General features: G+C 68.4%; 115 protein-coding genes and 1 pseudogene. 59 read left to right on the top strand and 57 right to left on the bottom strand.

Translation table 11 applies throughout. The annotated features are described in order from the left end of the window. The first annotated feature begins 11 nt into the window (after nt 1-11). Both AB0H50_RS26185 and AB0H50_RS26180 read left to right on the top strand, forming a co-directional pair. Nucleotides 12-809: a DUF2470 domain-containing protein gene (locus tag AB0H50_RS26185; protein ID WP_357457373.1), complete on the top strand. Its 798-nt coding sequence runs from the start codon at nt 12-14 to the stop codon at nt 807-809. A gap of 25 nt (nt 810-834) precedes the next feature. Further along, nucleotides 835-1,209 (top strand): hypothetical protein, encoded by a 375-nt coding sequence (locus AB0H50_RS26180; protein ID WP_357457371.1) that lies wholly within the window; start codon nt 835-837, stop codon nt 1,207-1,209. Between the two features lie 39 nt (nt 1,210-1,248). Here AB0H50_RS26180 and AB0H50_RS26175 read toward each other — a convergent pair whose 3' ends face one another. Further along, on the bottom strand, nt 1,249-1,872 hold the full coding sequence (locus tag AB0H50_RS26175; RefSeq protein WP_357457369.1) for a TetR family transcriptional regulator: 624 nt from the start codon (nt 1,870-1,872) through the stop codon (nt 1,249-1,251). Nucleotides 1,873-2,010: 138 nt separating this feature from the next. Between AB0H50_RS26175 and AB0H50_RS26170 the strand changes: the two genes are divergently transcribed. Together AB0H50_RS26170 and AB0H50_RS26165 are read left to right on the top strand one after the other, a co-directional pair. Next, complete coding sequence (locus tag AB0H50_RS26170) at nt 2,011-2,886, top strand: TIGR03619 family F420-dependent LLM class oxidoreductase (RefSeq protein WP_357457367.1); 876 nt, start codon at nt 2,011-2,013, stop codon at nt 2,884-2,886. 18 nt (nt 2,887-2,904) lie between these two features. Next, entirely contained in the window at nt 2,905-3,750 is an 846-nt protein-coding gene (locus AB0H50_RS26165) for a fructosamine kinase family protein (RefSeq protein ID WP_357457365.1), read from the top strand. 16 nt (nt 3,751-3,766) lie between these two features. Here the strand turns inward: AB0H50_RS26165 and AB0H50_RS26160 are convergent, their stop codons facing one another. After that, nucleotides 3,767-4,546: a helix-turn-helix transcriptional regulator gene (locus AB0H50_RS26160; RefSeq protein WP_357457363.1), complete on the bottom strand. Its 780-nt coding sequence runs from the start codon at nt 4,544-4,546 to the stop codon at nt 3,767-3,769. A gap of 126 nt (nt 4,547-4,672) precedes the next feature. Continuing rightward, complete coding sequence (locus tag AB0H50_RS26155; protein ID WP_357457361.1) at nt 4,673-5,371, bottom strand: S1 family peptidase; 699 nt, start codon at nt 5,369-5,371, stop codon at nt 4,673-4,675. Between the two features lie 181 nt (nt 5,372-5,552). Here AB0H50_RS26155 and AB0H50_RS26150 point away from each other — a divergent pair, with 181 nt between their 5' ends. Beyond that, nucleotides 5,553-7,139 (top strand): serine hydrolase, encoded by a 1,587-nt coding sequence (locus AB0H50_RS26150; protein ID WP_357457360.1) that lies wholly within the window; start codon nt 5,553-5,555, stop codon nt 7,137-7,139. A 7-nt stretch (nt 7,140-7,146) separates the two neighbouring features. Here AB0H50_RS26150 and AB0H50_RS26145 read toward each other — a convergent pair whose 3' ends face one another. Beyond that, nucleotides 7,147-7,656: a DUF664 domain-containing protein gene (locus AB0H50_RS26145; protein WP_357457359.1), complete on the bottom strand. Its 510-nt coding sequence runs from the start codon at nt 7,654-7,656 to the stop codon at nt 7,147-7,149. Nucleotides 7,657-7,837: 181 nt separating this feature from the next. On the opposite strand from AB0H50_RS26145, the gene AB0H50_RS26140 reads away from it, so the two are divergent. Next, entirely contained in the window at nt 7,838-8,200 is a 363-nt protein-coding gene (locus tag AB0H50_RS26140) for a hypothetical protein (RefSeq protein WP_357457357.1), read from the top strand. 54 nt (nt 8,201-8,254) lie between these two features. Here the strand turns inward: AB0H50_RS26140 and AB0H50_RS26135 are convergent, their stop codons facing one another. After that, nucleotides 8,255-8,416: a hypothetical protein gene (locus tag AB0H50_RS26135; protein ID WP_357457356.1), complete on the bottom strand. Its 162-nt coding sequence runs from the start codon at nt 8,414-8,416 to the stop codon at nt 8,255-8,257. A 189-nt stretch (nt 8,417-8,605) separates the two neighbouring features. Here AB0H50_RS26135 and AB0H50_RS26130 point away from each other — a divergent pair, with 189 nt between their 5' ends. From AB0H50_RS26130 to AB0H50_RS26120, 3 genes and pseudogenes are all read left to right on the top strand, one after another. After that, nucleotides 8,606-9,430, top strand: a complete 825-nt coding sequence (locus tag AB0H50_RS26130; RefSeq protein WP_357457354.1) for a DUF72 domain-containing protein — start codon at nt 8,606-8,608, stop codon at nt 9,428-9,430. 119 nt (nt 9,431-9,549) lie between these two features. Continuing rightward, nucleotides 9,550-9,795, top strand: a pseudogene (locus AB0H50_RS26125) (SMR family transporter); the annotation flags it as partial. A 121-nt stretch (nt 9,796-9,916) separates the two neighbouring features. Beyond that, nucleotides 9,917-10,423 carry an LOG family protein gene (locus tag AB0H50_RS26120; RefSeq protein ID WP_357457352.1) on the top strand — a complete coding sequence of 169 codons (507 nt, stop codon included), beginning with the start codon at nt 9,917-9,919 and terminating at the stop codon, nt 10,421-10,423. A 2-nt stretch (nt 10,424-10,425) separates the two neighbouring features. On the opposite strand, the gene AB0H50_RS26115 is transcribed toward AB0H50_RS26120, so the two are convergent. The 3 genes from AB0H50_RS26115 to AB0H50_RS26105 all read right to left on the bottom strand — a co-directional run bounded on the left by AB0H50_RS26115 (nt 10,426) and on the right by AB0H50_RS26105 (nt 14,286). After that, nucleotides 10,426-12,282, bottom strand: a complete 1,857-nt coding sequence (locus AB0H50_RS26115; protein WP_357457350.1) for a DUF4173 domain-containing protein — start codon at nt 12,280-12,282, stop codon at nt 10,426-10,428. Nucleotides 12,283-12,367: 85 nt separating this feature from the next. Continuing rightward, nucleotides 12,368-13,573, bottom strand: coding sequence for an ATP-binding protein (locus AB0H50_RS26110; RefSeq protein ID WP_357457348.1), 1,206 nt, complete (start codon nt 13,571-13,573; stop codon nt 12,368-12,370). After that, complete coding sequence (locus AB0H50_RS26105; RefSeq protein WP_357457346.1) at nt 13,570-14,286, bottom strand: response regulator transcription factor; 717 nt, start codon at nt 14,284-14,286, stop codon at nt 13,570-13,572. The genes AB0H50_RS26110 and AB0H50_RS26105 overlap by 4 nt, the downstream gene beginning before the upstream one ends. A 585-nt stretch (nt 14,287-14,871) precedes the next feature. Between AB0H50_RS26105 and AB0H50_RS26100 the strand changes: the two genes are divergently transcribed. The 7 genes from AB0H50_RS26100 to AB0H50_RS26070 all read left to right on the top strand — a co-directional run bounded on the left by AB0H50_RS26100 (nt 14,872) and on the right by AB0H50_RS26070 (nt 21,748). Then, entirely contained in the window at nt 14,872-16,272 is a 1,401-nt protein-coding gene (locus tag AB0H50_RS26100) for an FAD-binding oxidoreductase (RefSeq protein ID WP_357457344.1), read from the top strand. Continuing rightward, the gene (locus tag AB0H50_RS26095; RefSeq protein ID WP_357457342.1) at nt 16,269-17,018 is read left to right on the top strand and encodes a S1 family peptidase; all 750 of its coding nucleotides are present in this window, start codon (nt 16,269-16,271) and stop codon (nt 17,016-17,018) included. The genes AB0H50_RS26100 and AB0H50_RS26095 overlap by 4 nt, the downstream gene beginning before the upstream one ends. Nucleotides 17,019-17,200: 182 nt before the next feature. Further along, nucleotides 17,201-18,019, top strand: a complete 819-nt coding sequence (locus AB0H50_RS26090; RefSeq protein WP_357457341.1) for a hypothetical protein — start codon at nt 17,201-17,203, stop codon at nt 18,017-18,019. A gap of 62 nt (nt 18,020-18,081) precedes the next feature. Continuing rightward, entirely contained in the window at nt 18,082-18,864 is a 783-nt protein-coding gene (locus AB0H50_RS26085; RefSeq protein WP_357457339.1) for an SGNH/GDSL hydrolase family protein, read from the top strand. Nucleotides 18,865-18,978: 114 nt separating this feature from the next. After that, nucleotides 18,979-19,506, top strand: a complete 528-nt coding sequence (locus AB0H50_RS26080) for a hypothetical protein (protein WP_357457337.1) — start codon at nt 18,979-18,981, stop codon at nt 19,504-19,506. Nucleotides 19,507-19,992: 486 nt separating this feature from the next. Next, the gene (locus AB0H50_RS26075; protein WP_357457335.1) at nt 19,993-20,562 is read left to right on the top strand and encodes a copper chaperone PCu(A)C; all 570 of its coding nucleotides are present in this window, start codon (nt 19,993-19,995) and stop codon (nt 20,560-20,562) included. Beyond that, a complete protein-coding gene (locus tag AB0H50_RS26070; protein WP_357457333.1) occupies nt 20,555-21,748 on the top strand; it encodes a Dyp-type peroxidase in 1,194 nt (397 codons plus the stop codon). Before AB0H50_RS26075 ends, AB0H50_RS26070 begins: the two co-directional genes overlap by 8 nt. A gap of 49 nt (nt 21,749-21,797) precedes the next feature. Here the strand turns inward: AB0H50_RS26070 and AB0H50_RS26065 are convergent, their stop codons facing one another. Further along, nucleotides 21,798-22,148 carry a hypothetical protein gene (locus AB0H50_RS26065; RefSeq protein ID WP_357457331.1) on the bottom strand — a complete coding sequence of 117 codons (351 nt, stop codon included), beginning with the start codon at nt 22,146-22,148 and terminating at the stop codon, nt 21,798-21,800. A 407-nt stretch (nt 22,149-22,555) separates the two neighbouring features. Between AB0H50_RS26065 and AB0H50_RS26060 the strand changes: the two genes are divergently transcribed. Then, complete coding sequence (locus AB0H50_RS26060; RefSeq protein ID WP_357457329.1) at nt 22,556-23,197, top strand: tetratricopeptide repeat protein; 642 nt, start codon at nt 22,556-22,558, stop codon at nt 23,195-23,197. A 221-nt stretch (nt 23,198-23,418) separates the two neighbouring features. Here AB0H50_RS26060 and AB0H50_RS26055 read toward each other — a convergent pair whose 3' ends face one another. From AB0H50_RS26055 to AB0H50_RS26045, 3 genes are all read right to left on the bottom strand, one after another. Beyond that, a complete protein-coding gene (locus AB0H50_RS26055) occupies nt 23,419-24,582 on the bottom strand; it encodes a hypothetical protein (protein ID WP_357457327.1) in 1,164 nt (387 codons plus the stop codon). A gap of 359 nt (nt 24,583-24,941) precedes the next feature. Continuing rightward, nucleotides 24,942-25,496: a choice-of-anchor K domain-containing protein gene (locus AB0H50_RS26050; RefSeq protein ID WP_357457325.1), complete on the bottom strand. Its 555-nt coding sequence runs from the start codon at nt 25,494-25,496 to the stop codon at nt 24,942-24,944. Between the two features lie 216 nt (nt 25,497-25,712). After that, nucleotides 25,713-27,287: an MFS transporter gene (locus AB0H50_RS26045; RefSeq protein WP_357457323.1), complete on the bottom strand. Its 1,575-nt coding sequence runs from the start codon at nt 27,285-27,287 to the stop codon at nt 25,713-25,715. Between the two features lie 87 nt (nt 27,288-27,374). On the opposite strand from AB0H50_RS26045, the gene AB0H50_RS26040 reads away from it, so the two are divergent. The 3 genes from AB0H50_RS26040 (at nt 27,375) to AB0H50_RS26030 (ending at nt 31,270) form a co-directional block, all read left to right on the top strand. Beyond that, nucleotides 27,375-27,797: a MarR family transcriptional regulator gene (locus tag AB0H50_RS26040; protein ID WP_357457321.1), complete on the top strand. Its 423-nt coding sequence runs from the start codon at nt 27,375-27,377 to the stop codon at nt 27,795-27,797. Between the two features lie 199 nt (nt 27,798-27,996). Further along, nucleotides 27,997-29,238: a helix-turn-helix domain-containing protein gene (locus AB0H50_RS26035; protein WP_357457319.1), complete on the top strand. Its 1,242-nt coding sequence runs from the start codon at nt 27,997-27,999 to the stop codon at nt 29,236-29,238. 196 nt (nt 29,239-29,434) lie between these two features. Beyond that, entirely contained in the window at nt 29,435-31,270 is a 1,836-nt protein-coding gene (locus tag AB0H50_RS26030) for an acyl-CoA dehydrogenase (RefSeq protein ID WP_357457318.1), read from the top strand. Nucleotides 31,271-31,874: 604 nt separating this feature from the next. Here AB0H50_RS26030 and AB0H50_RS26025 read toward each other — a convergent pair. After that, nucleotides 31,875-32,861 carry a LysR family transcriptional regulator gene (locus AB0H50_RS26025; protein ID WP_357457316.1) on the bottom strand — a complete coding sequence of 329 codons (987 nt, stop codon included), beginning with the start codon at nt 32,859-32,861 and terminating at the stop codon, nt 31,875-31,877. Between the two features lies 1 nt (nt 32,862). On the opposite strand from AB0H50_RS26025, the gene AB0H50_RS26020 reads away from it, so the two are divergent. Further along, on the top strand, nt 32,863-33,813 hold the full coding sequence (locus AB0H50_RS26020; RefSeq protein ID WP_357457314.1) for an MBL fold metallo-hydrolase: 951 nt from the start codon (nt 32,863-32,865) through the stop codon (nt 33,811-33,813). 37 nt (nt 33,814-33,850) lie between these two features. Here the strand turns inward: AB0H50_RS26020 and AB0H50_RS26015 are convergent, their stop codons facing one another. Next, nucleotides 33,851-34,459 carry a TetR family transcriptional regulator gene (locus AB0H50_RS26015; protein ID WP_357457312.1) on the bottom strand — a complete coding sequence of 203 codons (609 nt, stop codon included), beginning with the start codon at nt 34,457-34,459 and terminating at the stop codon, nt 33,851-33,853. Between the two features lie 136 nt (nt 34,460-34,595). Between AB0H50_RS26015 and AB0H50_RS26010 the strand changes: the two genes are divergently transcribed. Then, on the top strand, nt 34,596-35,492 hold the full coding sequence (locus tag AB0H50_RS26010; RefSeq protein ID WP_357457310.1) for an SDR family oxidoreductase: 897 nt from the start codon (nt 34,596-34,598) through the stop codon (nt 35,490-35,492). Nucleotides 35,493-35,520: 28 nt separating this feature from the next. Here the strand turns inward: AB0H50_RS26010 and AB0H50_RS26005 are convergent, their stop codons facing one another. After that, nucleotides 35,521-35,937 (bottom strand): hypothetical protein, encoded by a 417-nt coding sequence (locus AB0H50_RS26005; protein ID WP_357457309.1) that lies wholly within the window; start codon nt 35,935-35,937, stop codon nt 35,521-35,523. 211 nt (nt 35,938-36,148) lie between these two features. Then, on the bottom strand, nt 36,149-36,871 hold the full coding sequence (locus AB0H50_RS26000) for a hypothetical protein (RefSeq protein ID WP_357457307.1): 723 nt from the start codon (nt 36,869-36,871) through the stop codon (nt 36,149-36,151). A gap of 275 nt (nt 36,872-37,146) precedes the next feature. Here AB0H50_RS26000 and AB0H50_RS25995 point away from each other — a divergent pair, with 275 nt between their 5' ends. The 5 genes from AB0H50_RS25995 to AB0H50_RS25975 all read left to right on the top strand — a co-directional run bounded on the left by AB0H50_RS25995 (nt 37,147) and on the right by AB0H50_RS25975 (nt 42,193). After that, nucleotides 37,147-38,148 (top strand): hypothetical protein, encoded by a 1,002-nt coding sequence (locus AB0H50_RS25995; protein ID WP_357457305.1) that lies wholly within the window; start codon nt 37,147-37,149, stop codon nt 38,146-38,148. Between the two features lie 136 nt (nt 38,149-38,284). Continuing rightward, entirely contained in the window at nt 38,285-38,437 is a 153-nt protein-coding gene (locus tag AB0H50_RS25990; protein WP_357457303.1) for a hypothetical protein, read from the top strand. Between the two features lie 149 nt (nt 38,438-38,586). Beyond that, nucleotides 38,587-39,495, top strand: coding sequence for a DUF302 domain-containing protein (locus tag AB0H50_RS25985; RefSeq protein WP_357457301.1), 909 nt, complete (start codon nt 38,587-38,589; stop codon nt 39,493-39,495). A 180-nt stretch (nt 39,496-39,675) separates the two neighbouring features. Next, a complete protein-coding gene (locus AB0H50_RS25980; protein WP_357457299.1) occupies nt 39,676-40,317 on the top strand; it encodes a response regulator transcription factor in 642 nt (213 codons plus the stop codon). Nucleotides 40,318-40,447: 130 nt separating this feature from the next. Continuing rightward, nucleotides 40,448-42,193, top strand: coding sequence for a GAF domain-containing protein (locus AB0H50_RS25975; protein ID WP_357457297.1), 1,746 nt, complete (start codon nt 40,448-40,450; stop codon nt 42,191-42,193). A gap of 73 nt (nt 42,194-42,266) precedes the next feature. Here the strand turns inward: AB0H50_RS25975 and AB0H50_RS25970 are convergent, their stop codons facing one another. Together AB0H50_RS25970 and AB0H50_RS25965 are read right to left on the bottom strand one after the other, a co-directional pair. Then, the gene (locus tag AB0H50_RS25970; RefSeq protein WP_357457295.1) at nt 42,267-43,166 is read right to left on the bottom strand and encodes a universal stress protein; all 900 of its coding nucleotides are present in this window, start codon (nt 43,164-43,166) and stop codon (nt 42,267-42,269) included. A gap of 46 nt (nt 43,167-43,212) precedes the next feature. After that, complete coding sequence (locus tag AB0H50_RS25965; protein WP_357457293.1) at nt 43,213-44,208, bottom strand: NAD(P)H nitroreductase; 996 nt, start codon at nt 44,206-44,208, stop codon at nt 43,213-43,215. A gap of 398 nt (nt 44,209-44,606) precedes the next feature. Here AB0H50_RS25965 and AB0H50_RS25960 point away from each other — a divergent pair, with 398 nt between their 5' ends. Together AB0H50_RS25960 and AB0H50_RS25955 are read left to right on the top strand one after the other, a co-directional pair. After that, nucleotides 44,607-45,080: an Rrf2 family transcriptional regulator gene (locus AB0H50_RS25960; RefSeq protein ID WP_357457291.1), complete on the top strand. Its 474-nt coding sequence runs from the start codon at nt 44,607-44,609 to the stop codon at nt 45,078-45,080. Nucleotide 45,081: 1 nt separating this feature from the next. Then, entirely contained in the window at nt 45,082-46,305 is a 1,224-nt protein-coding gene (locus AB0H50_RS25955; protein WP_357457289.1) for a globin domain-containing protein, read from the top strand. 162 nt (nt 46,306-46,467) lie between these two features. Here AB0H50_RS25955 and AB0H50_RS25950 read toward each other — a convergent pair whose 3' ends face one another. Further along, a complete protein-coding gene (locus tag AB0H50_RS25950) occupies nt 46,468-47,049 on the bottom strand; it encodes an XRE family transcriptional regulator (RefSeq protein ID WP_357457287.1) in 582 nt (193 codons plus the stop codon). 464 nt (nt 47,050-47,513) lie between these two features. After that, complete coding sequence (locus AB0H50_RS25945; RefSeq protein ID WP_357457285.1) at nt 47,514-50,765, bottom strand: BTAD domain-containing putative transcriptional regulator; 3,252 nt, start codon at nt 50,763-50,765, stop codon at nt 47,514-47,516. On the opposite strand from AB0H50_RS25945, the gene AB0H50_RS25940 reads away from it, so the two are divergent. The 3 genes from AB0H50_RS25940 (at nt 50,757) to AB0H50_RS25930 (ending at nt 53,067) form a co-directional block, all read left to right on the top strand. After that, nucleotides 50,757-51,476 carry a hypothetical protein gene (locus AB0H50_RS25940; protein WP_357457284.1) on the top strand — a complete coding sequence of 240 codons (720 nt, stop codon included), beginning with the start codon at nt 50,757-50,759 and terminating at the stop codon, nt 51,474-51,476. The genes AB0H50_RS25945 and AB0H50_RS25940 overlap by 9 nt on opposite strands. Nucleotides 51,477-51,589: 113 nt before the next feature. Then, nucleotides 51,590-51,832 carry a zinc-binding dehydrogenase gene (locus tag AB0H50_RS25935; protein ID WP_357457282.1) on the top strand — a complete coding sequence of 81 codons (243 nt, stop codon included), beginning with the start codon at nt 51,590-51,592 and terminating at the stop codon, nt 51,830-51,832. A gap of 185 nt (nt 51,833-52,017) precedes the next feature. Further along, nucleotides 52,018-53,067, top strand: a complete 1,050-nt coding sequence (locus AB0H50_RS25930) for an NAD(P)-dependent alcohol dehydrogenase (RefSeq protein WP_357457280.1) — start codon at nt 52,018-52,020, stop codon at nt 53,065-53,067. A 236-nt stretch (nt 53,068-53,303) separates the two neighbouring features. On the opposite strand, the gene AB0H50_RS25925 is transcribed toward AB0H50_RS25930, so the two are convergent. Continuing rightward, nucleotides 53,304-53,951 (bottom strand): TetR/AcrR family transcriptional regulator, encoded by a 648-nt coding sequence (locus AB0H50_RS25925; protein ID WP_357457278.1) that lies wholly within the window; start codon nt 53,949-53,951, stop codon nt 53,304-53,306. A gap of 149 nt (nt 53,952-54,100) precedes the next feature. Here AB0H50_RS25925 and AB0H50_RS25920 point away from each other — a divergent pair, with 149 nt between their 5' ends. Further along, nucleotides 54,101-54,721 (top strand): SRPBCC family protein, encoded by a 621-nt coding sequence (locus AB0H50_RS25920; protein ID WP_357457276.1) that lies wholly within the window; start codon nt 54,101-54,103, stop codon nt 54,719-54,721. A gap of 305 nt (nt 54,722-55,026) precedes the next feature. Here AB0H50_RS25920 and AB0H50_RS25915 read toward each other — a convergent pair whose 3' ends face one another. Both AB0H50_RS25915 and AB0H50_RS25910 read right to left on the bottom strand, forming a co-directional pair. Beyond that, the gene (locus tag AB0H50_RS25915; protein WP_357457274.1) at nt 55,027-55,509 is read right to left on the bottom strand and encodes a hypothetical protein; all 483 of its coding nucleotides are present in this window, start codon (nt 55,507-55,509) and stop codon (nt 55,027-55,029) included. 228 nt (nt 55,510-55,737) lie between these two features. After that, nucleotides 55,738-56,271, bottom strand: coding sequence for a hypothetical protein (locus AB0H50_RS25910; protein ID WP_357457272.1), 534 nt, complete (start codon nt 56,269-56,271; stop codon nt 55,738-55,740). Between the two features lie 541 nt (nt 56,272-56,812). Here AB0H50_RS25910 and AB0H50_RS25905 point away from each other — a divergent pair. Continuing rightward, nucleotides 56,813-57,334, top strand: coding sequence for a hypothetical protein (locus AB0H50_RS25905; protein WP_357457270.1), 522 nt, complete (start codon nt 56,813-56,815; stop codon nt 57,332-57,334). A gap of 68 nt (nt 57,335-57,402) precedes the next feature. Here AB0H50_RS25905 and AB0H50_RS25900 read toward each other — a convergent pair whose 3' ends face one another. Further along, on the bottom strand, nt 57,403-58,068 hold the full coding sequence (locus tag AB0H50_RS25900) for a hypothetical protein (RefSeq protein WP_357457268.1): 666 nt from the start codon (nt 58,066-58,068) through the stop codon (nt 57,403-57,405). Nucleotides 58,069-58,176: 108 nt separating this feature from the next. Here AB0H50_RS25900 and AB0H50_RS25895 point away from each other — a divergent pair, with 108 nt between their 5' ends. The 5 genes from AB0H50_RS25895 to katG all read left to right on the top strand — a co-directional run bounded on the left by AB0H50_RS25895 (nt 58,177) and on the right by katG (nt 62,648). Further along, nucleotides 58,177-58,353: a CopG family transcriptional regulator gene (locus tag AB0H50_RS25895; protein ID WP_357457266.1), complete on the top strand. Its 177-nt coding sequence runs from the start codon at nt 58,177-58,179 to the stop codon at nt 58,351-58,353. Then, a complete protein-coding gene (locus tag AB0H50_RS25890) occupies nt 58,350-58,691 on the top strand; it encodes a VOC family protein (RefSeq protein ID WP_357457264.1) in 342 nt (113 codons plus the stop codon). The genes AB0H50_RS25895 and AB0H50_RS25890 overlap by 4 nt, the downstream gene beginning before the upstream one ends. Before the next feature lie 5 nt (nt 58,692-58,696). After that, nucleotides 58,697-59,551, top strand: coding sequence for a class I SAM-dependent methyltransferase (locus AB0H50_RS25885; protein WP_357457262.1), 855 nt, complete (start codon nt 58,697-58,699; stop codon nt 59,549-59,551). Nucleotides 59,552-59,980: 429 nt separating this feature from the next. Beyond that, nucleotides 59,981-60,385 (top strand): Fur family transcriptional regulator, encoded by a 405-nt coding sequence (locus AB0H50_RS25880; RefSeq protein ID WP_357457672.1) that lies wholly within the window; start codon nt 59,981-59,983, stop codon nt 60,383-60,385. A gap of 34 nt (nt 60,386-60,419) precedes the next feature. Continuing rightward, nucleotides 60,420-62,648: a catalase/peroxidase HPI gene (gene katG / locus AB0H50_RS25875; RefSeq protein WP_357457260.1), complete on the top strand. Its 2,229-nt coding sequence runs from the start codon at nt 60,420-60,422 to the stop codon at nt 62,646-62,648. Nucleotides 62,649-62,764: 116 nt separating this feature from the next. Here katG and AB0H50_RS25870 read toward each other — a convergent pair whose 3' ends face one another. Next, the gene (locus tag AB0H50_RS25870; protein ID WP_357457258.1) at nt 62,765-63,622 is read right to left on the bottom strand and encodes an SDR family NAD(P)-dependent oxidoreductase; all 858 of its coding nucleotides are present in this window, start codon (nt 63,620-63,622) and stop codon (nt 62,765-62,767) included. A gap of 541 nt (nt 63,623-64,163) precedes the next feature. On the opposite strand from AB0H50_RS25870, the gene AB0H50_RS25865 reads away from it, so the two are divergent. The 6 genes from AB0H50_RS25865 to AB0H50_RS25840 all read left to right on the top strand — a co-directional run bounded on the left by AB0H50_RS25865 (nt 64,164) and on the right by AB0H50_RS25840 (nt 68,285). After that, on the top strand, nt 64,164-65,075 hold the full coding sequence (locus tag AB0H50_RS25865; RefSeq protein WP_357457256.1) for a thermonuclease family protein: 912 nt from the start codon (nt 64,164-64,166) through the stop codon (nt 65,073-65,075). A gap of 295 nt (nt 65,076-65,370) precedes the next feature. Beyond that, nucleotides 65,371-66,624, top strand: a complete 1,254-nt coding sequence (locus AB0H50_RS25860) for a PASTA domain-containing protein (protein WP_357457254.1) — start codon at nt 65,371-65,373, stop codon at nt 66,622-66,624. Between the two features lie 91 nt (nt 66,625-66,715). Beyond that, entirely contained in the window at nt 66,716-66,967 is a 252-nt protein-coding gene (locus AB0H50_RS25855; RefSeq protein ID WP_357457252.1) for a hypothetical protein, read from the top strand. A gap of 51 nt (nt 66,968-67,018) precedes the next feature. Then, nucleotides 67,019-67,297, top strand: a complete 279-nt coding sequence (locus tag AB0H50_RS25850) for a hypothetical protein (protein WP_357457250.1) — start codon at nt 67,019-67,021, stop codon at nt 67,295-67,297. Nucleotides 67,298-67,357: 60 nt separating this feature from the next. Further along, nucleotides 67,358-67,537, top strand: a complete 180-nt coding sequence (locus AB0H50_RS25845; RefSeq protein WP_357457248.1) for a fumarylacetoacetate hydrolase family protein — start codon at nt 67,358-67,360, stop codon at nt 67,535-67,537. 10 nt (nt 67,538-67,547) lie between these two features. Beyond that, the gene (locus AB0H50_RS25840; protein WP_357457246.1) at nt 67,548-68,285 is read left to right on the top strand and encodes an MBL fold metallo-hydrolase; all 738 of its coding nucleotides are present in this window, start codon (nt 67,548-67,550) and stop codon (nt 68,283-68,285) included. Between the two features lie 183 nt (nt 68,286-68,468). Here AB0H50_RS25840 and AB0H50_RS25835 read toward each other — a convergent pair whose 3' ends face one another. After that, nucleotides 68,469-69,086: a response regulator transcription factor gene (locus AB0H50_RS25835; protein WP_357457244.1), complete on the bottom strand. Its 618-nt coding sequence runs from the start codon at nt 69,084-69,086 to the stop codon at nt 68,469-68,471. Then, nucleotides 69,083-70,279 carry a sensor histidine kinase gene (locus tag AB0H50_RS25830; protein ID WP_357457243.1) on the bottom strand — a complete coding sequence of 399 codons (1,197 nt, stop codon included), beginning with the start codon at nt 70,277-70,279 and terminating at the stop codon, nt 69,083-69,085. Before AB0H50_RS25830 ends, AB0H50_RS25835 begins: the two co-directional genes overlap by 4 nt. A gap of 130 nt (nt 70,280-70,409) precedes the next feature. Here AB0H50_RS25830 and AB0H50_RS25825 point away from each other — a divergent pair, with 130 nt between their 5' ends. Both AB0H50_RS25825 and AB0H50_RS25820 read left to right on the top strand, forming a co-directional pair. Next, entirely contained in the window at nt 70,410-71,456 is a 1,047-nt protein-coding gene (locus AB0H50_RS25825; RefSeq protein WP_357457241.1) for an ABC transporter permease, read from the top strand. 14 nt (nt 71,457-71,470) lie between these two features. Beyond that, nucleotides 71,471-72,193 (top strand): ABC transporter ATP-binding protein, encoded by a 723-nt coding sequence (locus AB0H50_RS25820; RefSeq protein WP_357457239.1) that lies wholly within the window; start codon nt 71,471-71,473, stop codon nt 72,191-72,193. A 107-nt stretch (nt 72,194-72,300) separates the two neighbouring features. On the opposite strand, the gene AB0H50_RS25815 is transcribed toward AB0H50_RS25820, so the two are convergent. After that, nucleotides 72,301-73,824: an NAD(P)/FAD-dependent oxidoreductase gene (locus AB0H50_RS25815; protein ID WP_357457237.1), complete on the bottom strand. Its 1,524-nt coding sequence runs from the start codon at nt 73,822-73,824 to the stop codon at nt 72,301-72,303. 499 nt (nt 73,825-74,323) lie between these two features. Between AB0H50_RS25815 and AB0H50_RS25810 the strand changes: the two genes are divergently transcribed. Further along, entirely contained in the window at nt 74,324-74,905 is a 582-nt protein-coding gene (locus tag AB0H50_RS25810) for a helix-turn-helix domain-containing protein (protein WP_357457235.1), read from the top strand. A 10-nt stretch (nt 74,906-74,915) separates the two neighbouring features. Next, the gene (locus AB0H50_RS25805) at nt 74,916-75,650 is read left to right on the top strand and encodes a TVP38/TMEM64 family protein (protein ID WP_357457670.1); all 735 of its coding nucleotides are present in this window, start codon (nt 74,916-74,918) and stop codon (nt 75,648-75,650) included. A gap of 117 nt (nt 75,651-75,767) precedes the next feature. Here AB0H50_RS25805 and AB0H50_RS25800 read toward each other — a convergent pair whose 3' ends face one another. Continuing rightward, entirely contained in the window at nt 75,768-76,334 is a 567-nt protein-coding gene (locus AB0H50_RS25800; protein ID WP_357457233.1) for a hypothetical protein, read from the bottom strand. 469 nt (nt 76,335-76,803) lie between these two features. Between AB0H50_RS25800 and AB0H50_RS25795 the strand changes: the two genes are divergently transcribed. Next, nucleotides 76,804-78,189 carry an FAD-dependent oxidoreductase gene (locus tag AB0H50_RS25795; RefSeq protein ID WP_357457231.1) on the top strand — a complete coding sequence of 462 codons (1,386 nt, stop codon included), beginning with the start codon at nt 76,804-76,806 and terminating at the stop codon, nt 78,187-78,189. Nucleotides 78,190-78,288: 99 nt separating this feature from the next. On the opposite strand, the gene AB0H50_RS25790 is transcribed toward AB0H50_RS25795, so the two are convergent. Further along, on the bottom strand, nt 78,289-78,813 hold the full coding sequence (locus AB0H50_RS25790) for a L,D-transpeptidase (protein ID WP_357457229.1): 525 nt from the start codon (nt 78,811-78,813) through the stop codon (nt 78,289-78,291). Between the two features lie 433 nt (nt 78,814-79,246). Then, nucleotides 79,247-80,269, bottom strand: a complete 1,023-nt coding sequence (locus tag AB0H50_RS25785; protein WP_357457227.1) for an AraC family transcriptional regulator — start codon at nt 80,267-80,269, stop codon at nt 79,247-79,249. A 281-nt stretch (nt 80,270-80,550) separates the two neighbouring features. Here AB0H50_RS25785 and AB0H50_RS25780 point away from each other — a divergent pair, with 281 nt between their 5' ends. The 4 genes from AB0H50_RS25780 to AB0H50_RS25765 all read left to right on the top strand — a co-directional run bounded on the left by AB0H50_RS25780 (nt 80,551) and on the right by AB0H50_RS25765 (nt 84,635). Then, the gene (locus AB0H50_RS25780; protein ID WP_357457225.1) at nt 80,551-81,525 is read left to right on the top strand and encodes a quinone oxidoreductase; all 975 of its coding nucleotides are present in this window, start codon (nt 80,551-80,553) and stop codon (nt 81,523-81,525) included. A gap of 37 nt (nt 81,526-81,562) precedes the next feature. After that, a complete protein-coding gene (locus tag AB0H50_RS25775) occupies nt 81,563-82,456 on the top strand; it encodes a TauD/TfdA family dioxygenase (RefSeq protein WP_357457223.1) in 894 nt (297 codons plus the stop codon). A gap of 171 nt (nt 82,457-82,627) precedes the next feature. Continuing rightward, nucleotides 82,628-83,476 (top strand): 3-hydroxybutyryl-CoA dehydrogenase, encoded by an 849-nt coding sequence (locus AB0H50_RS25770; RefSeq protein WP_357457668.1) that lies wholly within the window; start codon nt 82,628-82,630, stop codon nt 83,474-83,476. Between the two features lie 235 nt (nt 83,477-83,711). Continuing rightward, the gene (locus tag AB0H50_RS25765; RefSeq protein WP_357457221.1) at nt 83,712-84,635 is read left to right on the top strand and encodes an alpha/beta hydrolase; all 924 of its coding nucleotides are present in this window, start codon (nt 83,712-83,714) and stop codon (nt 84,633-84,635) included. 91 nt (nt 84,636-84,726) lie between these two features. Here the strand turns inward: AB0H50_RS25765 and AB0H50_RS25760 are convergent, their stop codons facing one another. The 3 genes from AB0H50_RS25760 to AB0H50_RS25750 all read right to left on the bottom strand — a co-directional run bounded on the left by AB0H50_RS25760 (nt 84,727) and on the right by AB0H50_RS25750 (nt 86,862). Continuing rightward, nucleotides 84,727-85,236: a thioesterase family protein gene (locus tag AB0H50_RS25760; protein WP_357457219.1), complete on the bottom strand. Its 510-nt coding sequence runs from the start codon at nt 85,234-85,236 to the stop codon at nt 84,727-84,729. 11 nt (nt 85,237-85,247) lie between these two features. Continuing rightward, complete coding sequence (locus AB0H50_RS25755) at nt 85,248-86,144, bottom strand: hypothetical protein (protein WP_357457217.1); 897 nt, start codon at nt 86,142-86,144, stop codon at nt 85,248-85,250. Nucleotides 86,145-86,253: 109 nt separating this feature from the next. Then, the gene (locus AB0H50_RS25750; protein WP_357457215.1) at nt 86,254-86,862 is read right to left on the bottom strand and encodes a TetR family transcriptional regulator; all 609 of its coding nucleotides are present in this window, start codon (nt 86,860-86,862) and stop codon (nt 86,254-86,256) included. A gap of 397 nt (nt 86,863-87,259) precedes the next feature. Here AB0H50_RS25750 and AB0H50_RS25745 point away from each other — a divergent pair, with 397 nt between their 5' ends. After that, nucleotides 87,260-87,775 (top strand): HAD-IA family hydrolase, encoded by a 516-nt coding sequence (locus AB0H50_RS25745; RefSeq protein ID WP_357457214.1) that lies wholly within the window; start codon nt 87,260-87,262, stop codon nt 87,773-87,775. A 139-nt stretch (nt 87,776-87,914) separates the two neighbouring features. Here the strand turns inward: AB0H50_RS25745 and AB0H50_RS25740 are convergent, their stop codons facing one another. From AB0H50_RS25740 to AB0H50_RS25660, 17 genes are all read right to left on the bottom strand, one after another. Then, nucleotides 87,915-88,916 (bottom strand): NADP-dependent oxidoreductase, encoded by a 1,002-nt coding sequence (locus AB0H50_RS25740; RefSeq protein ID WP_357457212.1) that lies wholly within the window; start codon nt 88,914-88,916, stop codon nt 87,915-87,917. 97 nt (nt 88,917-89,013) lie between these two features. Then, entirely contained in the window at nt 89,014-89,337 is a 324-nt protein-coding gene (locus tag AB0H50_RS25735; RefSeq protein ID WP_357457210.1) for a putative quinol monooxygenase, read from the bottom strand. 44 nt (nt 89,338-89,381) lie between these two features. Next, nucleotides 89,382-90,605: an acyl-CoA dehydrogenase family protein gene (locus AB0H50_RS25730; RefSeq protein ID WP_357457208.1), complete on the bottom strand. Its 1,224-nt coding sequence runs from the start codon at nt 90,603-90,605 to the stop codon at nt 89,382-89,384. Nucleotides 90,606-90,764: 159 nt separating this feature from the next. Further along, nucleotides 90,765-91,781 carry an NADP-dependent oxidoreductase gene (locus AB0H50_RS25725; protein WP_357457206.1) on the bottom strand — a complete coding sequence of 339 codons (1,017 nt, stop codon included), beginning with the start codon at nt 91,779-91,781 and terminating at the stop codon, nt 90,765-90,767. Between the two features lie 4 nt (nt 91,782-91,785). Continuing rightward, complete coding sequence (locus AB0H50_RS25720) at nt 91,786-92,895, bottom strand: acyl-CoA dehydrogenase family protein (protein WP_357457204.1); 1,110 nt, start codon at nt 92,893-92,895, stop codon at nt 91,786-91,788. Then, a complete protein-coding gene (locus AB0H50_RS25715; protein ID WP_357457202.1) occupies nt 92,892-94,079 on the bottom strand; it encodes an acyl-CoA dehydrogenase family protein in 1,188 nt (395 codons plus the stop codon). Before AB0H50_RS25715 ends, AB0H50_RS25720 begins: the two co-directional genes overlap by 4 nt. Further along, nucleotides 94,076-95,113, bottom strand: a complete 1,038-nt coding sequence (locus tag AB0H50_RS25710; protein ID WP_357457201.1) for a phosphotransferase family protein — start codon at nt 95,111-95,113, stop codon at nt 94,076-94,078. The genes AB0H50_RS25715 and AB0H50_RS25710 overlap by 4 nt, the downstream gene beginning before the upstream one ends. Next, entirely contained in the window at nt 95,113-95,565 is a 453-nt protein-coding gene (locus AB0H50_RS25705; protein ID WP_357457199.1) for a MaoC family dehydratase, read from the bottom strand. The genes AB0H50_RS25710 and AB0H50_RS25705 overlap by 1 nt, the downstream gene beginning before the upstream one ends. Before the next feature lie 19 nt (nt 95,566-95,584). Further along, nucleotides 95,585-96,346 carry a 3-oxoacyl-ACP reductase FabG gene (fabG, locus tag AB0H50_RS25700; RefSeq protein WP_357457197.1) on the bottom strand — a complete coding sequence of 254 codons (762 nt, stop codon included), beginning with the start codon at nt 96,344-96,346 and terminating at the stop codon, nt 95,585-95,587. A gap of 113 nt (nt 96,347-96,459) precedes the next feature. After that, nucleotides 96,460-97,443, bottom strand: a complete 984-nt coding sequence (locus tag AB0H50_RS25695; protein WP_357457666.1) for an NADPH:quinone oxidoreductase family protein — start codon at nt 97,441-97,443, stop codon at nt 96,460-96,462. Between the two features lie 10 nt (nt 97,444-97,453). Continuing rightward, entirely contained in the window at nt 97,454-98,206 is a 753-nt protein-coding gene (locus AB0H50_RS25690; RefSeq protein WP_357457195.1) for an SDR family oxidoreductase, read from the bottom strand. 29 nt (nt 98,207-98,235) lie between these two features. Continuing rightward, nucleotides 98,236-99,453, bottom strand: a complete 1,218-nt coding sequence (locus AB0H50_RS25685; RefSeq protein ID WP_357457664.1) for an acetyl-CoA C-acetyltransferase — start codon at nt 99,451-99,453, stop codon at nt 98,236-98,238. Nucleotides 99,454-99,800: 347 nt separating this feature from the next. After that, nucleotides 99,801-100,481 (bottom strand): TetR/AcrR family transcriptional regulator, encoded by a 681-nt coding sequence (locus tag AB0H50_RS25680; protein WP_357457193.1) that lies wholly within the window; start codon nt 100,479-100,481, stop codon nt 99,801-99,803. A 158-nt stretch (nt 100,482-100,639) separates the two neighbouring features. Continuing rightward, entirely contained in the window at nt 100,640-101,458 is an 819-nt protein-coding gene (locus AB0H50_RS25675) for an SDR family oxidoreductase (RefSeq protein WP_357457192.1), read from the bottom strand. A gap of 183 nt (nt 101,459-101,641) precedes the next feature. Continuing rightward, complete coding sequence (locus tag AB0H50_RS25670; protein WP_357457190.1) at nt 101,642-102,265, bottom strand: TetR/AcrR family transcriptional regulator; 624 nt, start codon at nt 102,263-102,265, stop codon at nt 101,642-101,644. A gap of 345 nt (nt 102,266-102,610) precedes the next feature. Next, nucleotides 102,611-103,276 (bottom strand): MspA family porin, encoded by a 666-nt coding sequence (locus AB0H50_RS25665; protein ID WP_357457188.1) that lies wholly within the window; start codon nt 103,274-103,276, stop codon nt 102,611-102,613. A 59-nt stretch (nt 103,277-103,335) separates the two neighbouring features. After that, nucleotides 103,336-104,064 carry an MspA family porin gene (locus AB0H50_RS25660; protein ID WP_357457186.1) on the bottom strand — a complete coding sequence of 243 codons (729 nt, stop codon included), beginning with the start codon at nt 104,062-104,064 and terminating at the stop codon, nt 103,336-103,338. Between the two features lie 380 nt (nt 104,065-104,444). Between AB0H50_RS25660 and AB0H50_RS25655 the strand changes: the two genes are divergently transcribed. Beyond that, nucleotides 104,445-105,956, top strand: coding sequence for a long-chain fatty acid--CoA ligase (locus AB0H50_RS25655; RefSeq protein WP_357457662.1), 1,512 nt, complete (start codon nt 104,445-104,447; stop codon nt 105,954-105,956). Further along, the gene (locus AB0H50_RS25650; protein ID WP_357457184.1) at nt 105,953-106,147 is read left to right on the top strand and encodes a hypothetical protein; all 195 of its coding nucleotides are present in this window, start codon (nt 105,953-105,955) and stop codon (nt 106,145-106,147) included. Before AB0H50_RS25655 ends, AB0H50_RS25650 begins: the two co-directional genes overlap by 4 nt. Nucleotides 106,148-106,292: 145 nt before the next feature. On the opposite strand, the gene AB0H50_RS25645 is transcribed toward AB0H50_RS25650, so the two are convergent. From AB0H50_RS25645 to AB0H50_RS25625, 5 genes are all read right to left on the bottom strand, one after another. Beyond that, on the bottom strand, nt 106,293-106,544 hold the full coding sequence (locus AB0H50_RS25645; protein WP_357457182.1) for a MerR family DNA-binding transcriptional regulator: 252 nt from the start codon (nt 106,542-106,544) through the stop codon (nt 106,293-106,295). Further along, on the bottom strand, nt 106,541-106,879 hold the full coding sequence (locus AB0H50_RS25640; protein WP_357457180.1) for a hypothetical protein: 339 nt from the start codon (nt 106,877-106,879) through the stop codon (nt 106,541-106,543). The genes AB0H50_RS25645 and AB0H50_RS25640 overlap by 4 nt, the downstream gene beginning before the upstream one ends. Nucleotides 106,880-106,920: 41 nt before the next feature. Further along, nucleotides 106,921-108,153, bottom strand: coding sequence for an FAD-dependent oxidoreductase (locus AB0H50_RS25635; RefSeq protein WP_357457179.1), 1,233 nt, complete (start codon nt 108,151-108,153; stop codon nt 106,921-106,923). Between the two features lie 489 nt (nt 108,154-108,642). Next, nucleotides 108,643-108,894: a hypothetical protein gene (locus AB0H50_RS25630; RefSeq protein ID WP_068061590.1), complete on the bottom strand. Its 252-nt coding sequence runs from the start codon at nt 108,892-108,894 to the stop codon at nt 108,643-108,645. A gap of 452 nt (nt 108,895-109,346) precedes the next feature. Further along, entirely contained in the window at nt 109,347-109,925 is a 579-nt protein-coding gene (locus AB0H50_RS25625; RefSeq protein WP_357457177.1) for a YdcF family protein, read from the bottom strand. A 134-nt stretch (nt 109,926-110,059) separates the two neighbouring features. On the opposite strand from AB0H50_RS25625, the gene AB0H50_RS25620 reads away from it, so the two are divergent. Together AB0H50_RS25620 and AB0H50_RS25615 are read left to right on the top strand one after the other, a co-directional pair. Further along, entirely contained in the window at nt 110,060-110,395 is a 336-nt protein-coding gene (locus AB0H50_RS25620; protein WP_357457175.1) for a metalloregulator ArsR/SmtB family transcription factor, read from the top strand. Then, nucleotides 110,392-110,877 carry an SRPBCC family protein gene (locus AB0H50_RS25615; RefSeq protein WP_357457173.1) on the top strand — a complete coding sequence of 162 codons (486 nt, stop codon included), beginning with the start codon at nt 110,392-110,394 and terminating at the stop codon, nt 110,875-110,877. The genes AB0H50_RS25620 and AB0H50_RS25615 overlap by 4 nt, the downstream gene beginning before the upstream one ends. On the opposite strand, the gene AB0H50_RS25610 is transcribed toward AB0H50_RS25615, so the two are convergent. Beyond that, nucleotides 110,878-112,113: an MFS transporter gene (locus AB0H50_RS25610; protein WP_357457661.1), complete on the bottom strand. Its 1,236-nt coding sequence runs from the start codon at nt 112,111-112,113 to the stop codon at nt 110,878-110,880. Nucleotides 112,114-112,188 lie beyond the last annotated feature (75 nt).

The following is a 112,188-nucleotide window of genomic DNA, read 5'->3' as shown; positions in this document are numbered from 1 at the left end:
CGCTGGTGGCCATGACTCTCGATCATGGTGATCCCGGGGATGCGCCGTCGATGCCGGGACCGCTCGGTCCGGTGGTGAATCCGGTGCGGCCGTCGGCGGCGGAGGAGGCGAGAACGGTTGCGGCGGCGACGAATATCGCGACGTTGGCGAGTTCGAGTGAGGACGGGACGCCGTGGGCGTCGTTCGTGACGTACGGGCTGTTGGATGGTGCGCCGGTGCTGTGTGTGTCGCGGATGGCCGAGCACGGGCGGAATCTGGCGGCGGAGCCGCGGGCCAGTCTGTCGATCGTGGCGCCGGAGCTGCCCGCGGATCCGTTGGCGGGTTCGCGGATCACGGTGGCGGGCGTGGTGGAGCGGCCGGTGGACGCGGAGTTGGCGGCGGCGCGGGAGGCGCATGTGGCGGCGGTTCCCGCGGCGCGGATGTATGTCGATTACAGCGATTTCTCGCTGTGGGTGTTGCGGGTGCGGCGAGTTCGGTGGGTCGGCGGGTACGGGCGGATGGATTCGGCGACGGGCGAGGAGTATCTGGCGGCGGAGCCGGATCCGGTCGCGCCGGTGGCGGCGCGGGCGATCGCGCATTTGAACGACGATCACGCGGATGCGTTGTTGTCCATGGCGCGGGTGCTCGGCGGTTATCCGGACGCGACGGCGGCACGGTGTGAGCGGGCGGATCGGTACGGGCTGGATTTGCGGGTGGAGTCGCCGCGCGGGGTGGCGCGGACCCGGGTGGGTTATGCGCAGCGGCTCGACGGAGTCGACGGATTGCGTGCGGCGACAGTGGAATTGACGCGGCGTGCGCGGGAGGGTTGAGTTCGGCAGGCATTGGCATCGCGTGGTGACGAAAGAACGCCGCCGCCGAGTCCTCACGGTGGGTGAGCGGCAGTACCTGTGGAAGACCTACCACCAGCATGCAGACGGCTGCGAGGAAGTCCTGCGGCTGCGGCCACGCGGATCGGTGGCAGGCCTGACACTGGTCTTCCGGCCCGACGAAGAGCGCCATGTCCCCGACGGCGGGCAGTCCGCGGCCGGTGATATCTGGATCGGTGACCGTTTTCTGAACCTGAACATGCCCGGCGTGGTCCGGGCGTTCATCGACGCGGCCGTCGACGCGGGCTGGATGGCGGAGGTGCGCACGGTCGGCCGCCGCAACGGCTGGGACCTGTTCGATGATGCCTACGCCAGGAGAGCCAACGGCTTGTCGACAGCATGAGCACCGAGACCAGACCTGCCCGATTTCTCGGAGGGTCACTCAGGCCGAGTCGCGCGGGGGGACGGTGAGCATCGCGACGAGCATGTCGGCGATCTCGGCGGTGTCGTCGTCGAGGTGGGGGGTGCGGGTGCCGTCTTGGAGTGCGCGTTCGTAGTCGGCGATGAGCGCGAAGAGCACGGTGGTCATGGTTTCCATGCGCCTGCGGCGGTGGCGGGGCTTCAGGTGCGGGAGGGCGGCGTCGAGGCGGGTGGCGATGATGCGGACCGCGGCGCGGTCGGCGCCTGCGAGGCGGCGGGCGTCGGCGATGACGGGGTGGGTGCGGACGACTTCGAGGAAGCGCCCGTAGTGGCTGGCGCGGTCTTGTCCGACGAGTTCGAGCATGGGTCCGACCAGCATGCCGACAAGGGTGTGCGGGTCCGCGCCGGTGCCGTCGGCTTCGTGGGCGGCGAGCATGTCCATGCGGCGCTGTTCGAGCCGGTTCATGCGGCGTTCGACGATGGCTTCGATGAGTCCGTTGCGGGAGTCGAAGTAGTAGTGGACGGCGGAGTTGTTGCGCTGGCCCGCGGCGGCGGCGATGTCGCGCAGCGGGACGTCGACGCCGCGTTCGGCGATGAGCCGCTCCCCCGCGGCGAGGAGGGCGGCGCGCGAGTCCTCGGCTTGCATGGACACCCACTGTACTGAACCCGAGTCTTGACCTTGTTAAGCACCAGTGATTAATTGGCTGGGAGATGTTCGCGTGGGCGTACCGCGCTCACCGACGACACCGTTGCCCGGCGACGATCGAGCAGGAAGGCTGATCCCATGCGGTTCACGTACGCGGAGACGATGACCGACCCGTCCTACTACGTGCCTCTGGCGCAAGCCGCCGAGGCGGCCGGGTACACGTCGATGGCGGTGGCCGACAGCGTCGCCTATCCGCGCGACTCCGACGCCACCTACCCCTACACCCCCGACGGCAGCAGGGAGTTCCTCGAGGACAAGCCGTTCATCGAGGCGTTCGTGCTGTCGGCGGCGATGGCGGCCGCGACGACGACGCTGCGGTTCACTCCGTTCGTGTTGAAGCTGCCCATCCGTCCGCCGGTACTGGTGGCCAAGCAGGCGGCCTCGGTGGCGGCGCTGAGCGGCAACCGGTTCGGTCTCGGCGTCGGGATCAGCCCGTGGCCGGACGACTTCGAGATCATGGACGTGCCGTTCGAGAAGCGCGGCGCGCGCATGGACGAGTGCGTCGACATCGTGCGCGGGCTCACCGCGGGCGGCTATTTCGAGTACCACGGCGAGTTCTACGACCTGCCGCCGATCAAGATCAATCCGGTGCCCACCGAGCCGATCCCGATCCTGATCGGCGGGCACAGCGGTCCGGCCCTGCGGCGCGCGGCCCAGCGCGGCGACGGCTGGATGCACGCGGGCGGCGACCCCGCCGAACTCGATCGGCTGCTGACCAAGCTGGACGCGCTGCGTGCCGAGTACGGGACGCGCAAGGATTTCGAGGTGCACGTCATCTCGCTGGACGGTTTCACCGTCGACGGTGTGAAGCGTCTGGAGGACAAGGGCGTCACCGATGTCATCGTGGGCTTCCGCAATCCGTACACGCGCGAGCACGACACCGAGAGCCTGGACACGAAGATCGCGAATCTCTCCCGGTTCGCCGAACATGTCATCGCGCGCACCGCGTCCTGAGCGGCATACCGTGGTGCGGTGAGCATCGCTGACCGGCTGGGTGAGTCGTTGGGTGTCGCCGTCCGCGCGGTGACCGATCTCGGATCGGGTCACGGGTGGACGTTGCACCGGGCGGAGCTGGCCGACGGGCGCGCCGTGTTCGTCAAAGCCGCCGCGGACCGGGCCGGGGTGTTCGCGGCGGAGGCGGCGGGTCTGCGCTGGCTCGGCGCGGGCAACCCCGCGCTGGTGCCGCCGGTGCTGGCCGCCGGTGACGGCATGCTGGTGTTGCCGTGGTTGCCGGAGGCCGCGCCCTCCCCCGCCGCGGCGGACCGTTTCGGCCGGGATCTCGCACTGCTGCACGCGGATTCGCCGGAGGCTTTCGGTGCGCCGTGGTCCGGGTGGATCGCCGAGCTGCCGTTGGACAACACACCGAGCAAGGGGCCGTGGGCGCGCTGGTACGCCGAGCGCAGGCTGCGCCCGTTCGTCACGCGCACCGCCGATGTGCTCGGCGCGGACGGGGTGCGGCTGCTGGAACGGGTGATCGACGGGATAGCGGAGTTGGCGGGCGCGCCGGAGCCGCCCGCTCGCCTTCACGGCGACCTGTGGTCGGGCAACCTGCGCTGGACCGACACGGGCGTGATGCTGATCGATCCCGCGGCGCACGGCGGGCACCGGGAGACGGATCTGGCGATGCTCGCGCTCTTCGGCGCACCGCATCTGGACCGCATCCTGGCCGCCTACGAGCGGACCCGCCCGTTGGCGGCGGGCTGGCGGTCCCGTGTTCCGCTGCACCAGTTGCATCCTCTGCTGGTGCATGTCGCGCTGTTCGGCGCGGGGTACCGTGCGCAGACTCTGGCCGCAGCACACGCTGCGCTGGCGAGCTGATCGCGCGCCTATCGCCTCAGGAAGCCAACGCGCTCAGGCGTTTTCGCGTCTCGGCGTCGGCCGGGAAGAACGATTCGATGGCCAGTTCGGCGACGGTGACGTTCATCGGCGTACCGAACACGGTGGTGACCGACAGGAACGACAGCTCCGCGCCGTCGTGGCGCAGCCGCAGCGGAACGGTGGCCTGATCCGGTTCCGGGAGCGCGACCTCGGTCTCGCCGCCCGGGTAGCCGCGCAACTCCTCGCGCAACGCGATCAGTTCTGATGCGCCGGTGACCTCGATCTGCCTGGACAACCGGGCGAACAGGTGCCCGCGCCATTCGGCGAGATTGATGATCCGCGGCGCGAGGCCGCCGGGGTGCAGGCTCAGCCGCAGCGCGTTCACCGGCGCGGTCAGCAGCCGCGCGTCGATGCCGGTGAGCATCAGGGCCACACCGGCATTGGCGTCGACCATGTTCCAGTCGCGGTCGATGGCCAGCGCCGGGTAAGGCTCGTGCCCGGCGAGAATCTGCCGCATCGCCTGCCGCACCGCGTCCATCGCGGGGGTGTCCAGGGTCGGTTCGGCGTAGGCGGGGGCGTAACCGGCCGCCAGCAGCAGGCGGTTGCGTTCCCGCAGCGGAATGTCGAGGTGGTCGCACAGGTGGGCGAGCATCGCGCGGCTGGGGGTGGCGCGGCCGGTCTCGATGAAACTGAGGTGACGCGCGGAGGTTTCGGCGCGACCGGCCAGCTCGAGCTGACTCAGCCGGCGCTCGAGCCGCCAGTGCCGCAACAGATCGCCCGCCGTCCGAGTGCTCACCCCGCCGATCCTACGAACCGAAGGGGAGTCGCACGATTACCCGGCGGGTAATGGCCTCGCCATACCTAGCGCGCTGCGGCGCGGTCGGCCGGCGGGTCACGTCGAGAGCCGTGCGGCGCGACCCGGTCAGATCGGCTGGAAACCCGCGCCGACCTCTCCGCGCGCATCCAGATCGGCCACCACCGCATGGATGTCGGTACCCACTTCCGGGCCGAAGCAACCCACCCCGAGATAGGCGTTCACCATGCCGACGAGGGTGGAGCCGACCAGCACCGGTGCGCCGGAATCGCCCTCCAGCACGCACAGCTGCGTCCAGGTGTCGGTCGTCGCACCGACGTCGCCCCACGCGACGCCGCAGGTGGTTCCCGTGGTGCGGCCCTTCTTGCACACCACCGTCGGGAACTGCGCGGGCGCGCCGAGACCGGTGATCGCGGTATCGCCGAGCTGTCGCACCGGGGTGACGCGCTCGGCGTCGAATTCGATGACCGCGTAGTCCAGAACGGGATCGGAGTGGGCGAACCTGCCGACCACGCCGTAATTGGGGTCGTATTCGGCCAGTACCGTCGCACCCGGTTCACCGCAATGCCCGGCGGTGAGACCGACCAGCCGTCCGGCGCGGTCGTGGCCGATCGCGGTGAGCGTGCACTCGGCCTGGTTGGCCACGACGATGCCCGAGCCGCCGCCGAGCACCGGCGGGTCGGCCGCGGTCGCCGTGCCCGCGACCGGCGCGAGACACACCGTCGCCGCGATCGCCACAGCGGATGCGCCGCGCACCGCGGCGGTGTACCGCCGGGTGTCGCCACGACCTTTCGGTAGCCGGCTCATGGAAGCTCCTCTCCGCGCGGGTCGGCAGCCGTATGCGCCGCCGACGGTCCTTGGTTCGGATGAGGACTACCGCGAAACCCGCGGGGACAAACAACCCCTGGATTCGGCGGGCTTCCACCGCAAGATCGGTTGATCTACGCTCTAGGGTGGGTTTGTGTCGAAGACGCCCCCGGGAGTGGCCGTGCGGAGAGATCGGCGGAAGATTCCGGGTCTCGCGGCGCTGCTGGCCGCGGGACTGCTCGTCGGCGGCTGTGTCGATGCCCCCGCACCCGAGTCGCCCGCCATCACCTCACCCGAGATGCCGAATCAGGTCGCCGGGGTCACGATTCCCGACGGGCAGATCGATCAGGCGGTCCAGCGCCTCGACGGTCTCGCCGAGAGCCTGATGCAGTCCTCGCGCGTCCCCGGACTCGCGGTTGCCGTCGTGCACGACGGAAAAGTGGTGTACCGCAAGGGATTCGGTGTACGGACCGTGGGGTCCGACGCCAAGGTGGGGCCGGAGACAGTGTTTCAGCTGGCATCGGTGTCGAAATCGCTTGCCGCGACCGTCGTCGCCAAGCAGGTCGCCACGGGCGCCGTCCAATGGGATACGCCGGTGCGTGAGCTCATGCCCTCGTTCGCGCTGGACGACCCGTACGTCACCGAGAAGGTCACCGTCGGAGACCTTTTCGCGCACCGCTCCGGTCTCCCCGATCACGCCGGCGACCTGCTCGAGGACCTCGGCTACGACCGCGACCAAGTGCTGGAGCGCCTGCGGCAACTGCCGCTCGACCCGTTCCGAGACTCGTACGCGTACACCAACTTCGGCCTCACCGCCGCCGCCGTCGCGGTCGCCGACGCCGCAGGCAGCGACTGGGAATCGTTGTCGGACAAGGAGATCTACCAGCCGCTCGGCATGCGTTCGACGAGCTCGCGGTACAGCGACTTCCAGGCCCGCGCCGATCGCGTCGACGGCCACGTGCTCGTGGACGGCACGTATCGGGTCGCCGACCCGCCCCGTCAGCCCGACGCCCAATCCCCCGCGGGCGGGGTGAGTTCGTCGGTGGACGATCTCACCAAATGGATGACGATGGTGCTCGCCGACGGAGCAGCCGAAGGGCGGCCGTTCCTCGCGCCCGACGCACTGCAACCGGCTGTTTCGCCGCAAGCGGTGTCGGCGCCACCGAAAACCTTCGACTCGCGCGCCGGATTCTACGGATACGGCTTCAACGTCGGGGTCTCCCCCGCGGGACGGGTGGTGCTCGGTCATTCGGGCGCCTTCGATCTCGGCGCCGCCACCGCCTTCACCCTCATCCCCTCCGCGAACGTGGGCATCGTGACGCTCACCAACGCCGCGCCGATCGGGGTGCCGGAAACACTCAACGCCGAATTCGCCGACCTCGTCCAGTTCGGCACCGTCCGCGAGGACTGGCGCGCGCTCTATCGCGAGGCGTTCGCCCCGTACAGCGCGCCCAGCGGCAGCTTGGCGGGCAAGACGCCACCCGCCCAGCCTGCGCCCGCCCAGCCGCTGCCCTCTTACGCGGGCCGCTACGCCAACTCCTACTACGGTCCGGCCACCGTCGCCGACGAGGGCGGTTCGCTCGTCCTCACCCTAGGGCCGAAGGGCATGCGTTTCCCGCTGCGCCACTGGGACGGCGACACCTTCGTGTTCACCCCGAGCGGCGAGAACGCCACCAGCGGCTCGGTCTCGCGGGCCACGTTCGCCGGAAACACGCTGACCCTGGAGTACTTCGACGCCGATGGACTCGGCAGATTCACGCGACCCTGACGCGGTCTCACCTCGTCCGGTCGAATACGCCGCGCAGAAACGCCGCCTGACCGGCGTGCTGCAGGTCGTCGGAGATCACGCTGACCAGGCGCACGCCGAGCGTGACCGGCGGGTCCCAGCGGATGTCGACCACCTTCGCCAAGTCCTTGTCGGACAGGTCGCGCACGAACGCCAGGGTCCGCTCGTGGACGGCGTCGTAGTAGCCGGTCAGCAGTTCCGCGGGGGCGCGGATCACGGCGACATCGTCGGGGCCGTCGCCGTAACCGGTCGCCCGTTCGTCCAGCGGCAGGCCGAAGCGGCCGTACCAGTTCTGCGCGGTCCATACCTGCTCGGTGTCTGCCACCTCGGCGAGGTGGTCGTCCTGGACTCGGGTCAGATGCCAGATCAGCCAGGCGATCGTGTTGGCGCCCGGATCGATCCGGAAGGTCAGGGCGTCGTCGCCGAGCCCGTCGACGGCCTCGTGCACCACTTCCTTGACCCGCTCGTACCCGTCGGTGAGCACCTGTGCGCTCGTCATCGCCACCGCCTCCCTGCGTCGTCGATGTGCTTCCGTCTTCGGAACCTACCCACTGGCCCGCGCTCCACGCCGCGATGTCACAACGTCGGACGCCGAGGCGATACGCACTGCACCCCCCGAACCAGATCATCCCCAACCGACCGGAGCCCCTCGTTGCCTCGACGCACCCAGTGAGGACACCGTGACGTCACCCCACTTCCCGCACCTCGGACCTCGCCTCGACGACATCGACCACCTGCGCAATCAGGCCCGGCTCTCGGTCCGCCGCCGCGACCCCCTGAGCGCGGTGCGCGATCTGCACCGGGCCCAGACCATCGCCGAAGAACTGGCCGGTGACGCCGAACGACGGCTACCCGGCCATGCCGCGCTGCTGACCGTGCTGGTGCGGGTCATCGAACTGGAAGCCGAGATCGCGCGCGGCATCGACGACGGCACCCTCGGCGACGTCAGCGCGTTGAGTGAGGCGCTGATCAGGTTCTCGGTGCGGCCGTGCGCGCACGGCGATCCGAGCATCGGCGGCCGGTGCGGACCGGAATGCGAGTGAACCCCGCGATGTCGTGTCCGAGCCGACCCTGCATTTCGGCCCGGACGATGCGCCTCAGGCGCCGTGACGCCTGCGCTGTGTGTCCTCGGCGATGAGACGCAGGCAGGTGTCGTGCTCCGTCTCCGCGGGATAGCGTTCGTTGCGTAGCCGCAGCATCGCCTGCGCCACATCGATGCCCAGTACGCTCGACAGCCGCACGGCATCGACCTTCGACATGTTATTCCTCCGATTGAACTCTGTTGAAAAGCGAATGATCCGATCATGACGTACCCGAACGACAGGCGGCCGAATCCTCGGAGATCCTGCCGCGTACGGATTTCCGGATCGTAGCCGCCCCCGGAACATTCGCCGTGCGCGTTCGGACCACACTCGTCTCGCACCGCTCCGGATGCCACCATGGAGGCCATGGGCGACATCCGGATCGGCACCTCGGGATGGGTGTATCGACCGTGGCGCGGCGTGTTCTATCCGCAAGGACTGACCCAGCGGCTCGAACTCGCCTACCTCGCCGAGCGACTCGACAGCGTCGAGATCAACGGATCGTTCTACTCGCTACAGCGACCGTCGAGCTACCTGCGCTGGGCCGGGCAGACGCCCGGTGACTTCGTGTTCGCCGTGAAGGGCAGCCGGTTCATCACGCACATGAAGCGGCTGCGCGACGGCGACACACTACTGGCGAACTTCCTCGCCTCCGGCGTACTCGCGCTCGGCCCCAAGCTCGGCCCGATCCTGTGGCAGCTGCCGCCGACCATGCCGTTCGACCCGGAGTTGCTCGCCGAGTTCTTCGCCCACCTGCCGCGCAGCACCGCGCACGCCGCCGAGATCGCCGAGCGTCACGATCACCGCGTCGACCCGGCCCACACCACCGCCGACGCCGATCGTCCGCTGCGCCACGCACTCGAGATCCGGCACCCCACCTTCGTCACGCCGGAGTTCCCGGAATTGCTGCGCGAACACGGAATCGCGCTCGTCGTCGCGGACGCGGCGGGCAAATATCCGCTGCTGGAGGACGTCACCGCGGATTTCGTGTACGTCCGGCTGCACGGGCACGACGAGCTCTACGTCAGCGGATACACCGACGCCGGACTGGACATGTGGGCCGAGAAGATCCGCGCCTGGGCGCGCGCCGGGGACGTGTACGCCTACTTCGACAACGACGCGAAGGTGATGGCGCCGCGCGACGCGCTCGCCTTGCGCGCCCGGCTGGCCGACGCGACCCGGTCGCGATAGGCCCGCCGCGGGCATCGAATGCAACGCCGCAGTGCGCGCGACGGTGCATCGCTCGCCGAAAGGCGCTCAGCACGTTGCCGTTAGCGGCCCGGTAACCAAGCTCACCATTCGGCGGCCGGGTCAGCATGATCGGGCTCGCGCTGGCCACCCGGCGGATACCGGTCGGCGTGGCCTACGCGGTCTGGATCGGCATCGGCGCGGCCCTCACCGTCGGCTACGCCATGGCCACCGGCGCCGAGACCGTCTCGGCGGGCAAGATCGGGTTCCTAGCGGGCATCATCGCCTGCGTCATCGGGCTGAAGTTCGTGAAATCCCCTCCCGCACGGACCCGATCGCGGCCTTCCGCACGCGAACGCGTCGACTAGGGCGCGAAGTACACCGGCGGCAGCACACACGGCAGCATGGCGTCCGGCTTCCCGGACGACGCGGCCGCGCGATTCGCCGGAGGTACCCGCGGCCGACCGCCGCGCCCGGCACACTGTCGGTATGGCAGCGCTGACCATTCGCCGCACCCACGCCAAACAGGTCGCCGTGTGCGGGCCCACCGCGTGCACCCGCGCCGACGCCGCGAACGCCACCGAGGTCGGCAGACTGCTCGCCGCCGCGGGCGCGACCGTGCTGTGCGGCGGCGGAGACGGGGTGATGGCCGCCGTCGCCGACGGCGCGTCGCGGGCGGGCGGGCTGGTGATCGGCGTGCGCCCCGACCTCGACCGCGGCGCGGCCTGCCCCGGTCTGTCCGCCGTGCTGTTCACGAACATGGGCGAGGCGCGCAACGCGATCCTGGTGCGCTCCGCCGACGCGGTGATCGTCATCGGCGGCTCGTGGGGCACCCTGTCCGAGCTGGCGCTGGCCCGCCATCGCGGCGATATCCCGGTCGTCTCGCTCGGCGGCTGGCAGATCCTCGACGCCGCGGGTGAACCCCTGCGGGCCACCCTCACCGCCGCCGACCCCGCCGACGCCGTGCGGCTCGCGATCGGCACGCACCGGCGCTGAACTCAGCGCGCGACGGCGCGGGACAGATTCCAGCTCTGCCAGGTGTCCTCGGGCAGGTCCTCCCGGATCGGTCCGAGCACCTCGAGGCGCGTCGGCTCGGGAAGCCGATCCAACGCGGGAACGACATCGGGCGAGAGTCTGCTCAGATACTCCGTGTCGAGCCGCTTTCCGTCCACCCACCGGTCGATATTGCGTTCGGCGACCAGGCGTTCCGGGTTCAGGATCGCCAGCGCCAGCAGCGTCGCGAAGGCCGTGCCGACCGCGGCGCGCGGCAACCACGCCCGCCGCAATCGGACCACGGCCACGAGCACGAGCAGGTAGATCAGGCCGAGCCACAGCTCGCAGACCTCCACCAGCAGGCGCAGCACCGTGAACCCGTAGGCCTGCTGATAGGTCCACATGCGGCCGAACGCGGACGCGACGAGCACCAGCGACAGCGTGCTCACCGCGCCGAGCAGCGCGCGCAACCACGTCCGGTCGCGCGCCGAATCCTGAGCCGCCCACCGCAGCACCGCGAGGATCACTGCCAGCGCCAGCATGGTGACGATGGACAGCTGCCAGAACCCGCTGCGCGCGTACTCCGCGTAGGTGAGGCCCGCGGTCTCCTGCACGTAGTCGTCGCCGCCGAACAGCGCCGCGAACTGGGCTGCGACGAACGCCGCGAACAGCGCCGTCAGCGCGCCCACCGGCAGCGCCCACTCCCACCGGCTCCACGTGCGGCGCGAAACCGCTTCGCGCGCCGCCGAATTCGCTGGCATCGGCGGCCCGGCAAGCAGGAACATCGCGGCAGCGCAACCCAGTGCCACCGCGCCGGACACCAGTGTCCACCGCACCAGCGACTCCGCTTCCACCGTGGGGATCAAGCGGTTCAGCATCGAGCCGAACGTCGCGTCGGCGCTGCCGAGCAGTGGCGCGAACACCGCGAGCAGCGCGATGGTCGCGGCCACCGACAGCCCGGCCCGCCAGGTCCGCGCCGTCCGCATGTCGGGCAGGCGACGCGCGCCGTCGTACACCCACAGCGCCGCGGACGCCGTCTCCAGCGGCACCGCGATGGCGTCGTACCAGAGGCCGTGCACCGACCGGCGCGGCACCACGGCCAGCGAGCCTGCGATCACGGCGGCGGGCAGGCACAGCGCGAACAACCATCCCGCCGCGCGTACCGCTCCCACCGCCAGCAGCGCCAAGGCGAGCGCGGTCCACCACAGCCGGGCCGGATTGCGGCGCAGCAGAGCGAGTATCGAACGGTCGGACGATTTCTCTTCGGCACCCTGGCGCGCACGGCGATCCACCTCGAATACCGCGCCCGCAGCGATCGCTCCGGCGAGCACCCACCCGAGGCCGGGGCGATCCCACGGAACAGTCACCGCCGCGGCGACGCCTGCGACGGCCGCGGCGGGCAGTACCGCGCGTGGATAGTTGACGTTGCGCCATCGGGGTATCGGCGGTGGGCTGAAGCGCTCGGTGACAGGCGTCATCGGCGGGGGCGTGCCGTCGTGCGAATTCGATGAGGTGGCAGGGTCTTTCACGTTGGGGTCTGCGGTGACCGCGACCTTCTGCTCGGACTGCTTTTCCTCCTCGGACTGCTCTCCCCCAGAGGACGCGGTCCCGGCGGGCGCGGGGATGCTGTCGGACGTCCCGCTCTCGGATGCTGCCGCCTGCTCGGACGACCCGCTGTCCGGTGCCGCGGACTGTGCGGAGACCACGGCACCGCTTCCGGTCACAGTGGCGTGAGATTTCGTCGTGCCGGTCTGCGTGCCGACGGATTCGACGGCATCGGATGCGGCCGACCCTCGCGTCGCAGCGTCTTCCTTCGATGACGGATCGGTCGAATCGTTCCGTCCGGTCGGTTCTTTACTCATGTTCCCCTCCGATTTCGGGTGTGCGTGATCGCCCCGGGACCTCATGGCGATCCGGGTTGTGGTGGATGGATTGCGGGTCGGCCCGTCAGGAGGCGGGCAGGACCACGCGGATACGGGATCCGGGGTCGGCCACGGCGATGGTGCCGCCGTGCAGGTCGACCAGCCAGCGAGAGATGGCGAGACCGAGTCCGGTACCGCCGCCGTTGCTTCGCCCGCCGCGGGTGAAGCGGTCGAAGACGGCGGCGCGTTCGGCGAGCGGGATACCCGGGCCCTCGTCCTGGACGTCGATGACGAGCTCCCCGTGCTGCGCACTGGCGGTGATTCGCACCTCGCCGCCGGCCGGGCCGTGCCGCGCGGCGTTGTCGAGCAGGTTGATCAGCACTTGATGCAGACGTGCACGGTCCGCGTTGACGCGCGCGCCGCCGGGCCGGACGTCGGCGCTGAACCGCACGCCGCGGCCGAGCGCCGCCGCCATCACCTCGGCCTCGGCGACTACCTCGGCGAGCAGCGGCGCGACCGGCAGCTCCTCGCGGTCCAGCGACCGCGCGCCCGCCTCGATGCTGGACAGATCGAGCAGTTCGGAGACCAGCAGCCCGAGTCGTTCGGTCTGCGCGAGCGCGGTGCGCAGGGTGCCGGGATCGGGTTCGGAGACGCCGTCGACCAGGTTCTCCAGCACCGCGCGCAAGGCCGTGATCGGCGTGCGCAACTCGTGCGAGACATTGGCGATGAGGTCGCGGCGCTGCTGGTCGACGGCGGCCAGGTCGGCGGCCATCCGGTTGAACGCCTCGGCCAGCTGACCTACCTCGTCGCGCGAGCTGGCCCGCACCCGGCGGGTGTAGTCGCCTTGGGCCATGCGCTGCGCGGCCGCGGTCATCTCGCGCAGCGGCCTTGTGATGCCGTGCGCGAGAATCTGCGAGGTCACCAGGGCGATCAGGACCGCGGTCAGGGTGGTCCGCGGCGGCAGCCAGCCGATCTGGAACCCGAAGAACGCGAACGCGAGACCGCCCGACACCACCATCAGGATGGCCAGCTTCAGCTTGATCGACCGGATCGGATCCAGCGGCCGCGGTAACACTTCCGCCACCACATCGGCGAACGCGCGCCAGCGCCGCGCTAGAGGTTCGGACCGCGAGTCCTTGCCGGTGGGCCGGACAGGCTTCGGCCCACCGGTCGCCGCTGCCGCCGACTCCGGCGCAGTGGGCGATGCCGGGCGATCCGGAGCGGCGTCGTCGCGCACCGCGCCCGCGGCGTCGACCGAACCATCGGAGGCCAACGAGGCATCGGAAGTCATCGCGCCTCCAAGGCGTACCCGACGCCGTGCACCGTGCGAATCAGGTCCGCGCCGAGCTTGCGCCGCAACGCCTTCACGTGGCTGTCGACCGCGCGGGTGCCCGCGGCGTCGGCCCAGTCCCACACTTCCTCGAGCAGACGCTCCCTGGCCAGCACCGCGCGCGGCCGCCGCGCCAGCCGGACGAGCAGCTCGAATTCGAGCGGTGTCAGCTTGGCTTCCGACTCGCCGCGCCAGACGCGATGCTGCTCCAGGTCGATGCGCAGATCGCCGACGACGATCGCGGCGCTGTCCCGGTCGGCGGCGCGGTCGACGCGGCGCAGCAGCGCATGCACCCGCGCCGTGAGGACGCGCAGGGAGAACGGTTTCGTCAGGTAGTCGTCGGCGCCGACGCCGAGTCCGACCAGCTGGTCGGTCTCGTCGGTCCGTGCGGTGAGCATGAGCACCGGCACCCCGCGTCCGGCCTGGACGCGCCTGCACACCTCGAGTCCGTCGAATCCGGGCAGCATCACGTCCAGCACCACCAGGTCGGGCTCGTTCGCCTCGACCGCGGCCACCGCGCCCGGGCCGTCGTGCGCCAGTTCGACGGTGTACCCCTCCGCCCGCAGCCGGGCGGCCACGGATTCGGCGATGGTCACTTCGTCGTCCACCACCAGAATCCGCCGCGCCGCGTGCCCGTTGGCCGCGACGCCGCGCTCGACATCCCGAAGATCCATGCTCGGAACCCTAGCGACCCGCTGTGGAGAGCAGCGTCGGCAATTGTGGAGATTCCGTGGAGCATCACATATTCCAGGTCAGAGGCATTTCCGAGGGTTCCGTTCCCTTCGGCGGTCCCGACCGGATACCACTGAACCACGAGGACCCCCACCTGGATCGCCGGATGACCGCCGAACACGGACCGCACCGTTTACGACGCCGCGTTGCGGGCTGATCCCGACCCTCGCGACCGCGCCGAGACCTGACCGTGTCCGCGCTGCAACGAAACAGCCGGGCCAGGTCTCGGCCTCGGCACACTCGATGCCGACGGATGCCGGACGCGCGAGCGACGTCGCACCGGACGCCAAACCCGTTGACAGCCAACCATTTTCCTGGCTCATCGGCCTGTCACGCCACCGACCCGATCCCTCCCGAAGCCCCTCCGCAGCGCATCGCTCGCCGCCCCGAAAGCCCCCGCCACCGACGGATTGCATCTCGGCATCGCTCTCGGCAACCCCCCCAACCCCCGCAGCCGCGCGCGTAGCGTGACTGACCCGAACGACAGTTTGCCGGAACGATGCCGACGGCGGTCACACGGAGGCGATATGACGACGCACTCTCCCTATGCAGCCGCGTCGGACCTGCGGCACCAGTTCGCTGGTTCGGTGCTGACACCTGACGATCCCGATTACGACGCGGCGCGGGCGATCTTCAACGCGATGGTCGACCGCAGACCCGCGGTGATCGCCCAGTGCACCGGCACCGAGGACGTCCGCGCCGCACTCGCCTTCGCCGACCGCACGGGTCTCGAAGTGGCCGTGCGCGGCGGCGGCCACAGCGTCGCCGGTGCGAGCCTCACCGAGGGCGGACTGGTCGTCGACCTGCGCGGCATGCGCTCGGTCACCGTCGACCCGCACGCGCGCACCGCCGTCGTCGAGGGCGGCGCCACGTGGTCGGACTTCGATCGCGCCTGCCAGCCGCACGGCCTCGGCACCACCGGCGGGCGGGTGTCGAGCACCGGCGTGGCCGGGCTGACCCTCGGCGGCGGCTCCGGGTGGCTGGAGCGCAAGTTCGGGTTGGCGTCCGACAGTCTGCTCGCGGTCGACCTCGTCACCGCCGACGGCATCGAGGTCCACGCCTCCGAGGACGAGCATCCCGACCTGTTCTGGGCGTTGCACGGCGGCGGCGGGAACTTCGGGGTGGCCACCCGCCTCACCTTCCGGTTGCACCCGCTGCCCGTGACCTCGCTGGCCCTGTTGTTCTGGGAAGCCGAGCAGGGACCGGACGTCCTCGCCGCCTATCGCGATCTCGTCGTGCGCGGCGTCACCGAAGACCTCGGCGGTGCCGTCGTCTACCTGACCGGACCACCCGAGGAGTTCGTCCCCGCCGAACTCCAGGGCAAGCGGGTGGTGGCGTGCATCGGTATCTTCGCGGGCACCGCGGCCGAACTGCGCGACGTGCTCGCGCCGATGCTGGCGCTGAAACCGGACGGCGAGCTACTCACCGAAATGCCCTACTGCGATATCCAGTGCGCGCTCGACGATCCACCCGGCCTGCGCAACTACTGGTCCGGCGAACATCTCTCCGCCCTGCCGGACGAGGCGCTGCGACGGTTCGGCGAACAGGGGATGGCCATGCTCGTCCCTACCGCCTCGCAGAGTCTGCTGGTGCCGTGGGGTGGCGCCGTCGCGGCCGGCGCGCGGAACTGGCCGCAACCGCACCGCAGCGCCGCGTGGGTGGTTCATCCGTTCGGTCTGTGGGAGGACGCCGCCGACGACGCGGCAGGCATTTCGTGGGTCCGCGACACCATCGCCGCGATGCGGCCCTTCGCCACCGGAGCGGTGTACCTGAACTTCATCGGCGACGAAGGCATGGACCGGGTGATCGCGGGCTACGGCAGGGAGAACTACGCCAGGCTCGCGACCGTCAAGATGGAATACGACCCGCGCAACGTCTTCCACCTGCATCACAACATCCACCCCGCCGCTGCGGCCCGACGCTCATGAATCCGGCGACACCGCAACAGATCCGGCCCGCACCGCGACGGCCGCGAGCCGGTGCGGCTCGCGCCGCGCTGACCGCTGTGGCCGCGATGCTGATCGCCATCCTGTCGCCGGGGCATGCGTCCGCGGTCGACCCCGCCGCCCTCGGTGGCGGATCGGGCATCGTGCTCGGCGCGCGGGCGGCCTGCACGCTCACCACCATCGGCTACGACAACGCCGGGCGCCTCGTCGGTTTGACGGCCGGACACTGCACCATGCCGGGCATGCCTGTGCAGGCCGAGCATGCGCCCTGGGCGGGGCCGGTCGGCACCGTGGTACTGGTCGACCCGGTCGACGACTACGCCGTCATCGAATTCGATCGCGAACGCGTCGTCCCGCTGCGCAGCGTAGGCGGAACCGTGATCGACGACGTCGGCGGACCGCCCGCGCCGGGCACGATCGTCTGCAAGAACGGACGCACCTCCGGGCACGGCTGCGGCGTGGTGTGGGATCAGAACGAGTGGTGGTTCCGCAACCAGGTGTGTTCGAAGCCGGGCGATTCCGGCGGGCCGGTGACGGTCGGTGATCGCCTGGTCGGTATGAACATCGGCCACGTGGGCGTCACGGTGTTCGACATGACGGTGTTCGACGTCGCTTGCCAGAATCCCAATCTGGCGGTGCACGATCCGGCGGTCGCCACCCAGATCGGCAAGGTGTTCGAGGATATCGATCGCACGGGCGGACCCGGGGCCGGATTCGAGCCGTTCTGACCGAACCCCGATGCCCCGATTCAGGCAGGCATGACGTCCGCTGCGCATTCTTCGGACCCTGCCATTCCAATACCGATCGGAGCAGGTACTCGACAGTGCAATCCCGATACCGGCCAGTCTATGGACACTCCCGCTGTTCTCGATTTTGATCAGTTTGTCGGACGCCACCGAACGGGGACGGTATGACGATCCAGAACGAAACGCCAGCCCGAGAAATCACCCTCGCGGTCGCCGGCGACATCGTGGCGGGCACCTTCGCGGTGACCGATCGCTACGGACGACCGCTCTGCTACGGCCCGCTCGGACACAACCCCGGAGGCGAACTCGTGGCCCCCGCGATCACCGCCGCCCTGCACGGCATCCGGCTCGCGGCGCAAGCCAGAACCGCGGCCGGAGTCGCGCACGCGAGGCTGCGCCTGCTCATCCCCTCCCGCCTGGTGGACGCGCGCAGGCTCACCGAGGCCGCCGTGGCCGGGGCCCTCGATCTCGACCTCGTCGTCGAACCCGACAATCCGGCCCACGCCTGGTGCGCAACCTACGGCCGGCTGGAATGGGATCCGACCACCGTGACCGAGCTCGTCGAATATGTCGTGCGCCCGGCCGGGCTGGACGACATCGACGACACTCTGCCCTTGCGCGACGCCCTCGAAAGCCTGGTGGCGGACCGTTCCGCCCTGCCCACCGACGACAGGCACGCGATCGCCGCCCTTGTGCACCTCGCGGTCGACGCTCCGCCGACGCCGCCGCGGGACGCGGACGAATTCCTGCTGCGGCTCGACGCGGGCTGGCTCGGCGCCGCCTGGGAAGGACACGACCTGGAACTGTCGCTGCTCGACACGCTCGCCCGCGGTGCGAACCCGATGCTGTCCTGGTGCGAACTCATGTTCATCACCACCCTGGCGCCCTGGTCCGGCGCCGAGCCCGCGGTGCACGGGCGCGGGCTCTTCACGCGCGCCGGGGCGCCCCGCGCTGGAATGGCCCGAACCCTCCCGCGCTCGTAGGATGTTGCTGCGCCGGAGGTGACCCGTGCGCGCGCGTCGCCGCCTACCCGCAGGAGCCGAACGTGGACACCGGATCCGCCCCCTCCTATCTCCGCTACGTCGCGATCGGCGACAGCCAGACCGAGGGCATCGGAGACCCCGACGGCGCGGGTGGACACCGCGGCTGGGCCGACCGCTTCGCCGCGCTGCTCGGCGTGGGCACACCCACCCTCCGCTATGCCAACCTCGCCATCCGCGGCCGCCGCGCCGCCCAGATCCGCGCCGAACAACTCGGCCCCGCCGTGGCGCTGCGACCCGATCTCGTCACCGTGATGGCGGGCATGAACGACATCATCCGCCCGCGCCTGGATCGCGACGCACTGCTCGCCGACCTGCACGCCATGTTCGCCGAACTCACCGCCATCGGCGCCCGGGTGATCACCTTCACCTACCCCGACATCGGCGGCATCGCGCCCTTCGTGCGGCCGCTGTCCCCGCGCGTGCGCGAGTTCAACGCCGAAATGCGCCGCCTCGCAAGCCGATACGGGCTCACACTGGTCGATTTCGAGCCCATCGCCGCCACCACGCACCCGCTGGTCTGGTCCGCCGACCGCCTGCACCTGAGCCCGCTCGGCCACGGCCTCGTCGCCAGGGCGGTCGCCGACATCCTCGCGCTTCCCGGCGCCGACGCGACCTGGCGCGATCCGCTGCCGCCGGTGCGGCACACCCTGGTCGAGACCGTCACGACCGAGTTGACCTGGACCACACAGCACATGCTCCCGTGGATCGCCCGCCGGGTGCGCGGGCGGTCGTCCGGCAACGGGATTCAACCGAAACGACCGGACTTACTGCCGGTACTCGTCTGAGACCGGCGCACGACCACTCACCTCCAGCACCGGGGCCGCGACAGGGTCGGCTTGCCGTCCACCGCGAGCGAGGGGTGTCTGGTCGACGACTACGACCGGCGGTAGTATGGCCCGGTGCGTAAACCGGTGGAGGGAGCGACGCGACTGCGCGGCGCCTTCGTCGGATCCGCCTCGGGGGCAGTCAGCATCGCCGCGCACGCGCTCGGTGGCGGTGTGATCTCGCCCGAGCAGTCGTCGGTCGCCCTGCTGATCGGGGCCTGCGCGGCGGTAGGCGTGCTCGTCGGCTCCCTCCGGACGCGGGCCGGGCTCCTAGAACTCATGGGGCTGCTTGCGGTCGGACAGGGCGTCGGTCACACCGCGCTCACACTGTCACCGGGTCATCACCACGGAGCGCACGCGACCGCGCTGATGCTCCTCGCCCATCTCGCGGCGATTCCGGTGGGGGCGTTGCTGATTCGCGGCGCGGAAGCGGCGATCCGCAGGGCGGCGTCGAGCGTGCGGCGTGCCGCGCGGGTTCTCGGCGCGATGCCGGTGCCTGCGCTGCCGACGGTCGCCCTTCTCGCCGCGCGCGATGCCGCGATCCCGCGCAGACTGCTCCTCGCTTCGGGTATCGGGACCCGGGGGCCACCGGTCTATCGGTAGGCCGCACACCGCCACCGAATACCAGGCGTCGGAGTTCGCCGACGCGCCTGCTAGGCAAGGGATTTGCCGCCATGTCCGCCGGACGTAGTGAAGGTCGATCCCGTGCGGGTACCTGCTCGCTCTCTCGATCCGAGGCATCGATCGTCACGGACGCACGGACGCACGGACGCACGGACGCACGGACGCACGGACGCACGGACGCACGGACGCACGGACGCACGGACGCACGGACGCACGGACGCACGGTAACTCCCTGCCAGGCGGAGGCCGGTACGCGAATCCAGCCGTCCAACGGCTCGTTTCCGAACCCGGCTCGCTGAGCGACACAGGACGTTCTCTCGGCCGAACCGGAACGCTCGCGGCAGACAGGCAAATCCTCTGCGCCACAAGACAAAGCGCAGGCGATGGCCGATGTTCGCCACTCGCGAATCCGACGCCGACCGATGGCGGTTCCTCTCATACCCCGATTCCGAACGGAGCTTCTCCATGTTCCCCATCAACCGAACCCGCCGACCCTCCCGCCTGCTGCGCGGCACCGCGGCACTCGCCGCCGCTCCCCTCCTGCTGGTCGCCTGTTCCTCCACCGACAGCACGCCCGCCCCGGCCCGCGGCGCCGACGCGATCACCATCCAGGACCAGTGGATCAAGGCCGCGGACAGCGATATGTCGGCCGCGTTCGGCGAGCTGACCAACAAGGCCGACAGGGCGCTGACCGTGGTGTCCGCGACAAGTCCCGCCTCCGCCAGGGTGGAATTGCACGAGGTGGTCGCCGACGCGAGCGGTACCAAGACGATGCGCCCCAAGAAGGGCGGTTTCGTCATTCCTCCGCACGGGTCGCTGACGCTGGCGCCCGGCGCCGATCACATCATGTTCATGGGATTGAACGGCCCGCTGCGCACCGGTTCCGAAACGCCGGTCACGCTCTCCTTCGACGACGGTTCGACCATGACGTTCACCGCACAGGTGCGTGACTTCCCCGGCAACCAGGAGAATTACGTGCCCGACGGCGACCATCCCGCGGGCGCGCCCGCCCCGGCCCACACGCCCGGTGCCTGAGCAGATCAGACCCCGGGGCTTCACCCGCAGGCGCCTCCTCGGTGGGGGCGCCGCCGCGGCGGGCACAGTCGGCCTCGGGGCGGGCGCGATCGCACTCACCGCTCGTGACACCGGCGGGGCCGCACCGGCGATCGAACCGTTCTACGGTCCGCACCAGGCGGGTATCGCGACCGCACCGCAGACGCACGTGGCGTTCGTCGGATTCGATCTGCGCCCCGGGCTGGATCGCGACGACATCGCCGGCGTCTTGAAGATCTGGACCGGCGACGCCGCCCGCCTCACCCGAGGCACCGCGGCGCTGGCCGACACCGAACCCGAGCTGGCGGCGCGCCCGGCGCGGCTCACGGTGACGGTGGGCTTGGGTCCCGCGGTGTTCACGGCCGCGGGTCTGGAGCACCGCAGGCCCGCCTGGCTGCGGCCGCTGCCGCCGTTCGCCATCGACCGGCTGGAGCCGGGCTGGAGCGACGGCGATCTGCTGTTGCAGATCTGCGCCGAGGAGGCCACCGCGGTCGCGCACGCCGTGCGGGTGCTGTGCCGGAGCGTGACCTCACTGCTCACGGTGCGCTGGGTGCAGCGCGGCTTCCGCGACGCGGCGCCCGGCCGGACCCCGCGCAATCTGATGGGTCAGGTCGACGGCACGGTCAATATCGCGGCGCCCGACTTCGACCGGCTGATCTGGGACGACGGCGCCGCCCAGCCCTGGCTCGCGGGGGGCACCTCGCTGGTGCTGCGCCGCATCGCCATGGCGCTGGACACCTGGGATGAAATCGACCAGGAGGGAAGGGAACTCACCGTCGGGCGCAAGCTCGGCAACGGCGCGCCGCTCACCGGCAGCCGGGAAGTCGACGAGCCGGACTTCGCGGCCGTCGACGCGCACGGCATTCCGGTGATCCCGCCCTCCGCGCACATCGCCCGCGCCCGCCACACCCACGACGGCGAGCGATTCCTTCGTCGCGGCTACAACTACGACGACGCCCCCGCGCCGGGCCAGACCTCCAACTCGGGGCTGCTGTTCGCCGCGTACCAGCGCGACGTGGACGCCCAGTATCTGCCGGTGCAGCGGCGGCTGGCCGATTTCGACGCGCTGAACGTGTGGACGACGCCGATCGGCTCGTCGGTGTTCGTGATCCCGCCCGGCGTGCCGGAACCCGGCGGCTACCTCGGACAGACCCTGTTCGAGTCGTGAGGCCGCCCGGGGCCCGCCGATCGTCGGGCCCCGGGCGCTCCCGGCTCGATCAGCTCCAGAGCACCGCGACGAACACGTTCGCGATGCCGAGCCCGCCCGCCGCATGCGTCATCCAGGGCACGTCCTTGCCCCGCTTGGCATCGGCGCGCCCCATCTCGGCGAACGCCGCGATCAGCACCGAGACCACCAGCTTGACGCCGATCTTCGTCATATTCAGGTCCTTGCCGAGCGAATCGATCGACTCGGCCATCCCGACCAGAACGATCCCGGTGATGATCTGCGCCCGCGCACCCCACACCATCACCTCGTTGACCTTGGGCTGCCCCGCCGCGTACCCGCCGATCACCGCGGCCATACCCAGCAGGTGACTTACAACCACGACGTCGTAGACGAAATCCATAAAGCCACACGCTAGTTCATCCGGCCGCCGTCTACTACACAGTGTCGTGAATTCACCGCCGTGTCACCGAATCTACCGCCCCACATCCCGCCACCCACGCCGTCGCCCTCTCCGCCATCCCGTCACAGCCCTGCAGGACAAGCGGCATTGATCCGCCTTACCAGCCATTCGAAGCGGACTATCCAACGATCAGGTCCTTTGGGTCGCCGAGTCGTCGCTCCGCCGCTGCCACCACTGATCGAAACGCCTGCGCCAGTGGGCGTCTACGGGGCGATGACGGCGAAAATTACGCGGCCTTCTGCCGCGAGAATTGCTGCGGCCCAGTACTTCTTGTTGTGGACCGAACCTGGCAGTCCGACTTACCCTCGATATCCGCGGGGGTGTTCGAACCCGGCACAGGTGGGGTGGTGGCTGTGCGATGGCAAGTGGTGTCGATTCTGACACTGTGGGTCGGCGTGGAAATCGTGGGTTTGGCCTTCTTCTGGCAGGCTTGGCTGATCTGGCCAGGATCGGTGCTGACAGCGGCGGGGCTGGCGGGAACGTTCGTGACCGAGCGTGGCGAGCTCCGCCGACGGCCGAAAGCCGATCTGTGGAAGGGAATCACCGACCGACAGTACGAGGTGTACGAGGTGAACGTACGGGACCTGGGACCCGACCACCCCGACACCCTGAACTCTCGCGACATCCTCGCCGGCGTCTACGAAAGGGCGGGCCGGCTGACCGAAGCCATCCACCACTACGAGCAGAACCTCACCAACTGCGACCGGGTCCTAGGGCCCGCCCACATCGGCACCTTGCTCTCCCGCGACAGCCTCGCCGGCGCCTACAAATCCGAAGGCCGAATCGCCGAAGCCATTCGCCTCTACGAGCAGAACCTCACCGACTCCGAGCGGGGCTTGGGGCCCGATCACATCGGCACCCTGGACTTCCGCAACACCTCGCCGGCGCATACGAAACAGCGGGACGGCCGACCGAAGCCATCCGCCACTACGAGCAGAACGTCACCGACTCCAAGCGGGTCCTGGCGCCCGACCACCCTCTCATTGTGAAGGCCCGCGACAACCTCGCCGCGGCGCGGCGGCTGGATAGCGGGGTTTCCACGGATCACAGCGACCAGTGAGATGGATACTCCGGTGAGGGATTGCACCGGACACCGCCTAGCGGACGCCTCCTTCACGCATGCGGAGGCAGTGCCGCGGCCGCGCCGGTACGCAGCGACTCGCCGCCGTTTGGGCGACCCTGGAATCGAATCCGAACCGCCGGTAGTGGCTCAGCGGTGCCCGCCGGAGTGATCGTGGGAGCAGGTGTCGGTACGTCGGCCGTCCGCGGTGGTGGCCGCCTGTCCCGCGCCGTGGCCTTCCAGGGCCGCGAACGGTCCGCACTGGTGGGCGGTGATCCAGACATGGACCATCGGACTGCCCGCACCGGGGTTGATCGAGCCGGGTGGGCAGCTGCCTTGGGTGTCGGTGACACCGGCGACCTGGGGACCGTTGGCGCCGGCCTTCCAACAGAGGTTGTCGTGCACGTGCCACTGCATCAGAGGACCGCCGTAGTCCACCAGCTCGGGGTCGTCGATCTTCTTGCCCCTGGCGATGTACATCGCCGAGACCAGGGTCCGATCGGCGCCGTCGACTCGGTAGACCAGCGACTCCGGGCGGGTGGCGTCGAGGAAACGGTCGTCGCGGATGTAGCCGGTGTTGATGTAGTGCTCGTAACCGGTGGCCGAGTCGCCGATGGAGCGGAAGCCCAGTGCGCCAATGGAACCGACGTCGGCGAATGCGGGCAGCTGGTCGACGGTGCTGCGAATCAGAGCGGTCGCGCGCTGCTCTTGGACGGTGGTCACGCCCGGCACACCGGACAGGTCGATAGGGGTCGCCGGATCCCACGGCCGCGGCCACGCGGCGGTCCCATGGTCGTGGTCGGTGTGGTGGTCGCCGCCGGCGGCATGAGTGTGGTCGACGTCGCCGTGGCTGTGCACATGCCCGACGCCACCGAGCATCGCCGCGACGGCGAGGGCACCGGCCAGACCGGCGGCGGTCACGGTCGGCGCGGTGGGCAGTGTGGCCCCGGGGCGCGCCATGGCGACGATTGCCCCGGCCATCGCGAGCATCCCCAGCGCCGCGCATGTGCTGTCGAGGAACTGCGGCGCCTCCGCTGTGCCGAGGCCGTCGGGCCACGGCAGCCCCCCGAACCGGGTGTACCCCCAGATCGTCACCGCGACGAGGTTCACCCCGATCACCGTGACCGGCATGGCCTTCCGTGTGCTCACCGACGCCAGCAGCCCGGCCGCGCACTGCGCTGCCGCCAGCACCACCATCAGCCGCGCGAGGGTGGCGTGCTCGGTGTGCAGTCCCGCGGCGAACAGGTGCAACGCACCCGCCCCGACCGACGCCGCACCACCGAGCAGCAGGAATCCGTTGCGCCCACCAGCCATGTCGATTTCCTCCGTTCTCCGCGGACTGTACTGGGCCGGGGTGAGCTCGCGCACCCGTGACTCGTGAGAGAACTCTGTGGTTTTCGCGCCAAGCCCCGGGTGAATGGAGCAGGTTGTCCCCTTCGGTGTCGAGGAACTCAACTCGGCGCGGAACCTTCCGGGCAATCGATCATGACCCCGAGCAGGGCGGCTCCTATCGCGGTGAGGGCGGCGTAGATTTCGGGCGGTCCGAATCGCAGCCTCCCAGGTGGGCATGGCGGTATGTGACCGCCGCCGACCCTGAGCCGAACAGATCACCTATACCCAGTGGTGCTTTGGGCGGTGGGTTTTCCCTGGGTTCGCCTGCTGGGTGCCGCGGTTCAGGAGCCCGGCTCGCTCATCGGCTCGAACCGGGCAACGAGCCAGACCCTTTTGATTCCCCCCTCGCCGTTTTCGAAATCCGGCTTCACCTGCCCCTTGTCATCCATGAAGCCGCTGATCGTCACCTTGTATTCGACATCGTCGACGCGCACGATGTCGTCCTCGTGGACTATCGGCAGTTTGACCACATCGGGAACGTCCCCGGGCTGATTGGGCGTCTCGTTGTGGCGGAAACGCAGGGTGAACGTATGGTCGAACCCCTCGTCCTGAAAGTCCACAGTAACCTTCAAGTACACCGAGAACTGACTGTGCTTCAGGTGAATTCGGCGGTTGTAGTGCGCGAAGATGCCCAGATTGAAATCCTTGCCGTCCAGGCGGGCATCGACGTCGGTCAGGCCCGTGAAGTCGTAACCGCTCTTCTCGTCGTCCTGGCCCCATCTAATACTGGATCTGACGCCCTTGCTCGTTTTGACGCCGGGCTGCCTCAGACCTTCGAACTGCGACTCCTCCACGCTGACGCGCGTCCAAACGCCTTTGGTGTCAACTTTTCCCATGACAGATGTGCCCCCTTGTTCTGGACTTACCGAACGAACTGCCTATCCATCGCGAGACTCCATCATCCCTCCGCCATCGCGTTCTGTCCTCGAAATCGATTGGGCGCCAGACGACTCCGGTGGCGGCACCATGTCCGCGCAACTACGAGTGTCTCGCGGGCAAACTGACGGGGATCCCGGACGAGCGCGCTTCTCATCCGGGATTCTTCACCGTTCCTAGCGGGACAGGGCCCCCGCCCGCCCCACAGATTCTCGATCGGCGGGCACCTCGGCGGCATCCGTCGCACGGGTTGGTCGCAGGGTGATGGCCAGCACGGCCGCTCCGCAGAGCGCGATGAGCATGGTCCAGACCGCGCCGACGTGCATGGCGTGAACGAACGCGTCGTCGGCGGCGCGCGCCAGGTCCGGCAGCCCGACGGCCTCGGCGACATGCCTGGCCTGTTCTGCGGAGATGCGCGCTCGGTCCTGCACGTCGGCGGGTAGACCGGGCAGCGCCGGTTCGATGCCACGGCTGTAGACGATGGACATGATCGTCCCGCCCACCGCGATACCGAGCACGCTGCCGGTCTGGCGCACGGTGTTGGTGACGGCCGATCCGGCACCGGCCTGTTCCTTCGGCAGGGTGGCCATGAGCGCCGCTGTCACCGAGCCGATGACCAGACCGATGGCAAGGCCCTGGATGAGGACCAGGATCTCGTACCAGACCATCGAAGTGTCCAGTCCGAAGAAGCCGAAGGCGCCCATGGCCAGTCCCGCGACGGTCAGTGCGGTCACGGTGACGGGACGCAGCCCCCAGCGGCGGACCAAGCGGATGCCGAGCGGGCCGCCGACGATCGCGCCGAGTGCGCCCGGGGAGCTGGCCAGTCCCGCTTGCAGTGCCGAGAAGCCGCGTGCGCCTTGGAGATAGAAAGCGCCGTAGAAACCGACGGCGGTCATGGCGAACAACAGCAAGCCGATGGCGGCATTACCGCCGCCGAAGGTGCGCTGCGCGAGCATTCGCGGGTTGAAACTGGGCTGGGCACTGCGCAATTCGACGATCACGAAGGCGGCCAGCAGCACTATTCCTGCGGTAACGGGCAGCCAGACATCCGCGCGTCCCCAAGCGGCGACCTGGCCCGCGCGAATCAGACCGTAGGCCAAGAGTCCAAGCCCAGTGATGGACAGCACCAATCCAGGCAGATCCAGTGGACGCCGGGTGGGGCTGCGGAAGTTCGGGATCAGCGTCACTATCGCCACCAGCCCGAGCGCGACGGCCGGGACATTGACGAGAAACACCGAGCCCCACCAGAAACGGTCGAGCAGCACACCCGCGATCAGGGGTCCCGCCGCGATGCCCACACCGGCCGACGCCGAGGTGATGCCGATGGCGGTCGCCCGCGCGGGGCCGGTGAAGGTCCAGGTGAGGATGGCCATGGTCGCGGGCATGATGAGCGCGCTGCCGACCCCCATGGCGGCGCGGGCGGCAATGAGCTGCCCGGCATCGGCGGAGTAGGCGGCCCAGATGGACGAGGCGGCGAAGACCGTCATACCGGTGGCGAGCACGGTCCGGTGCCCGAAGCGATCACCAAGGGCGCCGGCGGTGAACATCAGGGCGGCGAAAACCAATGTGTAAGAGCCAGTTGTCCATTGGAGTTGCGCGGGGCTGGCGTTCAGTCCGCGGACCGGATCGGAGAGTGTTTCGAGGGCGGCGCTGAGGATTGTGTTGTCCATCCAGATGAGCAAGGAGGACAGCAGGAGTACGGCGAGGATCAACCGCTGCCGGACGTTCGGCAGTGTCGAGGGCGTGGTCATGGAAACCTTCGATACGATTGGTAGGAACCTGACGTTATAGAGAGTGCAGGAACGTCAGGAACCTGTCAATCTTGGAAAGGGCTGCGCGTGGATGCCGAAGGCGGATCGCTGACCTTCATCGTTCGCAAGGTCTGGCTGAATATGCGGGCGGCGATCGGCGAGGAGCTCAAGGAGTTCGGACTGTCGACCTCGCAGTACGCCACACTGATGATGACCGCCGCGCGCCCGGGGATGTCGGTGGCCGATATCGCGCGCGAGGTGGCGAGCACCCGGCAGGCCGCGAACGAGATGATCGGCGGGCTCCAGAAGGAGGGCCTGATCGAACGCCGCCCGCATCCGACCGATCGTCGTACACACCAGATCCAGGTGACCGAGGCGGGAATGCAGCGATACGCGGCGGCGCGGGTGGCCGTCGCGCGGCGCGAGGCGGAGCTGGAAGCCGACCTCACACCCGCGCAGCGCAAGGCGATTCGCGAGTGGATGTCAGGTATCGCCGACGCCTGTCACTAGAAACGCCGCCGACCCGACCCGGCGCGCGTCCCGCCGGAACTCCACGAATTCTTCGGGCTGACCGCAGGATCGTGATCCCCGCGGGACGATTGCTGCGGCGGCGGTCACTTGCCGCGCGCGGCGTACGGGAACCTGCTCGGCAGCCCACGAGCGGAGGTATCTCGCGGGTACGGTCGCCGGCTGAGCCACACTAGAGGCGATGACCAGCAGCGCGAAGATCGAACCCCCGAAACGCCGACGCCCCCGTGATCGCCGGGCGTCCATTCTGCGCGCCGCGGGCGCGGCCTTCGCCCGGTCCGGCTATCACGGCACGTCGATGGCCGATATCGCCGCGGCGGTGGGGATCTCGGCGACGGCGCTGTACCGCCACTTCCGCAACAAGCAGGAACTGCTCGGGCAGTGCCTGCTCACCGGACTCGACACCACACTCGCGCGGCTCGACGAGGCCGCCCGCGCCGAGCAGCCACAGACGCGGGTGCTGACCGAACTCGTGGCGGTCGCACTGGAGCTGCGCGGGCTGCCGCGCCTGTGGCAGTTGGAATTTCGCAGCGTGAGCCCCGAGGATCGCAAGGCCGTCCTGGTGCGGGCGGTGCGATTGACCGGGTATCTGCGCCGCGCCGTCCGCATGCACCGTCCCGACCTGTCCGCCTCGGATGTCGAACTGCTGAGCTGGTGCGTTCTCTCGGTGGCCGTCAGCCCCTCCTACCATCAGGTCGACCTGCCCGCCGCGACCTTCGTCGACGTGCTCGACGGAGCCGTGCTGGCGTTGATCACCGCGGATCTGCCGGCGGAGGGACAGCACGTCCGGCCGACGACCCGCACCCCGCTGACCGGGGGGACCGCAGATTTCGAGCGGACCGTGCGGCCGGAGCGGATGATCGCGGCCGCGGCCCGCTTGTTCAATATCCGCGGATACGCGGCGGTCGGGATCGAGGACATCGGCGCAGCCGTCGGGGTCAGCGGGCCCGCGCTCTACCACCACTTCGCGAGCAAATCCGACCTACTGAACGAGATCATCGAACGCAACGACCAGTGGATTCGGCTCTATACCTCGCGAGCCCTCGCCGAGGGCCGCGATGCCGGGGAGTCGATGCGACTGCTGCTGCGGTACTACGTTCGATTCGCGCTCGACGAACCGGATCTGCTCGGAACCACGGTCAGCGAGGTAGGCCATCTGCCCGCGCCGCAGGCGAGCCGGTATCGCCGCACGCACCGCGAGGGTGTGCTGGGCTGGGCTCGGATGCTGCAATCGGCGCGCACCGAGTTGCCGCTGCCGGTGGCGCGGGTGCTGATCCAGGCCATCTCCACCGTGGTCATCGACGCCGTGCGCAATCCGCGATCCGCGCGACGCGGCGACCTGCTCGACGCGCTGGCTGCCGTCGGCGACCGGATCGCATTCTCGGTGCCGCTCCCTGAGGCAGCCGCGCTGACGATGCCATGAGTTTATCGGCTATTAACTTACTCTTCGAATACCCCTTGAACTGCGGGAACTTAGCTCAGTACTGCCATCAATCGACTTAGTCGTCAGTAACTTACGCTTGCGTAGCGGGTTCCCGGCCACCAGAATCACCGCGGGGCGCATTCGAGTGCGTCCGTCACACTCGGCCGTCGGGCCGGATTCTCTGGAAGGGCAGTCGGTGGGGCACTACAAGAGCAATGTCAGAGATCTCGAGTTCAACCTCTTCGAGGTGTTCGGTCTCGAGGAGATTTTGCGAACCGGAGCATTCGGCGACCTGGACGGCGACACCGTGCGGACGATGCTGACCGAAGCCGCCCGGCTGGCCGAAGGACCGGTCGCGGACTCCTTCGCCGACACCGACCGCAATCCGCCGGTCTTCGACCCACAGACGCACTCGGTGCAACTGCCGGAAGCTTTCAAGCGATCGGTGCGCGCCTGGTACGACGGCGAATGGTGGCGCATCGGCAAGTCGGAAGCGATCGGCGGCGTCGCCGCGCCGCGCATGCTGGCCTGGGCCATCAGCGAATTCGTGCTCGGAGCACAGCCCGCGGCCTACATGTACCTGACCGGACCCAACATGGCCGACATCGTCGACGCGATCGGCACCGAGGAACAGCGGCACTGGGCCGAACTCGCGGTGGAACGCAACTGGGGCGCCACCATGGTGCTCACCGAACCCGACGCCGGCTCCGACGTCGGCGCAGGCCGCACCAAAGCGATCCAGCAAGAAGACGGCACCTGGCACATCGAAGGCGTCAAACGCTTCATCACCTCCGCCGACTCCGACGACCTCTTCGAAAACATCATCCACCAAGTACTCGCACGCCCCGAAGGCGCCGGACCCGGCACCAAAGGACTGAGCCTGTTCCTCGTACCCAAATACCACTTCGACAGCCAGACCGGCGAACCCGGCGACCGTAACGGCGTTTTCGTCACCAACGTCGAACACAAGATGGGCCTCAAAGCCTCGGCCACCTGCGAGCTGACCTTCGGCGGCCACGGCACCCCCGCCAAAGGCTGGCTCGTCGGCGAAGTACACAACGGCATCGCACAAATGTTCAAAGTCATCGAAGAAGCCCGGATGATGGTCGGCACCAAAGCCATCGCAACCCTGTCGACCGGCTACCTCAACGCCCTCGACTACGCCAAACAGCGTGTGCAGGGCAGCGACCTCACCCAGATGACCGACAAGACCGCCCCAAAGGTGACCATCACCCACCACCCCGACATCCGCCGATCGCTGATGATGCAGAAGGCCTACGCCGAAGGCCTACGCTCGATCTACCTCTACACCGCCGCCCACCAAGACCCACTTGTCGCCCAGCATGTTTCGGGCGCCGATACCGAACTCGCCGCGCGGGTCAACGATCTGCTGCTGCCGATCGTCAAGGGTGTCGGCTCCGAGCGGGCCTACCAGTACCTGACCGAATCGCTGCAGACCTTCGGTGGCTCCGGCTTCCTGCAGGACTACCCGGTCGAGCAATACATCCGCGACGCGAAGATCGACTCGCTGTACGAGGGCACCACCGCCATCCAGGCCCAAGACTTCTTCTTCCGCAAAATCGCCCGCGACCACGGCGTCGCACTGGCCCACCTCGCCGGCAAGATCCAGGAAACCGCGAACTCCGACACCGGAAACGGCCGCCTCAAAGCCGAAAAGATCCTGCTCGCCACCGCACTCGAGGACGTGCAAGACATGGTGGGTAGGCTGACCGGCCACCTCATCGCCGCACAGGAGCATCCCACCGAGCTGTACAAGGTCGGCTTGGGCTCGGTGCGCTTGCTGCTCGCGGTCGGTGATCTGCTCATCGCATGGCGTCTCCTCGTCGCCGCCGAAATCGCTTTCACCGCTTTGGATTCCGGTTCAAAGGACACGGACCGCGCCTTCTACGAAGGCAAAATCGCGGTCGCGACCTTCTTCGCCAAGACCGTACTGCCGCAGCTGAGCGCCGACTGGGCCGTCCTGTCCGAGATCGACGCCTCGATCATGGAGCTCGACGAAGCGGCATTCTGAGACCGACCGCGTGCCGATGGTCATCACTCACGGCGACTCCGGCACGCGGTCGGACACCAGCGCTCGACCGCCCTTCGACAACCCTGCTCCCACAATGTTTGTCCTCTCCTCGACCCGGACGAACCCGAGCTCACGTCAAGACCGGTCGCCGTCTCCGACTGTCGTCTCGATGCTGCGCGGAGCCGCGCTCAGAACAGGTCAGGGCCCGGATGCGAACGCACGTCCACGTGACTGTCCGCCGAACTGCACTGTGTCAAGATCGACGGAGTGTTGCTCGAAAGATGGTGTGTTACATGGACAACCACGACAGCCAGTGGTGGAACCGCCCGCCTCAGCCTGCTCAATCGCCGCCGGAACCGCCTGCGCCGGAACGACATTGGTGGCGAAAGCCGGAGTGGATCGTCGGCATCGTAATGGGCTTGCTCGGCATGGCCGTGCCGATCGCCTGGGACGCGGCCAAGGACGACCCTGCAGAGGCGCAGGTATCAACGGTCACCGTCCCGGCGACCACGACAGCACCGGCAACGACGACCAACGCGCACCGCCGCCGAAGGCATCGCCGTCGAGAGCGAACGCGGGCAGGTGCTGTTCAGCTACTCCGCCATTATGCGGACGCAACGGCGCGCCGATAGATGTCCTCGGCGGTCCGAGCGAACGAGCGGACCAAAGGATTGTGGTCCCCGGTCCGCCAGGCGATCACCAGATCACTGGAAGGCATGTCCAGCAACGGGATTACCGCCAATCCGGGAGGCATCCTGTGCCCCAGCGGCGCCAGCCCGAGGGTGTCGTTCCACAGCACCGCCTGGACGCATTCGTGAATCGTGCGAACCACGGGGCCGTCATCGCCGGTACCGACGAGGGGCATCCAGAACGCGCGCCATTCGCTGTCGACGTCATCCGGCAGCCGGAACCACCGGCGGTCGGCCAGTTCCGCGAGGCTCGAGCTGGAGCGCCCCGCCAGTGGATCGCCGGATCGCAGCACCACGCCCATCGGGTCCGTCCGCAGCACCCGGACGGTCAGACCGGTCTGGTCGAAAGGCGCTCGGGTCAAAGCAATGTCGGTACCGCCCGATCGCAAACCTGCTGTCGGGTCGGTGAAGTCGGCCTCGTGAATCCGAATTTCCACGGCCGGGTGCTGGTTTCGAAAGGCGTCGGCGAGCGCGGCGCCGGCTTGTGCTGCGCTGTCTGCCAGTGTGCCAACCCGCAGAATCGGCGCGCCCGCTGCCGCTACCGCCCGGACGCGCGCACGGTCGGCCTGAGCGAGGAGCGCCCGGGCATCTTCGTAGAGCGATTCACCGGCGGGCGTGAGGGTTACCCCGTTCGGGGAGCGTTGCAGTAGTTCACAACCCAGCTCGGTCTCGAGTTGCCGGATGGCCCGGCTCAACGGCGGTTGGGTCATGTGCAGTCGGGCGGCAGCTCGGCCGAAGTGCAAATCCTCGGCCACCGCCACGAAATATCGCAGCGTCCTCAGCTCCATCACCGGCGACGATACCCGCTCGGTATCGGCCACGGAAAATTGGACTTGGACGGCCGGGAAGCCGCGGCTCAGGCTGAAATCACAGCCAGGACGAACAGACAAGGAGAAATCCACGATGACCGCTCCCCGTCTCGATCGGTACGAGCTTCCCGATCCGGTCGTGAGCCTCGGCAACGTGCAGGAGATCGCCGATGACCTCGTCGTCATCGGCGATCAGCGTGTTCCGCTGGTACCGAACATCGGCCTGGTCGGCGGCCGGGAGGCCGTGTTGGTAATCGACACCGGAATCGGTCGGAGCAATGCCGAGACGGTGTTGAAGTTCGCGACGGAATACGCACGAGGCCGCAAGTTGTATCTCACCACCACCCACTTCCATCCTGAACATGCCTTCGGCGCACAGGTATTCGCCGACGCCGCGACCTATGTGACCAACCGCGCCCAAGCCGACGATCTGAAGAACCGAGGCGCTGGGTATCTCCAGATGTTCCGCGGGTTGGGCGAAACGGTGGCACGCCGGCTGGAGGACGTCGAGGTGGCGGAGTCAGATCTGGCCTACGACACCACCATTCACGATCTCGACCTCGGCGGCCGCATCGTTCGACTCGAGGCCGCCGGACAGGCCCACACCATGGGTGATCAGCTTGTTCGAGTCCCCGACGCCGATGTCCTGTTCACCGGGGACTTGGCGGAGTCCGGTCAGTTCGCGATCTTCCCCTGGTTCCCGCCGCACGACACCGATGTCTCGGGTCTGCGCTGGCTGGCGCTGATGCAGCGGCTCGCGGCCGATCCGGCGCAGACCGTGGTGCCGGGGCATGGCGATATCGGCGGTCCGGAACTGCTCGCCGATGTCCGCGACTACCTCCGGATGCTGCGCGACGAGACGTGGAAGCGGCGTGATTCGGCCATGAGCGAGGAGACGATCGTCGAGGAGGTCAGTGCCGTGATGATCGCGCGCCGCCCCGAATGGGAAGGCCGCGAATGGCTCGCCACCGGCGTCGCCTGTCTGTGCTCCGAGTACGAACACCACCGGCACGACGCGCTGGGAGCGCACGCTGACGGCGTCTGAGCAATCCGCAGTAGCCACCCGCTGACCATCCGGACGGTTATCCGTCGGTGCGCTCGGCGGAGGTCGCACGATGCGCAGTCGCCTTTCCCGTGAGGGTCACCAGCTCGCCGAGCACCTCCGCCGCGATCTCGTCGAGTGACCGCTGCTCGTGTTCCCGAATCCATTGCGCGAATGCGAGCGCGAACACGGTGATGCCCGACTCCGCCGCCAGCGCGGCCGCGAGGTCGTCGACACCTCGCGCACGCAGAGCGTCGGCCACCGCCGTGGCGAGGCCGGCGAGCTTGTGCTGCTCGCGTTCCTGGAGTGCGGAGTTCTGGTCGATCACGGACTGCCGTGCGCGGGAGTGCGACCGGCGTTCGTCGGGGAAGAACGAGGCCGCCGACCGCAGCGCGGAGGCGACGATATCGATCGGGGACGCGTCCGGGGGTGCGCTCTCGACGCCGGCGACGAATGCTTCGACGAGCACGCGCTGTCCATGGAAGAGGACCTCGCGCTTGTCGCTGAAGTGGCGGAAGAAGGTGCGTTCGGTCAGGCCGGCGGACTGCGCGATCTCCATCGCGGTGGTCTGCTCGAACCCTCGGGTGGCGAACAGTTCGAGCGCGGCTTGTTGCAGCCGCTGCGGTGCTCCCGGTTCCCAACGTGCCATGCCAGCGAGTGTAGTGATGACAGTGACTGACTTGAGGGCGTATGGTGATGTCCTGTGACTGACGTCAGTCACAGACATCAGCCGCTCGGACCAACTGATCCCGCCGGGCGGTGGAGTGATCGAAGGAGTTCACGTCATGCATGTTTTCGTTACCGGAGCCTCCGGATGGATCGGCTCCGCCGCGGTCGCCGACCTGCTCGCCGAGGGCCATGAGGTCACCGGCCTTGCCAGGTCGGACGCGTCCGCCGCAGCCCTGGAGGCGAAAGGCGCCCACGTCCGCCGCGGCGATCTGGACGACCTCGACAGCATCCGCGCCGGAGCCGAGAATGCCGACGCCGTCATCCATCTCGCGAACAAGCACGATTGGTCCGATCTCGCCGCCTCCAACGCGGCCGAGCGAGCCGCCGTCCAGACCATCGGCGACGCGCTCGTCGGCACCGGCCGCCCCTTCCTCCTCGCGTCGGGGGTCGCCGCTCTCAGCCAGGGCAGGCCCGCCACCGAGGCCGACGCGTCCCGGTTCCACGGCCCGGACTCCCCGCGCGGCGGCAGCGAGAACCTGGCGCTCGAGTTCGTCGACCGCGGCGTCCACACCGTGAGCCTGCGCTTCGCGCCCACCGTGCACGGCACCGGCGACCACGGATTCATCGCGACTCTCGTCGCGATCGCCCGCCGCACCGGCGTCTCCGGCTACCCCGGCGACGGCGCCAACAGGTGGGCCGCGGTCCATCGGGCCGACGCAGGCCGGCTGGTCACCCTCGGCCTGGCCAAGGCGCCGGCGGGAACCCGCCTGCATGCCGTCGCGGAAGAAGGCGTACCGACCCGCACCATCGCGGAGGCGATCGGCCGCGCGCTGGAGCTACCCGTCACCTCCATCGCCCCCGAAGACATCGAGGGCCATTTCGGCTGGATCGGCACATTCTTCGCTATGGACCTCACGGCGACCAGCGCTGTCACGCGCGAGCTCCTGGACTGGACGCCCACCGGACCGACCCTCGTCGAGGACCTCGACACCGGCGCGTACTCGGCGGGTTGATCGGCCGCTGGACACGGTGATCGCCTGGTCAGCGCAGCCAGCGCAGAGCCGCGTCGGCACAGTCCTCAGGACTGCTGTTGAAGGCGATCGCCGCGTCGGGCGCGTACTGCCGGACCAGATTGACCACCTTTTCGAAGAATTCGAGAAGCGGCTCGTGCTTGCGAATACCACCTCCGACCACCACGCAGCGATAGTCTTCGCGGGTCAGCGCCTCCACGATCGCTCCCTCCGGGTTCTCGTCGAGTGCTACCAGACACCAGTCGGCCTCGATATCGTGATCGACGAAACGAGCCTGACCGCGTGCCATCGCCGCTTGGACCGGCTCCGGATCCCAGCCCTGGAACTCGGCAGGATCGAGACCGACCACCAATACTCGTGCCCCTGTCACTCGTCCCTCCTTTGCACGATGGGAGTACACCGACGTCCCGTCGATCGGATTGATCACTTGCCGCGTTCGTCCACATGGTCGGGCAGGCCGCCGCTCGACCGAGTGACAACCTCGTAGCCCCAATGATGGGCGCCTTCCCGGCATTACAGCGCCTGAACGGTGCCACCGACGGACTGACTATGGAACCGACGGCCGCGCGGTTCCGCGGACGACCTCGACTCCTGGTTGGACGCGCACGGGTTCTGAGCGGCCGGGATCCGTCTGATGGTCACGAGCCGGGGCGCGCCGAGTGATGGCGCGCCGCGTCGAACGGCTCGAAATATGTCTCGCCGATCGCGAACATTCCGCGTTGCGGCAGCCAGAAATCACCCAGCTTCGTCTGTTCGGCCAGTGGCCCCGGTGGACCGATATCGATTCCGTCGATGCGTGCGGCACTGTTGTCGACGGGCCACAGCATCCGCGGATTGGCGCGGAACCATTGACCGTTCGGGGAAGTGCCGCTGAGCCGCACCCGCCCGACGCCCAGCGCGGGACCCGCGACCCGGGACATCAGCGCCAAGACGGCACGGTGTCGCCACAAAGCCACGGGCAGCATGCGACCGAGGCCCGTCATAGCCGTCGTCGCCGCCGATCGTCCCAGCTCCACATCCCACACGAGCTTGTCTCGCACCTCGACGGTGAACGCCGACGGCCCCGTCCAGATCACCGAGATACGTTCGACACGTACGTCTTCGAGGGCCGATCCGAAATAGCGGGCGCAGCTGGCCTCCGGGGAAACACTGCTGTAGATCACCCATTCGCCCGCCGGGTTTCGATGCCACACCGCGTCGTATCCTTCGCCGATCGAGCTGGCGGGGAAATGCCGGAGCGCCAAATAGTGGCCACTGGTGAATGGCATCCCCATCACCCCGTAGCCGGAGAATCCCTCCTGGCCCTGACCCCGTGGGAGCGTTGTGCCGATTTCGGCGATCGATCGTGGGCTGTCGGTCATCGCCGGCCTCCTCGAGGAGTGGATCCGCATCCGCCATTTTACGTGCGACAAAGGGCGGTCGGCTGATGCCGCAAACACCCCGCGACACCACCGCGGCGGCGCTGCCGGACAGCGCCCAACCGCTCGCCACCCAACCGTCCAGACCACTAGTGGAACGAACGACGATGCCCAGCATCGAGCGGACGAGAGCTCCGGCGATCCCAGGTGACCAACGTCCCCGCGCAGCAGGCGGAAGGCCTGTATCCCCGGCGCGGCCGATCCCGAACACTCGCAGTATGACCGCCGACGCTGCCACCGCCATCGCGCTACCCGACCACCAGACCATCCTGGCGACGCTGCGGCTGGCCGCCCGCGCACCGTCGATGCACAACACCCAGCCCTGGCGGTGGGTGTTCGACGACGCCCGCCTGCACCTGTACACCGATGCCGACCGGCTGCTGCCTTCGGCCGACCCGCTCGGCAGGCAACTGGTCATCAGCTGCGGCGCGATGCTGCACCATGTGCGAACCGTTTTCGCCCACCGAGGCTGGCATACCGACACCGCGCGCATACCCGATCCGCGAAGACCCGATCATCTGGCGGTGATCGAGTTCCGGCCGTGGCCGGACCCGCCCGCCGACGTGCACGCCCGCGCGCAGGTCATCGACCGGCGGCGCACCGATCGGTTGCCGCTGGCCGAACCGATGGGTTTCGCCGGCACGCTGCGGCGGCTGCGCACGCTCTGCTCGCCGCACGGTGTGCGTCTCGAGGCGCTCGACGAAAGCGCCCGGCCTCGGCTCGCCGCCGCATCGGCGGCGACCGGCGCGCTGCGCCACAACGACCTGCTCTACCGCACCGAATTGGAATGGTGGGCAGGGCATCCCGGCACACACGAGGGCGTGCCGCCCTCGGCACTGGTGTCCGAAGCGGAATTCGCTCGCGTCGGCGTGGGACGCGTCTTTCCCTCCGCCCGGCACTCGGTGCGCCGCGCGGGGCTGGAAGACCACGCTCGACTGGTGGTGCTCAGCACCGACGGCGATTCGGTGACCAACTGGTTGCACACCGGAGAGGTACTGTCGGCCGTGCTGCTCGAATGCACCGCGGCCGGGTTGGCCACCTGCGCGCTGACCGACATCACCGAAATCCCCACGGGCCGCGAGCTTCTCAGCAGCCTCAGCCGCGGTGCGGGGACGCCGCAAGTGGTGATCCGTATCGGGGCCGCGCCCGACGACAGCGACATGATCCCGCCGACCCCGCGCAGACCGCTCACCGATATCTTCACCGTCGCTTCCCGCTGACGCGGTCTCGACGTCGAGCCGGACCCGCGCGACCTCGCGGACCGGCCGATCCGGATATGTCGGCAAGTTCAGCACTTGGCCCGCGGTGGCGCCACCGTCGAGCACGAACTCCGAGCCGGTCGAGTAGGTGGCCTCGGTGACCATCGCCCTCCTCCACCGCACCGAGGCGCGCCAGCGGCTGGTTCGCGACGACGGATTCGTCCATCGCCTCGATCATCGACGTATGGACCGGACCGGGCACCTGATGGCGGACTCTTCGGCCATGATCGGACATCCGTGCGTGCCCTGACCGAACGGTGTACCTTCGGCCCCGTCCCCAAGGGCAGTGCGGCCCTGGCTCGGGGCGGGTCCGGCCGCCAGACTGATGACGGTCCGGCTCGAGCGTCCGGTCCTCGTCGGTGTCGGCGGTTCCGCGGCACGCATGGGATGGAGGTGACCATGGCCTATCGCGTCACGGTGGCGCGCTCGACCCCGCGCACGGTCCTCGAGCTGCGCAGAACCGTCCGTGCCGACCACGCGGGCGAGGACATCGACACCGGCATGCGCGCGCTCTACGAGTTCGCCGCGAGCACCGGGCTGGTTTCGGCCGGGCCGCCCTCGACCACGTACCTCGCCGAGTTCGGCGCGGGCGCCTCGACCGAGGTCGACTTCACCCTGCCGGTGACGGCGGGCTTCGGCGTCGAGACCGGTGAAGTCTGCCTGCGCAGGGCAGAATCCCGGCTGATGGTTCAGACCACCCATCAGGGTGACTACCAGCGCATCGGCGCGGCATATCAAGCCATCGACGAGTGGCTGAGCGAATCGGAATATCAACCCATCGGACCACCGACCGAGGTCTATCTGATCGGCCCTGAGGAGACCGTCAGCGCCCGTGATCTGCTCACCGAGATCCGGATTCCGGTCGCGCTCGCGGAACTCGCCGTGCGCGTGGGCAACTCCTTCGAGCAGACGGTGGCTCAGGTGCGTGAGGTCTTGACCGCACAGGGATTCGATGTGCTCAGCGAGATCGATGTGCGGGCCGCGCTGCCGGCCGAAGGCGCCTCCTCGATGGAGGGCTACGTGATCCTCGGCGTCTGTGACCCGCACCTGGCTCGGCAAGCGCTCGAGGTCGACCGCGCCATCGGGTTGCTGCTGCCGTCCAATGTCGTCGTACGGGCCGAAGGGCACGCCACTCTCGTCGAGGCGCTCGATCCGGACCTGCTCGTCACCCGGTCCGGACAACCCGCCCTCGGACCGATCGCCGCCCAGATCCGCAGGGGTCTGTCGTCGGCGCTGCGGCTGCTCGCCGAGCGCTCCGCGGCACCGGCTTCCACGTCCACCGCGCCGCCGCACGACCCCCGGTCATGACGCTGTGTCCGTACCCGATGTTCGCCTACCCGCGAACGATTCACCGTCCGGCGTGCGTCGGCAGTGCCGGGCGCGGATGTCAAGGGACCTCGGTCACCGAAGCGAGGTCCAACTCCGGCTTCGGGTGGGGGCCGAGCCCGTAATCTGAGGACGAGTGCGCGAACAGAGAGGAGTCGAGCCATGGTCACGGTGTTCTTGGTCGACGACCACGAGATCGTCCGGCGGGGTGTCGGCGACCTCATCGACCTGCAATCGGATCTCGAGGTCGTGGGCGAGGCGAGCACCTGCGCGCAAGCTCTGGCTCGGATACCGTCGTTGCGCCCCGATGTCGCGGTGCTGGATGTGCTGCTGCCCGACGGCAACGGCATCGAACTGTGCCGCGAGCTCCTCTCGAACCACCCCGGCCTGCGCTGCCTGATCCTGACCTCGTTCACCGACGAACAGGCCATGCTCAACGCCATCCTCGCCGGCGCGAGCGGCTACGTCGTCAAGGACATCAAGAGCCTCGAGCTGATCGACGCGATCCGCGACATCGGGGCGGGAAAGTCATTGCTGGACAATCGGGCCGCGGCCGCGCTGATGGCCAAACTCCGCGCCGAAGCCGAGGCGAAGACCGGCCCGCTGGCCACTCTCACCGCTCAGGAACGCACCCTGCTCGCTCTGCTCGGCGAGGGGCTGACCAACCGGCAGATCGCAGGCCGGATGTTCCTCGCGGAGAAGACCGTCAAGAACTACGTCTCCCGGCTGCTGGCAAAACTCGGAGTCGAGCGGCGAACACAAGCCGCGGTCATCGCCTCCAAACTCACCGAATTGGACAACTAGCGGCAGGCTTGCCGCGCAGGCCGGGCAACCGCCGGTTCGGTCCCGCTGACAGTGCCCGCCCTCGGCCACGTCCCAGGCGATGATCGTGACCGCGCGAGGCGGCCGAGACGGTCGTGGAAGAATCACACCCGTGGAGTGGCAGTCGGGGGAATCCGGGGGTGCGGGTCGGACGCCGGTGGCCGAGACGCTGTCCCAGCTACGGCTCCATGAACTGCTGTCCCAGGTGCAAGATCGCATCGCCCAGATCATCGACGTGCGTGATCGGATGGATCGGCTGATCGAGGCGATGCTGGTCGTCACCGCCGGACTGGACCTCGACGACACGCTGCGTTCGATCGTGCACACCGCGATCGAGTTGGTCGACGCGCAGTACGGGGCCCTCGGCGTCCGCGAGGCCGACAAGACCAGCAACGAACTGGCCGAATTCGTCTACGAAGGCATCGATGACCGCACCCGGGTGCTCATCGGCGACCTGCCGCGCGGCCACGGTGTGCTCGGCCTGCTCATCCAGCAGCCCAAACCGATTCGTCTGGCGAACCTGTCCGATCACCCCAGCTCGGTCGGATTCCCCGCGCACCACCCCCCGATGAGCACCTTCCTCGGCGTGCCGGTGCAGGTGCGCGATGAGGTATTCGGCAACCTGTACCTCACCGAGAAGGCCGGTGGCCAGGAGTTCACCGAGGACGACGAAGTCGTCGTACAGGCGCTGGCCGCCGCGGCGGGCATCGCCATCGAGAACGCCCGCCTCTACGAGCAGTCCCGCATCCGCCAGCAGTGGCTCGAGGCCACCAAGGACGTCGCCACCGAGTTGCTCGCAGGCGGCGAACCGAACGAGGTGCTCGAACTCGTCACCCGGCGCGCGCTGGCGCTCACCGACTCGGCGTGCACGTTCGTCGCCCTCCCCGAGGACCCCGATATACCCCCCGACGAGGTCACCGAACTGGTGGTCTTCGCCGCAGCGGGCGCTGACGCCGAGATCGTCACCGGGCAGCGCCTCGGGGTCGAGGACACTCCGGCCGGGAAGGCCTTCCGCGTCGGCGAGACCGTCGCGGTCGACGAACTCCCCCACGATCTTCTCGCGGAGGCGCGGACCCACTTCGGGCCCGCGCTCGTCCTGCCGTTGCGCGCGGGGAACGCGGTGATCGGTGTGCTCACGACGCTGCGCCCTGCCGACGCGCCGCCCTTGGACACCGCCGCGCAAGCGATGATGGCCGCGATCGCCGATCAGGCGGCGTTGGCGTTGCAGCTGTCCGACACCCAGCGCCGGATGCGCGAGCTGGACGTGCTGTCCGACCGCGACCGCATCGCCCGCGGCCTGCACGACCACGTCATCCAACGCCTGTTCGCGGTCGGACTGTCGTTGCAGGGCACCATGCAACGAGCTCGCACGCCGGAGGTCAGATCCCGGCTGTCCGAGACCATCGATGACGTGCAGGCCATCGTGCAGGACATCCGGCATTCGATCTTCGATCTGCAGAGCAACAACGCCGCCGACTCCTCGAAATATCGAAAGCACTTGCACGGCATCATCGTCGACATGACCGCCGACAGCGGATTGCGTACGACCGTCCGGCTCGCAGGCCCGGTGAGTGTGCTGGCGCCGCCGCTGTCCGACGATGTCGAGGCCGTCCTGCGCGAAGCGGTGAGCAATGTGGTTCGCCACGCCAACGCCACCACGGTCTCGGTGGAACTCCGCGTCGGCGACGAGGTCACCATCGAGGTCAGCGATGACGGCGTCGGCGTTCCCGACGAGATCACCCGCCGGAGCGGCCTGGCCAACCTGGCCGTGCGCGCCGAACAGGCGGGCGGCAGCTGCCAGATCCGCAACCGGCCCACCGGTGGAGCCGTGCTGCGCTGGTCGGTCCCGCTGCCCTGACCCGCGCCCGCCACGACCACCCGAGCCCGCCACGACCGCGGCGGGCTGGCCCGGCGCGCTCGGCGGTGCTGTCTCAGCGTCGGCGGACCACCACCATCGGGCACTCGACCACGTGCAGCAGCGCGTTGTTCGTCGAGCCGAGCAGCATTCCGGCGAAACCGCCACGGCCGTGGCTGCCGACGACCACCAGCTGAGCATCGGCCGACGCCTCGAGCAGCGCGCGAACCGGCCGGTCCGACACCACGATCCGGCGCACCGTCACCTCGGGGTAGCGTTCGGCATAGCCTGCCAGCCGCTCGGCCAGCAACGCCCGCTCCGACTCCCGGATCGATTCCCACTCCGCGGTCGCGAAGTCGATGCTGCTGCTGTCGCTCCACGCGTGCAACGCCACCAGGTCGACCTTGCGGCGAGCGGCTTCGTCGAAGGCGTATTCCACGGCGGGCACGCTGTTCTCGCTGCCGTCGACGCCGACGAGGATCGGTTTGGTGACCGAGACGGCGTCGGTCGCGGCCCGATCGTGGATCACGGCCACCGGGCAGTGCGCGTGCCTGGTCACCGCGGTACTGACCGATCCGAGCAGGCCGCGCTGGAAAGCGCCGAGCCCGCGACTGCCGAGGACCAAGGTGCGCACGCTCTTCGACCGCTCGATGAGCGTGGGAATCGGCAGGTCGAAGGTGACCTCGGTGGTCACGGTCACCTCGGTTTCGCGCGCGGCTTCACGGACGATGCGCGCCGCTTCGGTCACGATGCGTTCGCCGTCGGTGCGCAGCCAATTCATCTCGGCCTCGGGAAGACTCATCGCCGGGCCGATGCCGCCGACCAACGCCACCGAGGTCAGCAGGTGCACCGGCGAGCCGTGTAGCACCGCGTCCACCGCGGCCCACGCCGCGGCTTCATAGGAGCTCGCCGAGCCGTCGACCGCGACGAGGATCAGCGTGCCGCCTCGAGCGGCGGGCAGGGAGTTGTCGGTCATACCGGTCCTTTCTCTCCACTGGCGAAAAACATTGTCTGTTCCGGTATTACGCTTCTGCCCCTCGGACCGCATCGGTGGTGATCAGGGTGTCCTCGACCGATCGCCGAGGAGTCGCAGGAAGCGGCGCGGCGCTGGTCGGCGCCCAACCGACCCGCAGGAACGCCTGCGGGTAGCCGGTGCCGTTGAGCACATCGAGACGAATCCCGTCACGCTGCTCGGCGACCTCGAGCGGCTCGGTGAGCAGACAGGTGGCCAGCCCGATGTTGGCCGCGGTCAGCAGCACCCCGCTGATCGCCTCCCCCGCCCGCAATCTCGACAGACGATCGTCGGCCGAGGTGGCGAACACCAGCAACTCGGCATGGTCGGGTTCCTGTGCGGGATCGGCCAACCCGGCGCGGGCGAACACGCGAGCGGGTAGTTCGTCACCCGGCCGCGGTAGCGGCGCACTGCGCGCGGGTACACCGTCGAGGCTGCCGTGGCGGCCGGACCACATCGCCAATTCGAACCGATAGGCGTCGTCACCGGCGTGCGACCGGCTCGCGGCGCGGGCCGCGGCGACCACGCGCTCCCGCTCCGGATCGCCGATCACGCGTACGGTCGCGCCGAGCGCCTCGGCGCGTTCGCTGAACAAACCGAGGTACCCCGGCGGTATCGGCCACGAGCTGTAGTGGCGACGATCGGTGTGCCGCAGCGGAATCGCCGTACTCAACGCGACCTCTTGGTTGGTGGGCCGACGCGCCACCAGCGTCACCGCCGCCAGGTGGTTCGGATCGTCCGGATTCGGCAGACGGTGGATGACCGGCGCCCAGCCCACCGCCGCCAATGCCACGGACAGATGATGCAGCGCCGCACCGCAACTGATCACGATGTCGCGCTGATCGGGATCCGTCGACGGCAGCGCCCGCCGCGGGTCCAGGTACAAGTGGACGCTGCGCTCACCGATCCGCCAACGCCACGGTTGCACGTTGTGCACCGAGGGCGCACGCCCAGCCAGCGCCAGCGCTGCCTTGACAGTGGTGTCGTCGGGCAATCCGCGGTCCATGATGTCCGTCCTTCGCTCGCATCTCCGCCACCACCGTCGCACCAGGACGCCTGCTCGGATAAGAGCAGGAGGACCCCACCGAGGGGGACTTCGGGCGCATACCTCGACTACCCTGTCGTCCCTCCGGGTCAACGGCGATCTCGTCTCCGACGCCGGAAACTCGTCGTCGTGCCGACCATCACAGCGGCGCGTCGCCGCACTCGCTGGGCCTTTGGACCCGCGCGAGAAGGACTTCCGGCCGCGGCGAGGCGAGGGCTCCAGTTCATAGCCTGAACTCGACATCGCAAGAAGATTTCGAGCTGCTCACCGAAAGCCTCGGCGGCTACGGCGACCGGTCGGCCAGGTTATCCCGCTCACATAATTGGTATCCAGAGTGCGAATTATCGTAGGTTCGAGGCATGCAGCTGACCCGGTTCACCGACCTCGGACTCCGCGTCGTCATGCGGTTGGCGGTGGCAGGCAACGGTGATCGTCCGGGAAGCCGCGAGATCGCCGAGGAACTGTCGGTGTCGTACGCCCACGCGACGAAAGTGATCACCCGACTGGGCGAGCTCGGCGTCGTGGACGCGCGCCGCGGGCGCGGCGGCGGGCTGGCCATCACCGAACTCGGGCGCACCGCCACCGTCGGATGGCTGGCGCGCCGCCTCGAGGGCGAAGACGAAGTGGTCGAATGCGACGGAGCCACTCCGTGCCCGCTGCGCTCGGGCTGCCGGTTGCGCTCGGCGCTGCGTCGCGCCCAGCACGCCTTCTACGCGTCCCTGGACACCCTCACCATCGACGACCTCATCCAAAATCCCACCGGCGCAGTGCTTCTCGCGCTGCCGCCGGTAGCCCGCGCGGGCACCCAAGTATCAACGATGATCGGAGAATGACATGCTCTCGGCCGCCTCGAAGGAGACCATCCGCGCCACCCTGCCCGCGGTCGGCGCCGCCATCGGCGACATCACGCCGCTGTTCTATCGCAAGATGTTCGCCGCGCACCCCGAACTCGAACGCGACCTGTTCAACCGAGGCAACCAGAAGCAGGGCGAGCAGCAGAAAGCGCTGGCCGGCGCCATCGCCGCGTTCGCGGCGCTGCAACTCGAACCCGATCCGGCTCGCGTCGATCTCATCCTGTCGCGGATCGCGCACAAGCACGCCTCGCTGGGAGTCGAGCCCGCCCAATACGCGATCGTGCACAAGCACCTGTTCGAAGCCATCGCCGAGGTCCTCGGCGACGCCGTCACCGCCGAAGTCGCGGCGGCATGGGACGAGGTGTACTGGCTGATGGCCGAGACGCTGATCTCGATGGAGGCCGGCCTCTACCGGTCCGCCGGTGTCGCGGTGGGCGATATCTGGCGGAAGGTGCGGGTGCGCGAGCGGCGCCACGAGTCCGCCGACACGGTCTCTTTCGTGCTCACTTCGGTCGACGGCACGCCCCTGCCGTCTTTCGCACCGGGACAGTATCTTTCGGTGGGCGTGCACCTCGAAGACGGCGCCCGCCAGATCCGCCAGTACAGCCTGTCCTCGGCCCCGTCGAGCGAAGACTGGCGCATCACCGTCAAACGCGTCGACGCCAAGACCCTGCCCGACGGCTCGCAGGCCCCGGCCGGGGAAGTGTCGAACTTCCTGTACCGCAACGTCTTCGAAGACGACGTGCTGGAAGTGACCACCCCCTTCGGCGATCTGGTGCTCCAGGACGACGACGCGCCGCTGCTGCTGATCTCCGCGGGCATCGGATGCACACCGATGATGGGCATGCTCAGCCACCTCGCCGGCACCGCCGACCCCCGCCCGATCTCGGTGCTGCACGCCGACCGCTCGCCGAGCAACCACGCCCACCGGGCGGAATTGGCCGAACTCGTCGAACGCCTCCCGTACGCGGTCATGCACCGCTGGTACGAGGACCTCGGCGCACGCCGCCCCGAAGACCGGCTGCGCGAAGGCCGCGCCGATCTGGGCGAGATCACCATCGCCGACGGGACCCGCGCCTACCTGTGCGGCCCACTGCCTTTCATGCTCGGCATGCGGGAGGCGCTCCTGGGAAAGGGTGTGGCCGCCGAGAACATCCACTACGAGGTCTTCGGCCCCGACAGCTGGGCGGCCGCCCCGGCCTGACCAGCGACTCGAGGTAGCCCGCACCAGCCCTGCCCCGTCCGACACTGGGACGTCGCCTGTCACTGCTCGCCCAGCGGCATTGATCGGGGTCGTCCCGGTGTCGGCTCGCGGTGGAGGGACCGGACAGTGAATCTCGCGAAAAGCGGTCCGTTACCGCTGGGTTCACCCCTGCGGCTCGGCGCGTACGTGCGATCGCACCCCTTGCAGACCGAACAGGATGAGCAGCTCGACCGCGCCGCCGTCGGCGCTGCCCAGCCAGTGCGGCAGGGAGGTGTCGAATTCGGCTGCCTCACCGGGTGGCAACGTGAGGTCGCGCTCGCCGAGCACGAGCCGCAGGTGACCGCTGAGCACGTACAGCCATTCGAAGCCTTCGTGAGTCTGCGGTGTCGGTTCCAGCGGTTCCGGCCGGGCGGGGATGATCATTTTGAACGCGTGCACCCCGCCCGGCCGCCGGGACAGCGGCACGAAGATCATCCCGAACCGCCTGATCGGTTTCAGGTGTATCCGGGGATCGCCGGTGCGCGGGGCGCCGACGAGGTCGTCCAGCGGAACGTCGTAGGTACGAGCCAGCGGCAGCAGTAGTTCGAGGGTCGCCCGGCGCTGGCCGCTCTCCAGCCGGGACAGGGTGCTCTCCGATACGCCGGTCGTCGTCGCGAGGTCGGCGAGGGTGATGCCGCGGTCGCGCCGCAGTGCACGCAACCGCGGCCCCACCGCGTCGAGCACGTCGTTCATTTCGCGATCCATGAGGCCCATCTTGCCGGAACCGCAAGATTGCGTGCCAGTTCGCGGTGCGACTGGTGGGTACCCGCAGGCGTCCGGTCGTGACGGCTGAGAGTTCACGCTTGGATGCCAGTGTGCTGAGCTGCGGTTTTCCTACTTATGTCAGTAGGCTTTTCCGACGAAATGTCAGTATCCGATGCCCGCCGGGTTCTGGTCCTGGCCTGGAGAAATGGCGGTTGGGAGAACCTGCTGGAAGTCGCTCGTCAGACCTTTTCCTGGGCCACGGTTGTCGAAGAGCGCCCGGCAGTAGGTGTCACCTGTAGCGCTTGGTGGTGGCGGGCATGTAGAGGTAGGAGTTCACGGCGCCCACACCCGAGTCCAGGGCATCGGAGTGATGGCCGTACCGGCCCACCTACGACACCGACAGCGCCGCGGTGCACTTCCGATCTGACGCATGACGTTGCCGAAACAGTTCCGGTAGAGCCAAATCAGGCGAACGGCCACCGCGTCAGGCGGTCCGCCGCGCGGGACTCGTAGGGTCGCGCGCCGAGCACCCGCGCCCGGTGTCGCGCGGCGACCACCTCGTCGCGCGCGCCAGGGAGTCCGAGAATGCCGCGTGCGGTACCGCGGTAAAGCCCGGACGGTCCGAGACACACCAGCCCCGGCCATTGCACGAGCAACGTCTCGCCCCACCCCTGGGTGAAGGGTTCGAGTTCGCCGGTGAGCTCGACCACCCGGTCGCGCTGCCGCGGCGCACGCTGACCGACCGCGAGCAGCGCCTCGACCAGCAGTGGCACACGCACGGCAAGGCGCGGGCCGTGCAACCTCCCCGGCAGGGCGATGACCGACTCGATCGACGACAGCGCGCGCTCGTGGTCACCGATCTCCGCCGCGGCCATCGCGACCACGAGCGCGAAGTCCTCGTCGAAGTCCTGCGCCATACGGTCCACCTCGGCGAGTACCTCGCCGAGACGTCCGCGATGCCACAGCTCGATCGAATTGCTGGTCAGCGCCGAGGCCTCGGCGAGCCGCCGGGCGTGATCGTCGACCGCGCCGAGATCGTCGGCGAAGCGGGTCATCAGCGCCTGCGACTGCCCATAGTCGCCGCGCAGCACGGCGAGCATCACCTGCCACCACAGCTGGGTGGCCGCGAGGTCGATGTCGCCTGCGGAGGCGAGCCGGGCGAACTCGGCCGAGAGCCTGCGCACCAGCCGCATATCGCCCGCCTCGAGGGCGCAGACGCGGCGCAGATGGACCGCCGTCGCCCGCGCCGTGCGGTCGTGGCCCGCGAGTTCCTCCAGTTCCTCGGCGATTTTGCGCCGATCGGCGACGGTGGCCGGCCCCCAGGTGCACAGGAACTCGGCCAGCAGTACCTGCGGCCACGATCGGCTGCCGGGTGCGCTGCGCGCCCGCGCCTCGGCGAGAGCATCGAAATCCCCTGGTAGACCATGGATTGCGCGGTCCGCGGCCTCGATCGCTTCCGCCTCGGCGACCAGCTCGGCGTCGAGATCGAGGCGATGCGCCAGTGCCTGCGCCCGCAGCACCGACGAGCCCGCCTGCACCACACCGTATCCGGAGAAGTAACCGGCTACGCCACGCGGCGCCGCCAGCAGCGCGGTCCGCGCCAGACCGGACCAGTCGCGGCGTTCAGCGCAGCGCCGACCGGCCCGGTCGAAACACGCGGCGGCCGCGTCGTAGTGACCGAGGCGGTGATGCGCCTGTCCCGCAAGCCAATCCAGCTCGATCAGCAACTCCACGTCGCCGGGATCCGCGTGCCGGACCCCGCGCGCGGCGAGGTCGGCGCACTCGGTGGGCGCGTCCCGCCACAGCGCGTCCCGCGCCGCCGCCGAACAGGCCTGCGCGGCAGCGGAATCCAGCGAATCGAGTGCGGCAGCGCTGCGATGCCGCGCCTGCGCCGCCAGCGCATCCGGTCGCAGGTCGGCCAGCGCGTCCGCGATCCGCTTGTGCAACAACGCCGTCCGCACTTCACCGATCGCGGCGAGTACGGCATCGCGCACGAGTTCGTGTTCGAAGGCGACGGTGCCGTCCTCGAGCGAGACGACCCGTGCGGCGACGAGTTCACCGATCCGATCGTCGAACCGTGGCGCGCCGTCGGCCGCGGCGGCCAGTCCGATCGACGCGGGCGCCCCGATCACGGCCAGCACCTCGGCGAGCGCTCGCGCCGAGGGCGAGACCGCGGCCAGCTTCGCTGTCGTGATCTCGCGGGCGGAACCCCTGACGTCCAAGGGACGGCCCGTCCGGACGAGATCGCACAGTTGTGCCGCGACGAACGGGCTGCCCGCGCTGAACTCGATGATCCGGGCGCGCACCTCGGAACCGACCGCACCGAGATCGGCACGCACCAGCTCGTCCACCGCCGCATCGGACAGCGGCGACAAATCGACCGCGACATGGGTGCCTGCGGACTGGAGCAATCGCACCGCGGCGCCCACCTCGGCCGGGAGCGGCTCGGGGCGAACCGTGAGAAACAGCAGGACAGGATGGGCACGCAGCACCCGCATGGCCGCCGCGATCGTCCGAACCGAATCGGGATCGGCCCACTGCACGTCATCGATGACCGCGACGATTCGTCCGGTCTCCCGCGCCACGTCGGCGAACAGCGCGGCGAGCGCACGCGGTGTCGGGATGTCGGGCACGGTGCGCCCGGCCAGCGCGGCCTGATCCAGCCACGGCGTCAGCGTCGCCAACGCCGAGGCGCCTGCCCCGCTGATTCCCGCGGTGAAGAAGGCCGTGGCGTCGTGGCGTCGTACGGCGTCCTCGACGACTGCCGTCTTGCCGATGCCGGATGCGCCGCGCACCGTCACGACGGTCAGTCCCCGCCGCGACCGGTTCCAGGCGCGGTCCACGACAGCGGCGACGTCGTCGCGTCCGACGAGGGCCGACCGTCCCGCGGCCTGTGTCGCCGCCGGCTGTGCCGGATTGCGGATCTCGTTCTCGACCCGGAGGGTGTCGAGCGCGGGATCGAGCCCGAAATCTTCCCGCAGCGAGCGCCGCAATCGAACGAGAACGTCGAGTGCCTCCGAGGTTCGTCCACAGTCGCGCAGGGCCAGCGCCAGCAGCCGTGCTGTGCCTTCGCGCTGCGGATGTCGCTCGCATTCGTCGGTGAGCAGTGTGACCGCGTGCCGTGCGCGGCCGAGCACGATCAATCCCTCTGCGCACATCTCGACGAGTTCCGATCGCAACTCGGCCAGACGCGCGCGTTCGGGAGCGAGTTCGACGATGTCGTCGACGTCGGAGAGCGCATCGCCGCGCCACAGGCACAAGGCGCGTTCGAGCAGATCGACGGTTCGTCCGACGTCACCGTCGGCGTGTGCGGCGCGGGCGTCCCTGGACAGCACGTCGAGCAGGTCGAGGTCGGTGCCGGATCCGCCGCACCGCAGCACGTAGCCGTTCGGGCCGGTTTCGATCCGGAATTCGGGGAGTGGCCGCAGCGTCCGGCGCAACCGTGACACGTAGCCCTGCAGCGTGACAAGGGCGCTCTCCGGCGGGCTGCCCCGCCAGAGCAATTCGCACAGATAGGGTGCGCTGCGGGCGGTGCGCTCGGCCGCGAGGATGACCAACAGCTCGGCGTGTTTGCGCGCCGGGATGGTGAGACGGGCGCCGTCCGGGCCGCGCACTTCCAGCTGACCGAGCACCGAGATGGCCGGTCGGTCGTCATCGGACCTGCTGCGCACCAGCGTCACACCAGCGCCCTCGTCGACCCTTGGCTCATGACACACACGCAAGCACTCCTACCAACCCCGGCCACCGGCGAGAATCGGACCATCGGCCCCTCCCGCGAGACTGTACTGCGGATGTGCGGTGCCGCACTGAGCATCGCAGGCCCCCTGTGCATCGCGGGCGGCACACTGCATCCGATCGTCGCGGGCAAGAGCCACTCGGCCGAGGCGCTCACCAGCCCCGGCGCGCCGACCGCGCAGATCCTGCTCGGCATAGGAACCATCCTGCTGATCCTCGGCCTGCCGGGGATGTACGCGTGGATGCGGCCGAGACTCGGCACGGCCGGATTCGTCGGCACGGTCTGCTACCTGATCGCCAACGTCGTCACCGCGACCGGTCATCTCACCGTCGAGCTGTTCGTCGCCTACCCGTTCGCGTCCGACCCCGGCACCGCGCACCTGATCGCCGACAACGACAACATGATCGGCACGACCGCGTTCGCATTGTTCAACATCATCGGCGCTCTCACCCTGCTCGTCGGGCTGGGTCTGCTCGGCGCGAGCATGCTGCGCAACAACACGGTGCCCCGCTGGATCGCGGTGCTCACCCTGCTCGCCGGGCTCGGCTTCTTCCTCCCGATTCCCGCCACCCAAGGCCTGACCGGATTCCTCTACGAGGCGCCGCGCGGCATCGTCGTCGCCGCCATCGGCGTCCTGATGCTGCGTCAGCCGCGCGGATTACGACGCTGGGTGGAGGATACGGCCAGGTAGCGGAGAACGGGCGATCATCCCGCCGCGCGGCGCCATCGCCTCACAACCCCGACCCAACCGCTGATCGATATCCGCGCCCCGCACCCAGTACAAGGCGGGGCCCCGGCGGCATCGTGGTATCACCGCTCCCGTGCGACACCTCCCGGCTGTCGACCGAGGCCGAAAAGTTCGCGGTTCGAGCGGTTTTCATGCTGGTCGAGGCCGATCACGCCGGTATGCGAGAGCTCTCGCCGACCAGGCCGCGGCCGGCGCGTGCGCCCCGACACAGCGCCTTCCCGCTCGCGGAGGCCGCCAAGGCACACGCTCTCGGCGACACCGGCCGCACCGTCGGCAAACTCGTCCGCACCGTGCCCTGACTGCCGATGCCACCGATAGCCGACCAGACGAAGACCGATACCTGAGGCGCAGGCGGTCTACATCAATAGGAGGAGACCTCGGCTTTCGACCTTCCTGTGGCAGTTCGAGCAAACGCGCGCCACCACAAGGATCATTCCTTGGCGGGAATCGCCAGGTGTTCATGCGCCGATCAGAATCGAGCACCATGAGCGATCGATTCGACGCCAATGCACTGGCGAATTCACTTGCCTACCAAATGGAACCGATGCGCGGAGTGGACGGACTGACCACACGGACGCGAGAGATTCCGCGACCCGGCCCGAACCAGGTCGTGGTGCGGGTGCGCGCCGCCTCGATCGACCGCCGCGACCTCATGCTCATGGCAGGCACGTATCCGGTGCCTGCCGAGCCGGGGGTGGTGCCGTTGGTCTCCGGTGCGGGCGAGGTCGTCGCGCTGGGAGACGGGGTGACTCGGGCCGCGTTGGGAGACCGGGTCACCAGCACCTACTTCCTGGGCTGGATCGACGGCCCACAGACACAGGCGCTGTCGTGGCGGCAGTACGGCGCCAACCACGATGGCTGGCTGGCCGAACACATAGTGCTGGAGGAAGATTCGGTAGTCCACGTGCCAGCGCATCTGACCGACGCCGAGGCCGCCACGCTTACCTGTGCCGGGTTGGTGGCCTGGGCAGGGCTTACCAAGCCGGTGGCGGTCGGCGCCGGGCAGACAGTCCTGACCGTCGGTTCCGGAGTGGTCGGACTGTTCGCCGTGCAGCACGCCAAAATGCTGGGGGCGCGAGTCGTGTCGATCACCTCTTCGGCCGACAAGGCGGAGCGGCTGCGCAAGCTCGGCGCCGACGAGGTCGTGAACCGCACCCGCACCCCGGACTGGGAACAGGCGGTGCTCGACCTCACCGACGGTCTGGGCGCAGACCACGTGATCGACGCGGTCGGCCCGCTCACCCTGCCGAAATCCATTGCCGCCGCGGCCTACAACGCACAAGTCACGCTCATCGGCGCATTCCCCGGCCCGCCCGGGCAACCCTCGGCCGATCCGCTGGGCGGCAAGTACCTGGCGATCCGGCGGGTCGCGGTCGGCAGCCGCACCGACTTCGAGGCGATGAATCGGGCGATCGCCGAGCACGGTGCGCGGCCGGTGATCGATCAGGTCTTCCCGTTCGACCGAGCCGTCGACGCCTTCCGCCACTTCACCGGGGGCGACCCCTTCGGCAAAGTCGTCATCACCATGCCGTGAGCTGCGTCGACCCCGGCCTGGACGCGTCGCAGCAACCGGACTGATCACAACACGCGCGTGCGAGCCACGCTTGCCCTCCGGTCTTGTCCACGCCAACCAGAACGGCTGCGCCGCAATACCGTACGCCGCTCGATGGACGCCTTGACCGCGGCGCCGAACACGCCATCCTCCCCGACGGCGCCACCGGACCAAGCCGGACGAACGCGCCGAAACCCGCGGCGGGAGTGCTATCGCGGTCAGTCGGTCAGGAGGGTGTCCAGTTCGTCGGCGAACAGGAGGGCGGGGTCGAACTCCATTCCGGTGAAGTGTCCGGCGAGTTCGAGGGAGAGGACGCCGTGGATTCGGGTCCAGAACGACAAGGCGCGGTGGAGGGTCGTGCCTGGCACGGATTTGTCGGGGGCCCATCGGCGATGGTGTTCGAGGTGGGTGTCGAACGGTTTCGCCTCGTCGTCCAGAGGCAGCGCAGAGAATGCCTCGATCAGCATCGTCATCGTCTCGTTCGAGATCGCGGTGGTGTCATCGGGTGCGCGATAGCCGGGGACCGGCGTGCCGTAGATGAGGAAGTACCGCTGGGGGTCGGCCAAGGCCCATTCCCGTAGGGCGTAGGCCATTCCGCTCACGTCGGCGCCGGAGTCTCGTGCTGCGCGGAGCGTATCGGCCAGGCTCCGGTAGGCGTCGCGAATGAGTTCGGTGATCAACTCATCGCGGCCTGCGAAGTACCGGTACAAGGCGGGTCCGCTCATGCCGACCTGCTTGGCGATCGCGTTGAGCGACAGCGCGGACGCGCCCGCCGTGGCGATCTGCTCCCAGGCGCACTGCTTGATCTCCGCACGCATCTGCGCGCGATAGCGCTCCCGCGGGCTCCGCACCCCGGCATCCGTCATGGGCTGCCCCTTCCCACTGTGCACCGACAACGTTGGTTAGAGGTTATCACTTTTCCTCTTGCCTATCACTGCGAGCTGTTATAAGTTCTAACCAACGCAACAGCCAGTAACTCGAAGCGTTTCACCGGCCACGAACAAGGAGCAGAACCATGACCGACACCCGCCGCCGCAGCCAGGCCACCCTGCTCGGGATCGCTGTGACCGCCGCGATCGTCGGCGCTACCGCCACGCCGGCCTCCGCCGACGGCTCGTCGGCGGACTCGATCCCGCTGACCTGCGCGGGGCACGGCATCGACCCCGCCGCCCCGATCCACTACCGCACCGAGACTCTGATCAAGGCACCCCTGGACACCATCTGGAACCTCCAGACCGACGTGGAACGCTGGCCGAGCTGGCAGCAGCCCGTCACCAGCAACAAGCGCCTGGATTCCGGCCCACTGCAACCCGGTTCGCAGTTCCGGTGGACCACCCCTGTCCCCGCCACCGCCACGACTCCCGCGACCACGCTCACGATCACCTCGACGGTCCAGCAAATACAGCCGCAGCAGTGCATCCGCTGGAGCGGCCCAGCGATCGGCGACGGGATCGGCATCGACAACGGCATCCACGTCTGGACCTTCACCCCGGTGGACGGCGGCGTCCTCGTGCGCACCGAGGAGAACTGGAACGGAGCCCAGGTCGAAGCCGACGTACCGACCTCCACTCACTTCCTCGGCGCCGGCCTCGAAGCGTGGCTGGCCGACCTGCGAACCGCTGCCGAACGTCGGTGAACACCTTGTCCGCCAATACATCTCGGTATGGACGCAGCGGCGGCACCCGGCGCACACCTGTTGGGTTCTGGCCGCTGTCCTCGATGCGCGCCGCTCAGGCTGCAACGAATCCAACCTTCGGCAAGCGAATCGGGAACCTACCGGACGAAACTCGTTCGGAGTGACAGCAACTCGGCGATCGGCCCTGGCGGAGTTCTCATGTCCGCCCGGGCCGATCGGGGGAGAAAGCCCTGCTGCGTCGATCCCGCTCGCCGAGGGATGCCGGAAAGCGGTGGTATCGAGCGAATCCGACGCGGTAGCCGGGCTCACACCGCCGTGAAGCTACCGAGCCCCGAGGACAGATTGATGGCGAAACCGCCCGCGGTCGCGACTGCGACGATCTCGCCCGCTCCGGTGAACACCGGCACCGGCGCCGGGGCGCAATCGCAGGGCCGCGGCGCGGTGTCCCGGTCCGCCACGTCGACCACTCCGGACGCTCCCGTCGTCACGTTCGACCACCAGATCCTGGCGTGGGACTCGAGCGGTCCGCCACCGCCGAAGGGGCTGGGGTTGGCGACGCCGAAGGTGGTGACGCCGGGTTGTTCACCGACGGTCGCCGTCAAGAAGACATTGAATTGCGATGGAACGCCCCATGTTTGGGCTATCTTCATGAGCGGGAGCTGGAACGTGGTCGTCTCCGAGGCCCGAGCGACGGTGTGCTGCCCCAGCACCAACGCACCGACCACCGCACCGATGACACCCAGCTCGGCGCCCACGCAGGCAGCCCGGCGAACCACGTTGTTCGTCACCAACCCTCCTCACAGTCGACTCCGGCCCGCATCCATGCCTGCAACACCATGGCGATCGATGACGAGATCGCCGGATCGGCGTTGCCGACCGTCGCATTCACGGTGGTCCCTGCGCATTCGGCAACCCGCCCGTGAACGAGCACCTCGCCAAGTAAACAGCCCGAGGTGCGATATTCACGGCATCGACCCGCCCAGACTTGCGGCTTGCCGGTCGAGCGGTGCGGCAGCTCAGGAGAAGAACGGCCTTGCCCACTCGGTGAACCGCTCCCCCAGCTCCGCCTGCGCCGCCGCGAGAACGGCCGCGGGGTCCTCCGCCACCGGCAGGCCGAAGTTCTCGTCGAGCCACGCCACGAACTCGTCGTGCCCGTCGCTGTACTCCTCGTCCTCGTCGCGATAGAAGTACACCTCCTCCCCATCGACTCGGATCTCCGAGTCGAAGCCGAGAAGCTGAAACAACTCCCGCACGTGGCGGGCGACGACGTACTCCCCGCCTTCGTCTCCGAAGACGACCACGGGCAGCGTGGCCGGATCGGCCCGGTCGTCGAGACGCCACAGCGCGTAGAACGAACCGGAGCCGTTGGCCTGCGCGAAGGGAATCAGCCGGTCGGTGAACGCCGGATCCTTCGACCAGCCCGCCACCAGGCCCGAGATGTCCCCGAAGTCCGTCAGGCCGAACCCGTCGGCGTAATACTCGTAGCCGAGCCTCTCCTGCAACTGCATCAGCAGGTTGAGCTCCTCGACAGGCGAATACGGGCTGTTCAATGCGTCTCCCAGCGAGCATGGTGGGCAGTCTCGTTGCGGCCGCCCGGATTTCGAGATCTTAAACGCCTTCGCCCAGCCGGTTCCGTTCCCCATCCCGCGCCGCGCGAACAATGGAGGCGGAGACACATGGCCGGTCGGCATCGTGCAATGAGCAAGTGCGGCCCGCTTCGTTCCGAGTTCCGCCGTGTCGAATCCGGTCAGCGAACAAACGCCGTCCCTGAATCCGTCCGGCAGCCGATCCCGCGTGCACTGGATCCGTCACACTGCCGTTCACGGGGAGGTTCGCGACCTGCCGCAAAGCCGAGTAGTGGACTACCCGCGACATCCGTATTCGTCTCGGTCAGGCTCGGATATCGCAGACCACACGTCTCGGCTTTCTGGAGATATCCGTGTGCGCACAGGCCGCGAGGCACGCGGCCGCCTCGACCTGGGTCGACAGGGAAGTCGCGACGGCACCGATGCGGAGTCCGTTCGCACCGGCCACGGCCCCCGGAAGGGACGGATCGAGCCGGACGCCGAGAACGACACGAGGAGGTCGGCGGTGCACCCCGACAATCAGCGATCCGAGCTTCGCACCCGGCTCTGGAACGACGCACCGGAAAGCCCCGACAGCCGCACCACCACCGTCGAGAGCGCGGTGCTCGAACAGTACCGGCTCTGCGTGGAGATGGCCGACCGGGTGAGCGCCCGGCGCGGGCTGGCGAACTCCTTCTTCCTGACGCTCAACACCGGCATCTTCACCTTCGTGGCCGCCTTCGGGAAGGCGCCGCCGCAGGACAAGGTGTGGTGGCTCGCGATCCCCCTGGCCGCGGTCCTCGGCCAGTGTTTCGCCTGGTTCTACCTCGTCCGCAGCTACCGGCTCCTCAACTGTGCCAAGTACCAGGTCGTCGGCGCCCTGGAGGAACGACTCCCCGCCTCACCCTTCTGGCGTGCCGAATGGTGGGCCCTCGGTGAAGGGAAGGACCGATCACGGTACTGGCCTCTCTCGCACATCGAGGAGTGGATTCCGCTCCTCTTCGCGATCGCCTACACCTCAGGGTTCCTCGCCGTCGTTCTCTCCTGAATCCGCGTTCGTCCGAGCCGTATTCGCCAGAGCCGCCACCCCCGAGAGCCCGGACGATCTCGACGCCTTCAGACCAGCGCAGCCCGGGTCTGCGCGTACGCGATGACATTCGCTTCGTAGTCCGCCGCGTCATGCTCCGGCGAAGACAGTCGGAGTCGATGTATCGCGTCGTCGAGTTCCGGCCCCGGCCCACGGTCGGCCAGCAGAACGACGATCGCCTCCCACTCCCCGGTCCCCTTGTCCGGTCGAGCCAGTAGCTCATCGAGGTACCGATCGGGCTCTACCAGCTGCAATGCGCGGCGCGCGTACGCATGCACGCGGCGGGGCAACTCGGCGCGAATGGCATCGATATCGGCTTGCAGCACGTGCTGACCCGGTTGCTCTGGGTCGAGCTGCACCGACCACAGCGCGGTCAGCTCGTCCGGTAAGCGATGAGTGGTGATCAGGTCCGGGCCGCCAGCCTTCTCCAGCGGCGTGGGCGGCAGACCCAGCCGAGCGTTGCGCCAATTGCAGAACCCCCACCAAGCCGTAGGCGTGGCGTTCAGCTCCAACCCGAATCCGAGAACTTGCTGACCATCCGTCCACGTGCGCGTCACCCGGGTGCGGCCCACGGAGGCGACACCCTCCGGTTCGACCCGCACCCACACCGGATCCGAACCGTGAAACCCATACGGCTGTAGCAACTTTCCTGTCTCACGCAGCACACGACGCAGCGCCGAATCGGGACTGACCATCCCCGCAGACTATCGATGCGCCCCGACAGAGCAGGCCGAGGCCAGGGGCGGCGATCGCGAACCTTCGGAGCTAGGTTGCTAGCAAGCTAGTGTGCTAGCATCGCTCTCGTGGGCGACGAGGATGTGAAGCAGTTCAACGTCTATCTGCCGATCGGGCTGATCAAGCGGGTCAAGTTGCAGGCGATCGAGTCGGGAATGTCGTTGTCGGCGCTTGTTGCCGCCGCGCTGCGCGCATACCTCGACGACACCCATTCGCAATCACCGTCAGGAGAGGATCAGCAATGAGGACCGAGGGCATCGATGCCGTGTTCCTGGAGACCCACAATTGGGGCAAGCAGGCCAGGTTCCTGCAGGAGCTGGGATTCGAGGTCGAGTTCGAGACCGGCCACAATTCGGGTCAGTTTCGCAACGGTGACGGTCCCTCCGTCTTCGTGGCCGAGGTCCCGCCGACCCAGGATCCGCGGACACTGCTGGTCCTGAAGGTCGCCGACACCCAGCACCGCCCCGGCGGCGATGTCGAGATCGTCACCGAATTCGAGCAGACCCACTACGGGACCCAGGAGATGACGGTCCGCGATCCCGACGGGCGGCAGTGGAATCTGCAGGCGCCGGGCAAGGAGTGAGCGCGATGCCGAACGAGCTGACGATCGCCCCGGACAACACCGCGATCCGAGTCGCGCTGTGGCGGGCCCTGCATGTGCAAATCGACGCCGCCCCTTATGTTTTCGAAGACGAGATCGGGCTGCGGATCGCGCAGCCCGATGCGGGCTGGCAGCACCGCCCCGACATGGATCCGCAGACCACGAGCCCGATGCGGGCGGGCATGGTGTCCCGCGCTCGCTTCGTCGAGGATCTCCTCGCCGAACAGATCGATCGCGGCGTCGATCAGTACGTTCTGCTCGGCGCCGGGCTGGACACCTTCGCCCAGCGCAGGCCAGAGCTGCTCCCGCGGTTGACGGTGTTCGAGGTCGATCAGCCCGGCCCGCAGGCATGGAAGCGGCAACGCCTCACCGAGCTCGGGTTCGCTCTCCCGGACCAGTTGCGGCTGGTGCCAGTCGATTTCGAGGTGGACTCGTGGTGGGAGCGTCTGATCGCCGCCGGGTTCGACCCGAGCAAGCCCGCGGTCGTGGCTTCCACCGGCGTCTCCATGTATCTCACCAGGGAGGCGAATATCGCCACCCTGCGCCAGATTTCGACGCTCGCGCCGGGCTCCGCACTGGCCACGACGTTCATGCTGCCGTTGGAACTCGTCGGCTCCGGCGAACAGCAGATGCGCCGGTTCGCCGAACAAGGCGCTCGTGCATCGGGCACTCCATTCCTCAGCTTCTTCCGCCCCGACGAGATCGTCTCGCTCGCCGAGGAAGCGGGTTTCGCTGCTGCCCAGCACATTTCGTCCGAAGAGCTGACGCGCCGCTACTTCGCCGACCGCACCGACGGTCTGCGGCCCGCGGAATCGGAGCAGATCCTGGTCGCAACCTGCTGATGTTCCAGAGCTCCGCGCGATCCCGTGGGGAGCGTGTCCGGACAGGGCCGCTTCGCCGCTGAGCGCTGCCGCCGTCGAGGACAACGCCCCCGACTGCGGCAGCGCCGAGCGTCGGCCGGTGCGCGCTCGCTGCTATCGAAATAGGCGGCAGCAACGGTCCGCGATCACCCGGCGGGGGCGTCACCGCAGATCCGTCGCTGCACTCGGCCGAGCGGGCCCCGCGAATCCATCTCGCCAACCCCATCCGCCGTGGAACGACAATGCCAGGGCTCGAATCGCGAGGAGACGCAGCGGAGGGGCCGCTTCTCGACGGAGCAGCGCCGCGACGTGCGGATATCGGCGGAGGAAGCGCCAAGCGGGAAATGCTTGACTCGTTCAAGAAACCGGACGAGACTTCCGTGCGTGCCCACGGCCACGGAATTCCAGCAAATGCTGCGGGAAGTTTCGCTGCGCGTGACCGCTCCGCGTGTCGCGGTGCTGAGCGCGGTGCACGATCGTCCGCACGCCGACACGGATTCGATCATCCGAGCCGTGCGATCCCGCCTGTCGGCGGTGTCCCACCAGGCGGTGTACGACTCGTTGCGCGTGCTCACCGCGGCAGGCCTGATCCGTTGTATTCAGCCGTCCGGCTCGGTGGCCCGTTACGAGTCGCGAGTCGGCGACAATCACCACCACGTCGTATGCCGGGCCTGCGGGTTGATCGCCGACGTCGATTGCTCGGTCGGCGAGTCCCCGTGTCTGACCGCGTCCGACGACCGCGGCTTCTCGATCGACGAAGCCGAGGTCATCTATTGGGGCATGTGCCCCGACTGTGCGGCATCACCACGTCGCTGATCGCAGCCCGCACCACACATCAGGAAGGAATGTCGTGACATCCGATAGCCGTCCACCCACTCCTGACGCCGAAACTCGCAGCGCGAGCGAGAGCGAGAACCCGGCGATCACATCCCCCACTCCCACCGGCCATCGCCCCCGCACCAACGAAGACTGGTGGCCGGAGCAGATCGATGTCTCGGTGCTGCACGCCCACTCGTCCAAAGCCAACCCGCTCGGCGAGGATTTCGACTACGCCACGGAGTTCGAGAAACTCGACGTCGAAGCCCTGAAGGCCGACGTCGCGGCAGTCATGACCGATTCGCAGGACTGGTGGCCCGCCGATTACGGCAACTACGGTGGCCTGTTCATCAGGATGAGCTGGCACGCGGCGGGCACTTACCGGATCGCCGACGGACGCGGCGGCGGCGGTCAGGGCGCGCAGCGCTTCGCGCCGCTGAACAGCTGGCCGGACAACGCCAGCCTGGACAAGGCGCGCAGGCTGCTGTGGCCGGTCAAGCAGAAGTACGGCACCAAGATCTCGTGGGCCGACCTGCTGGTGTTCGCGGGCAACGTGGCCCTCGATTCGATGGGATTCAAGACCTTCGGCTTCGGCTTCGGCCGACCCGATATCTGGGAGCCGGAGGAGATCTACTGGGGCCCGGAGGACACCTGGCTCGGCGACGAGCGCTACAGCGGTGACCGTGACCTGGCATCACCGTTCGGCGCCGTCCAGATGGGCCTGATCTACGTCAATCCGGAAGGGCCCAACGGCAAGCCCGACCCGGTGGCCGCCGCGCGCGACATCCGAGAGACGTTCCGTCGCATGGCAATGAACGACGAGGAAACCGCAGCGCTGATCGTCGGCGGCCATACTTTCGGCAAGACCCACGGCGCAGGCGACCCCGACCTCGTCGGCGCGGAACCCGAAGCCGCCCCGATCGAGCAGCAGGGCCTCGGCTGGAAGAGCGCCTACGGCACCGGCAAAGGCAAAGACGCCATCACCAGCGGCCTGGAGGTCGTCTGGACAGCCGCCCCGACCCAATGGGACAACGGCTTCCTGAAGAACCTCTACGGCTACGAATGGGAGCTCACCAAGAGCCCGGCCGGGGCGTGGCAGTACAAGGCGAAGGACGGCGCGGGCGCGGGAACGATCCCGGATCCGTTCGGCGGACCCGCGCGGACCCCCACCATGCTGACCACGGACCTGTCGCTGCGGGAAGACCCGGTCTACCGGGAGATCACCCGCCGCTGGCTGGATCACCCCGAGGAACTCGCCGAGGCGTTCGCCAAGGCATGGTACAAGCTGCTGCACCGCGACATGGGACCGATCAGCCGCTATCTCGGGCCGTGGGTTGCCGAACCGCAGCTGTGGCAGGACCCGGTGCCCGCCGTCGACCACGAGCTGATCGACGAGCAGGACATCGCGGCGCTGAAGGGCAAGGTGCTCGAGTCCGGCCTGTCGGTCTCCCAGCTGGTCAAGACCGCCTGGGCGTCGGCGGCGAGCTTCCGCAGCACCGACAAGCGCGGCGGAGCCAACGGCGCCAGGATCCGTTTGGAGCCGCAGAAGAACTGGGAGGTCAACGAGCCGGCCGAGCTGGCGAAGGTGCTTCCGGTGCTCGAGCAGATCCAGCGCGACTTCAACGGCTCGGCCTCCGGCGGCAAGAAGGTCTCGCTCGCCGACCTGATCATCCTCGCCGGGTCCGCGGCGGTCGAGAAGGCGGCCAAGGACGGGGGCCACGACGTCACGGTGCCGTTCGCGCCCGGACGAACGGATGCCGCGCAGGAAAGCACCGATGTGGAGTCGTTCGCGGTGCTCGAACCGCGGGCCGACGGGTTCCGCAACTACGTGCGCAAGGGCGAGAAGGTCCCGCTCGAGCGCCTGCTGCTCGAACGCGCGTACATGCTCGACGTGACGGCTCCGGAGCTGACGGTGCTGATCGGCGGCCTCCGCGCCCTCGGCGCCAATTTCGGCGGCACCTCGCACGGTGTGTTCACCGACCGGCCGGGCACTCTGACGAACGATTTCTTCGTCAACCTGCTCGACCAGAGCACGGAGTGGAAGGCGTCCGAGTCGGCGGAGAACGTCTACGAAGGTTTCGACCGGCGTACCGGCCAGGCCACATGGACGGCCACCGCCAACGATCTCGTCTTCGGATCGCACTCGGTGCTGCGCGCGGTTGCCGAGGTGTACGCGCAGCAGGACGGTGAGGCGAGGTTCGTGAACGACTTCGTGGACGCATGGGTCAAGGTGGTCGGCAACGATCGCTTCGACCTCGCCTGATCGATATCGATGAACCCCAGGCCGACCGATCGGGGTCGGCCTGGGGTTTTACTTTGTCGCCCAAGCGAATACGCGGGGCCGCAATCTGCTCGAGAGTGGTCCCGCGTGACCTCCGGCTAGCCGGACGCCTCCATGTCGGCGACGATCCTCGCGACTCGATCGCGGACCGGTGCCGTCCAGGAGGGGTGTGTCGTCACATAGAGGCGATCGGCCTCGACCGCCGACAGGATGATCTCCGCGGCACGAGCGGCGGGCATCGCCTCGTCCGCCATCTGGGCGACAACGCCCAGTCCGGGTGCGAGACGGTCCCACTGCTCGGGGGTGAGCGTGCCCAGCCACCCTTGCCTGGCCTGCGCCGGGGCGCCGAGCAGGGTTCCGATGCCGTCGGTGACACCGCGCAACATCTGGGTGTCGACCGGACCCGGGCACACCACCGTGGCACCGATCTCGGGCGCGAGTACGTCCAGTTCACCGCGCAGCGCCTCGGTCAGTGCGACGACCGCGTGTTTGCTCGCGGTGTAGGGGGCGTTGAACGGACCGGTGGTGACTCCGGCCAGTGACGAGGTATTGACGACGTGGCCGCGTCCCGCCGCGATCAGGTGCGGGACGAAGGCGCGCATCCCGTTGACGACGCCCTGCACATTGACCGCCCAGAGCCGGTGCCAGTCTTCGGGTTCCACGAGCCAGATCGGTGCGCCCACGGCCATCCCGGCATTGTTGAACACCAGATCGACCCTCCCGAAGCGCTCCAGCGTGGTGTCGGCCAGCCGCTGAACCTGGTGCGGGTCGGCGACATCCGTCGGCACGGCGACGGTGTCGGACCCCAGTTCGTCGGCGGCTCTCGCGACGGCGTCGCCATCGATATCGGCGAGCACCACCCGTATGTCGCGGTCGCACAGTGCCTGCGCCACGGCTCGCCCGATTCCATTGGCGGCGCCCGTCACCACGGCGACCTGACCTGCTTCCAGTTTCATGTGCTGCCTTTCGGTTCGACGATCACGAGATTTCCGACTTCACCGAACATCTTGTGCGGCTCTGCTCCGACAAGCCAGCGATTACTCGAAAGCCGGTGAACGGTGTCTCCACCGTGCGGAATGCTCGTCCAAGCCGCTGACCGATGTCGGCGCGGCCGTCGGTTCGGGACGTGACCAACGCGTGCTGTCGAGAAATCGAGTATCGGCTACTCGTGTGCGCCTCGGGGTCCGAGCGCATAGTGCACGTGACGCAAGAATCGTGCGGGTCCTCTGCCCGTCGGTTGGCGTCCCGCCAGTTGGCGACTCCGTCGCGAGACCACGTGGCGAGTGTTCAGGCCAGTGCGAATGCGAGGCGAGGCATGAGCTTGATGTCGAAACGCTTCTCCGGCGATCCTGTCCTGGAGAAGTGCTTGGCCGGTTCCCACCGAATGAGGGAGCCCGAGGAAAACCCTTCCGTTATGCGAGTGCAGGAAGCACTACGCACGAGCCCGTTCCCGGAACCCGGCGACTTTCATCAGATCTGAACTCGAAAGGAGCCGAAATGCTCGAGGCAGTGCAAATCTTCTGGTCATCCGGCGGTGTCGGCATGCCGTCACTCGATTCGAAGGCGTTGGTGGACATCCACGACGGCGACACACCGAGCATCCGGATGCCCGTGCGGATGCTGTCGATCGACACACCGGAAGTCACCGCCGGTTCACCACAAGGCGCGGTGGCGGTGGACGAGAAGTTCGCTCAACTCGCGGAGTGGATCCAGCAACGGCCGGCCGACGTACCCATCTCACGGCGATTCGCCGACTTCCTCCTACCGAGACTCTCCACCGGCAAGGCGGGAACCATACAGTTCTCCCAGGGCACGCGGGCGGCCGATTTCGCGAAAGCCAATGCCGCCCAACGATTGACACGACCGGACGGCAGTCGACGAAACCTGTTCGTGCACACCGCGGACGCACCGTTCGACGGCAACGGACGACTGCTCGCCTACCTTGCCCCGGCCTACTCGAAGCCGGAGCTGGCGACACTGACTCGCGAGCAGCGCTCGACTTTCAACCTCGACATGGTGCGCTCGGGCTGGGCCGCGACGTTCATCATCTACCCGTCTATCCCCGGCGAGCTCGACCTTCCCCTGTTCCTCAGCGCCGCCGACGAGGCGGTCACCGCCAGACGCGGAATCTGGGACGAGCCGACAACCATGCCCGCCTACGAATACCGTTGTGTGGAAAGGCTGTACGCGGTCGCCAAATCGATCGTCGTCGACAAGAAGCCGGTACCCGATCCTTTCGCTTGGCGCGAACGATACTGCGCCGACATGCGGACGCGAGTGCTGGTCGGCCCCGAGGACTACTTCGACATCGACCCGACCTACCGGCTCTTCATCTGGCCGACCGACGTCCGCGCGGCCGTCAGCAGCCTCAACCTGACCCCATCCCCCAGGCTGGTCGGTGTCCGCTGAACGCGCGCCGAGTGCCCGCGTGACGAACGGGCGCGTCGAAGAGAATCGAGTAGTCGCATACTCGCAACAGCCCGCATGGTGAGCGGAACAATCAGCGGACAAGGCACTCCTCGCCCACTGCCGGTCGGGCGAGGAGTGATCACCCCGAAGTTCATGCCCGTTATATCTCGATCCGAGGCGGTGAGCGGCAGTGGCGCTCCGACAAGAAACGGTCCGCTTCCGTGAAGGCTACGACATAGGCATCGGTGCCGCGATGTCCACAGGTAGTCCTATGGCTCGAGGCGCGCAGGGAGCGGTGACTCCACCGGAGGTCGGCTCGGGTGGTGCGGGGAATTTCACGTTCCGACGGATCGACACCACCAGCGATCTGGAGACAGAGCTGGGCATCGACGCCGAATTGTCGGCCGGAGTCGGACCGTTCAGCGTGGACGCCTCCTTCAACTTCGCCAAACGGTGTCGAATCCAATCCAGCTCGCTGAGCGTCCTGGTCTCGGCCGAAGAGCGGTTCGCCTTCAGGCAAATGGATTCACCGGAGCTGTCGCCCGCGGCTGCCGACTTGGTCCGACAGGGCAACACGGATCTGTTCGCGGATAGGTTCGGCGAGTACTTCGTCCGCGGCATCAGGACGGGCGGCCGTTTCTTCGGAGTCGTTCGAATCGACACGAAGAGCACCGAATCCAAGCTGGCTGTCGACGCCGCATTGAGCGGCAGTTACGGCACCCTGTCCGCAGAGGTCCGCGTCAAGGTCACCGAGACACTCAGGACCGCCCAGGCCAGGGTCGAGGTATTCCTGATGTTCGAGGGCGGGAGGGTAGCGACCAGACCTACCAGCAACGATCCGATCGAGCTGTTGTCACAGCTGTACAAGGCCATGGACGAGTGGACGGCCACCGTGCAGGGAGCTCCGCAGCCATATGCCGCGACGCTCGCGCCGTACGTCATCGCACTCGGCCCACTGCCGCCGAACGTGGCCGAGATCGAACATCAGCGTGACGTCTTGAAACGGTGCGCGAAGCTCCGGTCCCAGACGATCGACAAACTCAATCTGGTCGACTACATACTCGATCCCAGGCACACGAGTGAATTCGACATAGTGCCACCTCCCGAAGGGCCCGATCTCTCCGCGTTGCAGGCGACTCTCGCGAACGATCTCGACGTCATCGGTGACGCGGCGTCGTTTTCCATCGATAATGTCGATCAGGCATGCGATCCCGAGACGTTCATGCGAACGATCAAAGGCGTCGCCGACTTCCGCCTCACCGCACTGCCCACGAATATGCCGAAGCATTCGCGCGGCCCGAAGGTGCAGATACCGCCGTGGAACACCCTGCAAGGCGCGCTGGAAGGGGAATCGGCCTTCTTCCCGCCGGACATGGTGGAACGGTTCATGCCGAGCGCGAGTTCACTGGGGTTACGGCTCAACGTCGTCCAGGTCGGACCGTTGAGCCCCGACGACAGAGGGGGTTTGGTGGTGCGAACGATTCCCCCTGCCGAGTCCATGGTTCCGGTCGGCTCGGTGGTCACCATCGAGGTCAGTTCACCCGCGTAGCGGGCCGCGGCCCCGCATCACCACGTTCCGGGTTCCATATTCCGATCGCTGACGTCCATCGACGAACGCGGCACTACGAAGGAGCAGGTTCATGCACTCGAGTCTCGTTCTCATCGAAGGGAACAACGTCACGGAGGGCGACCTCCATGTTTCTCTCGGCAACGCAAGGCATTTCATCGTCGGTAAGGCGCTGGACTACGGCCACATCGTCCATATCCTGGCGGCGCCGCTGGACGACACACCCGCCGCCGCGGCCGCCGTCCTCGATGCCGCGCTACGCGAATTCTCGGCGGCGCCGAACGTCACGGGGGTGCTGACATTGGCGACAAGACTCAGCCAATAGCCTCCCGCACCTGGAGGGGCGAGCACGGTGGCTCGCCGCCCTTCGCCGTCCATGTGCACGAATCCGGTCACCACGGCCCGCGACCGCCCCGCACCCTCGAGTCGACAGCGCGTGCGCCGGTGGTGCCGTGAAGCCGCGCCGCGCGTAATTCCGGGATGTCGCAGCACGATCGACATCCTGGTCGAGCACCTGAAAGCTCGCGGGACGAATGCCCTGTACACCAGCTACCGCCGCGGCCGTGGCAGCCCGGAAGGCTTCTACCGATCACCCGGCTTCGCACCCACCGGCGACCTGATCGACGACGAAATAGAGGCCGTGCTGCGCTGGTGAACCTCATGCAGAGGTCTCGCCAGGCCTCATGGCGCGGATCACACGGGTGGCGAGCTGGCGATGGCCGAGGCGATCGCGCACGCCTCCAGAAGCGAGCAGCTCTTCCCCGGTGAACTCCTGTCCAGCGGTACGCTGCCCGGGGGCAGCGGGATGGAACTGGGCCGCTGGCCGGCGCCCGGCGACGAACTGCGCCTGGAAATCGACGGCATCGGCGTCATCGAACACCGCATCGAGCAGTGAGGACTCATCCGTGAAGATCGACCAGGTTTCCGACTCCGTCTACGTGGTGGCCGGAACGAACGTCAATTGGGCACTGGTCAGCGACGGCTCCGGCGTCACCGTCGTCGACGCCGGATACCCCTCCGACACCGGCGACGTTCTCGACTCGGTACGCCAGATCGGCCACGAGCTCACCGACATCGCCGCCGTCCTGCTGACGCACGCCCATCTCGATCACATCGGCGCCATCCCCACCCTCGTCGAACGCGTCGGCATGCCCGTCTACACCGGCGCCGAGGAAGTCCGGCACGCCAAACGCGAATACCTGCAACAAATCACGGCCGCTCACATGCTCGGACTCCTCCGCACCCCCCACGGCCGTCGATGGGTGGCCCAGACCCTCTGGGCGATCAAGGGCCACCTCGGCGACAGCGTCCCGACCGCCACCGCCGTGGACGACGCCACCCTTGCGTCGCTGCCCGGCGGCTTCGTCGCGCTACCGACCCCCGGCCACACCGACGGCCACACCGCCTACCTGATGCCGTCCGAAGCGGTCCTGTTCACCGGCGACGCCCTGGTCACCGGACACCCCCTCCTCCGGCACACCGGACCGCAACTGCTGCCGAAGGTGTTCAATCACGACGAAGCCCGCACCCTCGGCAGCGCTCACCTCCTCGCCACCCAGCCCGCCCGAACCGTCGTCCCGGGACACGGGCTGCCCACCCAGCACGACCCGGCAACCCCGATGGACATCCTCCAGCAGCCGTGAATCCTCCCAGCCGGACGAATCGCATCACGGAAGACCGCACGGCTGCCGTCGCGGATCGCGGCGAGGCGTCGGCGCCCGCGAGGTGGGCGGGACGCAAACCTGAGGATCGACCGACCTGACAGCGACCGCGGACGCGGACGCCGCGCCGATCACCCGGAGTCGCTCCGCGGCCGCGTCCTCGTCTCAGATCGCGCCCTGCTCGCGGGCACGCGCCACCGCCGAAGTGCGGGAGCGGACGCCGAGCTTGGCGTAGATGTGCACGAGATGGGATTTCACGGTGGTTTCGCTCAGGAACAGTTCCTTGGCGATCTCCCGGTTGGATCGTCCGTCGGCGACGAGCCCGATCACCTCGATCTCGCGCGGGCTCAACGTGGTGTCGGCACGCCGGACCCGCGTCATGAGTTTGGACGCGACCGCGGGCGAGAGCACGCTCTCCCCCGCCGCCGCGGAACGCACCGCGGAGAGCAACTCGGTCGGCGGGGTGTCTTTGAGGATGTATCCGCAGGCGCCCGCCTCGATCGCGCCCAGGATGTGGGCGTCGGTGTCGTAGTTGGTCACCACCAGGACGTTCGCCGGGTGCGGCAGCGCGCGGATTTCCGCGGTGGCGTCCACGCCGGAGCGCCCGCCGCCGAAACTCAGGTCCATCAGGACGAGATCGACGGGCGTCGTCGCGCAGAAGGCCACGGCCGCTTCGGCGGTCGCCGCCTCTCCCACGACGTCGATGTCGTCGGCGCCTGCGAGCAGCGCGCGCAAACCCGCGCGCACGATGGCGTGATCGTCGGCCAGCAGCAGGCGGATCATCCGCTGGCCGCCGAATCCGCCTCGGCGACAACGGTTCCCGGCACGAGCGGAAACGATACCGAGACGGCGGTGTGCCCCGGCTCCGACTCCACCGCCATGCTGCCGCCATGCTGCTCGACCCTGGCCCGCATCGCGAGCAACCCGAAGCCGCCGGACGCGATGCGCGCCGACGCCTCCTGGTCCATGCCGATTCCATCGTCGACCACGTCCATGAGCACGTCGGTGTCGGCGTAGGTCAGGGTGAGACGCATCCGACCGGCGTTCGCGTGCTGAACCACGTTGGCGACCGCGCCCTGCGCGATGCGCACCAGGGCAGCCTCGATCGGCATGGCCAACCGCTCCGGCTCGCCTTCCACCACCAACTGGGTGCGCAGACCCGGCGTTTCGGCGCGATGACAGATCCGTTCCAGCGCCTCGGCCAGCGACGAGCCCTCCAGCGGAACCGGCGCGAGTTCGGCTATGAGGCCGCGGGTTTCGGCCAGATTCTCGGCCGCCGTCTCCCTGGCGAGCCGAATCTGTGGCAGCGCGGGATGCCGCGGATCGGCCCGTTCGGCCGCGTGCAACAGCAGCTGGATGCTGCTCAACCCTTGGGCGACGGTGTCGTGGATCTCCTGGGCCAAGCGCTCGCGCTCGGCGAGCCTGCCCGCGGCGCGTTCGCGGTCCGCGAGAGTGGCCCTGGCGCTGAGCAATTCGTCGATGAGCCGCTGACGTTCCGCGAATTCCCGGAACAGCGCCTCGTAACCGAGTCCGATGCCGACCGCCACGGCGGCCCCGATGACCGGGCCGACCACCCCGGCGACCGACCACCCGCCGTGCACGCCGAAACCGACGACCGCGACCGTGGTCGCCACCGTCACCGCCAGCAGGCTCCACGGGCGCGGCAGCAGGTGCAGGTAGAGGAAGAACAGGCCGAAGGCCAGGTATCCGGCGTCGGGTGCGAGGACGACCAGGCCGAGCCACAGCAAGGTCAGCGCCCCGAGCCACACCGGCAGTGCGCCACGGCGACGGTCACCGAACAACGCGCCCGCGAAATAGACGAGCAGAAACGCCGCCGTCAGCACGACCACCGGCGCCGCGTGCGGCGCGCCAGGCAGCAGCGCGCGCACTACGACCACGGTGGCGAGCACCGTCATCAACAGGTGCAAACCCAGCCGCAGTGCGGTGACGACGGGGGTGAGCGGCGACGGATGCACGCTGCCAGCTTATGTGCGGTTACCCGGGCGGCATCCATCGAAAGGTGGAAAACCACCTCCACCGTTCGTCCGCCGCCGGTTCCTTCCCGTGCGCGATGGCGCAACGGCCGCGCGCCGCGAAAGTGGAGGCATGTTCCTCGCACTCCGGGATCTGCGCGTCGCCCGCGGCCGTTTCCTGCTCATCACCCTTGTCGTCGCGCTGGTGGCGCTGCTGGTGAGTTTTCTCAGCGGTCTCACCGCAGGGCTCGCGCACCAGAACATCTCCGCGATTCAGGCCGTCTCCGCCGAGAAGCTGGTGTTCGCCGACGGTGGCGGTGATCCGTCCTTCGACACCTCCGCACTGACCGAGCGGCAGGTCGGCATCTGGCGGGCCGCCGCGCGCACGGTGGACCCGGTCGGCATCGGACGCGCCGAGGCGGTCAAGTCCGGCGGCCCCGCGCGCGTCGCCCTGTTCGGCGCGCGGGAATCCACCGTCGGCAACCGCGCCGCAACCGAGCAGGGATCTGTCGTGCTCAGCGAAGGCGCGGCGCGCGAGCTGGAAGCGGCGGCCGGCGACACCCTGCACCTCGGTGACCGCGACTTCACCGTGGCGGCGGTCCGCGGCGACGATTGGTACAGCCACACGCCGGTGGTCTGGATGACCGTCGAGGACTGGCGCTCGGTCAGCCCGCGCGGTGGCGCGGCCACGGTGCTCGCGGTCTCCGGCGTGGCCGACGCCGCCGACGCGAACGCCGCCGCCCACACCAGCACGACCAGCGTCTCCGGATCGCTGGACGCGCTCGGCTCCTACCGCGCCGAGAACGGTTCGCTGACCCTGATGACCGTGCTGCTCTTCGCCATCTCGGCGCTGGTGATCGGCGCGTTCTTCACCGTCTGGACCATCCAGCGCACGCCCGACATCGCGACGCTCAAGGCGCTCGGCGCGACCTCGGGATCGCTGGTCCGCGACGCGCTCGGCCAGGCCGCCGTCGTGCTGATCACGGGCGTGGCCGCCGGGCTCGGAATCACCCTGGCCGCAGCGTCTTTCGTCGGCGACGCGGTCCCATTCGTGGTGACGCCCGCGACCACGGTGCTGCCCGCGGCCGCGCTCATCCTGCTCGGATTGCTCGGCGCCGCGTTCGCCCTGCGCTTCCTCTTCACCACAGACCCGCTCGCCGCGCTCGGCGCGGCCCGCTGACACCGGAGCACCTGATGACCCTCATTGTCGACGACGTCACCCTCACCTACCCCGATGGCGCGGACCGGCTCACCGCACTCGACCACGTCAGCCTGCGGGTAGACGCAGGCGCCGTCGCCGCGATCACCGGCCCGTCGGGGTCGGGCAAATCCAGCCTGCTGGCCGTCGTCGCGACATTGACCCGGCCCGACTCCGGTCGAGTCCTGCTCGAAAACTCCTCGACCGCAGTCGATCTGGCATCGCTCACCCGACGGGAGGCGGCTGCGGTGCGCCGCGCGTCCATCGGAATCGTGTTCCAGCAGGCCAATCTCGTTCCCGCGCTCACCGCGATGGAACAGCTCGAGATGATGCACCATCTCGGCGGACGAGGTTTCACGACACCGGCCCGCCGACGTGAAACCCGCGCCAAGGCAAGGGAACTCCTGGACGCCGTCGGACTGGCGGAGCATGCGGCGAAGCGCCCCGCGCAGCTGTCCGGCGGCCAACGTCAGCGCGTGAACATCGCCCGCGCGCTGATGAACGATCCTGCGCTGCTCGTCGTCGACGAGCCGACCAGCGCATTGGATTCCGAACGTGGCGCGGCGATCGTCGACCTCATCCTCACCGTCGCCGACGACCATCGCGCCGCCACCCTCCTGGTCACCCACGACCGCACCCACCTGTCTCGCATGGAGGCGGTCTACCGCATGACCGACGGCGCGCTCAGCCGCGACCGCACCGCCGAAATCGCCGCCTGAGCGGACGACCGACAGCACGGCCGCGAGAATGGACGCCGCCGCGCGGTACGCGGACCACGGTGGGATCCGGTCGAATTCGGCGGTTCGACGCAATCCTCGACGTCCGATCAGGACGCTGCCCGAGCAGCGACCGTCGTCGAACATCTGGTCACCACGTGGGCCGAGCGACCATGTCTGGGGTACGGCGCGTCGGCCGAGACCGCGCGGAAACATGCCTCGGGCCGGTGATGTCGCAGCATCCGCTCGTAGGTGCGCGCCGAGGCCGGCCACGGGTTGGTGACGCGTCCGGCGCGATCCTTGTACCAGCTCGGTCCGCTGGTGGGCCACACCGTCTTGGCGATCGCCTGGTCGAGCCACCGCCGGTGTGCGCGCATCGCCTCCTCGTCGACTTCGATCGCCGCGACGCCGAGCCGGTCGCGCAAGCGCAGGCACTCGAGGATGTAGTCGATCTGGCGTTCCTTCATGGCGGGGTTGCTGCCCGCGGGGTTGAACGAATTGGGCCCGGCGATCAGGAAGGCGTTGGGATAGCCGGGGACGGCCAAACCGAAGAACGCGCTCGCGCCGGTGCGCCAGTGCTCCTGCAACACCATCCCGCCGCGCCCCCGCACCTGGACCGGGACGAGGAACTCCGGTGCCCGAAAACCCGTGGCGTAGACGATCACATCGGCTCGATGGCAGGTCCCGTCGGCGGTGGTGACACCGTCGCCGACGATGCGCGTGACCGGCTCGGTGACCAGTTCGACGTTGGGGCGGTTGAGGGTCGAGTAGAAGTGGCTGTCGAAGATGATTCGCTTGCCACCTATGGGATAGCCGGGCGTGAGTTTCGCGCGCAACGCGGGGTCGGGGACTTGGCGGCGCAGGTATCGGCGGGCCAGCCATGCGGCGGGTCGCGCCGACCACCCGCGCCGCATGATCGGCGCCAGCACGGCGTCGGCGCCGTGGTCGAGCGCCTGCCGGTACAGGTGGTGTGCGCCGGGCAGGCTCAGACCCGCTCGGGCCAACGGCCCGAACTCGACAGGCGGCTTCGGCAGCACCCAGTGCGGCGTGCGCTGGAACAGGCGCACCCGCGCGGCGGTGGCCGCGAGGGTGGGAAGGAGCTGGGCGGCGCTGGATCCCGTGCCTATCACCGCGATGTCGCGACCTTGCAAGTCGTGGCGGTGATCCCATTCGGCGGTGTGGAACGACAACCCGGCGAAGTCGTTTCGTCCCTCGATGTCGGGCAGATACGGACGGTGCAACTGGCCAACCGCGAAGACGACCACATCGGCCACCAACGACCGGCCGAGGGCCGTGGTCAGCTCCCACCGGCCTTGATGTTCGACGTAGCGGGCTTCGGTGACGGCCGCGCCAAGCCGCAGGTGCGGCATCAGGTCGCACTCGACGGCGACTCGGTGCAGATACTCGAGGATCTGTCGCTGGCTGGGATAGCGAATGCGCCTGTCGCGATAGGGCGCGAAGGAGAACGAATACAGGTGCGAGGGGACATCGCAGTTACAACCCGGATAGGTGTTGTCCCGCCAGACCCCGCCGACGTCGGCGTTCTTCTCGAGGATCACGAAATCCTCGAACCCCGCCCGCTTCAGAGCCACTCCCATCCCGATACCGCCGAATCCGGCTCCGATGACGGCCACGCGGCAACTCGACATTTCCGTTACCACCTCCCTTTCATTGTCAGTCAACGTTCAGCTACCTGACTATTCGTGTGGCGGAACGGGCCGGATGGGACGAAGTGCGCACCTGTCGAAACAGACCGGTAGGAATGCGAGAAGCGGCGGCTACCAATGAGGTTCGCAATCAACGGAGGTGCTACCAAGCGGACGATTGATCTCGACCGAGTTGGCGCCCCTACCGCCGGATTCCACCGGTGGCACATCTTCGGCTAACTCCTTGGAGGTGCAGGCCTCCTGCCGATTGCCGACTGGCGCCGCCTCGTTCACCGTGCGCCGCGACGCGCCACCACCTTGCGGTAGCCCGCCATCCCTGCGGTTCCCGTCGAAGCACGTCTTCATACACCGCGGACGTCGACTCGGCGAGCGCATCAGGCGCGACGCAAAACGGAGGGCGCACCCCATTTACCCGCCGGTACGATACGGGGCGCCCACTCCACTTAGCAAGAAGGCGGTCGAACGGATGGGAGAGAACCCCAGCTCACCGGGCCGCATGCGGGCCGACGCGCGACGCAACCGCGACAGACTGGTGACCGCGGCGAGCGCCGTGATCGCGGAAGCCGGAGCCGACGCGTCCCTGGAGCAGATCGCCCGCCGCGCCGGTGTCGGATCGGCCACCTTGCACCGGCACTTCCCGAGCCGCGAGATGCTGCTGGAAGCGGTGCTGCGGGAACGCGTCGAGGTCCTGTGCGCTCGGGCCGAGGATCTGCTGACCGCGCCGAACGCCAGTGCGGCCCTGCTGATGTGGCTACGCGACGTCGTGGCTCACGCGGCGACCGCGCGGGGGCTCGGACCGGCACTGACGGGGTACAGATCCGATCCGGAGTTCTCGCCCCACGCCAAGATCAGGGAAGCGGCACGGCGACTCGTCGATCGCGCCAGGCACGAGGGCTCGATCGCCTCCGGCGTCGCGGTCGACGATGTTCTGCAACTCGCCAACGGCATATCCCTGGCGACCGAATCCCTTCCCGATCCGGCACAACGCGCCGAGATCCTGATCGACCTCGCCGCCAACGGACTCCTGCGCCGCGCCGATGACAACTGACAGGCTCACCATGACCGACGACAACGACTTCTCCCCCATCGGCCGACGACGGCACATCGTGCGGCTCGCGCTGTCCATCGCGTTCCTGCTCGCGATGTTCTATCTCGTCGCGATCGCGCGAGTGATCGACGTCGAAGGCGTGCGCGACATAGTCGCGGCGACGGGGCCTGCGGCGCCGTTGGCCTACATGGTGGTGTCGGCCGGACTGGGCGCCGTCTTCGTGCCCGGCACTCTTCTGGCAGCCGGGAGCGGGTTGCTCTTCGGGCCGCTCGTCGGAACGTTCGTGACACTGGGCTCGGCGGTCGGAACAGCGATCGTCACCAGCTTCCTCGGGCGGCGGGCGGGCCGCGCGAGTACGCGCGAGTTGCTCGGCGCCGAACGCGCCGCACGGATCGACGCACAGATCGAGGTGCGCGGCTTGTGGGCCGTCGTCGGTCAGCGCTTCGTCCCTGGCATCTCGGATGCGCTGGCGTCGTATGTGTTCGGCGCCTTCGGAGTTCCGTTGTGGCAGATGGTCGTCGGATCGCTCATCGGATCGGCGCCGCGGGCGTTCGTCTACACCGCGCTCGGCGCGTCGATCGGCGATCTGTCCGCGCCCCTGGTCTATTCCGCCATCGCGGTCTGGTGCGTCACCGCGATCATCGGAGCCTTCGCCGCGCATCGCGGATATCGCAGCTGGCGCGTCCGCGGTACACGGGCGGAGCGCGAAGCCGTGCCGGATGACGCCACGGAGCCGGTCGGCTGAAACGGTGGCGATCGGAAATAGGTCGGGCGGGATGACATTCGCGCTGTATCCGTGAGGTGACCGGCGTGCCCCAACACCGCGCTCGACCACGCCCGATCCGAATCACGCTGAGGGCGACTACTTCATGAGGCTCAGCAAGCCGAGGTTCGGCTCGAGCGCGCCGTCCTGACCGAGTGCGAGGAAGTCCGCCTCCACATCCGAGCGCGCGAGTTTGCCCGCGCGCACCGCGCGGTAGCGCACGAAAGACCAGAGGAAGACATCGAGGTTGTCGAAACGGGTGCCGCCCTCGAGCACCTCCTCTTCGTGAAACCACACGGCCACTTGACCATTGGTGAGCACGACGTACAGATTGCCGCCGCCGTCCGCGCCGACCGAGTAGACATCGTCGTCGGTGAGCTCGGTCGTGTAGTCCGAATCCAGCAGGCCGCAATCGTTTTCCGCGAAGCCGAAACCGTAGGACCAGTCGAAGATGTCCAAGAACTGCGGCAGCCGCCCCGAGCGCACGCGGCGGTCCAGCGCGGCCAGCGCCGCCGCGTCCGCGGGTGCCAGGCGCGCGAGAAACGATGCCACGGGCCGGGTTTCCTCCGGTACGTGAACGGGACCGGCATCGGGGAACCACCGCGCCAGATCGGCGTCGAGGTCACGGTCGGTGTAGCCGACCAAGTCGGCGAGGGTGATCGTCACGCGGAGGATTCTAGAAACACCTGCCGACAATCATGTCTGGGTGTCGTATCTGCCGCTGCCCCCGCTCGCCCTGCTCCTGTTCACCGGGTCTCTACATGTTCGTACTGCCGTACGCGGCCAAGCGGCGCAGCGTCCGTCGGACGCTCTCCGCTGCAGCCGACGCGTAGTCCGGCGTACGCGGTCACTCGCCCAGGGAATCAGGCCCCGCTACCAGCCGTTCCCATTGCGTGGCGCTGCTTTCGCGCCGATCAACCTGATCGTCTCGAACGCCGCCGGGGCCATCCCGAACCCGCGTGAGGCCGGGAACGTGCCGCGTGGCTGCGATAGAATTGCTGGAGAATTGCTGGAGGAATTCGACGCTCGAGCCTGATCGAAGGCGATGTGCACCCGGTGTGTCGAGGGTGCGGCAAGTAGTGCGCCCGGCCGCACGGCGGCCTCGGCGCCGAACTTCAACACGAGGCGGCGCGCCATGACAGACGTCGACTATTGCGTAGTCGGTGGGGGATTTGCCGGATTGACAGCCGCGCTGCGGCTGAAGCAGGCGGGCCGATCGGTGGCGCTGCTGGAAGCTCGCGACCGGCTCGGCGGACGCACGTTCACCGAGGGGCGCGCGGACGGATCCTGGATCGATCGTGGCGGCGCCTGGATCGGACCGGGGCAGGACCGGATCCGGGCGTTGATGACCGAGTTCGGGATATCGAGCTACCAGCAGTACACCGACGGCGAGGCCCTCATAGTGGTCGACGGCAAGCGGCACCGCTACGAGGGCACGATTCCCTGGACGATGAGCCCATGGGCGGCGTTGAACCTCGGCACGGTAATGCTCGAGCTGGGTCACATGTGCAAGGCGATTCCGCTGGAAAGGCCGTGGGCGGCGAAGCACGCCGACAAGTGGGATCGAATGAGCCTGGCCCATTGGCTGGACAGCAATGTGCTCTCCAAGCCTGCGCGTGAGCTGCTCGAGACCGCGATCGCCGGGCTCTACACCTCCGACGGTTCGGAGGTGTCGTTGCTGTTCGCGCTGTACCAGATGGCGTCGGGCGGCGGGCCCGGCTTCGTCCTTGGCGTCAAGGACGGCGCCCAGGATGCGCGGCCGGTCGGTGGCATGGGCGCCATCTCCGGCGCCATGGCGGCACAGATCAGCGACGCGATACACCTGTCCCAGCCTGTCCGGCAGATCGATCAGGACGCCAGCGGCGTGACCGTCCGCTCCGACGAGATGACGGTGCGCGCACACCGGGTGATCGTGGCGGTTCCCCTGGCGATCGCGAGCCAGATTCGCTACGAGCCGATGCTCCCGGTCGATCGCTCGTTCCTGCATCAGCGGATGCCGAGCGGGTCGATCCTCAAGATCGCCGCCGTGTACGACGAGCCGTTCTGGCGCACCGACGGGCTGACGGGTCAGTCGGCCGCACCGGGCTCACCGGCGACCATCACCATCGACGCCTGCACGGACACCGGACGACCCGGGATCCTGTGCGTCATCACCGAGGGGCCCATCGCGCGACGTATCGGTCGACTGGATCCCGCCGAGCGGAGAAGGGCGATACTCGGCTCACTCGCCGAACGATTCGGCGACAAGGCGAGGTTCCCCGTCGACTACGTCGAGCAGGACTGGAGTGTCGAGCGCTACTCCGGCGGCGGGATGCTCAGCCACGCGCCGACCGGTGTGCTGACGCAGTTCGGTCCCGCCCTGCGCGAACCGTGCGGCCGCGTCCACTGGGCGGGCACCGAGAGTTCCGCCGTCATGTGCGGGTGGGTCGATGGAGCCGTCCGCTCGGGCGAGCGGGCGGCGAGCGAAGTACTGCAACAGGCGACGGTGACCGCGGCCGACGGACGAGCGACCGATCGCTGAAGCCTTCGCGCGACGGGGCGCGTTGCGAGACAAAGCTTTCCATTCACGGTGCGCGCGGACTCACGGTGCGCGCGGACCGGAGGAGCAGGCGGGGCGTCGTTATGGCACGACTTCGATGAGGTCGCCGGGCTGCAGGTAGTCGAAGAACTCGCGCGCACCGTCGGGTGTCATGCGGATACACCCGTGCGACTCCTCTTCGATCGGCCCGATGTGGGTGGCGATGTCGCCGTCGAAGAACACCGCGTACTTCATCCAGACGTGGTGCATGGTGCTCCAGTGGTCCTCGCGCTTGAAGTCGACGTCGAAGACGCCGACCCGAGTCCGAAAGCCTGGCCTGCCGTGCGAAATCGGGGTCGGGCCGTAGGTGACCCTGCCGTTGTCCATCAGCCAGGCCTCATTGGTGGACAGGCGCATGCACCCGCGCGCCTCGGCGGAGCAGGGCGCCACCACCGGTGCGGGCGGAATCAGCGGGGGCGCGATCAGCGGAGGCACGCCGGGGATGTCCGGTCCGCCCGGCCACAGCGGTTCACCCTGCGCCGGAGCCGCGACGGCGAGTCCGATCACCGCCGTGCCGATCAGCAACGCGAGTCTCGCCACCGGACGCTGTAGTCTCTCGCACTTCATGATCAGACCTGCCTTTCCCTCACCTCGTCGTGGGGACGTGCCGACCGCGGGGCGAGGGAAACGCATGGGCGACACGAGAGTCCGAGCTGACCTGGAAGTGTTTTCGATCATTGTGAAGCGGCACTCGACCCCCGCGGGACGATTCGGACACGACCGGTAGGCAACCGAGTCGATCTCGATAGCGCCGCGTGATTGTCATTTTCGGATTGTTGTGATTCGCCCTCCCCGGTCCCGATGCCCCCTGTGTGCCACGGCCGGTTACTGGGCCGAGAGAAGCCGCGAGCCCGCGCCACCACGATCACCCCGGCTTCGCCGATATCAAGCCCACGCGGCCAGGGTCACCATCGACTGGCTCGGCCGGCGACTCGGTTGGTGACACACCCGACCGGATGCCGATCGCGACGTTCGATCCACCCAGGCCGGAGGATCCGAATCAGCGGATCGACGCGGGCGTCGGAACTTCCGCGGCCGCACGCCATTGCGTGGGACTGCATCCGTAGCGTTTCCGGAACCAGCGGGAGAAGTTGCCGGGTGAAGAGAAGGCGAGCAGTTCGGCGATCTCGGTCTGCGTGTGCCTGCGACCGGCGACCATGTGCTTGGCGAGCTCGGCGCGGGTGGCGTCCAGCAGGGAGCTGAAGGTTTCTCCTTCGGCGGCGAGATGACGGTGGATGGTGCGGCGGTCGACACCGAGGCTTCGGGCGATCTGTTCGGCCGAGCAGCGGCCGGTGGGCAGTAGCAGTTCGATGAGTTCGCGGACCCGATCCACCGTGGTCGCACTCTGCGTGCTCGGGGCCGAATCGAACCGCTGCTGGGCGTAGACCCGGAGCTGAGGGTCCGACATCGCGTTCGGCGCGTCGAGATCGGTTGTGTAGGCGAGGATTCCGTGGAAGTCCTGGTCGAAGGTGACATGCGGGCCGAACAGCCGGTGGTGGGTGCCGCTGTCGCGCGGTGCGGCATGGGCGAAGCGGACTTCCAGTGGCTGCCAATCGGTTCCGAGGAACCCGCGCAGGAGTCCGTGCAGCACGCCGATCGCCAGTTCGGTCGATTGCCTGGCTTCACCCGGCCCGCCGAGATCCAGGACCAGACGGATGGTGGCGATCCCGTTGCGCTCGGTGACGCGCGTGTGGATGGCCTCGTTGTACATGTGCTCGTGCCGGGACATGATGCGCAGGGCGCTGCGGGCATCGGGTTCGTCGCGGATGACCAGGCTCAGCGGGCCGAGGTTGGCGAAGCGGCGACGCTCGGCCAGGCGCAGCCCGAAGTCCTCGCACCCCGACGCGCGGGCGGAGCGTTCGAGCAGATCGGCGATGGCGGCGGCCGGAACCCAGCGGTCCTGCATGCTGACGCCTGCCGGATCGAGGCCGGCCTCGCGGATCAGCTCGACCGGGTCGATGCCGAGCGACCGGCCGAGCTCGACGTAACTGTGCAGCGCGGCGTAGCGAGCCAGCGGTTTCACCACGCACCTCCCGTTTGTCCCGAAATGAATATCAACCCGCCCCCTCAGGATAAGCAATTCCGGCCCGCTCGCCCTACTGTGAATTGCATAGCCGACGTGACCAGCGAAAAAGGAGGAGTCGTGACCGGTGAGCGCACCCGGCACGGCCTTCCGCCGTCCTCTCGCCACCGATAGTCACGGCCTGCGCACGCGGGCGTGGATGGCGGAGTCCGGACACCGTTCGTCGGACACAAGACACCCGCCGCACCACTCGCGGTGCGGCATCGAGGAGGAGATCCACTGTGGCACAAGCTGTTCGCTTCTACGAGACCGGCGGTCCCGAGGTGTTGCGCTGGGAGGACGTCGAGGTGGGCGCGCCGGGGCCGGGCGAAGTGCGCATCCGGCACGAAGCGGTCGGGCTGAATTTCGCCGACACCTACTTCCGCACCGGGTTGTACCCGTCGCCGCTGCCCGCGGGTATGGGTGTCGAGGCCGCGGGAGTGATCGAAGCCGTCGGCCCCGGCGTGCGCGATTTCCGGCCCGGCGACCGTGCCACCTACACCGGCAGCCCGTTGGGCGCGTACAGCACCGAGCGGGTGATGCCCGCCGAGCATCTGATCGGGTTGCCGGATGGGATCGGCTTCGACGTGGCCGCGTCGATGACGATGCGGGGCCTGACGACGGCGTATCTGCTGCGCCGCATCCATCCCCTGCGCGCCGGGGACACCGTGCTGCTGCACGCCGCCGCGGGCGGGGTGGGTCTGATCTTCACGCAGTGGGCGAAGTTGTTGGGGCTCACCGTGATCGGGACGGTATCCAGCGAGCGCAAAGCCGAGATCGCCCGCGCGTACGGCTGCGATCACGTGCTGATCCACACCCGCGAGGACGTCCCCGCCAGAGTCCGCGAGATCACCGACGGCGCGGGTGTGCCGGTCGTCTACGACAGCATCGGCAAGACCACCTTCGCGTCGTCGCTGGATTCGCTGTCGCGCCGTGGGCTGCTGGTGTGCTTCGGCACCGCCTCCGGTCCGGTGCCGCCCATCGATGCCATGCAACTGGCGGTCAAGGGGTCGTTGTTCGTCACCCGACCCGCCCTCGCGGATTACATCGCCGACCCCGCCGAGCGCGCCGAACTGGCCGACGAGCTGTTCTCCCACGTCGCGGCGGGCCGGATCCGCATCGAAGTCAACCAACGCTACGAGCTTCCCGACGCCGCGCACGCGCACCGTGACCTGGAGTCCGGCCGCAGCATCGGCTCCTCGGTCTTCACCCTCTGACCCCACCGCACGACTCGACCACAAGGAGGACTTCCTCATGACAAGCATTGCCCCGCAGCGAGATTCGACGGTTGCCCGGTCGATCCGGGTGCAGCCCCTGACCTGCGCGATCGGCGCCGAACTGTTCGACGTCGACCTCGCACAGGTGGCTCGCGACGACGCCCTGTTCGCCGAACTACGCGCACTGCTGCTCGAGTACAAGGTGTTGTTCGTCCGCGACCAGGACATCAGCCGCGCCGAGCACGTCGCGCTCGCACAACGCTTCGGCCCCCTGGAGGACCACCCCGTGGCGGGCAGCGATCCCGACCATCCCGGCCTGGTGCGCATCTACAAGGACCTCGACAGCCCGCCCGAGCACTTCGAGAACGCCTACCACTGCGATGCGACCTGGCGGCAGCACCCGCCCATGGGCTGCGTACTGCGCTGCGTGGAGACGCCGCCGGTCGGCGGGGACACCATCTGGGTCAATATGGCCGAGGCCTACCGGCGGCTGCCCGACGGGGTCAAGGAGCGTATTCGCGGTCTGCGGGCGCGGCACAGCATCGAAGCCAGTTTCGGCGCGGCCATGCCGATCGACGAGCGTCACGACCTCGCGCAACGCTTCCCCGACGCCGAACACCCGGTGGTGCGCACACACCCCGAGACCGGCGAGCAGATCCTGTTCGTGAACTCCTTCACGACGCACCTGGTCAACTACCACACACCGGAGAACGTGCGCTTCGGCGCCGACTACGCCCCGGGAGCCGCCGAATTGCTGCACTACCTGATGCGGCAGGCGAGCATCCCGGAGTACCAGGTGCGCTGGCGGTGGACGAAGAACAGCTTCGCGATCTGGGACAACCGGTCCACTCAGCATTACGCGGTCCAGGACTACTGGCCCGCGGTCCGGAAGATGGAGCGCGCCGGGATCGTCGGCGACGCGACCTTCTGAGGACCCCGCCGCCCGGCTCCGAGCGCAACTCGCGGCGGCATGTGACGCACCGCACTCCGGCCCGCACGACTTCCTCCTACCGTCGGAGACGTCGAGTGAAGGAAAGTACGCTACCGGGGAGTAGTGGACGGCCCCGTCAGCGATGGCGGATTCGAGTTTGGAGAGATGACAGTGGAGCTGGTCGGAGTGATCGGTGGCGGCACCATGGGCGCCGGTATCGCGGAAGTATGCGCCAAGGCCGGGAGCTCGGTGCTCGTGCTCGAGACCAAGCAGGAATTCGCGGATGCCGCGCAGCAGCGCATCGCCGCGTCGATCTCTCGCGGTGTCGCCAGGGGCAAGATCACCCAGGAGGAGGCGGACGCGGCGATCGCCCGCGTGCGCGTCACCCTCGACATCGACGAGTTCGCGGACCGCGACCTGGTCATCGAGGCCGCCCCGGAGATCGAGTCGCTGAAGTACGAGATCTTCGGCAAGCTCGACAAGATCGTCAAGCCGTCCGGCATCCTGGCCACCAACACGTCCTCGATCCCGGTGATCAAGGTCGCGGGCGCCACCCAGCGTCCCGAAAAGGTCGTCGGCGTGCACTTCTTCAACCCGGTTCCGGTGATGCCGCTGGTCGAGATCATCTCGACCCTGGTGACCGCGCCCGAGACGGCCGCCGCCGTCACCGACTACGCGAAGAACACCCTCGGCAAGACCACCGTGCAGGCGGGCGACCGGTCGGGCTTCATCGTCAACGCGCTGCTCATCCCCTACCTGTGCCAGGCCGTGCGGATGCTGGAGTCGGGCTACGCCACCGCCGAGGACATCGACGCGGCCATGAAGGGCGGCTGCGGCTACCCGATGGGCCCGCTGACCCTGCTCGACACCGTCGGCCTCGACATCGCCCTCGCCGCCGCGGAGTCGCTGTACGCGGAGTTCGCCGAGCCGCACTACGCCCCGCCCGCGCTGCTGCGCCGGATGGTCGACGCGGGCCGCCTGGGCCGCAAGACCGGCCGCGGTTTCTACAACTACAACTGACACGTAGTCGCGCCCGTCGTTCTCGCGCTGGAACGAGGACACCGGGCGGCGCCACACGCGATCGGGCAGGACTGACACACACCGTGTCGGCCCTGCCCGACCCGTTTCCGGGTGGTACAACCGAACTTCCAGCCGACGACCTTTCGGACCAATATGAATCCGACGTCAGATTCGTCTAAGCTTGACGCTGCCGTCGACGATCGACATGGCATCCGAACACGAGGTGGACCCAGGGATGGAAACACACGATCTGCTGGACCGGTGGCTGCGGCTCGGTAGCCGCCGAGTCGCGACGAACGGGATCGAGTTGCGCGTCGTCGACCATGGCGAAGGCCCCGCGGTGGTCTTCTGCCACGGCTTCCCCGAGCTCGGATTCTCCTGGCGCCATCAGGTCCTCGCGTTCGCCGAGGCAGGTTTCCGTACGCTGACCCCGGATATGCGCGGGTACGGCGGCAGCTCCCGCCCGGACCGGATCGAGGACTACGACATCACCGCCCTCTGCGCCGATCTGGCCGGCCTCCTCGACGAGTCGGGTCTCGATGACGCGATCTTCGTCGGCCACGACTGGGGCGCGTCGGTGGTCTGGCAATTCGCCCTGCAGTATCCGAGCCGGGTGCGGGCGGTCGCGGGCCTGAGCGTTCCGGTCACGCCGCGCTCCTCGGCGCCGCCGATGGCGATCCTGCGGTCCCGGCTCGGCGACGACTTCTACATGTGCTGGTTCCAGGAGCCGGGCGTAGCCGACGCCGCGCTGGCGGCGGACGTGCGACGCACCCTGCTCCAGGACGACGTCATCAGCGCTCGCGATCTCGTCGGCGCGGAGCCCGCGGTCCCGGACTGGACGAGCGAAGCCGAACTGGGCTACTACGTCGAGACTTTCACCGCCACCGGCTTCACCGGCGGGCTCAACTACTACCGCAACCTGGACCGGAACTGGGAGCTCACCGCGCACCTGGCCGGCGCGAAGATCGACAAGCCCGCGCTGTTCATCGCCGGGTCGGCGGATCCGGTCATCCGGTTCACCCCGACCGCCAAGATGACCTCGGTGCTGTCCGACCTGCGCGGGTCGATCATCCTGGACGGTGCGGGGCACTGGATCCAACAGGAACGCGCGGCCGAAGTGAACACGGCCCTGATCGACTTCGCCTACAGCCTCGGCTGAATCGAAGAGATCGGGACGGCAGCAGCTTTCGGCGGGTCGGACCGATCGGGCAGCGGCGTCGCGAAGCCGCTACGCCGCCGCCCCGGACCGCTCAGTCCCGCACGGGGACCGGCGTCGGGCGCAGTTCCAGCACGCCGTCCCCGGGACCGAAACCAAGCGATCGAGCGCGCGCGATCGATTCGTCCAAGGCCGCGGCGACGGTGTCCTCGAACTCCGCAGGGCGACGAGACACCCGATCGACGTTCATGCTCAGAAACTCGAACGAGCTCGCGACCTCGCCGACGGTGCGATTGACCAGATACGAGATGCCGCGCATGACCTTTCCGGTGCGCCCCAGATCGCAGACGTGCACCGAAACCTCGTGTCCTACAAGCACTTCCCGGTAATACGTGACGTGCTGCTCCATCGCGAACAGACCGAACCTGCCGGACCCGGTGTAACCGAGCGCACGGTGCTGCTGCCACATCGCCTCGCCGTGCAGCCGGAAGTAATGCGTCACGTTCATGTGCCGGTTGCCGTCCTCGAACTCCGGCGGGATCTCCCTGACGAACGCCGGGGGAATCGCGAGTACCTGGGTGATCTCCGGTCGCACCGCTGCCATGTCCGCCCGCCTCACCGAGATCCGGCCTGGATCGCCTGCCGGTAGCGCTCCGACAGCGTCGGCGGAAACCCGAGGCCGCCTTCGATGACCCGGATCGCCAACGACGAGGCCAGAGCGCGCAGGCGTGCGCACCCGTCTTCGCCGATCGCCTCGTACGGATAGACCGCCAGCTCGTCGGTCCTGTTCTCGATCGCCCCGCGCCGGGCGGCGCCGTGCTCGCTCAGCGCGAGATCCCCGTCCACCACCCATCCCCGAGCACGGAGCCGGTCCAGGCCGGAAGCCCAGTCCTGCTCGCTCCACGATCGGCTCACGCGCAGCACCTCTGCCGCGATCTCGCCGGTCGCGCTGTGCGTGATCAGCGCTTCGATACCGTCCAGCCCCTCGGTCGCGAGCAGGGCCACATGGGCATCGCCTCGATACTCCCGCAGCAAGGTCTGGGCATGCCAGAGCACCAGGTGCGGCTCGTCGGGCCATGGCAGCGCCGCGTGGGCCGCGAACAACGGACGCCCTTGCGGCCGCTCGCAGGCGCGTTCGGCGGCCCGCCGGGCCAGATCGGCGGCCTCGCGCACGTCGGCGCCGGTGACGTCATCGCCCCACGCCTGCCGCAGCGACCGGTCGGCGGCAACCAACCTGGCGCGCAGAATTGCGACGGGAGAGGCGATTTCCCATGCGGCGGGGAGGACGGCACGCACCGCCGCCGGATTGAAGTTGAAGAACGCGGCGACGGTGACATCGGCCGCCACCGGTCCGAAGGCAGCGGACCTGGACGCGAAGTACATCATCCGGGGATCCGTGATGCCCAGCTCGCGATACGCGCCGGGGCCGTGCGGGGTGAAGTAGATCATGCCGTGGATCGGCTCGAGGGCGCGGAAGGTCAGACGAGCACTGTGCGGGGAGACCGTTGTCAAGAGACTGCTCCGATATCTCGTTGTGCTGAAAACTCGCATTCGATAGTTACCCGAATCCGATGTCAAGTTCAAGAGATATGGATCGGAGGAAGCCGCGCGAGCCGACAGGTCAGTCCTCTCGCTTCCGCGCGCCCACGATGCGCAGACCGAGGTCGACGTAGTAGTCGCCGATCTCCTCCGGCGACCAGGGACCGTCGTCGCGGTACCACCGCGCGAGGTCGATGCCGAGCGAGAGCAGCGCGATCGCCGCCATGCGCGGATTCGGGTTGTCGAAGACCCCCGCCGCGACGCCGCGCTCGATCAGGCCACGCACTTCCCTGTCGATGACGCGCCGGATCGCGCCGATCTCCCGCTGATGCTCCGGGCTGAGCGCGGCGAGCTCGTAATTGATCACCCTGGCCACGGTGTGCGCGCGGGCATGATGAATCGAGAATTCACGCATCACCGCGACCAACTGCTCGACCGGGTCGTCCGCGGAGGCGATCGCGGCCTGAATTCTGTCCAGGGTGTCCTGATGACCCGCGCGCGAGACCTGGTAGAGCAGCTCCTCCTTGGAACGGTGGTGAACGTAGATCGCCGCGGTGCTGAGGCCTGCGATCGAGGTGATGTCGCGGGTCGTCGATCCGTGGAAGCCACGCTCGGCGAACGCGACGACAGCGGCCTCCAACAGCCGTGCTCGCGTCTCGTCCGCGCGCGAGCGGTCTTCTGATCCGGTCACCGGCCCAGTCTCGCATCCATCCGCTCGAAACCTGCGGACCGGTATGGCCCGCCGGGTCGTACTGCCGAGCAAACCGCCCGCTCACGGGTGGCAATCGGTATTGAATCCGAACTCAACTTCAATTACGCTCGGTTCGAGCAACGATACTCGACCTGCCGGACACCCGCACTCGGCCGCGCCGCAGGGCAGCTACATGCACTCGGCACCGTGACGCCTCGTCCGGCCGCGCCCGGCGGCACCGAGCGAAAGGGAATCCCCTATGACCAGTCCGACACCCACACCCACCGAGCGCCCCGCGCGGGCGACCGCCGTGCTGTTCGACTTCGGGGGTGTGCTGACGTCCAGCGTCTTCGACGCCTTCCAGGCATTCGGCTAGTCGCTCGGCTGCGACCCCCGCTTGCCGCTGCGCCTGTTCAGCGACGACGCGGAGGCGAAGGCGCTGCTGGCCGAGCACGAGGAGGGACGCATGGGCGAGCGGGAGTTCGAACAGGGCTTCGCCGCGCGGCTGCAGGCACACGGCATCGAGGTGGACGGAACCGGGCTCGTTCACCGCATCCAATCCGGTCTGCGCGCCGACGACGCCATGATCGAGCTGGTGGCCGAAGTCAGGGACGCCGGATTTCGCGTGGGGCTGCTGTCGAACTCGCTCGGCGACGACTGCTACGCCGGTTTCGACCTCGCCGCGATGTTCGACGCAGTCACAATCTCCGGCGAGGTCGGCGTGCGCAAGCCGTCCCGGCGCGCATACGACATCGCCTGCGCCCGTTTGGATGTCGAGCCAGGAGCGGCCGTCATGGTGGACGACCTGCCGCAGAACGTCGTCGCGGCCGAGCGCGCGGGGCTCACCGCCGTGCTGCACCGCGACGCGGCGGACACCACTCGGCGGCTCTGGGCCGCTCTCGGCCGGTCATGAGCCCGGCTCCGCTCGAAACGCCTCGCCCCCGCGCTCGACCATCGGCGCGGGAGCCGGATCGGATCGAGTCCGGCACCCGGAATTCCCCGCAGAAGTCAGGGTCCCGCGCGATGTCGCGCGGGGCCCGGTTACGTCGAATTCAGAGCGCTAGCACGAGCTTTCCGACATTCGCTCCGGTGAAGAGCATGTTGAGTGTCTCGCCGAACTGTCCGACGCCACCCTCGACGACGTGCTCGCGGCTCTTCAGTGTTCCGTCGGCCAGCCATTCGGAGATCTGCGCGACGGCCTCGCCGTAGCGGTCGGCGTAGTCCATGACGACGAATCCGGTCATGGACGCACGGAAGACCAGCAGCGACATGTAGCGCGACGGCCCCGGCGGCAGCTTGTCGTCGTTGTACGCCGAGATCGCCCCGCACAGCACCACGCGGGCGCCGAAGCGGAGATTGGCGAGCGCGGCGTCGAGAATGTCGCCGCCCACGTTGTCGAAGTAGATGTCGATCCCTTTGGGAGCCACTTCACGCAACCGCCGCAGCACGTCCTCGTTCCGATAGTCGACGGCCGCGTCGAAACCGAGCTCCTCGGTGAGCCAGCGGCACTTCTCCGCTCCACCCGCGATGCCGATCACGGTGGCGCCCTTGGCTTTCGCGATCTGCCCCACCACGCTGCCGACGGCTCCGGCCGCGGCGGATACGACAACGGTCTCTCCCGCGCGCAGCTTCCCGACCTCGAGCAGGCCGAAATAAGCTGTCATGCCCGGCATTCCGAGCGTGCCGAGCCACGTGGGTCCCGGTGCGACGCCCGCGTCGATCTTCTGGACGTCCTTCCCGTCGCTGATCGCGTATTCGGTCACCCCGAAGGTTCCGCTGACGGTGTCGCCGACGGCGAAGTCCGGATGCGTCGACTCGACGACCTTCGCGATGTCCAGCGATCGCATCACCTCGCCGACCCCGACCGGCGGCAGGTACGAGCGCACGTCGTTGAGCCATCCGCGCATCGCGGGATCGAGGGAGATGAACTCGACCTCGACCAGGATCTGTCCCGCGGTGAGCTCGGGAAGCTTCTCGGTCGTGACGTTCCAGGTGTTGGCGTCGGGCAGTCCGGAAGGGCGCCGCGCGAGGCGCACCTGCTGAGTTTTCGTCATGAGATCCCTTCTCGTTCATGCCGCCGTGCCGCGAGCCATCCCGCGGCACGGCGTTCCACGCCGTCGAGCCGACCCGCCCGACCGGCGAGTTCTGATATCAGAGCGCTCCCAGTTCGGGATCGCCCGCAGGCAACGCGTCGAAGACCAGCACCTCGGCCGGACCGGTGAGCGTGTCGCCCAATGCCGCACCGACCTCGCGCAGCGCGGCGCTCTGGCCGTGGGCGCGCAGCGCTTCCTTCGACGCCCACTTCTCGATCATCACGAATCGACCGGGTTCGCCGATCCGTCGGTGCAGTGCGTACAGCAGACAGCCAGGCTCGGCGTGCACGGCGGGCGCCGCCGCCCGCAACGTCTTCTCCACCAGCTCTTCCTGGCCCGGCTTCGCGAACATGGTCGCCACCACCACGCAGGGTTCGGCCATCGTTTCCTCCTCTTGGAGTGGTTTGTTTCGGTACTTCCGTCCGGTTACTTCCGCTTGCCCCACGAGGGGTCGCGGCGGCGCAGCTCCATTTGGGCGATGGTGCGCTTGTGCACCTCGTCCGGCCCGTCCGCCAGACGCAACGTCCGCAGGTGCGCGTACATGCTCGCGAGGGGGAAGTCTTCGGAGACGCCGCCACCGCCGTGGACCTGGATCGCCCGGTCGACCACCTTCAGCGCGACCTCGGGCGCGGCCACCTTGATCGCGGCGATCTCGACGCGCGCGTTGCGGTTGCCGACGGTGTCCATCAGATACGCGGCCTTCAGCGTCAGCAGTCGCGCCATCTCGATCTCGATGCGGGACTCGGCGATCCAATCCTGAATATTGGCGCGGTCGGCCACCGGCGCGCCGAACGTCGTGCGCGTTTGCGCCCGGTCGATCATCAGGTCCAGCGCCCGTTCGGCCATGCCGATCGCGCGCATGCAGTGGTGGATGCGTCCCGGCCCGAGCCGGGCCTGGCTGATCATGAACCCGTCGCCCTCGCCGGCCAGCAGCGCGGTGCGCGGCACCCGGACGTTCTCGAACACCACCTCCGCGTGGCCTTCCCGGTCCTGATATCCGAAGACAGGCAGGTTGCGCAGAACGGTCACGCCAGGGGTGTCGATCGGGACAACCATCATGCTCTGCTGGCGGTGCACGGGCCCGTCCGGATCCGTCTTGCCCATGACGATGAGGACCTTGCAGTTCTTGTGCAAGGCGTTGGAGGTCCACCACTTCCGGCCGTTGAGCACGTACTCGTCGCCGTCGGGCTGCATGCGCAGCTCGATGTTGGTGGCATCGGAGCTGGCGACCGCGGGCTCGGTCATCGCGAACGCCGAGGCGATCTCGCCGTCCAGCAGCGGTCGCAGCCACGTCTCCTTGTGCTCGGGGGTGCCGAACAGCGTCAGCACTTCCATGTTCCCGGTGTCCGGCGCGTTGCAGTTGGTCGCCTCCGGCGCCAGATGCGCGCTGCGGCCCATGATCTCGGCGAGCGGCGCGTATTCCAGGTTGGTCAGACCAGGCCCCCACTCCGGGTGCGGGTGGAACAGATTCCACAGACCGCGCTTGCGCGCTTCGGTCTTGAGTTCTTCGAGAATCGGCGGATGGAAGTGCGGATCACCGGACTCCGTCATCTGCGCGTGGTAGATCGACTCCGCGGGATAGACGTGCTCGTCCATGAAGGCGAGCAAGTCCTCCTGGTATTGGCGCGCTCGCTCCGAGAACTCGAACATGGCAACTCCTCGTCCTGACTGTTGGCTTCCTTCGCACCGTACTTGAATTCGACATCGGATTCAACTTTGGGTCGTGCGGCGATGCCGGGTACAGACACGAACGGTGCCGTGACATGTCATGTCACGGCACCGTTCGATGGATAGTTCGCCGGCTCCGGCTCAATCGCCGACCCGGATGAGCGCCTTGCCGAAATTGCGGCCCGCCAGCATGGCGCGGAACGCCTCGGGGGCGTTCTCCAGCCCGGCCACGACGTCTTCCCGGTAGCGGACCGAGCCGTCGCGGATCCAGCCCGGCATGTCGCGGAGGAAGTCCGCCTGCCGAGCGGGGATGAACTCGTCCTGGATGAAGCCGCGCACCGTCAGGCTCAGGGTCAGGATCTGCCGCATGAATCCGGGCAATCGGTCGGGGCCCGCGGGCAACTCGGTGACGTTGTAGTGCGCCACCAGGCCGCACACCGGTATTCGGGCGAAGCGGTTGAGCAGCGGCGCGACGGCCTCGGCCACTCGTCCGCCGACGTTCTCGAAATAGACATCGATGCCATCCGGCACCGCCTCGGCCAGTCGCTCGGCGAAGTCGGGCGCCCGGTGATCGACCGCCGCGTCGAATCCGAATTCGTCGAGCAGGGCGCGGCACTTGTCGGGTCCGCCCGCGATGCCGACGGCGCGTGCGCCTTTGATTCGGGCGATCTGCCCGACGGCCGAACCGACCGGCCCGGTGGCCGCCGCGACCACGACGGTCTCGCCGGGCTGCGGGCGGCCGATTTCGAGCAGTCCGCCGTACGCGGTGAACCCGGGCATGCCGAGGACGCCGAGCGCGGTCGAGATCGGCGCGGACTCCGGATCCAGTTTCCGCACGTGGCGGGCGTCGGCGACGGCATGGGACTGCCAGCCCGAATACGACAGCACCACGTCCCCCGGTGTCAGCGAATCCGCTCGGGACTCGATCACCTCGCAGACGGTGGCGCCGACCATCACGTCGCCCAATTCCACGGGCGCGGCATAGGACTTGGCCGCGCTCATCCTGCCCCGCATGTACGGATCCAACGACAGATAGAGCACGCGCAGCAGCACCTGACCGTCGTCGAGTTCCGGCAAATCGACAGTGGCGAAGGCGAAGTCGCTGTCTTCGGGCTCGCCTTCGGGCCGGGCGGCGAGCCGGATCTGGGTCGATTTCATGGATTCAGTCCTCTCCCAGTCGTAGATCGATGAGTTCGGCGAGCACCGACCGATGACGGCCGGGAGCGCCCAGCCCGATCTGGTCGGCCTTCGCTCGCTTGAGGTAGAGGTGGGCCGGATACTCCCACGTCATGCCGATGCCGCCGTGCAGCTGAACGGCTTCCTCGGCGGCCACGACCGCGATATCCGCACAGTAGGCGGCCGCGACGGCGGTAGCGACAGCCGCGTCGGGGTCACCGGCCGCCAGGGCGCCCGCCGCGTAGCGCGCCGCGGCGCTCGCGGTCTCGATGTCGACGTAGAGGTCGGCGAGCCGGTGCTTCAGCGCCTGGAATCCGCCGACCACGCGCCCGAACTGCCGCCGCACCTTCAGGTAGGCCACCGTCGTTTCCAGGCACCAGGACGCGACGCCGACCTGTTCCGACGCCAGCAGCGCCGCGCCCGCGACCAGCCCGGCCCGCAGCGCGGTGATCCCCGATTCGGCGTCGACGACGACCCGGCCGGGCACGGACGCGAGGGTGACATCGGCGAGCTGGCGCGTCATGTCGAGCGAGACGACCGGCGTGACCGCGGCCGCCGTCACCGGAATCGCGTGAATCTCCGTGCCCGCGCCGGTCTCGACCGCGGCCAGCAGCACATCGGCGTCGAGTACGCCGGCGACGCTCGTGACGCGTCCGGTCAACCGTCCGTCCTGGTCCTTCGCGAAGGTGGGCACATCCGTTGCGGAGGCGGCGGTGAACGGCGCGAGCAGCGCCACCGTGCGCTCGCCCTCCGCGAGCTGCCCGACCAGGTCGGAATCACCGGCGAGCAGGATCGTCGCGGCGATCACGCTGTTGGTCAGGAACGGGACGGGCGCGACGAACCGGCCCAGCTCTTCGAGTACGACGGCCGCGTCACGGGCGGAACCGCCCGCGCCGCCGCGATCCTCGGGGACGAGCAGCCCGGCGAGTCCGAGATCGCGGGAGAGCGCCTTCCACAGGCCGGGCGTCGACGCGCGGTCACCTTCGTAGGCCCTGGCCACCGCGGCCGGATCGCACTGGGCGGCGAGCAGGTCGCGCACCGCGTGCCGCAGCGACGCCTCGGTGTCGGTGTCGAGCAGCAGGATGTCGTCGCTCATCGGCTCAGGTCCTTCCAGGCGATGTCCTTGTCCGCGCGCGGTTCGACCGGCAGACCCAAGACCCGCTCGGCGACGATGTTGCGCAGGATCTCCGACGTTCCGCCTTCGATCGAATTGCCTTTGGCCCGAAGGAACCGGTAGCCGGCGCTGCGTCCGGTGAAATCGACCCGGTCCGGCCGCACCATGGTCCAGTCGTCGTAGCGAAGGCCGTCCTCGCCGAGCAGTTCCAGTTCGAGGCCGGACAGCTGTTGATTGGATCGGGCGAAGGAAAGCTTGAGGGCGGAGCTTTCCGGGCCCGGCTGCCCTCCGGCGACTCGCTGGCGCAGCTTCATCGCGGCCAAGCGCCCGGCTTCGGCCTCGACCCAGAGTCGCAGCAGCCGGTCGTGCAGTTCCGGGGTGTGTCTGGCGGGGTTGTCTCGCCAGCTGCGCGCGACGACGCCGAGCACACCACTCTCCCTTGGCATGGCGCGGCCGCCGATCGAGACCCGTTCGTTGTTGAGGGTTGTCGTGGCGACACGCCAGCCCTCGCCCTCCTCACCCAGCCGCTGGGTGTCGGGAATCCGCACGTCGGTGAGGAACACCTCGTTGAACTCCGCTTCACCGGTGATCTGGCGCAGCGGCCTGACCTCGACCCCGGGATCGGTCATGTCGCAGATGAAGTACGTCAATCCCGCATGCTTGGGGCGGCTGGGATCGGTGCGAGCGACCAGGATCGCCAGCTGCGCCTTGTGCGCGACCGACGTCCACACCTTCTGCCCGTTGACGATCCAGTCCGCACCGTCCCGGACCGCCCTGGTGCCGACCGCCGCCAGATCCGAACCGGCGCCGGGCTCGCTGAACAGCTGACACCAGATCTCTTCGCCCGTCCACAGCGGGCGCAGGAAACGCCGCTGCTGCTCCGGGGTGCCGTAGGCGAGGATCGTCGGAGCCGCCATGCCGAGACCGATGCCGTTGAGTTCGGCGTTGTTGCCCGGGGCTCCGGCTTGCTCGAACAGGCCGTCCACGAAGGGCTGCGTTTCCCTGTCGAGGCCGAGTCCGCCCAGCCCGACCGGGAAGTGCACCCAGGCCAGCCCGGCGTCGAACCGGGCGCGATGGAAGGTCACCGCGTCCGTGGTCGAAGGGTCGTTGTCGGCGAGGACCGCGTGCACGCGCCGACGCAGGTCGTCGAGAACCGTGCCGGTCATCGGTTGCTCTCCTCGATGGCTTCGATTCCGGTGCGCAGCAGCGTTTCGACGCCGGATCCCAGGGTCTCGAATCCGGATCCCACGGTTTGCCCGTGCAGATGACGGTAGTGGATACCTTCGAGGATCGCGGCCAGTTTGAAGGCGGCCAGCCCCAGGTAGAAACCGAAGTGCGCGAGGTCGCGGCCGCTGCGCTCGGCGTACCGGTCGAGCAGTTCGGTCTCGGTGAGGAAGCCGGGCGCGAACGCCACGTCGCTGACACCGGGGACGCCGAGCTCGCCGAGGCGCTGATACAGCAGCAGGAGGGCCACATCGGTGAGCGGATCACCCAAAGTGGCCATCTCCCAATCGATTACGGCGACAACCCGATCCCCGGAGTCCACCAGGATGTTGTCGAGCCGGTAGTCGCCGTGGACGATGCCGTCCGGAGACTGCGGAGGCTGATGTGCCGCGAGCTTTCCGTACAGTTCGTCCGCACCCGGCAGCTCCCGGGAGTAGGAGGCGTCCAACTGCTTCTTCCAGCGGTGCACCTGACGCGCGAGGAATCCGCTCGGGCGCCCGAAATCCGCGAGTCCCGCTTTCGCCGGATCGACGGTATGCAGATCGGCCAGTGCGTCGACCATTCCGGCCGAGATGGTGCGCGTCCGGTCGGGGCCGATCGCCGTGAGCTCGGCCGCCGTGCGGTAAGGCGTCCCGATCACCCGCTCCATCACATAGAAGGGAGCGCCGAGGACATCGGGATCCTCGCAGAGCGCGTAGGTGGCGGGAACGGGAACGTCGGTGTCGGCCAGCGCGGTCATGACCCGGTATTCCCTGGACATGTCGTGCGCGGTCGCCAGCACGTGACCGAGCGGGGGCCGCCGCACGATCCATGCCGATGCGCCGTCGCTGATCTCGTAGGTCAGATTGGATCTCCCACCGGCGATCACGCTAGCGGTGAGCGGCCCGGCGAGCAGACCCGGCTCGACATCGGCCAGCCAGGCCGCCAGGCGATCCACGTCGAGGCCGGGCAGATCCGTGCCGTTGCGATCGGTCATCAGGGCACCAGCACCGCGACGGTCTCGGCGACGCTCGCGGGTTTCGCGGCGCCATCGATCTCGACGGTGACGCGGCTGACCGCCTGGAACCCCAGCGTCGCCGGCGTGAGCGAGATCAGCTCGGCGCCCGCGCGCAGCCGGGATCCCACGGGAACGGGCGCGGGAAACCTCACCTTGTTGGCGCCGTAGTTGACGCCCATCGACAGTCCCTCGACGCTGTAGATCTGCTGGGTCAGCATCGGAATCAGTGACAGCGTGAGGAATCCGTGGGCGACGGTCGTGCCGAACGGTCCCGTCGCCGCTTTCACCGGATCCACGTGAATCCACTGGTGATCGCCCGTCGCGTCGGCGAAGCGGTCGATCTGTTCCTGGGTCACGGTGTGCCAGTCGCTGTATCCGAGGTGAGTTCCGATGGCCTTCTCCATGTCGGCCAAGCCCTGGAATACCTTCATCGGTCGTTGCCCTTCCGTCCTAGTCCCGAGGTCCGCCGGCCACGTAGACGACCTGGCCGGACACGAATCCCGCCCCCTCGCTCACCAGGAACGACACGGTGTGCGCGATGTCGTCGGGCGTTCCCGCGCGAGCGACCGGGATCTGTGCGGTCACCACCTTCTTGAAATCCTCGAAGGAGACGCCCATGCGTTCGGCCGTGGCCGCGGTCATGTCCGTCTCGATGAATCCTGGCGCAACAGCGTTGGCGGTGATGCCGAACTTGCCGAGTTCGAGTGCGAGCGTCTTGGTGAACCCCTGCAGACCGGCCTTGGCCGCGGAGTAGTTGGCCTGGCCGCGGTTGCCGAGCGCCGACGTGCTGGAGAGGCTGACGATCCGCCCCCAGCCCTGGTCGATCATGTGGCGCTGCACCGCGCGGCTGCACAGGAACGCGCCGCGCAGGTGCACGCCCATGACGGCGTCCCACTCGTCGACGGTCATCTTGAACAGCAGGTTGTCGCGAAGGATGCCCGCATTGTTGACGAGCACCGTCGGGGCGCCGAGTTCGGCGACGACGCGGTCAATGGCCGCCGTCACCGCGGCTTCGTCGGCCACGTCCGCGCCGATGGCGAGCGCGCGGCCGCCCGCGGCTTCGATGTCGTCGGCCACCGGCTTGGCCGCGGCCTCGTCCAGATCGAGCACCGCGACGGCCATGCCGTCCGCGGCGAGCCGTCGCGCGACGGCCGCGCCGATGCCGCGCGCCGCGCCGGTGACGACGGCGATCCGCGGGGTCTGATTGCTCATGCTGTTCTCCTGTGTGGTGTGTTCGGTGGATGCCCGCGCGAGGGGCGCGGCGAGGACGGCGCGGTGGCCGAGGCGCATCGCGGCGGTGCTGCTCGCCGAGGTGCCGGCGGCGGCTATGGCGCGTAGACCACTCGGCCGACCGTCTTGCCGTCGGCGAGGCGCTGCACGCCGTCGGCGACGCCGTCCAGCGTCAGCCGTTCGCTGACCAGTGGCCTGATCGCGCCCTTCGCGGCGAGCCGGGTCAGCGTCCGATGGCATTCGGCGACCGCCGTCGGTTCGTAGGCGTTGTACAGACCCCAGTGCAGGCCGACCACGGAATAGTTCTTGACCAGCGCGTGATTCAGTGCGGCCGTTTGGATTTCGCCACCGGCGAAGCCGACGACCAGGATCCGGCCCTCGAAGGCGATGCACTTCGTCGACCGCGCGTACACGTCGCCGCCGACCGGGTCGTAGACGACGTCGGCGCCCCGATTGTTCGTCACCTTCTTGACGACCTCGACGAAATCCTCCGTCCAGCGATCGATCACCACGTCGGCGCCGAGCTTCGTGGCGTATGCGGCCTTCTCGGGGCCGCCGACGACCCCGATCACCCTGGCGCCCATGGCCTTTCCGAGCTGGATGGCGGCGCTGCCCACACCACCGGCCGCGGCGTGCACGAGCAGGGTCTCCCCCTCTTTCAGACCGGCGCGGCGATGCAATCCGAACCATCCGGTCTGGTATCCGATGTACAGCGCGGCCGCCTCGGCGTCGTCCAGCGCGGCCGGCGCTGCGAACGTCTGCGCGGCGTCCATCAGGGCGAATTCCGCGAATCCGCCGTGCGGCAGGGCGGTTCCGCCGATCACGCGATCGCCGACCGCGATCCCCGCGACGTCGGACCCCACGGCCACCACCTCGCCGCACACCTCCACGCCCGGCGTGAACGGCAGCGGCGGACGCACCTGGTAGAGGCCGCGACACATCAGCACGTCGGGAAAGTTCGCCGCGGCGCCGGTGACGCGGACGAGGACCTGACGCGGACCCGGATCGGGCAGCTCCACGGTGTCGAGCCGCAGCACCGCGCCCGGTTCGCCGAGTTCGCGGACGCGCCACGCCTTCATCGTCGTCACCTCAGACACCGCCGGTGAGGGTGATGCCACCGTCGACGACGAGCAGCTGCCCGGTGAGCCAGGCGGCGTCTTCGGAGAGCAGGAAGGCGACCACGCTGCCGATGTCCTCGGGCACGCCGAGCCGCTTGAGCGGGTAGGCCGCGGCGACCTGATCCTCGCGGCCCTCGTAGAGCGCGCTGGCGAACTTGGTCTTCACGACGGCCGGTGCGACGGCGTTCACCCGCAGGTTCGGGCCGAGTTCGACGGCGAGTTCCTGGGTGATGTGGGTCAGCATCGCCTTGCTGGAGCCGTAGAAGCCGATGCCGGGCGCGGGCTTCAGCCCGGCGACCGAGGAGACGTTCACGATCGCGCCGCCGTGCTCCTTCATCCACGCCTGGTACGCCTGCTGCACCCACGAGAGCGCGGCCAGGCAGTTGACCTCGACGATCTTGCGGGCGGCCTCCAGCGGCAGCTCGACCATCGGACCGAAAACCGGGTTGATTCCGGTGTTGTTGACGAGGAGATCCGCGCTGCCGAAGGCCTCGATCGCCCGCTCCACGGTCTCGGCCTGGTGAGCGACGTCGTCGGAGCGACCGGCGACGGCCAGCGCCCGTTCCGGACCGCCCAGCGTCTCGACGGCCTCGTCGAGCGCCTTCTCGTTGCGGGCGGTGATGACGACCTTCGCGCCCTCGTCGACCAGACGCTGGGCGATGCCGAGGCCGATGCCACGGCTGGCGCCGGTGACGATGGCGGTCTTTCCTTCGAACCTGTTCAAGGGGTGGTCCTTTCGATTGTTGTCCGCGGTCACGACAGTCGTTCGAGCACCATGGCCATGCCCTGGCCACCGCCGACGCACATCGTTTCCAGGCCGATCTGCTTGTCGTGGAATTGCAGTGAGTTGACGAGCGTGCTGGTGATCCGCGCGCCGGTCATCCCGAAGGGATGGCCGACCGCGATCGCGCCGCCGTTGATGTTGAGCTTGCCGAGGTCGACGCCCAGCTTCCTGGCGGACGGAATGACCTGCGCCGCAAAGGCTTCGTTGATCTCGACCAGGTCGACGTCGCCGATCGTCATCCCGGCGCGGGCCAGCGCCTGTTCGGACGCCGCGACCGGGCCGAGCCCCATGATCTCCGGCGAGAGCGCGCTGACCCCGGTCGAGACGATGCGCGCCAGCGGTGTCAGTCCCAGCTCGGCGGCCTTCGTGTCCGACATGATGACGATGGCGGCGGCGCCGTCGTTGAGCGGGCAGCAGTTGCCCGCGGTGACCGTCCCGTCGGGCCGGAACACCGGCGGAAGCGCGGCGACCTTGTCGAGCGTGACTCCGGCGCGCGGGCCGTCGTCGGCGGACACGACGGTGCCGTCCGGCAGGGTGATCGGCGTGATGTCGCGCTGCCAGAAGCCCTTGGCGAGGGCGATCTCGGCGAGGTTCTGGCTGCGCACGCCGAAGGCGTCCTGCTCCTCGCGGCTGACACCCTCGAGTCGCGCCACGTTCTCGGCGGTCTGGCCCATCGCGATGTAGACATCCGGCAGCCCGCCGTCCAGCCGGGGATCGGCCCATTCCTGGCCTCCCGCGGCGAGTTTCGCGGTTCGCTCGACCGCGTCGTCGAACAGTGCGTTCTGGGTGCCCGGCAAGCCGTCCGCGCTTCCCTTCCCGTAGCGGCTGACCGTCTCGACACCGGCCGAGACGAACACGTCGCCTTCGCCCGCGCGAATCGCGTGCAGCGCCATGCGGGTCGTCTGCAGGCTCGACGAGCAGTAGCGGTTGACCGTGGTGCCCGGTACCCCGTCGAGTCCGGCGAGCACCGCGACGATCCGTCCCAGGTTGAAGCCGGACTCGCCCGCGGGCTGGCCGCACCCGAGCATCAGGTCGTCGATCCCGGCCGGATCCAGCTCGGGGACCTTCGCCAGCGCCGCCCGCACGATCTGAGCGGCCAGGTCGTCGGGCCGGATGTCCTTCAGCGAGCCCTTGACGGCCCGCCCGATCGGCGACCGGGCGAGGGAAACGATGACGGCTTCGGGCATGGGCCCAACCTCTCTACGGGAACTTACTAAGCGCTTATTTTCTACCGCCACCTTGCGGGACGGGTGCCGCCGCGTCAATACCGACCACCCGGGAAATCGCCTGTGACATGCCTCACGCAAGACGCGAAAGACCAGGTCATGCCGCATAAACCGACACGATATTGAACTCGAATTCAGATTTCGCCAGCGCCACGGCGCCCGCGCGGGCGACGGGCATCACGCGGCCGAGCCGCGCCGGCGGCGGCCACGAAAGAACCCCGGAGCGGAGTCCGCGGTGAGCGCCCTCGCCATTCGCGGGACGAAATCGCCGAGAAGCGCCCGCCCGTCTGACGTGGGCTGATCCGCGCTCAGTCGGCCGCGGGTCCGATGCGCACCGCGTTCACCCACAGCCGGGTGGCGGTGCGCACCAGCTCGTCGATGCTCGCCTCCTCCCCCAGGACGAACGCGTAGTACGCCATCCGGCTCACCATGCCCGACAGCGCGCGCGCCGCTTGGCGCGGATCGAGCTCGGGATCGGCGAGTCCCCGCCGCTGCAGCTCCGCGAGCGAGCGGGCGTTGCGCTCCCAGAAGGCGCGACTGCGACGCCGGCGGACCGCACGGAACTTCGGATCGATGGTGGCCACCTGATCGAGAATGGCCATCAGCTTCGCATTGCGTTTGTACGCCTCGAAGTAGGCCCGGTTGCTCGCCTCGATGACCGCCGCGGGTGACGCCTCGTCCGGATCGAGCCGTGGCATGCCGGGGTGCAGCATCTCGTCCCGGGCGAGGTCGAGTACCGCTTGCAGTACCTCCTCCTTGCCCGCGAAATAGGTGTAGAAGGACCCGGTCGAGCACTTCGCTTCCGCGGCGATATCGGAGAGCCGGGCCTCGAGATAGCCGTCGCGTTCGAACACCGTGCGAGCCGCGGCGACCAGCGCCGCGCGTGTTCGCGCACCACGTGCCGTGCTCGGGAGGTCGCGCAGGACCGATGTGTCGGCAAGCGAGGGTATGTCCCCCGCCGCGACATCGTCTCGGGTCGTCCTGGTCATCACTACCCTCGCTCTCGCCTCTCGATTCCCCGGTACATCCAGGTCGAACGCTAATCGAACCTGAGTTCATCATCAAGTTTGCGGCGTCCCGCATGCGAGGTTCGGGCCACACCGTTCGACCACCCCGGAGCGGCCGAGATCGCCCCGGGGTAGTCGATTCACTCCGCAGTCTGCAGGAGCGCGGCCTGGTAGCGCCGCATGCCGCCCAGCCACCTGTCGTAGTCCGACCCTTTGCCGCGGTACATCTCGAGCACCTCGGGATGCGGCAGGACCAGGAAGCGCTCCTGGTCGACAGCGTCGAGCACCACCGTCGCGACCTCGTCCGGGCTCAACACCGCGCCCGCGCTGGTGACCGCCCTGGTCGCCGCCGCACCGAGCGCGTCTCCCGACTCGGCGCCCGCGCGCAGCAGCTTCGTCTCGACGCCCATCGGACACAGGCAGCTCACCCGAATTCCGTTGTCGCCGTACGTGACCGACAACCACTCGGCGAACCCGACGGCCGCGTGCTTGGTCACCGCGTACGCGGCCGAACCGATCTGGGTCAGCAGGCCGGCCGCGGAGGCGGTGCTCACGAAATACCCCTCGCCGCGTTCGAGCCAGCCGGGGACCAGCAGCCGAGCGGCCCGCACGTGCGCGTTGACGTTCACATCGATCGCGGTGTCCCAGCCCGCGTCGTCACCCAGCCCGACCGGCCCGCCGACGCCCGCGTTCGCGAAGTACAGGTCGACCGGCCCGAACTCGCCCTCCGCGCGCGCGATCAATCCGCCGATCTGCGTCGGGTCGGACACGTCCGCCCCGACGGCCACCGCCGAGCCAGGGGCGTCTTCCGTGATGGACCGAACGAGGGACTCGGCCGCATCGGCGTCCAGATCGGCGACCACGACCCGCGCACCCTCGCGCACCAAGAGCCGCGCGATGGCGCCGCCGATCCCGCCGCCACCTCCGGTGACAATTGCCGTTCTTCCAGCGACCTTCACGAACATCTCCTTCCGAGATTCCCCAGGCGCGAGCGATCCCCCGGTCGGCCACGCCGGGCCGAGCATCCAACAAACTTGAATCCTACGTCAATTTCAAGTTTGGACAAGGGTGGCCGACGAACGCGTAAAGGAGCTGGCGCATCGCCCGGATATCACCGGGGAACAGAGTTCGGAGAGTGCGGATCAGTCCGAGTCGAGCTGCAGAGCGTTGACCCACAGCTGCGTCAGGGTGGTGACGAGCTTCTCGAACGGGATGCGCTGATTCTGGACGAAGACCGTGTAGGCCATCCGGCTGACCATCACCGACAACGCGTGCGCGGTGATCACGGGATCGAGGTCCGCGCTGGCTCGGCCGGATTCCTGCAGCTCGCTGATCATCTTCGCGTTGCGCTGCGCGAAGGCCTTGCCGCGTTCGATGCGCAGCCTGCGGAAGTCCTCGTTGATCAAGGCGACTTCCTCGAACACCGCCATCAAGCGCGCGTTGCGCTTGTAGGAGCGGAGGTACTCCCGGTTGGCCGCATCGATGAGGTCGCGCGGGTCGGTGACGCCCGTGCGCTCCCGGACGTGCGGGTGCAGCATCTCTTCCTGCACCTGTTCGACGACCGCGGCGAAGATCTCTTCCTTGCTGTCGAAATAGGTGTAGAAGGACCCAGATGCCGTGCCTGCGGCCTTGGAGATGTCGGAGATCTTGGCGTCGAGGTACCCGTCGCGCTCGAACACCTCGCGCGCCGCGGCGACCAACGCCGTGCGCGTGCGCTCGCCGCGCTTGGTGCGCGGGACGCCTTTCCGAGGCTCGGTCTCACTCACAACGGGCTCGGACACCAACGCTGGCCACTCACTGTCGGTCGATGGGACGGTTGACGCGTTCACGGTATCACCGCGTCGCCGGCGTCGGTCGCACCGCCGGAATGTGCGCGAAGTGGGCCCGTACCTGCACCGACAGTTCGCGAAGTGGCGTCGGGCCGCCGAGATCTTCCGCTATCGAGAACCGCTTACCGACCCACATCTGTTGTCCGGCAACACTTTTGACCAGTGTGCGAAATGCCGGTCCGCGCACGGATCAGGTGTTCGAGGCGGCGCAGACGGTCGCCACCGCGGCCGGGATCCGATCGAGCCCGGCCGCGACGGCCACACGAGTCCCGCGGCGTGCGATCAGCCGAGACTGAAGGGCTGTCCCCAGAAGACGACGATCTCCCTGGCGTGCGGGGTGTCGACCTCGACGCGGACGAACGAGCGAGCTTGCGCGTAGCCCGCGCACCCGCTCAGTGCGATGGTCGAGTTCTTCCATGTCACGCTGCCGCTCGCGCCGCGGAACTGGATGTAGGGCAGGTGCACCTCGTCGCCGAACAAATCCGGCCCTTCGATGTCGAGCAGGTAGAACGTCTTCGCCTGCCCCGGGCCGAGACTCAGCGTCCCGCCCGCTCCGATCCCGCCGGAGGGCCGCTGGCCTTCCCAGTCGGAGCTGTAGGTGCTGTTGCCGTTGACGCCGCCGCCACCGATGTTCACCTGGCACCCGACGACGTAGCCCGGACGGATCTTCCCGCCCAAAGCGTTGCCCGCGACCTCGACCTGGGCGCTGGCCGAGACCCACACGTTGCGGTGCAGCGGGGTGGCGCCCATCGGCGGGCTGATGAGCGCGGATTCGTCCGCTATGCGGACGGTGACAGCGGTGCCGTCGGGCAGCGTTTCGGTGATGCTGCCGCCGGGCAAGGGAACGAAAGTGTCGGCCTGCGCGTGGCCGGTGGACAGCAGTCCCGCTGCGGTGACGGCCGCTGCGCACAGGCCTGCCGCGCGCATGGCTTTCTTACGGTCGAACATAGGTATTTCCTCTTCGAGTTCGTCTCAGCGACAAATGTTTTCCAGTGATTTCGACCGCGTCAGCCGATGCTGAACGGAGCGCCGTAGAGAGTGGTCTTCGAGTAGTGATCGCCGACGATCTCGACGACCGCGTACGACCGGGCCTGCGCGTACCCGCCGCAGCCCTGGATCTCCATCTCGACGTCCCGATAGCCGAGCGTGTAGACGCCTGGCGCGAGGATGTCCTTGAACCCGACCTGTACGAGTTTGATTTCACCCGGCCCCAATTGGATTCCGCCGGAGCCGCTCACGCTGAAGCCATTGGTAGTGATGTTGCCGGACAGACCCGCCGAGATGGCTTTGTCGCCGATGCTCACCTGGCAACCGATGATGTATCCGGCGTTGACCTGGGACGCGCCGTGGGTCGAGGAATTGTTGGTGCCCGGCCAGTTCTCCGGCGTGCTGTACGGACCGGGCTTCTCGACGACCGGGGCGACGCCGACGTCGGCGGTGATCGTTCCCGACACCCACACCACGCGGCCTGCGCCATTGGCGGCCATCGACGACGACACGATGGCCCGTTCGGCCGTGCGGTCGATCCGCACACCGGGTCCGTGCTCGGCACCGTCGGGGAGCGGCACGAAGACATCCGCGTGCGCGGCGCCGGTGGAGAACAGCCCCACCGCTGTCGCGGCGGCGAATCCGACGCCCGCGACACGCGTGATCACGCGGCCGTACCGGCCATCACCCGGTGTGTCGACGGGGGTTCCGGGCGCGCCGGGAACGGCGCGCAAGGAGGTGGACTTCATCAGAATTGACCCTCATCTCGGTCGAAATGCGGTGGCGGGCATCGAGATACCCTTCGCGCGGCGCGACGTACGCCGCACACCACGTCGCCGATGTCATCGCGAATTTCTCATCGCATTGCCCGCGCCGTACATCGCGAGCGATGGTCGCCTACCTGCCCGTCGGAGGGTGCGGTGTGACGGCCAACACATCGGCTGGCCGGACTTTAATTGAAACCGGCGTCAAGTTCAATAGGTCTTTTGCCGAGGATTACCGGCGCCATCGCCAGCGCTTCACTCGCTCAACCCGATTGAAGTTGACGCCGAATTCATATACAGTGCCATCGAACGTGACCCCCGTCACATGCCTTTCCATACCCGGTCTCTACCTGTCTGGATGTGCCATGACCAATGTCGCCGACCGTTTCTGGCAGCACGCCTCCGAGCGCCCCGACGCCATCGCGCTGCGCCTCGGGGACCAGCGCATCACCTATCTCGACCTCGCACATCGCAGCGCCGCCTTCGGTGGCCTTCTCACCGATTCCGGTGTGGCAGCGGGCGACCGCGTGCTGCTCGTGGCGCCGACCGTCCCGGAGTTCGTCGTCGCCTACCTCGGCGCCCACCTCGTCGGGGCTGTCGCCATTCCGGTGAACACCATGGCCACCGCTCCCGAAATCGGCTATGTGCTGGACGATTCCGGCGCCCGGCTCGCCATCGCCTGGCATGGAGCGCAGGCCGCGGCACGGCAGGCGGCGGCCGAGCGCGGCATTCCGTTGCTCGTGCTCGAACCCGGCGCGTACACCGAGCCGACGCGGGTGGTCGCCGAACCCGTGCGGCGCAACCCCGATGACACCGCGATCCTGCTGTACACCTCGGGCACCACGGGCAAGCCGAAGGGCGTCGAGCTCACCGTCTCGAATCTGATCGAGACGGCGCGAATCTTCATCGACCAGCTGCAACTCACACCGGAGGAACGGTTCGGCACCGGATTGCCGCTGTTCCACGTGTACGGCCAAGCGGTGTGCCTGATCACGGCGCTGCACGCGGGATGCTCGTTCTCGATGGTGTCGCCCTTCCAGCCGCAGGCGATGATCGAGATGATCAGAGATCACCGCCTCACCGTGGTCTCCGGCGTGCCGACGATGTGGAACGCCATGCTGCACACCGCCGGTGACTACGGACCGCACGACTTCGCCAGCCTCCGCCTTGCCGCCTCCGGCGGGGCGTCGCTTCCCGCCGAGGTCATCCGCGCGTTCTCGGATCGGTTCGGCTGCACCATTCTGGAGGGTTACGGACTCACCGAATCCAGTGGCGCCGCGACCTACAACGCGCTGGACCGTGAGCAGCGGGTCGGATCGGTGGGGGTCGCGTTGCCGGGGACCTCGATCGAAGTTCGCGATCCGGAGGGCAACGTCCTGCCCGCGGACGCCGTCGGTGAGCTCTTCCTCCGCGGACCCAGCATCATGAAGGGGTATTGGAACCGCCCCGATGCCACCGCCGCCGAACTGTCCGGAGGATGGCTGAAGACCGGCGACCTGGGACGCATCGATGCCGACGGTTACGTCTATATCGTCGACCGCGCCAAGGACCTCATCATTCGCGGTGGATACAACGTCTATCCTCGGGAAGTCGAGGAGGTGCTCTACGAGCACCCGGACATCGTGGAAGTGGCGGTCATCGGCATCCCGGACGACCACTACGGCGAGGAGGTCGGGGCTGTCGCCGCCGCCGCGGCCGGAAGGCGACTCGATCCGGAGGAGCTGCGAGCCTGGGCGAAGGAACGCCTGTCCGCCTACAAGGTCCCGCACCGCTTCGCCTTCGTCGACCAGCTGCCCAAGGGCGCCACCGGCAAGATTCTCAAACGCGCGCTCGATGCCACCGTGTTCGCCGCCGCGACCGAGAAGGCCACCCGATGACACTGGTCGCGCACGACGCCGCCTGCTTCATCGACTGGTTCCCGCACGTCGCCACGACCCGGATGGCTCCCCAATGGAACTACCGCCACATCAGCGAGGAACTCATCCCCGCCCTGCTGGCCAAGAGGCTCACCGACGACGACATCGACGCGATCCCGGTCCGCAATCCGCATCGCTACTTCGAAAAATGAGCGGCACGGCGTGCCCAGGGTGGTCAGCGCGTGACGGCGCAACAGGATACGTCGGCCTTCGTACCGCCGCAGCCGCGCGAACCACCGCACCCGGTGCGGCGGAACCGCCGCCCTGTCCACGCCAGACCGGCCACGCCGAGGACGATCAACCCGATACCGACTGGCTCGAGCCATGACACGCGCAGCAGCGCTGACCCGCTACCAGCGAGACCGGCCGCCATGAGCAGCGGGGCCAGATGACCCGAAGCAACTGGACCGTCCGCTCCGGATACAACCGATGTCCGCCCAGCGACCGGTCCGGCGTGCTCACCAACCCACGGCGCTCGTAATAGCGCAGCGTCTGCACGTTCACCCCGGCGGCCGCCGCGACCTGACCGGTGCGCAAGGTCGCGCTCACCGTTCGACCTGAGCCAGCGCCCGCTGCTCGAGCGCATCGAGCACCTCGACGTGGGCGGGCGGGACCTCGACGCGCATGACCGGCCCTTCCTCTCCGGTGTCGAAGGTGAAGGAGAAGAACGAGCAGCAGGTCGATTCCCGCACCGCGAGGTCGCGACCCACGGCTTCGGCGCCGTCTCTCAGGACCAGATCCAGCCGTGTCCGCTTCGGGCGCACGGTCGAGCGCACGGACGAGGTGAAGAAGTCGTCGAACTCGGCCACCCGGACCGGTTGCTCGATGGTCGGCAAGGTGCACGCCTCCGGCACCCAGTCCGCGGAATCCAGGTTGTTCGTCATAACGCCACGGTAAGCCCGTACCCGGGTACCGGATGCAAGCGTCAGCGGAACCGGTCGGCGCGAAACGGTGTCAGCACCGGTGGACGGACGCCGTCGAGGATGTAGCCGGTCAGCGCTTCGGCGGCGGGCGCGGCCAGTGTCATGCCGAGCATGGACAGCCCCGTGAGGAGGTAGGTGCCGGGATGGCCGGGCAGGCGGTCGACGATCGGCAGCCCGTCGGGTGTGAGCGGTCGTCGCCCGCTCCAGAGGTGCTGCCGATCGCTCCAATCGACGCCGTCGAGCATGACCGCCGCGTTCCGCGCGATCGGCGCAAGACGCTCGGTGCTCAGCCGCGCCGACGGCCCGAAGTCCATGCCCGCGGCGATGCGAAGGCGGCCGCCGATCGGCGAAAGGGCGATGTGCGCGTCGAGCAGCAGTATGGACCGCCGCACCGCGGTGGCGACCGGGACGTCGAAGCTGTAGCCGCGCCCGCCGATGAGCGGGAATCGCTTGCCGATCAGCGCGGTGCTCGCACCGGTCGCGACGACCACCACATCGGCGTAGCGGCGGTCGTCGCGCATGGCGACGCCGGCCCGTGGACCGGGCTCGGTCAACCCGGCGACGGCGCCGCCTTCCTCGATGCGCACCCCCTGCGACCGCAGGTAGGCGGCCAGCGCGGCGAGGAAGGCGCCCGGATCGATCTGTACGTGATCGCGCAGCTCCACGCCGTAGCGCACCTGCGCGGACAGCGCGGGTTCCCGCACGCGTAGTGCGTCGGCGTCCAGGACGGTGCTGGATATCGCGAATCCCGCGGTGCGGAACGGTTCGCGGGCGCGGATGAACGTCTCGACGGCGCTGATATCGCGCGCCACGGCCAGCAAACCGGCGTCGCCGCGGGTGAATTCGACGCCGTCGGCGGCGAGCTGATCCAGCAGCGGGAAGCATCGGGTGCCGAGTTCGGCCAATGCCAGCGTGCCGTCACGGTAGCGGTGGGCGGTGGCGTGGCGCGCGAAGGACACCAGCCAGGGCATGAGACGCGGGTAGTCCCGGAGCGCGATATGGGTCGCCGCTTCGGCAGAACGCATGTGCCGCAAACCATCCCGCAGCAGTCCTGGTTCGGGCAGCGGCCCGGTCTGAACCGGGTCCACCCAGCCGGCGTTGCCGTGCGAAGCCCCGGCACCGACGTGCTCGGCTTCCACGACGGTGACCTCGACTCCGCGTCGCGCCAGGTGATAGGCGGTGCTGAGTCCGGCGATCCCGGCGCCGACGACCAGTGCGGTGCGTGGCGTGTTCACCGGCGCACCAGTTCCCCGACCGGGTGACTGCCACGCGACCGGTGGCCGTCCGGCGAGAGGTCGAGACGCATGGGTTTTCCTTCCAGTAGACCCAGGCAGCATGTTGTGATCAGCGGTGCGGTGGTCGGTATTTCGAGACACCGGTTCCGGCGTGGGTTCCGACCACCGCAAGAGGTTCGCGGCACCGGTCGCCGACGCCGGTCGATCAGCGCGGCGCGGGGTAGCGTCTGGACGGGTTCGGCGCCGAGCTGGCCGACCCGGCGATGCCATGCCCGGTGCGGCCGACGGAATACCCATCCGCCGTGCTGGACTGGTATAGCCCAGGTCGGGCGGGAAGTCCAGCATCATCGCGCCGACGCGGTGCCAGCGCAACCCCGATCGACGGCTTTCGTCAGTCGGGTCGTCGAACGAACGTGGTTCGTTGCAACGCCATTCGCAGCGATCGCGGTGACGGCCGAAGGTCACCGACACCGCGAGCAGGCCGACGGATCACCCGAGGACCTTCTCCGGCAAGCCCCAGCAGGGGTACTCGCGGGCGGCGTCGACGAGGCCGACGCTTTGCGGCGTGCGGCAGACGACGTGCGGTTTGTGCCGATAGTCCACGACCAGGTGTAGGTTCGCCGCCTTCTCGCCGGTGAATGTCTGGTGGCATTGGGAGCAGTGGCACACATTGTGCGCGCTCAACGGCCACCAGGACTCGCACCCCCGGCATTTCACCGTCTCCGCCGATTTCGTCTTCATGGTCACTCACCCACTCGCGCCGCCGCGCCGCGGTCCGCCATCACCTTGGCCGTACCCGCGTCGTGCTGCGTCACACCCTTCGTCTTCGATCACCGAGCGGGGTCTCGGCAGGACTGTCGACTGCGAAAGTCGATCCAGTCCCGACGTCGTCATCCCAGCTGTCCGGCTCGGCGACCCCGACGGTAGCGTACGCGTCGAATTCGGTCTTCGCGGATTCTGTTGCCCGGTCCGTGATCTGATGGGGCGCTCGGCGAACCCCGAGGCGTCCGGCAGCGATTCTCCGCGGCGGTGAGCAGCGAAGCTGAGGCCATACCCGCAATAAGAGATGGCTCCTGACGGGTTGTCGCACATCACTGTTCGGCGGTGCGAGTCGAACTGCCGCAAAGAGCACTGCCGGACAAGCACTTTCACCGGCGCGGGAATGGCGGCGTCCAGCGGGACGACGCCGCGCGTCAGGGACGATCGCGAACGGCCTTCAGCAGACTGTAGAGGGCGACCACGGGTTTCAGTGGCATCCAATCGCCGAACCGGTACTCCGCTCCCCTGACCAGGCGGGACGCGAGGCCGGGCGACTGCTGCGCGAGGTAGTGTCTGGCCTTCGCGGCATGGGACGGCAGCGAGACGATCTTGATTCGATCGACGTCCCTCAGGTACGGCATCGCGAAAGCGATGTTCTCCCAAGTGGTCCGGCTCCGCTCCTCCAGGACCAGCTCGCCGCGGTATCCGCGGGTTCGCGTGGCGTACTCGGCCATCAGGGACGCCTCGGTGCGCGGGCCCGCGCACGGGCCTCCGCACAGCACGAGCCGGCTCTCGACCGCCGCCGGATCGATGGACCGCAGACCCGCACGAACGCGCCACCGGTTCATGGCGTTGGCCCGCGTACCCGCATTGCGATACCCGAGGACCACGACCGCCTCGGAGGTACCCGGCACCGACCCGACGAGCGTGCGGGAGGCGCGCCAATTCGCCCACTCGCCCCACAACATCAGCAGCACGAGGCCGGTGGTCGTCAGCCAGGTTCGTTTCCCCACGACTCCAGCCAAGCACACACGTCAAGAGAGATCAGCGCTCTCGGCCAGGATTCCGCACGCCCGCGCCATCTAAGTGGCGAATTACCCCGTCAGAGCCCTTGCGCACGGCGCTATGAAAGCGCAGACTTACGTACGTGGCTGCTTTCAAAGATGTCGATCTGGCGATTCTGGGGGATCCGATGCGGCAGGCGATCTTCGAGCGTCTGGCGCGGCGGCCGTCGTCGGTGGGCGAGCTGGCCGAGTCGTTGCCGATCACACGCCAGGCGGTGTCACAGCACCTGCGGGTGCTGCGCGATGGCGGGTTGGTGGTGGCCACACCGGAAGGCACGCGGCGGATCTATCGGCTCAACCCCGATGGAGTCGCCGCGCTTCAGGCGTACTTCCAGCGAATCTGGGATGACGCACTGACCGCTTTTCAGAAGGCCGCCGAGGTGGCGGCTCCCGATTCCGAACAGGAGCAGCATCCATGAGCACACCTATTCCCCTTCCCGTTCTGCAGGGCAAAGCGACCGTGGCGATGCCGCTGGAGAAGGCGTTCGCGTTCTTCACCGAATCGTTCGGCAGCTGGTGGCCCGCCGCGTATCACATCGGACAGGCCGAGATGGCCGACGCGATCATCGAGCCTCGCGAAGGCGGGCGCTGGTTCGAGCGCGGCGTGGACGGATCCGAATGCGACTGGGGCCGCGTGCTGGCGTGGGAGCCGCCGCATCGGCTCGTGGTCACCTGGCAGATCAACGGGCATTGGCAGTACGACCCGGATCCCGCCCACGCCAGTGAGATCGAGTTCCTTTTCACCGCGGAGGGTCCGGAACAGACCGGTCTCACCCTCGAACACCGGCACCTGGACCGGCTGGTGGAGGGCAAGGCCATCCACGACACCATCGTCGAACGCGGTGGCGGCTGGAGCACCATGCTGGAGCTGTTCGCCAAGGTGGCCGAGGCGCAGGGCTGATCATTCCGCGGTGGACGATCGCACGCCGAGGTCGAGCTCGCGCCGTCCGCGACTCGCGTGTGCGACGACGGGCACGACGGCCACCGCCAGGACGCCGCCGGTCAACGCGAGAGCGGGGTAACTGGCCGCAGCGACCACGAGACCGGAACCCAAGCCACCGGCGGCGCCCGCGATGGCGATCGAAACATCTACCAGTCCTTGGGTTTTCGCGCGAGTGGCGATCGGGACGGCGTCGGCGACGATCGCGGTGCCCGCGAGCAGGCCGAAGTTCCAGCCCACTCCGAGCAGCGCCAGGGCCAGCGCGAGCAGCGCGACGGAGTCGCCCGGCGCGGTCGCCGCGAGCAGTCCGGCCGCGAGCAGGGTCAGCCCGGCGGCCGCGGCGACGGGCAGGCGGCCGTAGCGGTCGACGAGCCAGCCGGTCAGCGGCGAAGGCAGGTACATGGCGCCGACGTGAATGGCGATGACCAGCCCGGAGGCGGCGGTGCCGTGGCCGTGGTCGTGAATGTGCACCGGCGTCATCGTCATGATCGCCACCATCACCAGCTGGGTCACGGCCATTACCAGCGCGCCCACCGCGACACTGCCACCGGTGCGGGCGGGCGCGGCAGCGGTGGAGGTCCCGGCCTCGGCGGCGGACGAGTCGCCGTCGACGGGCAGGGTCCGGGCCAGCAGTAGCGGGTCGGGCCGTAACCAGAGGGTCAACACGAGGGCGGCCAGGGCGTACGCGGCCGCGGCGAGCAGGAACGGTCCGGCCAAGTGCGGGATGCCGAGCGCTTCTGCGAGCGCGCCGGTGGGGGCGGCGAGATTGGGGCCGACGACTCCGCCGAGGGTGGTGGCGACCAGCACGGTCGCCACCGCGCGGCCACGATGCGAAGCGTTGGCCAAATCGGCTCCGGCGTAACGGGCTTGCAGGTTGGTGGCGGTGCCCGCGCCGTAGACGAAGAGCGCGACGAACAACAGCACCGGGTCGTCCACGGCGGCCGCGGCCACGACGCCGAGGCTGCCTGCCGCCCCGACCAGGTATCCGGCGGCCAAGCCGGGACGGCGGCCACGCGCTTGCGACATGCGCCCGACGGCGACGGCGGCGAGCGCCGAGCCCGCGGTGAACAAGGCGCTGGGCAGCCCGGCCAGGCCGGTGGAGTCGAGCATGTCCTTGGCCAGCAGGGCGCCCACTGTGATGCCCGCGGCCAGTCCGGCGCCGCTGAGGATCTGTGCGGCGACGAGCACCCGCACCATGCGGCGCTGGAGCTCCAGGATGTCGCGCAGCTCGGGGCCGGACGAGATGGTGCTGTCGGTGCTTGACACAGAGCT

Origin of the sequence: Nocardia sp. NPDC050793 (assembly GCF_040654065.1) — a bacterium.
Taxonomy (GTDB): domain Bacteria; phylum Actinomycetota; class Actinomycetes; order Mycobacteriales; family Mycobacteriaceae; genus Nocardia.
The sequence above is the reverse complement of the archived record's forward strand: the minus strand, read 5'-3'. Positions and strand labels throughout refer to the sequence as shown.

Coding starts and splice junctions, on each gene's coding strand:
- AB0H50_RS26185 (WP_357457373.1), top strand. CDS start 12: ATGACTCTCGATCATGGTGATCCCGGGGATGCGCCGTCGATGCCGGGA.
- AB0H50_RS26175 (WP_357457369.1), bottom strand. CDS start 1,872: ATGCAAGCCGAGGACTCGCGCGCCGCCCTCCTCGCCGCGGGGGAGCGG.
- AB0H50_RS26170 (WP_357457367.1), top strand. CDS start 2,011: ATGCGGTTCACGTACGCGGAGACGATGACCGACCCGTCCTACTACGTG.
- AB0H50_RS26155 (WP_357457361.1), bottom strand. CDS start 5,371: ATGAGCCGGCTACCGAAAGGTCGTGGCGACACCCGGCGGTACACCGCC.
- AB0H50_RS26145 (WP_357457359.1), bottom strand. CDS start 7,656: ATGACGAGCGCACAGGTGCTCACCGACGGGTACGAGCGGGTCAAGGAA.
- AB0H50_RS26135 (WP_357457356.1), bottom strand. CDS start 8,416: ATGTCGAAGGTCGATGCCGTGCGGCTGTCGAGCGTACTGGGCATCGAT.
- AB0H50_RS26130 (WP_357457354.1), top strand. CDS start 8,606: ATGGGCGACATCCGGATCGGCACCTCGGGATGGGTGTATCGACCGTGG.
- AB0H50_RS26120 (WP_357457352.1), top strand. CDS start 9,917: ATGGCAGCGCTGACCATTCGCCGCACCCACGCCAAACAGGTCGCCGTG.
- AB0H50_RS26115 (WP_357457350.1), bottom strand. CDS start 12,282: ATGAGTAAAGAACCGACCGGACGGAACGATTCGACCGATCCGTCATCG.
- AB0H50_RS26110 (WP_357457348.1), bottom strand. CDS start 13,573: ATGACTTCCGATGCCTCGTTGGCCTCCGATGGTTCGGTCGACGCCGCG.
- AB0H50_RS26105 (WP_357457346.1), bottom strand. CDS start 14,286: ATGGATCTTCGGGATGTCGAGCGCGGCGTCGCGGCCAACGGGCACGCG.
- AB0H50_RS26100 (WP_357457344.1), top strand. CDS start 14,872: ATGACGACGCACTCTCCCTATGCAGCCGCGTCGGACCTGCGGCACCAG.
- AB0H50_RS26095 (WP_357457342.1), top strand. CDS start 16,269: ATGAATCCGGCGACACCGCAACAGATCCGGCCCGCACCGCGACGGCCG.
- AB0H50_RS26090 (WP_357457341.1), top strand. CDS start 17,201: ATGACGATCCAGAACGAAACGCCAGCCCGAGAAATCACCCTCGCGGTC.
- AB0H50_RS26075 (WP_357457335.1), top strand. CDS start 19,993: ATGTTCCCCATCAACCGAACCCGCCGACCCTCCCGCCTGCTGCGCGGC.
- AB0H50_RS26065 (WP_357457331.1), bottom strand. CDS start 22,148: ATGGATTTCGTCTACGACGTCGTGGTTGTAAGTCACCTGCTGGGTATG.
- AB0H50_RS26055 (WP_357457327.1), bottom strand. CDS start 24,582: ATGGCTGGTGGGCGCAACGGATTCCTGCTGCTCGGTGGTGCGGCGTCG.
- AB0H50_RS26050 (WP_357457325.1), bottom strand. CDS start 25,496: ATGGGAAAAGTTGACACCAAAGGCGTTTGGACGCGCGTCAGCGTGGAG.
- AB0H50_RS26045 (WP_357457323.1), bottom strand. CDS start 27,287: ATGACCACGCCCTCGACACTGCCGAACGTCCGGCAGCGGTTGATCCTC.
- AB0H50_RS26035 (WP_357457319.1), top strand. CDS start 27,997: ATGACCAGCAGCGCGAAGATCGAACCCCCGAAACGCCGACGCCCCCGT.
- AB0H50_RS26020 (WP_357457314.1), top strand. CDS start 32,863: ATGACCGCTCCCCGTCTCGATCGGTACGAGCTTCCCGATCCGGTCGTG.
- AB0H50_RS26015 (WP_357457312.1), bottom strand. CDS start 34,459: ATGGCACGTTGGGAACCGGGAGCACCGCAGCGGCTGCAACAAGCCGCG.
- AB0H50_RS26010 (WP_357457310.1), top strand. CDS start 34,596: ATGCATGTTTTCGTTACCGGAGCCTCCGGATGGATCGGCTCCGCCGCG.
- AB0H50_RS26000 (WP_357457307.1), bottom strand. CDS start 36,871: ATGACCGACAGCCCACGATCGATCGCCGAAATCGGCACAACGCTCCCA.
- AB0H50_RS25995 (WP_357457305.1), top strand. CDS start 37,147: ATGACCGCCGACGCTGCCACCGCCATCGCGCTACCCGACCACCAGACC.
- AB0H50_RS25985 (WP_357457301.1), top strand. CDS start 38,587: ATGGCCTATCGCGTCACGGTGGCGCGCTCGACCCCGCGCACGGTCCTC.
- AB0H50_RS25980 (WP_357457299.1), top strand. CDS start 39,676: ATGGTCACGGTGTTCTTGGTCGACGACCACGAGATCGTCCGGCGGGGT.
- AB0H50_RS25970 (WP_357457295.1), bottom strand. CDS start 43,166: ATGACCGACAACTCCCTGCCCGCCGCTCGAGGCGGCACGCTGATCCTC.
- AB0H50_RS25965 (WP_357457293.1), bottom strand. CDS start 44,208: ATGGACCGCGGATTGCCCGACGACACCACTGTCAAGGCAGCGCTGGCG.
- AB0H50_RS25960 (WP_357457291.1), top strand. CDS start 44,607: ATGCAGCTGACCCGGTTCACCGACCTCGGACTCCGCGTCGTCATGCGG.
- AB0H50_RS25955 (WP_357457289.1), top strand. CDS start 45,082: ATGCTCTCGGCCGCCTCGAAGGAGACCATCCGCGCCACCCTGCCCGCG.
- AB0H50_RS25950 (WP_357457287.1), bottom strand. CDS start 47,049: ATGGATCGCGAAATGAACGACGTGCTCGACGCGGTGGGGCCGCGGTTG.
- AB0H50_RS25940 (WP_357457284.1), top strand. CDS start 50,757: ATGACACACACGCAAGCACTCCTACCAACCCCGGCCACCGGCGAGAAT.
- AB0H50_RS25930 (WP_357457280.1), top strand. CDS start 52,018: ATGAGCGATCGATTCGACGCCAATGCACTGGCGAATTCACTTGCCTAC.
- AB0H50_RS25925 (WP_357457278.1), bottom strand. CDS start 53,951: ATGACGGATGCCGGGGTGCGGAGCCCGCGGGAGCGCTATCGCGCGCAG.
- AB0H50_RS25920 (WP_357457276.1), top strand. CDS start 54,101: ATGACCGACACCCGCCGCCGCAGCCAGGCCACCCTGCTCGGGATCGCT.
- AB0H50_RS25900 (WP_357457268.1), bottom strand. CDS start 58,068: ATGGTCAGTCCCGATTCGGCGCTGCGTCGTGTGCTGCGTGAGACAGGA.
- AB0H50_RS25890 (WP_357457264.1), top strand. CDS start 58,350: ATGAGGACCGAGGGCATCGATGCCGTGTTCCTGGAGACCCACAATTGG.
- AB0H50_RS25885 (WP_357457262.1), top strand. CDS start 58,697: ATGCCGAACGAGCTGACGATCGCCCCGGACAACACCGCGATCCGAGTC.
- AB0H50_RS25880 (WP_357457672.1), top strand. CDS start 59,981: ATGCTGCGGGAAGTTTCGCTGCGCGTGACCGCTCCGCGTGTCGCGGTG.
- AB0H50_RS25870 (WP_357457258.1), bottom strand. CDS start 63,622: ATGAAACTGGAAGCAGGTCAGGTCGCCGTGGTGACGGGCGCCGCCAAT.
- AB0H50_RS25865 (WP_357457256.1), top strand. CDS start 64,164: ATGCTCGAGGCAGTGCAAATCTTCTGGTCATCCGGCGGTGTCGGCATG.
- AB0H50_RS25855 (WP_357457252.1), top strand. CDS start 66,716: ATGCACTCGAGTCTCGTTCTCATCGAAGGGAACAACGTCACGGAGGGC.
- AB0H50_RS25850 (WP_357457250.1), top strand. CDS start 67,019: ATGTGCACGAATCCGGTCACCACGGCCCGCGACCGCCCCGCACCCTCG.
- AB0H50_RS25845 (WP_357457248.1), top strand. CDS start 67,358: ATGGCCGAGGCGATCGCGCACGCCTCCAGAAGCGAGCAGCTCTTCCCC.
- AB0H50_RS25835 (WP_357457244.1), bottom strand. CDS start 69,086: ATGATCCGCCTGCTGCTGGCCGACGATCACGCCATCGTGCGCGCGGGT.
- AB0H50_RS25825 (WP_357457241.1), top strand. CDS start 70,410: ATGTTCCTCGCACTCCGGGATCTGCGCGTCGCCCGCGGCCGTTTCCTG.
- AB0H50_RS25820 (WP_357457239.1), top strand. CDS start 71,471: ATGACCCTCATTGTCGACGACGTCACCCTCACCTACCCCGATGGCGCG.
- AB0H50_RS25810 (WP_357457235.1), top strand. CDS start 74,324: ATGGGAGAGAACCCCAGCTCACCGGGCCGCATGCGGGCCGACGCGCGA.
- AB0H50_RS25805 (WP_357457670.1), top strand. CDS start 74,916: ATGACCGACGACAACGACTTCTCCCCCATCGGCCGACGACGGCACATC.
- AB0H50_RS25795 (WP_357457231.1), top strand. CDS start 76,804: ATGACAGACGTCGACTATTGCGTAGTCGGTGGGGGATTTGCCGGATTG.
- AB0H50_RS25790 (WP_357457229.1), bottom strand. CDS start 78,813: ATGAAGTGCGAGAGACTACAGCGTCCGGTGGCGAGACTCGCGTTGCTG.
- AB0H50_RS25775 (WP_357457223.1), top strand. CDS start 81,563: ATGACAAGCATTGCCCCGCAGCGAGATTCGACGGTTGCCCGGTCGATC.
- AB0H50_RS25765 (WP_357457221.1), top strand. CDS start 83,712: ATGGAAACACACGATCTGCTGGACCGGTGGCTGCGGCTCGGTAGCCGC.
- AB0H50_RS25760 (WP_357457219.1), bottom strand. CDS start 85,236: ATGGCAGCGGTGCGACCGGAGATCACCCAGGTACTCGCGATTCCCCCG.
- AB0H50_RS25740 (WP_357457212.1), bottom strand. CDS start 88,916: ATGACGAAAACTCAGCAGGTGCGCCTCGCGCGGCGCCCTTCCGGACTG.
- AB0H50_RS25735 (WP_357457210.1), bottom strand. CDS start 89,337: ATGGCCGAACCCTGCGTGGTGGTGGCGACCATGTTCGCGAAGCCGGGC.
- AB0H50_RS25730 (WP_357457208.1), bottom strand. CDS start 90,605: ATGTTCGAGTTCTCGGAGCGAGCGCGCCAATACCAGGAGGACTTGCTC.
- AB0H50_RS25725 (WP_357457206.1), bottom strand. CDS start 91,781: ATGAAATCGACCCAGATCCGGCTCGCCGCCCGGCCCGAAGGCGAGCCC.
- AB0H50_RS25720 (WP_357457204.1), bottom strand. CDS start 92,895: ATGAGCGACGACATCCTGCTGCTCGACACCGACACCGAGGCGTCGCTG.
- AB0H50_RS25715 (WP_357457202.1), bottom strand. CDS start 94,079: ATGACCGGCACGGTTCTCGACGACCTGCGTCGGCGCGTGCACGCGGTC.
- AB0H50_RS25710 (WP_357457201.1), bottom strand. CDS start 95,113: ATGACCGATCGCAACGGCACGGATCTGCCCGGCCTCGACGTGGATCGC.
- AB0H50_RS25705 (WP_357457199.1), bottom strand. CDS start 95,565: ATGAAGGTATTCCAGGGCTTGGCCGACATGGAGAAGGCCATCGGAACT.
- fabG (WP_357457197.1), bottom strand. CDS start 96,346: ATGAGCAATCAGACCCCGCGGATCGCCGTCGTCACCGGCGCGGCGCGC.
- AB0H50_RS25695 (WP_357457666.1), bottom strand. CDS start 97,443: ATGAAGGCGTGGCGCGTCCGCGAACTCGGCGAACCGGGCGCGGTGCTG.
- AB0H50_RS25685 (WP_357457664.1), bottom strand. CDS start 99,453: ATGCCCGAAGCCGTCATCGTTTCCCTCGCCCGGTCGCCGATCGGGCGG.
- AB0H50_RS25680 (WP_357457193.1), bottom strand. CDS start 100,481: ATGACCAGGACGACCCGAGACGATGTCGCGGCGGGGGACATACCCTCG.
- AB0H50_RS25665 (WP_357457188.1), bottom strand. CDS start 103,276: ATGTTCGACCGTAAGAAAGCCATGCGCGCGGCAGGCCTGTGCGCAGCG.
- AB0H50_RS25660 (WP_357457186.1), bottom strand. CDS start 104,064: ATGAAGTCCACCTCCTTGCGCGCCGTTCCCGGCGCGCCCGGAACCCCC.
- AB0H50_RS25655 (WP_357457662.1), top strand. CDS start 104,445: ATGACCAATGTCGCCGACCGTTTCTGGCAGCACGCCTCCGAGCGCCCC.
- AB0H50_RS25650 (WP_357457184.1), top strand. CDS start 105,953: ATGACACTGGTCGCGCACGACGCCGCCTGCTTCATCGACTGGTTCCCG.
- AB0H50_RS25640 (WP_357457180.1), bottom strand. CDS start 106,879: ATGACGAACAACCTGGATTCCGCGGACTGGGTGCCGGAGGCGTGCACC.
- AB0H50_RS25630 (WP_068061590.1), bottom strand. CDS start 108,894: ATGAAGACGAAATCGGCGGAGACGGTGAAATGCCGGGGGTGCGAGTCC.
- AB0H50_RS25615 (WP_357457173.1), top strand. CDS start 110,392: ATGAGCACACCTATTCCCCTTCCCGTTCTGCAGGGCAAAGCGACCGTG.
- AB0H50_RS25610 (WP_357457661.1), bottom strand. CDS start 112,113: ATGGTGCGGGTGCTCGTCGCCGCACAGATCCTCAGCGGCGCCGGACTG.